The following is a 112624-nucleotide window of genomic DNA, read 5'->3' on the forward strand; positions in this document are numbered from 1 at the left end:
TATGCGAGGATCATGACATGACGATCCCGCTCGTGACCACCCGGTGCTGCGCTCCCGCGATCCGCGACTCCCTCGACGCCAGCGAGGCGGAGCGGATCGCCGCCGGGTACCGGGCGCTGGGGGACGCCACACGTCTGCGCCTCCTCGCGCTGGTGTCCGCCGCGGACGGCGGCACCGCCTGCGTCTGCGACCTCACCGCTCCGGTGGGTCTGAGCCAGGCCACGGTGAGCCACCACCTCAAGATCCTCGTCGACGCCGGCCTGCTCACCCGGGAGCGCCGCGGGACGTGGTCCTACTACTCCGTCGTCCCGCAGCGGCTCGACGAGCTCGGGCGTCAGCTGCTCGGCCCAGCACCGGAGTCACTGTGAGCACCCACCCTGGCCCAGCCACGCCCGCGGCTGCGGCGCGCCTGTCGACCCTCGACCGGTGGCTGCCCGTCTGGATCGGGGCTGCGATGGTCGTCGGGCTCGTGCTCGGACGCTTCGTCCCCGCACTTGCCGACCTCCTCGGCCACCTCGAGATCGGCGGCATCTCCGTCCCCATCGGGATCGGGCTGCTCGTCATGATGTACCCCGTCCTGGCCAAGGTCCGCTACGACAAGGTGGCCGCGGTCGCCGGGGACAGGCGCCTGCTCGTCAGCTCGCTCGTGCTCAACTGGGTCGTCGGTCCGGCGTTGATGTTCGCCCTCGCGTGGATCTTCCTCGCCGACCTGCCCGAGTACCGCACGGGGCTCATCGTCGTCGGGCTGGCCCGGTGCATCGCGATGGTCGTCATCTGGAACGACCTCGCCTGCGGGGACCGTGAGGCCGCTGCGGTCCTCGTCGCGATCAACTCCGTCTTCCAGGTCGTCGCGTTCTCGCTGCTCGGCTACTTCTACCTCACCGTCCTGCCCGGCTGGCTCGGGCTCGACACCCAAGGGCTTGACGTCTCCGTCGGGCAGATCGCCCTCAACGTCCTCGTCTTCCTCGGCGTCCCGCTGCTCGCCGGGTTCGCGTCGCGGTACGTGGGGGAGCGCGCCAAGGGGCGCGCCTGGTACGAGGAGCGGTTCGTGCCGGGGATCGGGCCGTGGGCGCTCTACGGTCTGCTCTTCACGATCGTCCTGCTGTTCGCCCTGCAGGGCGAGGCCGTCACGTCCAACCCGCTCGACGTCGTGCGCATCGCCCTCCCGCTCCTCGTGTACTTCGCGGTCATGTGGGGCGTCGGGATCGTCACCGGCAAGACGCTCGGCCTCGGGTACGCCCGTTCGACGACGCTCGCCTTCACGGCAGCGGGCAACAACTTCGAGCTCGCGATCGCCGTCGCCATCGGCACGTTCGGGGCGACGTCCGGTCAGGCCCTCGCCGGCGTCGTCGGGCCGCTCATCGAGGTCCCCGTCCTCGTCGGGCTCGTCTACGTCTCGCTCTGGCTCGGTCGGCGCTGGTTCGGCGTCGACCCGCTCGCCGAACCAGCACCCGACCTGCCGACCGCCACCGCGATACCCGCACTCACCCAGGAGCCGTCATGACCTCGATCCCCACCACCGAGCTGCAGACGCCGAGCGCGCTGTTCGTCTGCGTCCACAACGCCGGCCGCTCCCAGATGGCCGCGGGGTTCCTCCGCGTGCTGTCCGGCGGCGCCGTCGAGGTGCGTTCGGCCGGCTCCATGCCGGCCGACGAGATCAACCCGACCGCGGTCGAGGCGATGCTCGAGGTCGGCATCGACATCCGCACCGAGGTGCCGAAGGTCCTCACGAGCGAGGCCGTCCGGGCGTCCGACGTCGTCATCACCATGGGCTGCGGCGACGTCTGCCCGATCTTCCCCGGCAAGCGCTACGAGGACTGGGCGCTCGAGGACCCGGCCGGCCAGGGCCTCGAGGCGGTCCGCCCGATCCGCGACGAGATCCGGTCGCGCATCGTCACGCTCCTCGGCGAGCTCGGCGTCGAGCCTGTCGAGTAGGGCACGTGGTGCTGGGGGAGCCGTTGCCGCTCCGTCCGCGATGACCTGCTTCCTGCAGGTCTGGTAGTTTTCGCCGGGGCGCGTCAGCGCGTCGTCTGCCTCCCGGTGGTTGCACCTGGGGCGCTCGCGGTCGATGACAAAGGTGGCTCGGATGGTGGTCCTCGGCGAGTACGCCCGCGCGGTCCGTCGTTCCGGGGCCAAGACGACGGCATGGGATGAGCTACCGCCGGACGTAGAGCTGTGAGACGGCGGGGCGTGAAGACGGTCCGTGGGGTGCGGGGGGCCGGTCTCCTGACGGCGTTGCTGGTCGTGGTTGGGTGCGGGCTACTGCCAGTGCGGCCGGAGCCGGTATCGCTCGAGGAGGCGCTCTCCTCGCGTGACGCGGTCCGGGGACACGTCCAGGACGTCGTCGTGGCCGTCGCCGGAGAAGGGCTGAAGTTCCAGCATGCGAACGGGCGTTGGGCCACCTGCACTGACAACGGAACCGAGTGGAGGTATTCGGCCGATGCCGTGCTGCATGCCGAATCCTTCTCCATCGAGGTTCTCGACGAGGTCGTGGATGGTGTTGAGGAAGAGACGGCGTGGCGGTTGTCGACGACGAACCAGAAGGACCGGGCTTCGGCACGCGGGGATGTGGACGGAATCTCGATGAGGTTGCTCACCTACGCGGACAAGGAGCTCTTCGGTGTCCGCCTGTTCGGTCCGTGCCTGCCCATCGCTGAGGAGGACCGAGACTCCCTCGACCAGGGCGACATCGGTTCGCAGGACCTCGAGATCCCGGGCGTCGACGAATCGTGACCGCTGGAGGCCGTAGTGTGCCGAGCGACAGGTTGATGAACACGGAGTCGGCGAGCCGGCAGCCGTCTCACGGTGCTGCGCGACGGCGGCGCTGGGGCGTGAAGGCAGTCCGTGGGCTCCGAGGGGCCGGTCTCCTGACGGCGTTGCTCGTCATGGTTGGGTGCGGGCTGCTGCCAGTGCGGCCGGAGCCGGTATCGCTCGAGGAAGCGCTCGCCTCGCGCGAGACTGTCCGGGGACACGCCCAGGACGTCGTCGAGGTCGTCGCCGGAGAAGGGCTGGCGTTCCAGCATGCGAACGGGCACTGGGATACCTGCAACGACAACGCAACCGAGTGGGGCTATTCGGTCGATGCCGTGCTGCATGCCGAATCCTTCTCCATCGAGGTTCTCGACGAGGTCGTGGATGGTGTTGAGGAGGAGACAACGTGGCGGTTGTCGACGACGAACCAGAAGGACCGGGCTTCGGCCCGCGGGGATGTGGACGGAATCTCGATGAGGTTGCTCACCTACGCGGACAAGGAGCTCTTCGGTGTCCGCCTGTTCGGTCCCTGCCTGCCCATCGCCGAGGACGACGAGGATTCCCTCGACCAGGGCGACATCGGTTCGCAGGACCTCGAGATCCCTGGCCTCGACGAACCGTGACCGCTGGACCCGTGCTGTGCCAGGCAACAGACCCGAGGGACGGAAGGATGATCATGTCGCGCTCGCGATGGACGACCACGATGCTCGGCCTGCTCTTCGTCGCCACCCTCTCGGCATGCGGCGACGACGCCGGACACGATGAGCCGACCGCGAAGGTGGGTACGGGCGAGGCGACGCAACCCTCCGACGCGCCCGATCCGGACCCCACGATCGAGCCGACGGCCGCTGCCGGCTGTTCGTTGCCAGGCATCGACGCGCTCGTCGAGAGGAGCTTCGGTGGCGCGACGGACCTCGGGCTGACGTTCGTCGATGACACGGAGCTGGCGAGTGCGCCCAGCTTCGCCCAGTACGTGAACGCACAGACCGTCGCCCGGGCCGCGGGCGGGGACTTCTGCCTGTGGACCAGCGGACGAGGGCTCGTCACGGTCCTCGGGCAGGAGCTCGCGCCGGCCGAGAGCAAGGCGGTCAACACCACCTTGGTCGGCCTCGTGGAGGACGGGTCCGTTGAGCGGCTCGACGGGTTGGGCGACCTCGCAGTGTGGTGGGTGGACGCCCCGAACGTCTTCGGAGCGGACCAGTTCAAGCATCTCGAGGTGACGGACGGTCCTGGATACACCGTCGTGGGTGTGGGATGGGACGTCGAGGAGGTCGGGACAGACCCGTTCCCGGTCGACGTGCTGGTGCCGATGGCCGAGCAGGTGCTCGGCAGCGTCCGGTGACGCAGGGCAGTCAGGCAGCGAAGGCGAGCTGGTGGCCGATGGCGGCCAGCAGGTCCTCGACGGTGACCGACCGCTGCGACGCGCAGGCGCAGATCGCGATGCCGGAGGCCCGGAGGAAGTACCCGAGGGCGCCGAGCGCCTGAGACGGTTCCTTGTCGATCTCCTCGACGAGGGAACCGGAGATGAAGGCGAGCCCGCGCAGGCACAGGGCGTCGTCGAGCAGGTTCGCCATGCGCACCGCTGACGGCAGGACCGCCGCGTAGTCCCGGTCGGTCTGCTCACGGATCACCCGGAGCGCGACCTCGGTGGACCCGTCGTAGGCGCCGAGGGTCGCGGCGTCCTTCGCGAAGCTGTGCCACATCGTGCGGGTCGCCGCGAGGAGCGAGATGCGCTCGCCGATGGGGAGCTCGGCGAACTCCCGGAAGAGCGTCTCGGTGGACTCGGGCATGACGATGAAGCCTGTGAGCATGCCGAAGGCACGACGGGCATGCTCACCGTCGACGGTCACGTGCAGGGCGTCGCTCATCATCACCTTTCCACCATCGGCATCCATCATGCGTCCGAAAGGGCTTCACGGCCAGAATTCCGGGCAGCGCTGTCCACGTGTCGGACGCCAGACCCGTCTGCTCGCAGTCGTGGGAACACATGCCCTGGCGGACTGTCGCCGACCGGGGCTGGGACCTAGGACGTGCGACGTCGCGCCAGCGCCCGGACCGCCGAGAACGCGAACCACCCGCCGATGACCCACGGGGCGGCGACGAGCACCGGGTCGATCGGCTGGTGCACGAGGTCCGTGCGCTTCTGACCCACCCGGGACCGCCATCCGTGGTGGCTGATCTCGCTGCGGATGCCCGTCTCGACGACGGGGTTGTCCGGGTGGACCGTGGTGAACGACCGCAGCGTCTCTTCGAGGACGTCGACGCGGTCCGCGGCGATGAGCAGCAGCCAGTGCGCGGCGCGGGCCTCGCTGTACCGCGCGTACGCGTACCGGCGGATCACCCCGGAGAACCCCTTGAGCGGCTGGGCGGTGCCGAACACGGGCGTGAGCATCTCGTGCTCGATGGACCGCTCGCGCGGGAACCGCTCCTCCTGGAGATCCGGGAAGTCCCAGTGGGCTCCCGTGGCACCGGGGTCGAACCGCTCCTTCGGGTACGAGGGGCGGTCGGCGGGGTCGAGGTCAGCGCCCCACCCGGGGATGCGGGCGCGCAGCTCGTCGATGGACTCGGGCAGCGGCGGCTTGTCCGGCGTGTACGGCATGGTGTGTCCCGCCCCTCTCAGCTGGCCACGATGATCGGCTTGATGCACTCGTCGAGCTTCGACGAGAAGATGTGATATCCCTCGGCGATGTGCTCGAGGGGGATGCGGTGCGTGATGATCTCGCTCGGTTTGAGGTACCCGTTCTGGATGTGCTCGAACAGGCGCGGCCACTGCCGCTTCACCGGGCACTGGTTCATCCGGAGCGTGAGGCCCTTGTTCACGGCGTCGCCGAACTTCACGGCGCTGAAGATCGGTCCGTAGGCGCCGACGACGCTGATGTTCCCGCCCTTGCGGACGGCGTCGATGGCCCAGTTGAGCGCGACGGGCGAGCCGCCCTGGAGCTTGAGCTTGGCGGCGGTGACGTGCTGCAGGAGGTTCCCGTCGGCCTCGGCGCCGACGGCGTCGATCGCGACGTCCGCCCCGAGCCCGCCGGTGATGTGCTTGAGGAGCACGACGACGTCGTCGTGCTCGACGAAGTTGTACGTCTCGGCGTGCGCGAACTCGCGGGCCTTCGCGAGCCGGTACTCGAGGTGGTCGATGACGATGACCCGGCCGGCCCCCATGAGCCACGCTGACTTCGCAGCGAACAGCCCCACGGGCCCCGCGCCGAACACGACCACCGTGTCGCCCCGGGCGATGTCACCGAGCTGAGCCCCGAAGTACCCGGTGGGGAGTGCGTCGGTGAGCATCACCGCGTCCTCCTCGTCCATCCACTCGGGGATGATCGTCGGCCCGACGTCGGCGAACGGCACACGCACGTACTCGGCCTGCCCGCCGTCGTACCCGCCCGTGGTGTGGGAGTACCCGTAGATGCCACCGACGGCGGTGGCGTTGGGATTGACGTTGTGGCAGTTGGAGTACAGGCCCCGCGCGCAGAAGAAGCACGACCCGCAGAAGACGTTGAAGGGCACCATGACGCGGTCGCCGACGGCAAGGTTCTGGACGGAGGACCCGACCTTCTCGACGACGCCGATGAACTCGTGACCGAAGGTGTGGCCGACGCGGGTGTCCGGCATGAGGCCGTGGTACAGGTGCAGGTCCGACCCGCAGATCGCGCCCTTGGTCACCCGCACGATGGCGTCGTTCGGGTGCTCGATCCGAGGCATGTCCTTCTCCTCGACCCGGATCCGGTAGGGCCCTCGGTACACCATCGCTCGCATCAGCGCCGCCTTGTCAGAGCAGTGTCGGGTGGGACCGGCTCAGCATCACACGGACGGCGTGACCTCGCCGCTCGAGCCAGGAGCTCGCGCGCAGCACGGCGAGACGCACGGTTGGCCCCCCTTACGCGACGACGTCGAGCACCAGTCCGCTGTGGTCGACGGTCGCGGGCACCGGGTCGGACGCGAGGTACCGGGCGCGGGAGAAGGACAGGTCGAGCATCGACGAGGTCCGCGCGAGGAACTGGGACGAGACGAGCAGCAGGAGGTTGCGACCGGGGCACGAGGCGGGACCGCCGCTGAACGGGACGAGCGCCCACTCGTGGTCCGCCCGCCCGTCGAGCCAGGCCTCGGGGGTGACGTCGTCCGCCCAGTCCAACCGGTCGTTGTCCCGGTGGAAGAACGCACTGGTGATGACGAACCCCGTCCCCGCGTCCAGCGTGCGGTCGCCCCACCGCGTGGCGTCGGTGCTGTCCCGCAGGATGACCATCGTCGTCGGCCACAGACGTACGGACTCCAGGACGAAGCCGCGCGCGAGGGGCAGCGCCGGGACGTCGTCGGCGAGCTCGTGGTGCACGCGCTCGCGGTCCGCGGGCCGGGAGACGAGGACCGCGAGGGCGCGGAAGGCCGCGATGGCGCCGGCGTCGAAGGCGAAGAGCCAGTGGGGGATCTGTCCGACGGGGTCGACGCCCGAGGCATCGTCACGAGCCCGCGCGGCGAGCGTCCCGGGTTCGGCGCGGGCGACGTAGTCCCGGATCGATGCCTCGAGGTCGCGGCGCAACCAGGACCGGCGCGGGTGGAAGAACGACCAGTTCGCGTCCCGCCGCAGGGTGTTGAGCACCTCGGTGAGCCGGGTGTCCTCCCGGGCGGCCTCACCCAGCACGAGCGTGCGGACGGCTCGCCAGTACGCGGCGGAGAAGGTCGGCCAGTCGAGGTGACCCTGCTGCCGGGCGTCGTCGGCCACGGCGGCGGTCTCCCGCTCGATGACCCGGGTGAACCACTCCCCGTCACGGTGGACAGGCTCGCGCATGTCCAGGACGGACTCGTTGAAGGGCCGACGCGCTACGCGGTCCGGGGTGGGAGAGATGAGGACGCCGTCGGGCCCGAAGTGGCGCAGCGCGCCCCACTTCTCCGTCGACGCCGGGGTGAACGGCGTCGGTGAGCCCTCCAGGACGCGATGGACGTCCGCCGGCCGGGTGAGCAGCACCATGCGCCGTGGGCCGAGCCGCAGGACGAGGGGCGCCCCGCCGTGCCGCTTCCGCAGCTTCCGGAGCAGGGCCGACGCCCGACGGTCGGTCTGGTGGCGCTCCGCCCACGCCGTCATGCGCGGGCGCCGCACGATGGCGCCCTGCGCCACCATGGGCAGCAGCACGTCCTTGAGCACCAGGGCGCTCTCACGTGCACTCAGGTCGACCGGCGTCGAGCTCATGCGGTTCCTCCTCGGGGCGGTCGGCGGCGCGGACGCACTTCATCGTGACCCCGGGGGGTGCCGGTCGCATCTGGGTGGCGAACGGATACCGTGGAGTGAGCACATCACCACGGGGAGGGGACAGCCATGATCGTCGTCACCGGAGCCACAGGTCACCTCGGACGCCTCGTCGTCGAGGATCTTCTGGAGCGGGGTGTGGCCCCGGAGTCCGTCACCGCCACCGGGCGGTCCACCGCGAAGCTCGCCGACCTCGCGGAGCGCGGCGTGCGCACCGCACGCGCCGACTTCGAGGACCGCTCGAGCCTGGAGACGGCGTTCGACGATGCCGACACCGTGCTCATCGTGTCGACGGGCGCGATCGGCCGGCAGGTGCGGCTCCACACGCACGCGATCGAAGCGGCCGATGCGGCCGGAGCAGGACGCATCGTCTACACCTCCGCGCTGCGGGCCGGCTCCACGCCGCTCATCCTCGCGCCCGAGCACCTCGAGACGGAGCAGGTCATCCGGGACTCGGGGGTGCCCTTCACCATCCTGCGCAACGGTTGGTACACCGAGAACTACCTGCCGGACCTCGCTCGCGCGAAGGAGACGGGCGTCCTCGTCGGGAGCGTCGGCAACGGGCGCGTCGCCCCGGCCTCGCGCGCCGACTACGCGGCGGCCGCCGCGCAGGTGCTCATCGGCACCGGCCACCAGGGACGCACCTACGAGCTCGCCGGAGACGTCGCCCTCGGCTACGACGAGCTCGCGATCGCCTTCTCCGAGGTCGCTGGACGGACGGTCACCTACGAGGACGTCGACCCGGCCGAGCACGCCCGCATCCTCCGGGAGGCGGGACTCGACGAGCAGACCGTGGGATTCCTCGTCGCCCTCGACGGGAACATCCGCGACGGCGCCCTCGAACCGGTGGGGACAGACCTCTCCCAGCTGCTCGGGCGCCCGACGACGCCGGTCGTCGAAGGGCTGCGCGCGGCGGTCTGATCGCCGGTGGGGAACCCGCCGGAGGTCGTCGTGCACCGGACCGCCTCGACCGCGGTGAGAGCTGCCCGCCCACGCGTCCGGGGAGTCGTCCCCATGGCACGTCGGTCGTTCACCGAGCAGCGGGCGCCGCTGCGGGTGAGACTGATGGACCCAACGGACGGAGGAGGCCCAGATGAACGACACGACGCACGCCCCGAAGGTCGTCCTCAGCGGTGCGGCCGGCCGGATCGGCACCTACCTGCGCCAGCAGGACGGCGGCCTGTCGGCTCTCGGATGGCGCCTGCACCTCGTCGACGCCGACGAGCCGGACGGCCTCGGCCCTGACGAGCCCTTCGACCGGGTGGACCTCAGCGACGAGGAGTCCGCCGACGACCTGGTCCGGTCGATGGAAGGCGCCGACGCTGTCGTCCACATGGCGGGGATCCCCACCGAGGACAGCTGGACGCGGATCAGGCGGGCCAACATCGACGGCACGTACCGGCTGCTCGAGGCGGCGCGCCGCGCCGGTGTGCGACGCGTCGTGCTCGCCAGCTCGAACCACGCCGTCGGGTACTACCCGTCCGGTGCGGTCGCCCGCACCGACCAGCAGGTGCGGCCCGACTCCTACTACGGCGTCTCCAAGGCGGCGCTCGAGGCCCTCGGCAGCCTGTACGCCGACAAGTACGGGCTCGAGGTGGTGTCCTTGCGGATCGGTCTGTGCGCGGACCGGCCGGCGACGACGTTCGACCTCGGCATCTGGCTGAGCCCCTCGGACAGCGTGCGGCTCGTCGACGCAGCGCTGCGCGGGCCCGTGCACGGCCCGGTCGTGGCCTACGGCATCTCGGCGAACACCCGCGCCTGGTGGGACATGTCGACCGCCCACGCCCTCGGGTACGTACCGCAGGACGATGCGAGCAGCTATGCCCACCAGGTCGTCGAGTACGAGGGACCGTTGGGTGTGCTCGGGCACGACATGACGGCGGCCGACCCGCACCGCTGAGCGCTCTCCGAACGGGCCCGGCGGGGAACTCGAGCAGATCCGGGAACACGGAGAGGCAGGGACGCCGCATCGGCGACGTCCCTGCCTCTCGTGCCGTGACCGCCGCGGTGGCTGCGGCGGTCGTCCGGCTCAGCCCTTCGCGGGCGGTACCGGGCCGTAGACGGGCGGCACCTCAGCCATCTCGAGGTCGGCCGTGGCCTGGATGAGGGCCAGCAGCTCGGTGTCGAGCCCGGGGGAGAACTCCTCGAACCGCTCCTCGGCGATCGTGGACGGGACCCCGGCGGGCGCCTGCTCGTCCGCGAGCAGCTCGGTGCCGTCCTTCGAGGGCGACATGCCCTGGAAGATCTTGCCGGCCTCGGACGCGTTCGTCAGGTCGAACGTGTACTGCTTGCTCTGCAGCCCCAGGTCGACGAGCTTCTTGACCTCCGGGAACTTCTCGGCGTTGGTCTTGGGGATCGGCAGGAGCTTGCCCCAGTCGACACCGAGGGTCTCGAGGGCCTTCGCGTACGCGTTCTCGTGCGCCTGGTCCCGGACGATGAGGTAGGACAGCGTCGAGCGAGCCGTCTTGTTGTCCGTCATCTCGTAGATGCGGCACTTCTGCAGCCGGCCCGTGGACTCGAGCATGAGGTTGTAGAGCAGGTCGAGGACGAGGTTCCCCGAGTTGTAGACGTAGCTGCCGCTCCACGGGTTCCCGGCGGAGTCGACGGGCAGGGCTCCCTGCGCGGCCACGAGGTAGTGGTGGATGTTGCTCTCGTCGAGCGCCATGCCCAGGGGGGTCGCGCCCTTCGCTCCCGGGGTGTCGAGCGGGTCGGTCTTCTTGCCGTTGTACCGGGGCGAGCCGTCGAGGAGCCGGGCGATCGTCGTCCCGATGAGCTCGACGTGGCTGATCTCCTCCGTCCCGATGCCCTGGAGGAGGTCCCGGTAGGGCTTTCCGGAGGGTCCGCGGAAGTTGATGCTCTGGAAGAGGTACTGCATCATCGTCCGCATCTCGCCGAACTGACCACCCAGTCCCTCCTGGAGGGCGTTTGCCGCTGCGGGGTCTGGCTCGTCCGGGACGATCTCGTTGATGAGCCGTTGCACGTGAAGGTACATCGTCGTGCCTCTCTGCTGGGGACCGGGAGTCCCCACTATCCGCCCGGCGGACCGATGGTGCATCTGGGCGTGACTGAGACGCGTTCGGAACGGTTTGCCCGCCCCGTCCGATTCCCTGTTGCAGGCGCCCGTGCCCGGTCACACGATGGTCGGGCAGCCCTCGTCAACACCACGGGGGCGTGCGCCTGCAGCGAGGGAGAACGCCATGACTGACCAGTACACGTTCACGAACCCGATCACGCAGTACGCCATGCCTCAGCCGCCGGAGCAGAGCCAGGACGGTCCCGGCCTCGACTCCGAGCTCACGCCCCTCGCCGACCACGGCGAGTCGACGTACCGCGGATCCGGGCGTCTCGAGGGCCGCAAGGCGCTCATCACCGGCGGTGACTCCGGCATCGGCCGCGCGGTCGCGATCGCCTATGCGCGCGAGGGCGCCGACGTCGTGCTCAACTACCTCCCGGCCGAGACGAGCGATGCCGACGAGGTCGCCGCGACGATCCGGGAGGCTGGCCGCACGTGCGTCCTGGCCCCCGGGGACATCGCGGATGAAGCCTTCGCGCGCAGCCTGGTCCACACGGCCGTCGAGGAGCTCGGTGGCCTCGACATCGTCGCGAACATCGCCGGGCGTCAGCAGTTCGTCGAGGACCTCGCGGACCTCACGAGCGAGTCGTTCGACGAGACGTTCCGGACCAACGTCTACGCCCTGTTCTGGATCGTCCAGGAGGCCCTGCCGCACCTGCCCGCGGGCGCGAGCATCATCAACACGAGCTCGATCCAGGCGTACCAGCCGTCCCCGATCCTCGTGGACTACGCGACGACGAAGGCGGCGATCAACACGATCTCCAAGGCCCTCGCGCAGCAGCTCGCGCCCAAGGGCATCCGCGTGAACGTCGTGGCACCCGGCCCCATCTGGACACCGCTCCAGGCGGCCGGCGGTCAGCCACCCGAGGCGCTCCCGGAGTTCGGGGAGGCGACGCCGTTCGAGCGCGCGGGGCAGCCTGCCGAGCTCGCGCCCGCCTACGTGTTCCTCGCCTCGCAGGAGTCGAGCTACGTGAGCGGCGAGACCCTCAACGTCAACGGGGGGATGCCCACACCGTGACGGAGCAACCGGAGCTGGAGAACCTCGACGGCGACCGCGACCATGCCGTCGAGGGCTCCGGCCACCGGCAGGCCGACGAGCTGCGCGACCCGACCCCGCGCACCGACGGGTACGCGCCCTTGCGGTCCTACGCGGCGATCGGCGACGGGCGGACCGTCGCGCTCGTCGCCGACGACGGCCGCATCGACTGGCTGCCCGTCCCCGACCTCGACACGCCGCCCGCGTTCGGCGCGCTCCTCGACGCCGACCTCGGCGGGGCGGTCGAGCTCGCACCGTCGCAGCCGTTCCGGCTACGACGTCAGTACCTCGTCGGCACGAACGTCCTGCAGACCACCTACGAGACGGCGACGGGCACGGTCCGGGTGACGGACTCGCTCAACACGGGCGTGGCCGGCCGGCTCCCGTGGAGCGAGCTGGCGCGGCGCGTGGAGGGCGTCGAGGGCACCGTCCCGATGGCGTGGCGGGTCGCGCCCGGGACAGCGCTCGGCACCGCGTCGCCGTGGATCCAGCAGACCGTCCACGGGTCCGTCCTGCGCGTGGGCACCGCAACCCTCGCGGTGCGCGTGCTCGGCGAGACGACGACGGTCGTCACCCCGCAGGAGATCGGTGGGGCCTTCAGCGCGACTCCGGGCACGCGCCACGTCGTCGGCGTCGTCGGCACCGACGCCGAGCCGGTGCACCTGCCCGACCCCGAGCACCTCGACACCCGCATCGACCGCACCGTCGACGCGTGGCGCGCGTGGACGCAGGCGTTCCACTACGACGGCCCGTGGGGCAAGGCCGTCCAGCGCAGCGTGCTCGCCCTCAAGCTCCTCCTCCACTCACCGACGGGTGCGGTCGCCGCTGCGGCGACGACGTCGTTGCCCGAGAGCCTCGCCGGCGGCAAGAACTGGGACTACCGGTACGCGTGGGTGCGGGACACCGCCTACACGGTGGACGCCCTCATCGCGTTCGGCCTCGAGGAGGAGACGCACGCCGCCATCAGCTGGACGCTCACCACGTACCGGGAGCACCACGCCCGGGTGTTCTACGGGCTCGACGGATCCCTGCCCGGGGAGCACCGCATGGCCGACATCCCCGGGTGGCGCGGCATCGGCCCCGTCGTCGACGGCAACCGCGCCGCGGACCAGCTGCAGCTGGGTGTGTACGGCGACCTCCTCGCCGTCGTGCAGGGGTACGTCGACGCCGGGCACCTGCTCGACGCCGCGACCGGACGGATGCTCGCCGAGCTCGCTGACGAGGCGTGCGACATGTGGCGGCGCCCCGACGCCGGGATGTGGGAGCTCCTCGAGGAGGAGCACTACACGACGTCGAAGCTCGGGTGCTGGCAGGCCCTGCAGTCGGCCGTGCACCTCGCCGAGCTCGGTCAGATCCCCGGCGAGGCGGACCGGTGGCGCACCGAGGCGGACCGGATCCGGGACTGGGTCATGGAGAACTGCTGGTCCGAGGAGCGCGGGGCGTACGTCATGCACCCCGGCAGCGACCGGCTCGACGCGTCGATCCTCCTGCACGCCCTCAGCGGCTTCGACCGCTCCGGGCGCATGAGCTCGACCATCGACGCGCTGCGCGCCGAGCTCGGCGACGGGCCGCTGCTCTACCGGTACAGCGGCATGGCCGAGGAGGAGGCGACGTTCGTCGCGTGCGCCTTCTGGGGAGTCGCGGCCATGGCCCTCGTCGGGCGCACCGACGAGGCGCGGGAGTGGATGGACGAGCTCCTCGAGCTCGCCAACGACGTCGGCATCTGGTCGGAGATGATCGACGCGTCGACCGGGGACTTCCTCGGCAACCTTCCTCAGGCGCTCACCCACCTCGCACTCGTGCGCGCGGCGCTCGCGCTCGCCCCGGCGGTCGACGGGAACGACGGCTGACGGCCCGCGCCCTGCCCGTCCTCGCGGCCTTCGGCTCCGGGCGGCGCCGGTGCTCGCGCAGGTCGTCGGGATGAGTTCCAGCTCCGGGTCCGCAGCGGGTGCGGTCACGGTGGAGCGCGGGTACACAGGGGAGATGAACCTCGACGACGACTCCGGGCCGCTCATCGAGCGCGACCCGCGACGGTTCACCGCGATCGTCGTGACCGTGCTGCTCGGCGCCTGTGCGCTCGCGGGGATCTTCTTCGGTTCCGGACCGGACTCGTCGGGCGGCGGTGACGGACCGGACCACGGCCCCGGGCACGCGTTCGTCGAGCCTGGCGACGAGGCCGACGCCGCCCGCGCGACGGTCTGACACCGCCCGGACCGTCTGGGACCGCCCGGACCGTCTGGGACCGCAGGCCGATTCAGACCGGCTCGAGCGCCTCCGGGGTGCCCACTGGCAGCTCGACGCGGATCGTGTCCCCGGGGCGTACCGTGCCACCCGCGCGGACGACGGCCATGACACCGGACTTCCGCACGACGTTGCCGTCCGCGTCGCGGCCCAGCACGGCCTTCATGAGGCCGGGGGCGAGCCCGTTGATCTGCTTGCACGGGTTGCGCAGGCCCGTGAGCTCGACGACCGCCTCGTCACCGAGGTGCAGCCGGGTGCCGCGGGGCAGGTCGAGCAGGGGGACGCCGCGCGTCGTGACGTTCTCCCCGAGCTCGCCCGGGGCGACGGTGAAGCCCTCGTCCGCGAGCTCGTCGAACAGCTCCGCGTGGATGAGGTGCACCTGACGGAGGTTGGGGATCTCCGGGTCGCGGCGCTTGCGGGACAGGTGCTGGACCATGGCGCCGGCATGCGCGTCGCCCTCGACACCGAAACCCTCGATCAGCACGACGTGGTCACGCGTGGGCTTGGTGAACCGGTGCGCGTCGTCACGAGCCACCGCCACCACAGACGCCGCCGTCGATGGTCCCGGCGCGGCCTGGTCCTTCGCTGTCATGCCTTCTCCCTCATGAGCGCTCGGTCGGTGCACCTCTGCCAGATCGTGTCATAGGTGGCGGAGGAACCGCTCCGGGGCGTCGAGGAACGTCCTCCACCCGGTCACGAGGCTGAGGTCCGCCCACGCGCAGCTCCGCAGGCCCCACTCGCCGACCTCGTAGACGGTCGCACCGGGCATCGCGGCGAGGAGCGGGGAGTGGGTGGAGAGGATCACCTGCGAGCCGCCGTCGGCCACGAGACCCTTGAGGATGCTCAGCAGCGACAGGCAGCCGGAGAAGGACAGCGCGGACTCCGGCTCGTCGAGCACCCAGAGCCCGGGGCCCCGGAACCTGTCGATCGCGAGCTCGAGGAACGACTCCCCGTGCGACATCTCGTGGAACGGCGTGTTCCGCACGCCCGGGTTCTCCTCGAGGTACGTGAAGAAGCTGTGCATCGTCTCGGCCCGCAGGAAGTATCCGCGCCGGGCGCCGCCCGGGCTGCGCACCAGGGTGAGGTGGGCACCGAGGTTCGACTCGCTGGGCCGCGTGGAGTGCCGGGCGCCCGTCGACCCACCCTCCGGAGACAACCCGAACGCGTCTGCGACGGCCTCGACGAGCGTCGACTTCCCGGCGCCGTTCTCGCCGACGAGCACGGTCACGGCGCCGAGGTCGAGCCCGTGGTCGAGCAGGTGCGCGACCGCGGGCAGCGTCGCGGGCCAGGCGCCCCGGGGCATCGGGTCGGTGGTCGACTCCTCCACCCGGCGTACGGGCACCCGGTCCGTGCGCATCAGCGCTCTCCGAGCACCTTGCGGATGCGCTTCTCGCTGATCGGCCCGTCGGTCCCGAGCTGCTGGGCGAACAGCGACACCCGGAACTCCTCCAGCATCCACCGCACCTCGGCCAGCTCCGCGGCGCGCGCCGGGTCCGGCGGGCCGGCGGCGTAGGCGGCGCGCGCCCGGGCGTAGGCGTCCTCGACGTCGCGCACCCGCCAGGCGAGCTCCGCGTCCCGGTTGGGGTTGGCCGCGGCCTTCTCGAGCCGGTACGACGCGGCGCGCACGTACCGCGTGAGGTGCGGGAGCCGGTCGGCGGGAGTGCGCGCGACGAAGCCGTCATAGACGAGACCAGCGACGTGGTCGCGCAGGTCGGTGAGCGTGGTGAGCAGGGCGAGGCTCGTCGAGCGCCGGATCTCGCCGTCGAGCGTGCGCGCCGCGGAGAGCACCGCCACGACGTGCCCGACGACGGTGTGCACCTCGTCCTCGAGGCGTCCCCTGAGCAAGGTCCGGGCCGCGTCGTACGCCACCTGGTCGCGGATCGAGGCGGCGTCGGGCACGAGCGCGTGCACCGCCGCGAGCTGGAGGTCCGCGACGAGCGCACCGGTGTTCGGGTACGGGCTCGCGGCGAGCGTGAGCGACTGCGTCCCGGACCACCGGGACGTGATGCGCGAGGGCTGCAAGGCGCTCTGGGTGAGCAGCAGCCGCCACACGCCGCGCTCGTGCTCACCGCGCTGACGGGCGGCGTCGGCCAGCACCCGGAGCGCGACAGAGGGCCCTTCCTCGACGAGCGCGGGGTAGCCGCGTACGACCATCCCGCCCGGGCCCGGCGTGTCCACCTGCGCGGGGAGCACGCCGTCGGGCAGGTCTGCGGGCCAGGTGGTGAGCCGGGGGACCTCGGCGAGCGGAGCGCGGGCAGGTGCGCCGCCCGGGGAGGCGACGACGCCCGCGGCAGAACCGGCCGGAGCGTGCGGTGCGTCCTCGTGCGCCGTGGCTGCGGCAGAGGCAGCACCCGCGCCCCTGCTCTGGGCAGGACGCCCGGCGGCGGCCTGCGCCTCGCGCAGCGCGGTGCCGACCGCGCTCTTGACCGCCGAGCGCACCGCGGCCTGCGTCTGGGCGGCCAGCCGCCTCTGGAGGGCGACGAGGTCCTTGCTCTCGTCGAGCACGACGGCGCCCAGCGGGTCCCCGGCGGGGCCCCGCTCGTCGATGACCCGGAACGTCATGCGCAGGTGCGCGGGCAGCCGCTCGTCGTCCCACGCGTCGGCGGGGATCTCGACGTCCCGCAGCTCCCGCACCGCGCGCGTGAACGCGCCGCGGAACGACTCCGCCATGTCGCCGGCGCGGGTGATGTCCGTCCACTGGGGCGTGTTCTCGCGGAGCCACGCGACGACGTCGCGGGCGACGTCCGGTGCGGGCACGAGCTGGACCCGGACCGGCTTCGGCAACGCCCGGATCGTCGCCGTCGTCAGCTCCGCCAGGAGGCCGGGGACCATCCAGTCGAAGCCGTCGGGCACCACGCGGTTGAGCACGGAGACAGGGATGTGGACCGTCACGCCGTCGGCGTCGGTGCCGGGCTGGAACTGGTAGGTGAGCGGGAGCGTGAGGTCCCCTTGGACCCACCGTTCGGGGAAGTCCTCGGTGGACACGGCGTCGTCGCCGCCCGGGAGGAGCAGCTCGCGCGTGAAGGACAGCAGGTCCGGGTCCCGGCGTCGCGCACCCTTCCACCACTGGTCGAAGTGCCGGGCGGAGACGACGTCGTCCGGGATGCGGTCGTCGTAGAACGCGTAGAGCGCGTCGTCGTCGACGACGAGCCCGCGGCGACGAGAGCGCGCCTCGAGGTCCGCGGCCTCCTCGAGCAGGCGCCGGTTCTCGTGGAAGAACTCGTGGTGCGTCGTCCACTCGCCCTGCACGAGGGCGTGCCGGATGAACAGCTCGCGCGCACCTTCCGGGTCGACCTTCGCGTACAGCACCGTGCGGTCGGCGACGATCGGCACGCCGTAGAGCAGCACCTTCTCGCGGGCCTGCGCCGCGCCCTGCTTGGACGACCAGTGGGGCTCGGAGTACGTCCGCTTGACGAGGTGCGGGGCGAGCTCCTCCGCCCACTCCGGCTGGATGCGCGCGCAGTCGCGGCCCCACAGACGGGAGGTCTCGACGAGCTCGCCCGCCATGACCCACACCGGCGGCTTCTTCGCCAGGGCCGACCCGGGGAAGATCGCGAAGCGCGCACCGCGGGCGCCGAGGTACTCGTTGCGGGCGAACCGCTTCGCCCGCTTGTCCGCCGCGGCACCCGCACGGCCCTTGACGGCCGAGGCCTTGACCTCCGTCGCCTCCTGCATACCGATCTGGGAGAGCAGCCCCGCGAGCAACGACTGGTGGATGGTGTCTGCGTCCCAGGTGAGCCGCAGGTCCGCCTCCTCACCGGACGACGCCCGGTGACCCGGGGTGTTCATGACGATCCCCAGCTGCTTCGACATCTCCTTGAGCTGCGTGACGACGTCCTGCCACTCGCGGATGCGCAGATAGTTGAGGTACTCCGCGCGGCACATGCGCCGGAACGCCGAGGACGACAGCTCGCGCTGCTGGGCGCGCACGTACTCCCAGAGGTTGAGGTAGGACAAGAAGTCGGACGTGTGGTCCGCGAAGCGGGCGTGCGCCTGGTCGGCCTGCGGGCGCTGCTCGGCGGGCCTCTCACGCGGGTCCTGGATCGACATGGCGGCGGCGACGATCATCACCTCGCGGGCCGCGCCGCGGCGGCCACCCTCGACGATCATGCGTGCCAGCCGCGGATCCATCGGCAGCTGTGCCAGCGCCCGGCCGACGTCGGTCAGGCGGGTCCCGCCGCCCGCGCCGAGCGCCTCACGCGCGGGGGCGGCGCCTCGCGCCGGCTTCTGCGGGGCACGGGTCTCGAGGGCGCCGAGCTCCGTGAGGAGCTGCACGCCGTCGCGGATCGCGCGGGTGTCCGGGGGCTCGACGAACGGGAACCGCGCCACGTCGTCGGGAGTGCGCACGACGCCGACGCTGATCATCTGCAGGAGCACCGACGCGAGGGACGTGCGCAGGATCTCCGGCTCGGTGAACGGTGCGCGCGCCTCGAAGTCGTCCTGCGAGTACAGGCGGATCGCGATGCCGTCCGCGACGCGGCCGCAACGCCCCGACCGCTGGTTCGCGGACGCCTGGGACACCGGCTCGATCGGCAGGCGCTGGACCTTCGTGGCCTTCGAGTACCGCGAGATCCGGGCCGTCCCGGGGTCGACGACGTACCGGATCCCCGGCACCGTGAGCGAGGTCTCCGCGACGTTCGTCGACAGGACGACCCGGCGCCCGGGGTGCGACTGGAACACCCGGTGCTGCTCAGCCGCTGAGAGTCGCGCGTACAACGGCAGGATCTCGATGTGGTCCGGCGCGCGCGGGTCGCTGACGCGCGTGCCGAAGCGTCCCGTGAGGGCGTCCGCGGCGTCAAGGATCTCGCGCTCACCGGAGAGGAACACGAGGATGTCCCCCGGACCCTCGGTGCACAGCTCGTCGACGGCGTCGCAGATCCCCGTCATGAGGTCCCGCTCGGTCCCCTTCTTCGCGTCCGCGTCCTGCGGCGTCAGGGGTCGGTAGCGGACCTCGACCGGGAACGTCCGGCCGGAGACCTCGATGACCGGCGCCGTCGGAGTGTCTGCCGGTGCGTCCGCCGCAGGTGCTGCCGACGGTGCGGTCGGGGTGGTGCCGGTCGTCTCGGGGCGGGTCGCGTCGCCGGACCCGGGGTCGTCGCGCGAGGGTGCCGGGTCCGGCGACGCGACGAGGTTCTGCGGCCCGCCCGGCGCGAAGTGCCGCGCGAACCGCTCGGAGTCGATCGTCGCCGAGGTGATGATCACCTTGAGGTCCGGGCGCTGCGGCAGCAGCTGCGTGAGGTACCCGAGGATGAAGTCGATGTTGAGGGAACGCTCGTGGGCCTCGTCGATGATGAGCGTGTCGTAGGCGAGGAGCTGTGGGTCCCGTTGGATCTGGGCGAGGAGGATCCCGTCGGTCATCACCTTGACGAGGGTGTTCTCCGAGGAGGTGTCCGTGAACCGCACCTGGTAGCCGACGATCTGCCCCAGGGGAGAGCCGATCTCCTCCGCGATCCGCTCGGCGACCGTGCGCGCCGCGATCCGCCGCGGTTGGGTGTGGCCGATCTGCCCGGCCCGCCCGCGACCGAGCTCGAGGACGATCTTGGGCAGCTGGGTGGTCTTCCCGGACCCGGTCTCTCCGGCGAGGATGACGACCTGGTTGTCGCGGATGGCAGCGGCGATGTCGTCCCGCCGCGCCGAGACGGGCAGCTGCTCCGGGAACGTGATCGGCGGCACGACGACGGCCGCTCGTGCCGCAGCGAGCCGGTCGAGCCGGGCGCGGTCCACCTTCGGGGCACGCGGTGCGGTGCTCGTGGTGCCCGGTCCTCGGCCACGTCCGCGCCGGCCGCGGCCGCGTCTGTTCTGCTCGGCAGTGCTCACAAGGTCCTGTGTGCGCCGGACGTCAGTCCGCGGCGCGCTCGATCGGGATGAGGAACGCGAGGGTCGACATGAGGAGCCCGCCGACGAAGACGACGCCCTCGTACCCGTCCGCCGTCTCGGCGATGCTCATGACGAAGATCCCGGCGATGAACAGGGCGATCATGAAGAACGCGAAGACGTGACGCATGGGTGATCCTCCGAGGTGTGGTCTGCCACAACGGTATCAGCGCCGCACCCGTGCGACCCGCCTGTCAGGACGTGGCCCCCGCCACCTTCTCCTCGAGCTCGACGAGCTGAGCCTCGAGCGTCTCGATGGCGCTCGCCACCTCGGGGTTGTCACTCACAGAGCCCTCGAGCTCTTCGAGCTTCGTCGTCGCGTCCTCGAGGGCGGTGCGCGCGTCGGCGAGCTCCTGCGTGGAGCTCGCACCTGCCTCGCGTGCCGACTCCAGGGCGCTGGCCGCGAGGGCAGCGGCGTCGTCCGCAGCGGCTGTGGCCTCCGTCGCGGAGTCCCGGACCGTGTCGGGGAGATCGCCGAGCTTCTCGCGGAGCGAGCTCGCGTCCGCGGTGACAGCGCTGGCGGCCTCGCGGGCCTCGGTCGCGAGCTGGGAGAGCTGGTCGGTCGAGATCGTGATCTCGGGGAGGTCCGGCAGGTCCGAGCACGCGGCGAGGCCGACGGTCGCCCCGACGACGACGGCCAGCACGCGCCCGTGGCGCTGGGACGTGCGCGAGCCGAGCTGCGACCTGTGGCTACGGAGAGGTGACATGGGCTCAGTGTGGCCCCTCATCACGCGCGCGTCACCCCTCCGGTGTGGGCGGCCAGGGCCGCGACGTCGTACTCGAGCGCACGCAGCGCGAGGGTGACGCCCGCATCGATGCCCTCGATGCGGTGGAGCACGAACCGCAGCTCGGCACCCGCGGCGCTCAGGGCGGTGCGGGCGTCCTCGAGTGCGAGGCCCGCCCGCCACCGGCGGTCCTCGTCGTCCTCCGACAGTGCCCGCACGGCCTCGGCCGCGTTCGACGCTGCAGCGCGAGCCGACCCGATGGCGGAGTCGACCTCGGTGCGCAGGGCGGTCGGCAGGACGAGGACGTGGGCGTTGACCAGTGAGATGTCCCGGGCTATGGCAGCGCTCCCACTCGCAAGACTGGACATCGATGTCCCCCCGCCGACCCGCCCGGTATCGAGATCGGCGGCAGCGGCTGCTGCCCCGTGAGCGAGGGGCATGGTGAGGGCAAGGAGGCCCGCGGCCGCTCGGTGAGTCCTCTTCGACGTCATGTAACGATTGTGCAACGCGCGTCTGAGAAGTCGCTGAGATCCACCGGACCTTCACCCTGTATTTCGCCCGCTGTGCCCCGTTCGGTCGGTGAGGCTGTGCATACGTGCGGGTTTGCGGACCAGCCGGGCTGCCCCTATGGAAAAGTGGGCGCCGTGCAACTATCGTCGTCGTGAAGTTCTGCGCACGACGCGGCCGCGCTGAAGACGATCGGTGGAGGGGGCTGCCGTGACCAGGACGAAGACAGGTAGACATCACATGAGTTCCACTCGTCACGATCGCAAAGATGCGAACGGGATCACCTGCGTCGCGTTGCCCGACGGCACTGCTCGCGTGACCCTCTGGGGAGAGGTGGACGCCGCGCTGCGCGACCAGGCGAGCGAGGCGATGGTGTCCCTCATGGAGCACGACCGCCCCGTCGTGCTCGATGTCGGCGCCGTGACCTTCATCGACTCGTCGGGCCTCGCGTTCCTCGTCCAGGTCCATCGGGTGTGCACCGAGAGCGGCTTCGACCTCACGCTGCTCGACCCGACGGAGGGACTGCTCGAGCTGCTCGACATGCTCGGTATCGCTGGCCAGTTCGTCGTGCGGCGCAGCGAGCCCTCCGGGGTTGCGGCACCCGGCTCCCCGGTGACCTCCGGCTCCTGACGGACGCCGTTGCGCGTCCCGGAGCTCGGGTGTGGGTCCCTGCCGATACGGTCACGCCATGCGGATCTTGCACACCTCGGACTGGCACCTCGGCCGGACCCTGCACGGCGTGGACCTCCTCGACCACCAGGCGGCGTACGTCGACCACCTCGTCGATGTCGTGCGAGCCGAGGCCGTGGACGCGGTCGTCGTGTCGGGTGACGTCTACGACCGTGCGATCCCGCCCGTCGAGGCCGTGAACCTCCTCTCGCAGGCCCTCGCGCGAATCTCCGAGCGCGCCCGGGTCGTCGTCACGCCAGGCAACCACGACTCGGCGATCCGGTTGGGGTTCGGCGAGGACCTCCTGCGTCCGGGCATCCACCTGCGCACCCGGATCGCGGACGTCGGGGTGCCGGTCGAGCTGCCCGACCCGTCCGGCGGGTCCGTCATGGTCTACGCCCTGCCGTACCTCGACCCGGACGTCGCGCGGACGGCCCTGCAGGACGAGGGGGCGGAGCGTCCCGCCCGCTCGCACGAGGCGGTCATGGCCGCCGCGATGCGGCGCGTGCGTGCGGACCTCGCCGCACGGTCGGCAGGAGCCGCGGAGCGGGTGCGGTCCGTCGTCATGGCCCACGCCTTCGTCGTCGGCGGGGCCGCGTCGGAGTCGGAGCGGGACATCCGGGTCGGCGGGGTCGACTCCGTCCCCGGCGGGGTGTTCGAAGGGGTGGACTACGTCGCTCTGGGGCACCTGCACGGACCGCAGCGGGTGACCTTCCCCGGGAGCACCGTCGGGCGGTACTCGGGCTCGCCGCTCGCCTACTCGTTCTCGGAGATGCACCACGCCAAGTCGAGCGTCCTGCTCGAGATCGGGGCGGACGGGGTGAGCGTCGGCCCGCAGGTGGTCGCTGCCCCCGTGCCGCGCCGGCTCAGCGAGGTGACCGGCACGCTCGACGACGTCCTCGGTGCGGCGGGGGAGCGCCACACCGAGGACTGGGTGCGGGTCATCGTCACGGATCCCACCCGCCCCCGGGAGATGGTCGCGCGCCTCAAGGAGCGCTTCCCCCACGCGCTCGTCATGCAGCACCGGCCCCCGGCGACGGCGGCGCGCGAGTCCCTCACCGTGTCCGTCACCACCGCGAGCGACCCGGTCGCCGTCGCGGAGGACTTCGTCGAGCACGTCACCGGGCTGGCGCCCGCCGACGCGGAGCTCGCCGTCCTGCGCACCGCCTTCGAGCGGGCGAACGCCGCCGAGCGGAGCGCCTGACCATGCACCGACCGACCGGGAGCGTCCCATGCACCTGCACGCACTGACCCTCCAGGCCATCGGGCCCTTCGCCGGACGGCACGTCGTCGACTTCGGAGCGCTCGCGGCATCGGGCATCTTCCTGCTCGAAGGGCCCACGGGCGCCGGGAAGTCGACCCTCATCGACGCGGTCGTCTTCGCGTTGTACGGCAAGGTCGCATCAGCGACCGCGAGCGACGACCGCCTGCGCTCCGCCCACGCACCCGACGACGTCGACTCGTTCGTCGACCTCACGTTCGAGACGAGCAGCGGGGCCTACCGCGTCCTGCGCACCCCCGAGCGGCTGCGCCCGAAGAAGCGGGGCGCCGGCACCACCAAGCAGCAGGCAACCGTGAAGGTGTGGCGCCTGCCGGGCGGGTTCCTCGGACCGGGCGTCGACCTGGGCGACCCCGGCGTGGTCGGTGACCTCCTGGCGAACCGTCTCGATGAGGCGGGTCTGCAGCTGCAGCGCATCGTCGGCCTCGACCGCGCGCAGTTCGTCCAGACGATCGTCCTGCCCCAGGGTGAGTTCGCCGGGTTCCTGCGGGCCAAGCCCGAGGACCGTCGGGGCCTGCTGCAGAAGGTGTTCGGCACGGAGATCTACGAGAAGGCGCAGACGGAGCTCGCGGCGATGCGCAGCGAGGTCCAGGGTGAGGTGACGACGGCGCGGGCACGCGTCACGAGCGCCCTCGAGTCGTTCCTCGCGGCGGCCGGCCTCCCGGACGAGGACGCCCTGGTCCTGCGAGAGGCGCGCCTCGAGGACACCGCGAAGCTGGCCGCCGAGCAGGCTGCAGCGTTGAGCGCCGCGTCAGCCGCCGCGTCGCGGGCCGCCGAGGATGGCGCGTCCGCGCACGAGCGCGCGCGGACCGCCCTCGACGAGGCTCGCGCGCTGCACGAGGCGGTGGAGTGTCGTGGCCGGCTCCGCCTCGAGGCCGCGGACCTCGCTGGGCGTGAGCCCGTCGTCGAGCGCCAGGCCCGCGCACTCGACGCCGCGCGACGAGCAGCCGTCGTCCGGCCGCTGCTCGCCGGCGAGGAGGCGGCCGAGCGCGCAGCAGAGCAGGCGTTCCGGACGTTCGAGCGTGCGCTCGTCGCTGCGGGCCTGCCGGCGGACACCCTGTCCGCGTCGCCCGAGGGTGACGAGGCGGCGAGCGACCTGCTGGCCGAGCGCGACGACGCCTTCCGGCGCGCCGCGTCGCTCGACAGGCTCGTCCGCCTCGAGCAGGGGCTGCCCGGACGGCAGGACGCCCTCGCGGCCCGCGAGGCAACCCTGGCCGCGCTCCGGGACGAGCACACGGCGCTCACCCGGGAGCTCGAGGGCCGACCTGCGCTGCGCGCCGAGCACGAGCGTGCTCACGAGTCCGTACGCGCGACCGCCGAGCTGCTCCCCGCTCGCACCGAGGCCGTCACCCGCGCCCGCGAGGCGCTCGACGCGCTGGACGCACTCGCCGTGTGCACCGAGGAGGTCGCCGCCGCACAGGCCGACCGTCGTGCGGCCGCCGAGGCGGCGCGGGACGCGGTGGACCGGGAGCGAGAGCTGCGCACCGCGCGGATCACCGACATCGCCGGCGAGCTCGCGGCCCGGCTCGCGCCGGGCGATCCCTGCCCCGTGTGCGGTGGGTGCGAGCACCCGGCGCCCGCGGCCCTCACCGACGACCACGTGACACCGGAGATGCTCGCGGACGCGGAGGCCGCCCGGAGCGAGGCAGAGGGCGTGCTCGACACGGCGAACCGTCGCGTCGCCGGGCTCGAGGAACGCCTGACGGCGCAGCGGCGGCTCACCGCGGGCACGGACCCGGAAGGGGCCGTTGCGTCCCTCGACGCGGCGCTCGCCGACGTCGCGGAGTCCGAGCGGGCCGTCCGGGAGCTCGCGGCCGCGAGCGACCTGTTGCGCGCGTTCGACGCCAGGACCGAGGCACTGCGGACCCAGCACCACGAGCTGTCCGAGACCGTCGCGCGCACCACGGCCCGCGTCGAGCACGACGGCGCCAGCCTCGCTGCCGACGTCGCCGAGGTCCAGGACGCCCTCGAGACCGACCGGGGCACCCACGGCGGGCGCCCGGACCCCGAGCGGGCCGACGGCCACGGCGCACGCGCCGACGGGCGTGACGAGCCGTCCGCGAGGACGTTGACCGACGTGGTGGACACACTCACCGCACAGGTCCAGGTCATCGACGACGTCCTGGGTGCACGGGCCCGCGCCGGGACGGCGGCCCTCGGCCTCGAGCAGCGCCGTTCTGAGCGAGAGTCGGTCATGCGCGAGCAGGGATTCGACTCGATCGACGACGTCCGGGCGGCCGCGCTCGCCGACGCGACGATGGCGTCCCACGAGGCCGAGGTCAGGGACTTCCACGCGTGCACCGAGCGGGTCCGCTCGGGGCTCCTCGAGGACCGCATCGTCGCGCTGCCCGAGCACGTCGAGGTCGACCTCGACGGCGCCCGCGAGCGAGCGCGGACCGCGGAGGACGTTGCCCGCGAGCGAGCCCGCGAAGCCACCCGGGCGGAGGACCGTGCGGCCGCCGCAGAGCGGTGCGCCACGGCCATCGCCGACGCCGTGGCGGCCCTCGACAGCACCGCCGGCCGTGCCGACCCCGTGCTGCGGATGGCCTCGCTCGCCAACGCCACCTCGCCGGACAACCCCAACCGCCTCACGCTGCAGACCTACGTCCTCATGCAGCGCTTCGAGGACGTCGTCGCTGCCGCGAACGAGCGCATCGCGATCATGTCCGACGGTCGGTACGAGCTCGAGCGCAGCGACGAGAAGGAGTCAGGCGGCGGACGCAAGATCGGTCTCGCACTGCGCGTCGTCGACCACCACACGGGCTCCACGCGCCTCACCCAGTCGCTCTCCGGGGGCGAGACCTTCTACGTGTCCCTGTGCCTCGCGCTCGGCATGGCCGACGTCGTCACCGCGGAGGCCGGTGGCGTCGACCTCGGCACCCTGTTCATCGACGAGGGGTTCGGATCTCTCGACCCCGAGACCCTCGACTCCGTCCTGCGGGTGCTCGGCGCCCTGCGCGACGGTGGACGGGTCGTCGGGGTCGTCTCGCACGTCGAAGGGCTCAAGCAGAGCATCGCCGACGGGATCTCCGTGCGCCGGCTCCCGGACGGTTCCAGCACACTGACGGTACGTGCCGCCTGACCGAGACAGCCGCCCGACCGAGACAGCCGCCCGACCGAGACAGCCGCCTCACCGAGACAGCCGCCTCACCGAACCAGACACATGACCGCCGGGCGCCTCCTCGAAAGACGCCCGGCGGTGTCCTACGGTGCGGAGCAGCTCAGGCCTGGCGGAACTGCCAGATGCTGTTGAGGCCGTCCTGGTAGTAGAAGAGGTGCCCCAGGATGACGATCGCCAGGAGGGTGCCGATGGCCGGGGACGTCGCCCCCGGAAGCCCTGCGAGCCGCTGCGCCTGCGCCACACGCTCCCCCGTGCGGTACACCGAGACGATGAAGCCGAAGGGCACGAAGATGCACAGGAGGATCATGTTCACGGGGTTGACCTGGATCGACGGGTGGAAGGCGCGCAGCTCCTCGTTGACCTTGTAGTGCCACACGTAGGCGTAGATGCCGAAGGTGACGATCGCCAGGAGGAACACCGCGATGGGAGAACGCGTCTTCCCCGAGGGTCCGTTCTGTCCGTGGACGACCTGCCCGCCGACGGCCGACGGCGCAGCGGGATACCCGCCGGGAGCGTCCGCATATCCGGCGGGTGCAGACGGGTAGCCTGAGGAGGACGGGGCTCCCTCCGACGGGGCCTTCGAGAACCCGTAGGGGGACGACTGCTGGGCGCTCTGCGGCGCCGACCCGTAGGGGTCCGAGGTTGTCATGCCCCACAGGGTAGCGACTGCGCAGACCGACCGGGCCGGGCGCCACGCGAGCAGCGGCGCTAGGTTCATCACGATGTCAGCGCCCGAGGGGCGAGGCGAACACGAACCGGAGCACGCAGATGACAAGGTCCACGAGACAGCCCAGGGCGGGCCGCGAGCAGTGGTCAGGGCAGACGGGATTCATCCTCGCGGCGATCGGGTCGGCCGTCGGGCTCGGCAACATCTGGCGGTTCCCGGGCGTCGCCTACGAGAACGGCGGGGGAGCGTTCCTCATCCCCTACCTCGTCGCGCTCCTCGGCGTCGGGATCCCCATCCTGCTCCTCGACTACGCGCTGGGTCACCGCTTCCGTGGCTCGGCACCGACGGTCTTCCGCCGGCTCGTGCGCAAGGCGGAGTCGATCGGGTGGTTCCAGGTCGCCATCGCGTTCGTCATCGTCCTCTACTACGCGGCGATCATCGCGTGGTCCGTCAGCTACATGTACTTCTCGTTGCGGACCTCCTGGGGCGACGACCCCGCCGGGTTCTTCACCGGTGAGTACCTCCGGGTCGCGGCGGAACCCGGCGTGAGCCTGGACTTCGTGCCTGCGGTCCTGGGGCCGCTCGTGGGCGTGTGGGTCGTGGTGCTCGTGGTCCTCGCGCTCGGGGTGCAGAAGGGCCTGGAGCGGGCGAACGTCATCTTCCTGCCGCTCCTCGTCCTGCTCTTCACCGCGCTCGTCGTGCGGGCACTGTTCCTCGACGGGGCGTCCGAGGGTCTCAACGCGTTGTTCACCCCCGACTGGTCAGCGCTGACGCACCCGGGTGTGTGGGTGGCGGCGTTCGCGCAGATCTTCTTCTCGTTGTCGATCGCCTTCGGCATCATGATCACGTACTCGTCCTACCTGCGCCGGCGCGCGAACCTCACCTCGTCGGGCCTCGTCGTGGGCTTCGCCAACTCCTCCTTCGAGATCCTCGCCGGCATCGGCGTGTTCGCGACCATCGGGTTCATGGCGCACCAGCAGAACATCCAGGTCTCCGAGCTCGAGGGGCTCACCGGGCCGTCGCTGTCCTTCATCACGTTCCCGCAGATCATCTCGATGATGCCCGGCGGACCACTGTTCGGGTTCCTCTTCTTCGCCTCGCTCGCCCTCGCGGGCTTCACGTCGTTGCTGTCGGTGCTCCAGGTGGTCTCTGCCGGGTTCCAGGAGAAGTTCGTGTGGTCTCCTCGCGCGGCGGCGCTCCGGGTGGGCGGGGTGGCGGCGCTGCTGTCCGTGCTGCTCTTCTCGACGACGACGGCCCTGCCGATGCTCGACACGGTCGACAAGTGGGCCAACGAGGTCGGCGTCATCGGGTCGGCGGTGCTGTCCACCGTCCTCGTCGGCCTCGTCCTGCGGCGCCTGCCCGAGCTCCAGTGGCACCTCAACTCCGTGTCCTCGACGCGGATCGGCGCGTGGTGGCGGTGGGCCGTGGGTGTGGTGGCTCCCGTCGTCATCGGCTACATGCTCGTCTCGAGCATCTACACCGTGATCGTCGACGGGTACGAGGGGTACCCGCGGTGGTTCATCACGACGTTCGGGTGGGGCACCATCGCGTTCCTCGTCGTGTTCGCACTCGCCATGACGGCGATCCCGTGGCGTCGGAACCCCGACGACTTCACGCCGTCGCCCGCGCTGCCGCCGGGCGGGGTGCCCCGGCCGGCGCGCCGCCCGCTCCGTACCCAGAAGGACGTCCGATCATGACCCCGACCGCCATCACCTTCCTCATCATCGCCATCGTCGTCGTGTGGGGCGGACTCGTCCTGAGCATCATCAACCTGCGCAAGGCCGGCCCGGAGGGCGCTCCCGACGACGTCGACGACGCCGAGGACGACGGTCCCACCCGGTCGACATGGACGGGACCGCCCCCGCGCGACCTCTAGATCGCCCGGGCTCGCGTCGGGTGAGCCCTTCGCCCGGGCGCGCCCGGTGAGCCCTCCGCCCGCGCGCACCAGGTGAGCCGTCCGCCTGGCGCGCGGTGCCACCCCGGCGGGTGGAGACTAGTTGAATGAGCAACCAAGATGGCGTCTACTCCATCCCCGGCCGTGAGTTCTCCCGGGACACGCGGTACATCCCGACGCGCATCACCGCGGACGGGCGGGACGGTTTCGCGGTCGAGCCGGGGCGCTACCGGCTCGTCGCCGCACGTGCGTGCCCCTGGGCCAACCGCACCATCATCGTCCGGCGCCTCGTCGGGCTCGAGGACGTCCTGTCGCTCGGCCTCACCGGACCGACGCACGACCCCGACAGCTGGACCTTCGACCTCGACCCCGGCGGGGTGGACCCGGTGCTCGGCATCCCGCGCCTCAAGGACGCGTACCTCGCGTTCGACCCCGCCTACGACAAGGGCATCACCGTCCCGGCGATCGTCGACACGACCACCGGCAAGGTCGTCACCAACGACTACGCGCAGATGACGCTCGACTTCTCGACGCAGTGGCGCGAGCACCACCGTCCCGGCGCTCCGGACCTCTACCCCGAGCACCTGCGCGAGGAGATGGACGCCGTCATGCGGCGCATCTACACGGAGGTCAACAACGGCGTGTACCGCTGCGGGTTCGCGGGCACGCAGGAGGCGTACGACGACGCGTACGCGCGGCTGTTCACCGCACTCGACTGGCTCGAGGAGCGGCTCGCGACCCAGCGCTTCCTCATGGGAGAGTCCATCACCGAGGCGGACGTGCGCCTGTTCACGACCCTCGTGCGGTTCGACGCCGTCTACCACGGGCACTTCAAGTGCAACCGCTCGAAGCTCACGGAGATGCCGGTGCTCTGGGCGTACGCCCGCGACCTCTTCCAGACCCCCGGGTTCGGCGACACGGTCGACTTCGACCAGATCAAGGCGCACTACTACGTCGTCCACCGGGACATCAACCCGAGCGGCATCGTCCCGCAGGGACCGGACCTGTCCGGGTGGTCGACGGCGCACGGCCGTGCGTCCTTGGGTGGGCGCCCCTTCGGGGACGGCACCCCGCCGGCCTGATCCGGCCCCGCTGCGTCCGGCGAGACACGCCGGGCGAGACCCGGGGGAGAGGCCCGGGCGAGACCCGGCCGGGGAGCGGGCAAAGGAGTTGCACGCCTCAGCGGGCGCGCGGGAGGGTGGCGCCATGACCCACCCACCCGCAGACGCCCCGGCACCATCCCGCCCGTTGCACGACCGTGTGGTCCTCGTGACCGGTGCGAGCCGGCGCATCGCCATCGGCGCGGCGATCGCCCGTCGTGCTGTCGCGGACGGCGCCTCGGTGCTGCTGCACTCGTGGCAGCCGCACGACGAGGAGCAGCCGTGGGGAGCCGACCCCGGCGGGCCGCAGGCGCTCCTCGAGGAGCTGCGGGCCGCGGGCGGGCGCGTCGAGCACGTGTCCCTCGACCTCAGCGAGCCGGAGGCGCCCGCGGCCCTCGTCGCGGCGGCGCGGGACGCGTTCGGGCACGTCGATGCCGTCGTGGCCAACCATGCGCGCAGCAGCAGCCAGTCCCTCGAGCAGCTCACGGCCGCCGAGCTGGACCTCAGTCACGCCGTGAACACCCGCGCGACGTTGCTGCTCACCCAGGCGTTCGCGGCACAGCACGACGACGCGCGCCCGGGTGGCCGGGTCCTGCTGTTCACCTCGGGCCAGTACCGGGGAGCCATGCCCGGGGAGCTGCCGTACATCGCGACGAAGGCCGCTCTCCACGAGCTCACGGCGAGCCTCGCGGTGCACCTCGCGCCGAGGCGCATCACCGTCAACTGCATCAACCCGGGCCCCAACGACACGGGCTACGCCGACGAGGAGACGCTCGCGGCCGTCGCCACCTTCAGTCCTGGCGGTCGGTGGAGCCAGCCCACGGACACGGCGCGGCTGGCCGCGTGGTTGCTCAGCGACGAGTCGGAGTGGGTCACCGGTCAGACGATCGCGTCCGACGGGGGGTTCTCCTCCCGCTGACGCCTCGGAGCGCGGCAGAGGCTGCGTGGCGGACGCTCGCCGTGATGCGGTCGAGCCGCTCCGAGTCGAGCGTCCACGTCTGCCAGTGCAGCGCGAGGTCGTACCCGTCCTCCTCGAGCGCGACGAGGGACCCGTCCTCGAGCGCGCTCCCGAGCTGCAGCTCGGGGATGAGTCCCCAGCCGAGACCGGCGCGGATGCCCGCGAGGAACCCTTCCGCGGAGGGGATCCGGTGCGTCGGCGGGGAGTCCGTCACCCCGCGGGCGCGCAGCACCTCGACCTGGAGCTCGTCCTTGGCGCTGAACTCGATCGTCGGCATGCGCGCCCAGTCGACCGTCCCGTCCTGGGTGAAGCGGTCCCGGAGGGCGGGGGCGGCGACGAGGAGGTAGCGCATGTGGCCGAGGAGCTCGGCCCTGCACCCGTTGACGGGGACGGGGTCGGACGTCACGGCGCCGATGACGTCCCCCTGGCGCAGGAGGCGGCTGCTGTGTCCCTGGTCCTCGACGTGCAGGTCGAGCGTCGTGTCCGACCATCCGGCCGCGTCGGCGAGCACGGGCACGAACCACGTGGCGAGGGAGTCGGCGTTGACGGCGACGGGGGTGACGGTGCGGGAGGAGATCCCGTCCCCGAGCGCGTGCCACGTCTCGGCCTCGAGGACCTGGAGCTGCCTGGCCATCCGCAGGAGGACGGTGCCCGCGTCCGTCGGTTCGCAGGGCGTCCCGCGCCGCACGACGACCTGCCCGACGGCGGACTCCAGGGCCTTGATGCGCTGGCTCACCGCCGAGGGGCTGATGCGCAGCGCGTCGGCTGCAGCCTCGAAGGTGCCTTCGTCGACGATGGCGACGAGGGCGTGGAGGTGACTGAGGTTCATGAAGCAATGCTAATGGTTCTGTAGATTCATGCGTTTGTCTGTAGATGCACATGTGCCTACCGTCGACCCAATGTGGAGTGTGTGGGGAACCGGTCTTGCTACCGGGCTGGTGCTGATCGTCGCTATCGGAGCGCAGAACGCGTTCGTCCTGCGTCAGGGGGTGCGTCGCGAGCACATCGGCGTCGTCGTCGCGCTCGCGATGGCGGGCGACGCGCTCCTCATCCTCGGCGGGACCGCCGGGATGGGCACCCTCGTCGCGCAGTTCCCGTGGCTCATGGACGTCCTGCGATGGGGCGGCGCCGCCTACCTCGCGTGGTGGGGCATCCGGTCGTTCCGCTCCGCCGCGACTCCCGCGACGCTGTCCGACGACGCCCCCCGCTCCCGCGGGTCCGTCGCCACCACGACGCTCGCCCTGACGTTCCTCAACCCGCACGCCTACCTCGACACGGTCGTCCTCGGCAGCCTCGCGAACGAGCAGGGCGACGCCCGCTGGACGTTCGCTGCGGGCGCGCTCGCCGGCAGCGTCGTGTGGTTCACGACGCTGGGCGTCGGCGCCAGGTCGCTCTCCGGCATCCTCAGCAAGCCGAAGGCGTGGCGGATCCTCGACGTCGGCATCGGGATCGTCATGCTCGGCCTCGCCGCAGGCCTCGTGCTGCGGGCCTGACGCCCGCCAGAGCGGCCCCGGGCGCCGCGGAGGCGCGTCCGCTCGATCCGGCGCAGGATGGCTCCGTGAAACCCTTCCTCCTTCTGTCCACCCGCGCCGACGACGCCGCGGCCGACGGCGAGAACGCCGCGTTCCTGCGGTGCGGCGGGCTCGACGCGCAGGACCTCCACCGGGTGCGCATGGAAGCCGGCCCGCTGCCGCCGATCGACCTTGATGACTACTCCGGCGTCATCGTCGGCGGGAGCCCCTTCACGGCGAGCGACCCGCAGGAGAGCAAGTCCGACGTCCAGCTGCGCGTCGAGCGCGAGATCGGGGCGCTGCTCGACGAGGTCGTCGAGCGGGACGTCCCCTACCTCGGAGCCTGCTACGGCGTGGGGACGCTCGGCGTCCACGAGGGAGCCGTCGTCGACACGACCTACGGCGAGGGCATCGGCGCGGTCCCGGTCACGCTCACCGAGGAGGGCCGCGCGGACCCGCTGCTCGCCGGGCTCCCGACGACGTTCGAGGCGTTCGTCGGCCACAAGGAGGCGTGCACGCAGCTGCCCGAGCATGCCGTCCTGCTCGCATCGTCCCCCGGGTGCCCCGTCCAGATGTTCCGCGTCCGCTCGAACCTCTACGCCACGCAGTTCCACCCCGAGCTCGACCTCGACACCCTCGTGGACCGCATCGTCATCTACGAGGACTCCGGGTACTACCCGCCCGGGGACTCGGGCACGGTGATCGAGCAGGTGCGGCGCTCGACCGTCACCCACCCGGCCCGCATCATGCGCAACTTCGTCGAGCGGTACGCCCGGGAGTGACCCCGGGGCGCAGTCACCCGGGGGAGCAGTCACCCGGGGGTGCGGTCACCCCTTGTGCGGGGCGACCCCCACGACGCTCGCGTCCCCGGCCACGGGGAACCGCTCGTGGTTGCGCGCGAGCTTCGCCTCGCCCGCCGCTCCGAGGTCGACCCCCAGCACGTCGGCGAGCCGGACGAGGTAGATGAGGACGTCCGCGAGCTCGTCGCCGATCCGCTCACGTCGCGCCGGATCCGCGAACCGCTCGACGACCTCGTCGGCCCGCACCCACTGGAGGAGCTCGGCGACCTCGCCGACCTCGCCCGTGAGGGCGAGGGCCAGGGACTTGGGGTCCTGGAACTGCTCCCAGTCCCGCTCGGCCGAGAACGCGCGCACGGCGCGGGTGAACGCCGCGAGGTCGGTCACGGGGCCGTCGCCCCCGCGACGCTGAGCACCGCGACGAGGAAGTCGGAGTCGTCCACGAACGGCCGCAGGTCCCACGTCGAGAAGAGCGCGTCCGCCTGGAACCCTGCCGTCCGCGCGTCGTCGAGGAAGGTCTCGAACGCGTACCCGCGCCCCGCCCCGAACCCGATGACCGCCCGGCCGCCGGGCGCGAGGTGCGCGGCCATCCGCCGCAGCACCTCCTGGTGCGTCCCCGGGGCGACGAACGTCATGACGTTCCCGGCGCAGACGATGACGTCGAACGGCTCTGCCACCCCGCGGGCGGGCAGATCGAGCTCGGCGAGGTCGCCGACGAGCCACTCCTCGTCCGGGTGGTCCTCGCGCGCGGCGTCGATGAGCACGGGGTCGACGTCGACCCCCACGACGGTGTGGCCGCGCTCCGCGAGGGCCGCGCCCACCCGGCCCGGCCCGCACCCGGCGTCGAGCACGCGGGAGCCGCGCGCCAGCATCGCGTCGATGGTGCGTGCCTCACCCGCGAGGTCCGCGCCCTGCTTCGCCATCCCGCGCATCCGCTCGATGTACCAGCGGGAGTGCTCCGGGTTGGACTCGACGATCGACTCCCAGACGGTGGGTGTACGCATGTGGTGTCCTCTCATGGACGGTGAAGGCTCATCGCTCAGCCTACGTACTCGTAGTGCCAGTACTCCGGGTTGGACCCGTCCTCATGGGCCCACCGGGGTGAGACCCAGCCGTAGGACGGGCCGTTCGCGACGAGCCAGTCGCGACGCTCGGAGCCGAACCGGTAGCAGGACCACTCGGGCACGTCGATCGCCCGGCCCGTGCCGTGCACGGAGGTGCCCGGCTGCGCCGCGATCGACCCGAGCGCGGCGCGCATCCGTACCTGCTCGTCGTACGAGCGGTACGTGAGGTCGAGGTGCAGGCTCTCTCCGAACCGCGCCTGGTAGGCGGTGTTGAGCGCGTCGAGGCCCTGAGCGGCCGAGGTCGTGAGGTACTGCGGCGTCCCGACGGTGTCGTGGCCCCAGGACAGCCGCGTCATCTGTGACGCCGGGATGTTGCCGTTGGACCCGTCGCCCTCGGCCGACGGCGCGGAGGTGTGGAAGGACTGACCCGAGGACGGGGCGTCGTTGACGCACTGGGCCGGGGGCTGTGGAGCAGCGGGGACGGGCGGCGCCGGCTGCTCCTGCGCGACGGTGCGCTCCGCCTCTCGCCGGGCCTCCTCAGCGGCCTGAGCGGCCGCTGCCTCGGCGGCCTCCTGAGCTTCGGCGATCGCTGCTGCCTCGGCCGCGGCTGCCTCTTCTGCTGCGGCCGCCTCAGCGGCGGCGGCCTCGGCTGCGGCCTGTGCGGCAGCCTCCTCCTCGGCGAGCAGACGCTCGGCCTCGGCGGCGGCGTGCTCGCGGTCGGCGCGGAGCTCCTGCGCGCGCTGCACCAGGCGTTCCTCGGTCAGCCGTCGACGCTCCACCTCCGCGGCGGCGGCCTGCGCTCTGCGCGCGTGGTCGGCATCGACCCAGGCCGCGGTGAGCGCACAGAGACCCAGGAACAGGGTGCTGAGAACGACGAGCAGGGCGAGGCGGTGTCGGGCGGTCAGGGGCTGAACGGGGAGAACGAGTGGCAGGCGCATGTCAGAGCGACCCTATCCGGGCGCCCGTCCCGCGCCACATCGGCGCATCGGCGCCCCGGTGACCGGGAGCCCCACCTCGTCCGTCGCGGGCGCCCGAACTTCACGTCCCGCCGTTCTTGCCAGACTGGTCCGTGTGACGAACGACCCGAACACCCCACCCGCGACGCCCTCCGCCGCCGTCGTGACCACTGCGCCGTCGCGGCGCGACATCCGCAGGTGGCGGCGCAACCTCGCCGACGAGCGCGCCGAGGCCGCGGTGTACCGCGAGCTCGCCGGACGCCGCTCGGGCGAGGAGCGCGAGATCCTCATCGCTCTCGCCGATGCCGAAGGGCGCCACGAGGCGCACTGGGAGGCGCTGCTCGGCGCCGACGTCGGCCGGCCCCTGCGCGCGCACTGGCGCACCCGGATCCTCGTGGTCCTCGCCCGGCGGCTCGGGGGGGTGTTCGTCCTCGCCCTCGCCCAGCAGGCAGAGGCCCGGTCCTCCTACGACGTCGACGTCGACGCCACCGCGACCATGGCCGCCGACGAGCGCATCCACGGCGAGGTCATCCGGGCGCTGGCGACACGGGGCCGGATGCAGATGTCCGGGACCTTCCGTGCCGCCGTCTTCGGCGCCAACGACGGCCTCGTGTCGAACCTCGCGCTCATCCTCGGCGTCGGTGCGTCCGGGGTGTCGCACGCCACGGTCCTGCTCTCCGGCCTGGCCGGGCTGCTGGCGGGAGCCCTGTCCATGGCTGCGGGGGAGTACGTGTCGGTGCGTTCGCAGCGCGAGCTCATCCAGGCGTCCGATCCCAGCCCGGAGGCGTCGGCGGCGCTGCGCCACCTCGACGTCGATGCGAACGAGCTCGCCCTCGTCTACCGGGCGCGCGGCCACTCTGCCGCCGAGGCGCAGGAGCTCGCCGACACGGTCCTGGCGACGTACACGTCTGCGACGGTCATCGCGCCCCCCGGGGAGGGGCACGAGGCGGTCGGGACGGCGCTCGGCGCCGCCGCGTCGAGCTTCTGCTTCTTCGCCTCCGGCGCGCTCATCCCGGTCCTGCCGTTCGTGCTGGGTCTGCCGGGGACGACGGCGATGGTCCTCGGGACGGTGCTCGTCGGGGTGGCGCTGTCCATCACCGGGGCCACGGTGGGTGTGCTGTCCGGGACGTCGCCGGCGCTGCGCGCGCTGCGACAGCTGGCGATCGGGCTCGGTGCGGCGGGCGTGACCTACGTGCTCGGTCTCGTGTTCGGTACGACCGTCACCTGACCGGACGGGCGCTCGTGCGGTGCGGGGCGAGCGCTACTGGGCGACGATCGTGATCGTGCCGGGCGTCGCCTCGACCACCCGCAGCACCGGGACGACGCCGGTCGGGCCCTGGACCTCGACGCGCAGGGATCCACGGGCGCGAGACTGGGCCGCAGCGCGCTGCAGCTCGAAGATCAGGGCGTCGACGTCCATGCCACGGACCCCCTCCGGCGCGGCTGCGGCTGGGGCTGGCGCTGGGGCTGGTGCCCACGTCGGCCCGGCCGTCCCCTGCCCGTGCACGCGGGACAGCACCCCCACCGCGGAGCTGAGGTTGGTGGGCATGGGCCGGTCTCCCACCGCCCTGGGACGGGGCACCTCGACCTGCGGCGACCAGGACTGCGTCGAGGCTCCGGCCGCGGTCCCTGCCCCGCCTGCGGCGTCCGGGCCGCCGGTGCGGACGCCGGCTGCAGGAACCGTCGCCGCCCGGACGAGGGTGAGGGTCGGCGGTGGGTGCGCGACACGGGACTCGAGGACGGCGAGCGTGTCGTGGACGGAGTCGAGGAAGTCCTGCACATCGAGGAAGCCGTAGCTGGGCCCGGTGGCGACGGACGTGAACGCCATCCGGAGGGTGTCCTCCGCAGTGACGGCCCCGGCGTTCGGAGCGCCCGTCCGCTCGTAGCTCCCGAGCGTGTCCAGGACACGGTCGACGAACGCGTCGACCTCGTGCGCCGCGAACCCGCCGGAGGGCGAGGGCGCGAAACGACGACGCTGGATGACCTGGGCCGTGGTGAGCATGCGAAATACAGTAACGAGGAAATCGCGGCCCAGCGATAGCGCGGCGCGGAGGGCGCTGTCACCAGCCCGCGGGGGTGAGATCTTGCCCCGGACCGGGTGAATTGTCTGTTCGCGGGCGCGCGGCGTGGGGCTGGCGAGGCAGGGCACACCGGGGGCGGGTGATCCCGGCGCCGTGCCTATAGTCGAGCACCACCCGTCCGACGTCGGCGCGCCCGACCGTCGCCCCCGAGAGGACCTCATGACCAGCACGTACGACGTTCCCGGAGTGCCGTTGACCTTCACGCCGTCGCCAGGTTCGTCCTGGACGGTGAGCGACGGCAGCGTCTCGGCGACGTCCGGCCCGCGGACCGACATCTTCATCGACCCCGCTGGCGGCGCGCCGGTCCTCAACGCCGACACCCTGCTGGCCGACGCCCCGGAGGGGGACTTTCGGCTCAGCGCCCGGGTCACCGTCGACTTCGCAGCGACGTTCGACGCCGGTGTGCTGCTCGTGTGGTTCGACGACCGGCACTGGGTCAAGCTCTGCTTCGAGCTCGACCCGGCCGGCAGCGCGAGGATCGTGTCCGTCGTCAACCGCGACGTGTCCGACGACACGAACTCCGACGTCGTCGCCGGCTCGACCACGTGGTTGCGCATCGCCCGGGTCGGGGGCGTCTTCGCCCTGCACACCTCCGAGGACGGCACGGTGTGGCGGCTCGTCCGGGTGTTCCGTCTCGACGCCCCCGCCGGGACGACGCCGCGCATCGGTTTCGAGGCGCAGTCGCCGACGGGGGACGGGTGCCACGTCCGGTTCGACGAGTGCCGGTTCTCCACCGAGACGCTCACCCACCTGCGCGACGGCTCCTAGAGCCCCAGCGCCTCGAGCGCCGCCGCGAGCACGGCGTCGGGGTCCCCGGTGACGGGGACGACGACGCCGTCCTCGTCGGGCTCGAGGGGCTCGAGCGTGGCGAGCTGCGACTGCACGAGCGTCGCGGGCATGAAGTGCCCCGGCCGGTTGCTCACCCGCTCGGTGATCTGCGCGCTGTCGACCTCGAGGTGCACGAACCGCACGCGACCGCGCGCCCCGGCGAGGATGTCGCGGTAGCGCCGGCGCAGGGCGGAGCACGCCATGACGCTCGAGGTTCCCGCGTCGGCAAGGACGCTCATCGAGTCGCGCACGACCTCGAGCCACGGCGTGCGGTCGTCGTCCGTGAGAGGGGTCCCGGCGGTCATCTTCGAGACGTTCTCGGCCGGGTGGAGGTCGTCGGCGTCGACGAACGCCCACCCCAGGTGGTCCGCGAGCTGGCCGCCCGTCGTGGACTTGCCGGAGCCCGTGACCCCCATGACGACGAGGTGGACGGGCTCCGACGGGGCTGGGGTGGGGGCGTCGCTGGTCACGACAGACAGGTTACGCACCCGCCCCGGTGCTCGGGCCGCTGGCAGCTTTCGCGGTACTCGCTCCCGCGAGGTTCGTGATGAGCTGGTTGATGTCCACGCCCGTGAGCTGCTTGATGACGCCCTGGCCCTCGCTGAGCACGGACGCGACGCTCTTGGTCACGGCCGACGCGCCGTCGGTGGAGACGATGGTCATGCCCTGGATGTTGCCGATCGGCTCGGCCGCGGCCCGCACGATCTCGGGGAGACGTTCGATGAGCTCCTGGACGAGGGCGGCCTCGCCGTACTTCTTCAGCGCCTCCGCCTTCGCGTCGAGCGCGGCCGCCTCGGCGCGACCCTCGGCCTCCGTGGCCGCAGCGCGGGCCTCACCCGCGGCGCGCACACCGACGGACAGGGCGACCTGACGGTCACGCTCGGCCTCACCGGCGCGGCGTACCGCCTCCGCTGCCGCCTCGGCGTCCTGGAGGGCAGCGGTCTTGTTGGCGCCGGCGATGGTCGTGCGCTTGAAGGCGTCCGCCTCGGTGGCGGCGTTCGCGGCGTCGCGCGCCGCGGTGGCGCGCTGGACGGACGCGTAGGCGTCGGCCTCGGCGGGCTTGCGCACGGAGATGTCGAGCTCCTCCTCCGTCACCTTCGCCTGCTCGGCGAGAGCCTCGCGCTGCTGCGTGGCCACGAGCCGGTCCTGCTCGGCCCGGGCGAGCTGACCGGCGGCCTCGGCCTCGGCGTTCGCCCGGTCCGTCTGTGCCTTGATGGTGGCCTGCTTGAGGTCGAGGGCCTTGCGGCGCTCCGCGACCTGCTCCTGCGCCTCGATGACGGCGAACTCGGACGCACGCTGCGCCTCGGCCTCGGAGACCTCGGCGACCTGGCGTGCCCGGGCGTTCTCGGCGCGGCCGAGGTTCGCGAGGTAGTCCGACCCGGGGGTGGAGATGTCCGAGATGTTGAGGAGGTCGACCTGCAGGCCCTGCTCCGAGAGGTCGGTCTTGGTGGAGTCGACGACGCGGTCCGACAGTCCCTTGCGGTCGGAGATGATCTGCTCGATCGTCATGTCCCCGACGATGGACCGCAGCGAGCCCTCGAGGGACTCCTTGATGATCTCGGTGAGGGTGCCCTGCTGGGACAGGAACCGCTGGGCGGCGCGACGCACGCCCTCCTCGTCACCGCGGACCTTGAAGTTGATCGACGCCTTGATGGCGATCTTGATGCGGTTCTTGTCGACCCCCTCGACGGTGATGCCGATCTGCCGCTGCTCCAGGGAGATGGAGAAGCCCTGCTGCAGCACGGGCCACACGAAGACGCGTCCGCCGACGACGACCCGCTGGCCCCCCTCGGTCGCCGCGGCCTTGCCTGCGCCGCGCCCGACGATGACGAGCGCCTCGTTCGGGGGCACCCGCCGGATCCGGTTGCCCACGAACGCGATGACCGCGAAGAGCGCGATGACCAGTGCGACGACCGCCGCGATGGTGATGGTGTTGTTCGTCATGAGTGTCCACCCCGCGGAGCGTGGGGCGGGCTCCTTTCGTGAGAGGGAACCGTCCTCGGCACCGGGGACGGGTCAGGCGGGGCCGGCCTGGGCGCCGGAGAAGATCAGCTGTTCGGCGTCGCGCGCGCGACGCGGACCCGGCTGCCGGACTGCTCGCGCACGACGACGCGGGTGCCGGCCGGGATGGCCTCGTCGGCCCAGGCGAGCCGGCGCTCGAGCTCGTGTGCGGCGTCGAGCGACACCTCGCCGCCCGAGGTGCTGAGGTCGCGTGTCGCGACCCCCTGCACCCCGACGAGCGAGACGGGCAGGCCGTCCTCGGTGTCCCGCAGGCGCTTGATGAACATCTGCACGACGAGGACGACGAGGACGGCGACGACGGCGGACCCGGCGTAGGCGAGCCACATGGGCAGGTCGTTGGCGAGGACGATCATGCCCACGGCCCCGAACACGAGGCCTCCGACGCCGAGGGACGTCCCGGAGACCGCCCCGTCACCGAGCTCGACGAACTCTCCGAGGAGCATGGAGCCGAGGACGAGGCAGAGCCCGACGATCCCGATGATGATGAAGGTCAGCATGGGCGCGTCCTCTGCACTGGGGAAAGTTTGCGCAGACTGTACCAATGTTCGTCCAACTCATGGGGTTACCCACCGGGTGAACGGTTGCGGGACGCAGCACCGCCGCCAGACTGGGGTGATGAGCCCTGACACGACGCGCCACCGGCGGACCCGTTCCCGCACCCGGCGGGAGGTCGAGCGCCCCGTCGCGGAGCGGTCGGTGCCGCGCACGGTCGGGCGCCTCGCCCTCGGCGGGTTCCTGCTCTTCGCGGGGATCACCCACCTCACCGTGGCCCGGGAAGAGTTCCTCGCCCAGGTGCCCGGGTGGGTGCCGATGGATCCGGACACCGTCGTCCTCGTCTCGGGCGTCGTCGAGATCAGCCTCGGTGGGGCGCTCGTCGTGCTGCCCGGCAAGAAGGTGCAGATCGGCTGGATCGTCGCTGCCTTCTTCGTCGCGATCTTCCCCGGCAACATCTCCCAGTACGTCACGCACACCGACGCGTTCGGTCTCGACTCGGACCGGGCGCGTGCGGTGCGGCTGCTCTTCCAACCCCTCCTCGTGCTGTGGGCGCTGTGGTCGACGGGCGCCTGGCGGGCGGCTCGGAGGCGCTGAGGGGTTCCCGCTCGTCATGGCCGCGGCACGTTCCGGAGGTTCGACCGTGCCATGGACACGACCTCGCCGAGGCCACCACCGAGGACCTCCTTGCTCATCGCGACGGCGAAGCCGCGGACCTGACCGGCGGTGATCGTCGGAGGGAGCGAGAGTGCGCGCGGGTCGGTGACGACGTCGACGAGCCCCGGTCCCGGCCGGTCGAGGGCTGTCCGGAGCGCGGCCCTCAGGCCCCTGGGGTCCTCGATCCGCACGGACGGGATGCCGATGGCGTTCGCCACGGCCGCGTAGTCGATGCTCGGCGAGTCGGTCCCGTACGAGGGCAGGCCGTCGACGAGCATCTCGAGGCGGACCATGCCGAGGGTGGCGTTGTCGAACAGCACGATCTTCACGGGGAGGTCGTAGTGCTTGATGGTGATGAGCTCCCCGAGGAGCATCGACAGGCCGCCGTCCCCCGCGAGGGCGACGACCTGACGCCCGGGCTGGGACATCGCTGCACCGATGGCGTGCGGCACGGCGTTCGCCATGGACCCATGGAGGAACGAGCCGATGATCCGGCGCCGACCGTTGGGCGTGATGTACCGCGCGGCCCACACGTTGCACATGCCCGTGTCGACGGTGAACACGGCGTCGTCGGCGGCCTCCTGGTCGAGGAGGTCGGCGACGTACTCCGGGTGGATGGGGACGAGGGACTCCGCGGACCGTCCCTTGTACGCACCGACGACACTGGTCATCTGCTTCACGTGCTTCTTGCGCATCGTCGTGAGGAACTTGCGCGAGCGGGCGGGTCTGACGAGGGGGAGGAGGGCACGGACGGTCTCGCCGACGTCACCCACGACAGCGAGGTCCAGCCGGGTGCGCCGCCCGAGGTGGGTGGGGTCGATGTCCACCTGCGCGGTCCGCACGGACTCGGGCAGGAACTGGTCGTACGGGAAGTCGGTGCCGAGCAGGACGAGCAGGTCCGCCTCCTGCGTCGCCTCGTGGCAGGACCCGTACCCGAGCAGGCCTGACATCCCGACGTCGAGCGGGTTGTCGTACTGGATCCACTCCTTGCCGCGCAACGAGTGGCCGACGGGCGCGGCGATCTTGTCCGCGAGCGCGAGGACGTCGTCGTGCGCGCCCCGGACGCCGGCGCCCGCGAAGATCGTCACCTTCGTGGCGGCGTTGATCGCGTCGGCGAGCAGCTGGAGCGCTGCGGCGTCGGGCACGACGCAGGGCCGGGCCGGCCGGGAGGTGACGTTCGGGACGGCGGCGGGTGCGTCCATGTCGGCGACGTCGCCGGGCAGCGTGAGGACGGCGACCCCCGGCGCACCGTAGGCGTGGTGGATCGCCGTGGCGAAGACGCGGGGCGCCTGCTCGGGGGACGAGACCATCTCCGAGTACACCGAGCACTCGGTGAAGAGGCGGTCCGGGTGGGTCTCCTGGAAGAACTGGGTCCCGATCTGCTTCGTCGGGATGTGGCTGGCGATCGCGAGCACCGGCACCTTCGAGCGGTTGGCGTCGTAGAGGCCGTTGATGAGGTGGAGGTTGCCCGGTCCGCAGGAGCCCGCGCACACGGCGAGGTTGCCGGTGACCTCGGCCTCCGCCGCGGCCGCGAAGGCGGCTGCCTCCTCGTGCCGGACCTGCACCCACGCGATGTCCGCGCCGTCGTTCGCGGCCCGGCGGACGGCGTCGACCACCGGGTTGAGGCTGTCCCCGACGATCCCGTAGATGTGCCTGGCACCGGCCTCGATGATCTGGGCGACGAGCTGGTCGGCGACGGTCTGGTTGCGGGTGCTGTGCTTGACCACGGGATCTCCTCCACAGGCGGACGGGTTCTTCCATCCTCCGGCGGTTGAGCGTCCGGGGCGCGGCGACGGTCCGGCGTCAGTCGACGACGACGGTCACGACGACGAGGGCCACCACGAGGAACCCGATCGTCAGGTACCCGGCGGTCCGCAGGACCCGGCGCGCACGGGCGCGGCGCGCGGCGACGGGCCAGTCCTGCGACCCGGGCGGCGCGCGGAAGGCGAGCACGGCCACGAGCACGGTGAGCACGACGGCGCCGGCGACCGACAGGACACCGAGGAGCACGCCGTCGGCGACCGACTCGACGCGGTCGGCCGCCGCCCCGAACGTCTCGGCGTAGTACCCCGGGCTCGAGACGGCCGGGCGGGGGAACGCGGCGACGGTCCCGAGCCACGCGACGGCCACGAGCGCGAGCGCCCGCGCCCACCACCGCGGCGCGCCGTCCGCCCGCACGGTCACGAGCAGCGCCAGCAGCACGACGACGGGTACGACGACCCATCCGGCTCCGAGGAGCTCGAGCGGCACCGGCCCACCGCTGGCCGGAAGGACGGCGTCCGCGACGCTCTCCCGCTTGGCGAGGATCGTGGCGAGGACCGAGCCGAGCAGCACGACGACGAGAGCGGTCGCCCAGGCGACCGTCGCACGTGGGGCCCGGTTCGGTCCGGCGTCGGATCCTGGCACGGCGTAGCCATCGCCAGCGGGCGAGGGTGCGGTCGCGCCGCGTCGTGGGGGTGTCGCTGGTCGCTCGGGCATCCCCTGATCGTGGCATGCCAGCACACGGAGCACCGCCCGACGTGTCGCGCGCAGGCGGGCACCAGTCCCCATTGTGGCCGCACGCGACCTGCGGAAGGTTGGGGCGGAGACGAAGGGAGTGTCAGGTGTCGGAGTTCTATGTGCGGCCGGAGTCGGTCGCGACGTTCGCGGGTACCGTCGGCGACCTCGGAGAGGGCGTGCCGACGGCCAAGGAGTACCTGTCGACCTGGGGCAGCGTGAGCGGTGGTGAGGACGGGTGGATCTTCTTCACCTTCGCCTCCGCGGCCCAGGGCCTGCTCGACGGCGCCCGCGGGGCGCTCGAGCACCTGTCGACCGTCGTGACGCAGTCCGCGTCCGAGCTGTCCGACACCGCGCAGCACTACGCCACGGTGGACACGTCCGAGGCAGCGGCGCTCGACAAGACCTACCCGGGGGTGCCCCGATGACCGCCGCGACCGACGTGCTCGTGCCGCCCTCGGACGCGCCCGTCGTCCCCGACCTCGTCAACAACATGCTCGGGTTCTCCCAGTACATCAGCCCGTCCTACTGGGTGGACTGGTGCATCAAGCAGGCGTTCGGCTACAGCCCGTTGGAGGTCGTCACCAAGACCGTCGCGGGGGACTGGAACGCGGTCTCGCAGGCCGGCCGGTGCCTGGAGATCCTCGGGGACTACTGCGACGAGGTGTCCGCGCAGCTCCACAGCGCCAGCACGACAGCAGGAGCCGACTGGGACGGGGAGGCGGCCGAGGCGGCCCACGCGTACTTCGTGACGCTGTCCGCGGCCATCGAGCAGCAGGCGAGCGCGCTGCGCTCCGCGGGCGGCGAGTACCTCTCGGTCTCGGCCGGGATGGAGCAGACCGCAGTCCTCATCAACTCCCTGCTGCGCCAGGCGATGGACTGGCTCATCATCGCTGCGGTCTCCGCGGCCGCGACGGCGGCGTCCTCGTGGACGGGCGTCGGGCTGCTCGTCGGAGGAGGCGCGACGGCGGCGTCGATCGCGAAGGCTGCCAGCCTGGCCAAGCAGATCCTCGACGCCCACGACCTCGCGGTGAACATGTGCAACGGCTCGGTGGGGCTGATCGCCGGCTTCCTCGGCGCGATCCAGGACTTCGAGACCATGGCGCTGCCCGCGTCCTACGACAACAAGGTGGTGCCCTGATGACGAGCCCGCACGATGCCTGGCCTGGTGCCGCGACGGGCGACGAGGAGATGCCGCGTGCGCTCCCGTCGATCCCGGTCGGGAGCCCGGGCGACCGTCTGCTCCGCGAGTCCCTGACGATCCTGCGGGACCGCGCCGAGGACCGCGAGACGCGGGACCAGCTCACGGAGATCATCGAGGGACGCCGGCCCGCGCTCGACCTGCTCGAGATGCCGGGCTTCCAGGCCATCGCGGACCGTGGCGTCGCGGACTTCGACCGCACCTGGTCGGCGATGACCGAGGACGAGAAGGCGCGTGCTGCCGACGAGGGTGGTGCCCTGCTCGACGAGGACCCGCCCGCGGGTACGCCCCTCGTCTGAGCCGCGGGGCACGTCAGCCGAGGGTCGCGGACTCCACCTGCACCTGCGCGGTGCGCCGCCGGACCAGCGGGACGGACGCGAGGGCCGCGACGGCGGAGAAGGCCGCAGCGACGAGGACGACCTCGAACCCGGCGTGCGCGCCGGCGTCGTCGATGCGCTGGCCCGCGAGGGACGTCCCGAGAGAGACACCGACCGCGAGGGCGGTGCCCAGCCACGTCAGCCCCTCTGTGAGCTGTGCGGACGGCACGACCGTCTGGATGAGGTTGTTGCCGTTGATGAGGGTCGGGGCGATGGCGAAGCCCGCGACGAACATCACGCCCGCGAGCGCCCACAGCGACGACACGAACACGAAGAGGGACACGCCCGCGGCCATCGCGAGCATCCCGACGACGAACCGGATCCACAGGGGCGACACCCAGTGCCGCGCCCCGTACCCGAGTCCCGAGATGAGCGACCCGGTCGCGAAGACCCCGAGGATCACGCCGGCGAGCGCCTCCTGGCCGGCCTCCTCCGCGAAGGCGATCGTCGCGACGTCGGTGGCACCGAAGATGGCACCCATGCCGATGAACACCCCGATGACGCCGAGCACCGCGCCGTCGCGCAGCACGGAGCGGCGCTTCACTCCCGGTACGGGCACCGACGGCGGCGGCTCGGTCGCCCGCAGGGACAGGAACCAGAAACCGCCGACCGCGACCGCGAGGAGCGGCACGACGAGCCCGGCGGTCGCCGTGACGCTCGTCGCGAGGATGGTCGCGAGCATCGGTCCGACGACGAAGCACAGCTCGTCGACGGCGGCCTCGAAGGAGTAGGCACGGTGCAGCTCACGGGGGTCGCTGATGAGGTGCGACCACCGGGCGCGGACCATCGACCCGACCGAGCCGACGGTCGCCCCGACGAGGACCGCGAACACGTAGAGCGTGACCTCGGGGGCGCGCAGCACGGCGCACAGGATGAGGCCCACGAGGGAGACGCACGTGACGGCGAACAGGGGACGCATGATGCGCGACTGCCCCGCACGGTCCACCCGGCGCGCGATCTGCGGCGAGCAGATCGCCTGGGCGATGATGTATGCCGCGCTCACCCGGCTGCCCAGCGCGTAGTTGCCGTAGATCTGCTGGAGCATGAGGACGATGCCGATACCGACCATCGACATCGGCAGGCGCGCGAGCGCACCGGCGGCGGAGAACCGCGCCGCGCCCGGGTGCTGGAAGATCACGGCGTAGGGGTTGCGAGAAACCCTGGCACCGTCCTTGCGCGTGCTGCCATCGGTCGTGCCGTCATCCGTTCCCACGACCTCAGTCTCTCATCACGAGACGGCCCGACGAGGCTGTGTGCATGATGGCCCGATGAGCAACGACGACACGCGACCAGGCTTCCCCGTCACGCACGACGCCGCGCAGCAGCGTTTCGAGGCCGACGCGGACGGGCGGACCGCGGGGTTCCTCACCTACGAGCTCGACGGCTCGACGATGGTGACCACCCACACGATCGTCGAGCCGGAGTTCGAGGGCCGCGGCGTCGGTTCGGCCCTGGCGCGCGAGGCCCTCGGTCACGCGCGGGCGCAAGGGCTGCGCGTCGACCCGCAGTGCTCGTTCGTCCACGGGTTCGTCGAGCGCCACGCGGAGTACCAGGACCTTCTCGGCTGACCGGGGCCGGGCGTGACGAAGGCCCGCACGGGCTGGGCGTCACCGCCCGTGCAGGCCTTCGTGGGGGGATGTCTCAGGCGATGGTCGCGTCCGCGGTCGCTTCCTGGCGCTCGTCGTGCAGGAGCTCGCCCGCGTCGTCGGCCGGGGTGTACGTCACGTCGAAGGTGATGGGCGAGCCCGCCTGGTACTTGAAGTTCTCGCCGTAGGAGAACGACGCACCGGGCTCGAGGACGAACGGGGCCTCGGTGTTGCCGACGGCGATGGCGGAGTCGTTGACCTCCATCGAGGCGAAGAGGTCAGCGCCCGTGATGGTGTCCATGCCCTGCATGTACGGCCAGTCGGCGTAGCGCGCCTCGACGGCGACGAGGTTGAACGACATCGGCATCGGCTCGGTACCGGTGTTCGTCACGACGTAGTTGACGAACACGATCTCGTCGCCCTCCGCGATGATCGGCAGGTTGTTCTCGGGGTCGACGAACAGGCCGTCCTTCGGGGCCGTCGTGGTCCCCACCTGGTACACCTCGACGGAGAAGGCGTCACCCTCGATCGTCGTGAGCAGGTCCCCGGGCGTGGTCACCGGGTTCGCCCACGCGGCGCCCTCGCCGTTCCCGGCGGGAGCGTCGGAGTCGTCCTCCGCGTCCTCGCTCGGCTCGTCGGTCTCGGTCTCCTCGGGCGCCGGGTCCTCGGTCTCCTCGACGGCCGGCGTCGTCTCCGGTGCCGTCTCGTCTGAGGAGCAGGCGGCGATCCCGGCGAGGGCGAGCCCGGCGATCGTCAGGGTGGCCAGGGGACGGGTGACACGTGAGGTGCGCATGGAGGATCTCGTTCCGTGTGGTCGTGGGTGGTGACGTATGTGTCCTGTCCCACGACCCTAGGCAGACTCCCGTGCGCAGACCTGCCACCTGGATGGGGAGAGGTACCCCTCCCCATCCAGGTCGGTGCAGTGGGTCCGTCAGCCCAGCGCGTCCGTGACGAGTGCCTTCGCGGCCTCCTGCACCTGGGTGAGGTGCTCGGGAGAGACGAACGACTCCGCGTAGATCTTGTACACGTTCTCGGTGCCCGACGGGCGGGCGGCGAACCACGCGTTCTCGGTCGTCACCTTGAGCCCGCCGATCGACGCCCCGTTGCTCGGCGCGGTCGTGAGCTTGGCGGTGATGTCCTCGCCCGCGAGCGTCGAGGCGCTCACCTGCTCGGGCGCGAGGCGCGCGAGCGTCGCCTTCTGCTCGAGCGTCGCGGGTGCGTCGACGCGGGCGTACCAGGACTGGCCGTGCTGCTCGACGAGCCGCGCGTGGTGCTCGGAGGGGGACAGGCCCGTCGTCGCGAGGATCTCGGAGCCGAGCAGGGCGAGGAGGATCCCGTCCTTGTCGGTCGTCCAGACCCCGCCGTTCTTGCGCAGGAAGGACGCCCCGGCGGACTCCTCGCCACCGAAGCCGACGGAGCCGTCGAGCAGGCCGGGGACGAACCACTTGAAGCCCACGGGCACCTCGTCGAGCCGGCGGCCCAGGCCGGCGGCGACCCGGTCGATGAGCGCGGAGGAGACGAGGGTCTTGCCGATCGCGGCGTCCGGCGCCCAGTCGGGGCGCGCCCCGCCGTAGAGGTAGCTGATCGCGACCGCGAGGTAGTGGTTGGGGTTCATGAGCCCGGCGTCGGGGGTGACGATGCCGTGGCGGTCGGAGTCCGCGTCGTTGCCCGTGGCGATGTCGTACGGCGCGTCGCCCTTCATCGCCTCGACGAGCGAGGCCATCGCGTACGGGGAGGAGCAGTCCATGCGGATCTTCGCGTCCCAGTCGAGGGTCATGAACCCCCAGCGCGGGTCGACCTGTGGGTTGACGACGGTGAGGTCGAGGCCGTAGCGCTCGCCGATGGCGCCCCAGTACTCCACGGCCGCACCGCCGAGCGGGTCGGCGCCGATGCGCACGCCCGCCGAGCGGATGGCCTCGAGGTCGAGCACGGTCGCGAGGTCGTCGACGTACGCCTCGAGGTAGTCGTGGCGGTGCGTCGTGCCTGCCGCCAGCGCCTGGTCGAGGCTCACGCGCCGCACCTGTCCGACGCCGCTGCGCAGGATCTCGTTCGCCCGGTCCGCGATCCACGAGGTCGCGTCGGAGTCGGCGGGGCCGCCGTGCGGGGCGTTGTACTTGAAGCCGCCGTCGCGCGGGGGGTTGTGCGAGGGGGTGACGACGATGCCGTCGGCGAGCCCGGGACCGCTCGTGCGCACGCCCTGGGCGGTCGTCGCCTCGTTGTGCAGGAGGATCGCGTGCGACACCGCCGGCGTCGGGGTGTAGGAGTCGCGGGCATCGATGTACGTCTCGACGCCGGCTGCGGCCAGCACCTCGAGCGCGGTCTGCCACGCGGGCAGGGACAGGGCGTGGGTGTCGCGTCCGATGAACAGGGGGCCGTCGGTGCCCCGCGACGCGCGGTACTCGACGATGGCCGCGGTCGTCGCGATGATGTGGGCCTCGTTGAAGGCGTGGTCGAGGCTCGAGCCGCGGTGGCCCGAGGTGCCGAAGACGACCTTCTGCGACGGGTCGTCGACGTCGGGCGCGAGGTCGTAGTAGGCGCCGACGACGGCGTCCACGTCGATGAGGTCTGCTGGCTGGGCGAGGGTGCCTGCGCGTGGGTCCATGGACAGATCTTGGCACGCGTCCGGTTCGTCCGGCAGGGGATGCGCCGGACGCGTCCGGCTCCCGGGACGGACCCGTCCCGGTAGTCTCGTCACATGGCAAAGAACACGTCACCCGAGTTTGTGCTGCGTCCCTTCGAGGGGCTTCCCGGCGAGGCCGACCTCGTCGCCCTGCGCGAGGTCGTCCCTGCGGCGACCGCGACCGCGCGGACCACGAAGAAGTACGGCGCCCGGGACATCATCTTCACGACCGTCCTGCCTGCCGGGTGGCCTGCCCTGCACCGCGGTGACGGCGCCCTGTTCGTCGCGCTGCAGACCCACGCCGGGTCCGGCGACGCGAGCCGCGACCTCGCTCAGACGATCCTCGACGCCATGGAGCTCGAGCCCGGCAGCTCGCTGCCGAGCACCGTCCTGCCCGGCCCGGGGCCGCGCCTGCAGGACATCCTCGACCCGACCGTCCCGTTCGAGGTCACCGTCCACGAGGGCTTCGACTACTGGATGGACCCGACGAACCCCATCTCGCCGGAGGTCCAGGAGTCCCTCGACGACGCGAACTCCTCGCTCGTCGAGACCCGCAAGCTCGCGGGCGTCGACAGCGCCTACTGGTGCCGCATGGGCGCACGCGAGTACCTGCGCTGGTCCCTGCCGTACGGCGAGGACACGGTCATCGACGCCGTGGCGCGGCTCCACGCCAAGCGCGAGTCCGGGTTCGCCGGCAGCAAGTTCCTCGGGGCCTTCCGCTCCTCCGGGATCGTCATCCCCGTGTGGGAGCTGCCCAAGGGATCGGAGGCCGAGGACATCGAGGCCGACGTCGTCGCGTTCTGGCCCGCGCTCAAGGCCGCGATCGAGACGGACGCGCCGCTCGACGCGAACGAGCGACGCGCCCGCGCGGGCATCGTCGCCCGGCAGGTCACCCTCCGCTGACCTGCCGGGGGAGGTCGACGGAGACTAGGGTGGGGACGTGAGCGACGACACACAGGTGCATGCGGGTGCCCCCGACGCCCCGACCGTCCCGGCGGACCAGGACGGCTCGACGAGAGGCACCCGACCGGCGGTCGTCCGCCGGGCGAAGAGTGCCCCGTACGCGAGCGGTCGCCCGTCCGCCCGGCAGCGGGTCGCGGTCATCATCCCCGCCAAGGACGAGTCGCGTCGCATCGCCGAGACGGTCCGCGCTGCTCGGGCCATCCCGCACGTGGACCTCGTGCTCGTCGTCGACGACGGGAGCGAGGACAACACGCAGGACGTCGCCCGGGACGCCGGAGCCGTCGTCGTCCGCCACTCCCACAACCGTGGGAAGGCCGCGGCGATGGAGACGGGTGCCGCAGTCGTCGCGATGCGTGACGCCCCCAACCGTCCGCCGCGCCTCCTGCTGTTCATCGACGGGGACCTCGCGGAGACGGCCGTGAACACCGCTCCGCTCGTCGTGCCCGTCCTCGAGGGCCGGGCAGACATGTCGATCGCTCTGCTGCCACCCCAGCCGGGTGCCGGTGGCCGGGGGATCGTCGTCGGCGCGGCGCGTCGGGCCATCGCGTCCATGACGGGCTGGACACCGACGCAGCCGCTCTCCGGGATGCGGTGCCTGACGCGCGAGGCCTTCGAGGCGGCGACGCCGCTCGCCCGTGGCTGGGGCGTCGAGACCGGGCTGAGCATCGACCTCCTGCGGCTCGGGTACGTCGTGGTCGAGGTCCCGTGCGACCTGCGGCACCGACCGTCGGGCACGGACCTGCGCGGCCAGCTGCACCGGGCGAAGCAGTACCGCGACGTCCAGCTCGCGGTCAACGCCCGCCGGGTGCGGTCCGCGGGGGCCCGGACCCGTGCGAAGGTCACGAGATCCACACCGTCCGCGGACCGCTGATCCTCAGATGAGGCGCCGGTCGTCCTCCCGGACGACCCGCACCCACCGGTACCCGTAGGCGGGCAGCTCGAGCTCGGCGCAGCCGTCGTCCGACAGCGTCGTCGTCTGCGCCGCCAGCAGGTCGACGAGCTGCACCGTCGCGTCCGTCCCGGGCACCGTGAGCGGCACGGAGACCGGGTCGGCAGCGAAGTTGTGCAGCGCGATGACCTGCCCGCCCGCACCCGTGACGCTGTGCGCGAGCACCGCGTCGTGCGGCTGCTCGAGCACCGTGAGCTCGCCCCAGCCGATCTCCGGGGAGTTGCGGTACTGCCGCACGAGCGTCCGCATGAAGGACAGCAGCGAGTCCGGGTCGTGGCGCTGGTCCGCGACGTTGACGTGCTTCGGGGCGAACCCGTCCTCGGGCACCGGGGCGACGAGGTCCTCCGCCGAAGCACGGGAGAAGCCGCCGTTCACGTCCGCTGACCACTGCATCGGCGTGCGCACCGCCTCCCGGCCGCCGGCGGCGAGGTTCTCGCCCATGCCGATCTCCTCGCCGTAGAACAGCACGGGCGTGCCCGGCATCGAGAAGAGCAGGCTGTACGCCATCCGCACGCGGCGCGGGTCCCCGGCGAGCATCGGCGGGAGCCTGCGCGTGATGCCGCGCCCGAAGACGCGTGCCGCCTCGTCGGGCGCGAACGCCTCGAACACCTCGTTGCGCTCGTCGTCCGTGAGCTTGTCGAGCGTGAGCTCGTCGTGGTTGCGGACGAAGTTCGCCCACTGTGACCGCCGGGCGAGCGGGGGCCGGTCCGCCAACGCCCGGGCCAACGGTCGGGCGTCCGCCCGTGCCAGGGAGAGGTAGAGCTTCTGCATGGCGACGAAGTCGAACTGCATGGTCAGCTCGTCACCCGCGTCCCCGCCGAAGTACTCGAGCTGCTCGGCGCGTTCCAGGTTGACCTCCCCGAGCAGGATGCCGTCTCCGGTCCGGCGCCCGAGGAACGCCCGGAGCGCCCGGAGGTAGTCGTGCGGGTCGCCGTACGCGCCGGACGAGTCGGTGTCCTGGCCCGTCGTGCCGGGCGTCGCACCGCTGTCCGCGGCGGAGGGCTCGAGGAGGTACGGGACGGCATCCACCCGGAACCCGGACAGGCCGAGCTCCAGCCAGAAGCCCATGACCTTCGCGATCTCCTCCCGCACGCGCGGGTTCGACACGTTGAGGTCGGGCTGGTGCTTGTAGAACCGGTGCAGGTAGTACTGCTTCGTCTTCTTGTCGTACTCCCACACCCCGTCCTCCTCGCCGGGGAAGACGGTCTCGGGTGCGTCCTCGGGCACGTCGTCGCGCCACACGTAGAAGTCGCGGAACGGCGAGTCCTTGCTCGAGCGCGCGGACAGGAACCACGGGTGCTGGTCCGAGGTGTGGTTGACCACGAGGTCCGCGATGACCCGCATGCCGCGGTCGCGGGCCGTGCGGATGATCTCGACGACGTCGCCGTGGTGCCCGAGGCGTGGGTCGACGCCGTAGAAGTCGGTGATGTCGTAGCCGTCGTCGCGGTCGGGCGTCGGGTAGAACGGCATGAGCCACAGGCACGTCACGCCGAGCTCGGCGAGGTGGTCGAGGCGGTGCGCGAGACCGTCGAGGTCGCCGACGCCGTCGTCGTTCCAGTCCATGAACGTCTCGACGTCGAGGCAGTAGACGACCGCCGTCTTCCACCACAGGTCGGAGGTGTCGGTGACTCTCATGAGGCCTCCCGCAGGTGGGGCAGGACGTGCTCGCCGAAGACGTCGATGAACTGCGTCTGCTCGGCACCCACGTGGTGGAGGTAGATCTCGTCGAAGCCCAGGGACGCGTACTCGAGCAGCTGGTCGGTGTGCCGCGCCGGGTCGGAGGAGATGAGCACGGAGGAGTGCATGTCCTCCGGCGTCACGTGCTTGGCGGCCTCGTCGAACGCCTGGGGCGTGTCGAGGTCCCAGCACACCGGTGGCGAGAAGACGTTGGTGCGCCACTGGTGGTGGGCGATGTCGAGGGCCTCTGCGTCCGTGGGCGCATAGCTGACGTGCACCTGCAGCACGATGGGGCCGCGGCCACCGGCTCCCCGGTACGCCTCGATCATCGCCTCGAGGTGCTCACGGGGCTGCGCGATGGTCGCGAGGCCGTCGGCCCAGCCCGCGACCCAGGCGGCCGTCGCCGTGCTCACCGCGGCGCCGAGCAGGGGCGGGGGAGTCTCGGGCCGGGTCCACAGCCGGGCACGGTCGACCGTGACGAGGCCGTCGTGGCTGACCTCCTTGCCGGCGAACAGGGCACGCATGACCTCGACGCTCTCGGCGAGGCGGGCGTTGCGGACGTCCTTGCGGGGCCACGGGTCACCGGTGATGTGCTCGTTCGCGGCCTCGCCGGAGCCGAGGGCCGCCCAGAAGCGGCCGGGATACATGGCGGCGAGCGTCGACGCGGCCTGCGCGACGATGGCCGGGTGGTACCGCTGGCCGGGCGCGTTGACGACGCCGAGCCTGAGGTTGGTGGCCTCGAGCGCGGCACCGAGCCACGCCCAGGCGAACCCGGAGTGACCCTGGCGCTCGCTCCAGGGGGCGAAGTGGTCGGAGCACATGGCTGCGTCGAACCCGGCGGCCTCGGCGCGCCGGACGGCGTCGAGGAGTGCGCGGGGGTGGACCTGCTCGTGCGAGGCATGGAAGCCGATGGTGGGCATACGTGACCTCTCGGATCGGGAGCGGGGCCTCGAAGGTAGCGCGGTCCGTCCCGTCCAGCACCTGGTCGTCAGCTGTCGGTGCTCCCGCCGGCCGTGTCTCCCAGGAGTGCGGCCCGCGCCTCCGCCCGCAGCGTCGTGCGGCGCAGCGTGAGCATCCAGCTCGCGTACGTCGCCGTGAGCAGGGGGACGAGCACGGACATGCCGACGGCGAGGATGACGATCCCGGAGTCGTTGACGAGCGTCCCGATGCCCAGGGCGATGATCGTGCACACGACACCCGGCGTGAACATCGGGGCGTCGTTGTTGATCTGCCTGAGCGGCGCGCCCTCGGTGAGCCACCGGTACGGGGTGCTGTCCGGTGCGCGGGAGGCGGTGTGCAACGGGCGGCCGAGCACGAGGACGATGACGAGGATCCCGGCGATGCCCACGAGCGCGAGCTCGTTGCGCAGGGTGCGGAAGTTCGCCTCGAGCTTGCGCATGACGACGTCGACCAGGCCACCGTCGAGCACCGTGTCGACGAACCGCCCGAGGTGGGTGCGGTCGCCCGCGGGCCGCAGCCAGTCGACGAGAGCGAACCCGCTGACGATGACGGCCCCCACGAGGAGCACGAGCAGGACGCGCCGCCACGTGAGCCGGACGCCCGCCGCGAGGAGGGCGAGGATCGCGAAGGCGGGGACGAGCGCCGGTGGTCCCCCGAAGTCGGCGCCGATGCTCGGGGACCCGTCGAGCGTGACCGCGACGAGACCGATGACCACGATGACGAGCGCCGCGAGCCGGCGCCTGCCGAGCTCGACGAGCCGGTTGCTCGCTGCCGCAGCGAGCAGGACCGTGGTCGTCGCGAACAGCGCGAAAGCGGTGTTGTTGAACCCGTAGAACCGCCCGGCCACGGTCGGCTGGACCCCCATGAGGGCAGAGACCTGGAGGTGTGCCCCGGTCGCGACGTCGACGGCGAGCACGACGGCGGTGATCGTCGCGACGACGCCGACGGGGCCGAACAGCCAGGTCCGCCAGGGGGGCAGCACGGCGAGCGCCGTGATCGCGAGGATCCACCCGACGACGAGACCCAGGAGCGCCATCGACGGAGCACCGGCCCGCCACCACGGGCTGAGGTTCGCCAGGAGCGTCGAGACGGGGATGGCGGCGATCGCGATGCCGAGCGCCCGCAGGACGGTCAGGACGATGACGGGCACCTTGCTGATGGCCGGCGCGAGGCGGTCGGTGAGGCGGCCGCTGCTGCGGGCCGTCGTGTCGGGGCCACCGCGGCCCACCGCCTCGATGAAGCGGCGGCTGAACGCGAACGACACCGCGGCGAACAGCAGGAGGTTGACGACGACGTAGAGGGGGAAGAAGACGGGGATGAGCGGCCGGGCGGCGAGCGCATGGTCCTCCGCGTCGGTGAGGGCCGCGATGCGCTGGGCTGTGTCGAGCGTGGAGGGGTCCGCCGTCCACGGGGATCCCACGAGCACGCCGGTGGGGGCGTCGTCCGCGATGTGGAGGGCCGTCAGGACGGTCGGCAGGACGTCGGTGGCCTGGACGTACCCAGGCTGTCGGGTCGATCGGGAGGTGAGCAGGCCGACCTCCTGCCCGGCTCCGAGCATGACCGCGACCTGCATGCGTGGGGTCGTGGAGGGGTCGGCGAGGGAGGCGATGATCACCGTCGTGCTGCGCAGGTCCGGGTCGTGCTCACGGACACCGGCGAGCACCGCGGCGAGCGTCTCGTCGACGGCGGCGACGTCGGCGGCGTGCTGCGCCAGCCTCACCTCCTCCGCGACCTCCTCCTCGACCTCCTCCGAGGGCTCCTCGGAGGGCAGCAGGCTCTCGTCGACGGGCTTGGCCTCCACCGGGTATCCCTCGTCCCGCACGGAGCCGGCGTCGACGACGACGAGCGTGGCGCCGTCGAGCGCGCGCGCGACCTCGGGCCCGAGGGAGGTGTTGGCGGGGGTCGGGTTCGTCCCGGGTGTCGTCGGCGTGTAGCTGCCGGCGACGAGTCCCTCGGTCGTGGCCAGCGCGACAGCAGCACCGGGTCCGAGCGCCGCGGCGGGCAGGCCCTCCTCGGCCACGAGGTCGCCGAGCGTGCCCGGCCGCGCGTCGAACGACTGCTCGTCGACGGCCGCGAGGTACTCGTCCCAGCCGGGGACGGCCACGCCGGTCCCCGGTTCGGGGTTCTCGATGAGGCGGCAGGGTGCGGACCGGGCGTTGAACGCGTCGGCGGCGCGGTTGCCCGCCGAGACCGCGAGCCAGCCGTCCGCGGGGCACGTCGAGCTGTCCGCGCTGCGGGAGATGAGGTTTCCGGCGGCGCCGTCGGCGGCCGCGGACCACAGGGCGGGGGTGGCCTCGGGTGACACGTCTGCCCAGGAGATCCCGCCGGTCCCGACGAGCACGACGCGCTCGTCGCTCGTGGGGGCGGCCGCCGGCGGGGTGGCTGGCCGGTCCGCCGGGCCCGCTGCCGCACCGGGTGCCACGCCGGTGCCGACGAGCAGGAACGTCGCGAGGAGCGCGGCCCGGGCGGCCCGGCGGGGTCCCGCGGCGCGGCGCCGTCGGGGCAGGAACAGTGGTCGGTGCACCGGACCAGCGTAGACGCGGGTGTCCGGCACCGTCCGGCGTGCTACTTCGCGGAGAGCGTGGGGATGGGTGCCCGCACGACGAGCGCCGACGGCTCCACCCACGTGTGGCAGTCGACCGCCCGGCCGAGGACGTCTCCGTCGACCTGGACCTGCTCCCCGCCCTCGACGCGCAGGCGCACCCTCTCGGCACGGGTGTGGTCGATGCGCCCGATCTTGTTGGGCAGGTCGTTGCTCATCCCGAACCGCTGCATGGTCACCTCACCGAGGAGCTGCGCCCACCCGGCGATGCCGCCGCGGGTGTCGATCACCGCGACGTCGTGCACGCCGTCGTCGATGAGCGCGTCGGGGATGAGCGTGATGCCGCCGGGCAGGCGGCCGCAGTTGCCGACCATGACGGACCGGACCTTCATGGAGACGGGAGCCTTGTCGTCGAGCGCGACGGAGATCTGCAGGCGGCGCCCGTGCAGGTGCTTGACGCCCGCGACGAAGTACGCCATCCAGCCCATCTTCGCCTTGAGGTTGGCATCGGCGTCCGCGACCATCGCGGCGTCGAACCCGAGGCCGGCGATGACGAGGAAGATGTGCTTGGCCTCCTCGGCCGGAGCCTTGTCGACCGGGGTGCCCTCGAGGGGCACCTCGTCCCCGTCCTCGGGGATCTCCTGGCCGTTCTTGTCGAGGGGCGGCAGGGCGGGCGCAGGGGTGTCCACCTGGAGCCATCCGACGTCGATCGTGCGGTCCATGCCGGTGAGCGCGATGTCGAACGCGGCCTCGACGTCGGTGACGGAGATGTCGAGGTTCCGGGCGAGGAGGTTGCCCGTCCCCAGGGGCAGCAGCGCCATGGGCTTGCCTGTGCCGACCATGCCCTCGGCGACCGCGCGGACCGTCCCGTCGCCGCCGACGGCGACGACGACGTCCGCTCCCTTGCTGAGCGCCTCCCGGGTCTGCCCGACGCCCGGGTCCTCGACCGACGTCTCGATCCACAGCGGCTCGGGGAGGTTCTCCGCGGCGCACCTCGCGAACAGGGCGGGGCGCAGGGCGTCCGCTCCGCTCTTCGACGGGTTCGCGACGAACGCGAGCAGGGGACCGGTCGGCCCGGGCGCCGGCTCCGGGGCCGCGCTGGCCTCCGCCCGCTGCCGGGCGTCCTCGGCGAGCGTGGCGCGCAGCGCGCGCTGCTGGCGCACGACGACCACGGACAGCACGATGGCCACGAGCGCGACGACGACCGCTGCGACAAGCAGCCAGGCTTCCAGTTCCATGGCCACACCGTAGGCCCTCTGGTTCACCCCTGCCCGGTGCGGAGGGCCCCGTGCTCCGCGGCGCGCCCGGGCGCGGTGCCCCGGCGCACCACCGCCGAATGGATACCCTTGGTCGGTGATCGATCTGCGCATGATTCGCGACAACCCCGGACCTGCCCGTGCGAGCCAGGTCGCCAGGGGCGACGACCCCGAGCTCGTCGACCGCCTCCTCGAGGCCGACACGAGCCGCAGGTCCGCTCTCACGAGGTTCGAGCAGCTGCGGGCCGAGCAGAAGGCGCTCGGCAAGCAGGTCGCCCGCGCTGCCGGTGCCGAGAAGGCCGAGATCCTCGCCCGCACGCGTGCGGTGGCCGACGAGGTCAAGGCGCTGCAAGCGACGGCGGACGAGGCCCAGCGGGTCCTCGACGAGCTGACGTGGCGGATCCCCAACATCGTCGAGGGTGCACCGCCCGGGGGCGAGGACGACTACGTCGTGCTGCGCACGGAGGGCACGCCACGTGACTTCGCGGCCGAGTACGGCGCCGACTTCGTCCCGCGCGACCACCTCGAGCTCGGTGAGCGGCTCGGCGCGATCGACACCGAGCGCGGGGCCAAGGTCTCGGGTGCGCGCTTCTACTACCTCACCGGCATCGGGGCGCGCCTCGAGCTCGCCCTGCTCAACGCCGCGATGGACCAGGCGTACAGCGCGGGCTTCACGCCGATGATCACCCCGACGCTCGTCAAGCCCGAGGTCATGGCCGGCACCGGGTTCCTCGGCGCCCACGCCGACGAGATCTACCGGCTCGAGGCGGACGACCTCTACCTCACGGGCACGAGCGAGGTCGCGCTCGCGGGCTACCACTCGGGCGAGATCCTCGACCTGTCGGCCGGACCGAAGCGGTACGCGGGCTGGAGCGCCTGCTACCGGCGCGAGGCGGGCTCGTACGGCAAGGACACCCGGGGGATCATCCGCGTCCACCAGTTCCACAAGGTCGAGATGTTCGTCTACACGACGGTCGAGGAGGCCGCCGCCGAGCACGAGCGGCTGCTCGCCTGGGAGGAGCAGATGCTCGCGGCGTGCGAGCTGCCCTACCGGGTGATCGACACCGCGGCGGGCGACCTCGGCTCGAGCGCCGCGCGCAAGTTCGACTGCGAGGCGTGGCTCCCGACGCAGGGCCGCTTCCTCGAGCTCACCTCGACGTCGAACTGCACGACCTTCCAGGCGCGCCGCCTCGGGACGCGCGAGCGGACCGCCTCGGGTGAGACGCGCCCGGTCGCGACGCTCAACGGGACCCTGGGCACGACGCGCTGGATCGTCGCGATCCTCGAGAACCACCAGCAGGCCGACGGTTCCGTCCGCGTCCCCGTGGGCCTGCGGCCGTACCTCGGCGGTCTCGAGGTCCTCGAACCTGTGACAGCGTGACCGCACCGATGACGGCAGACTCCCCGATGCTCGTCGCGCTCGACGTCGACGGCACCCTCATGTCGGCCGACGAGTTCCTGTCCGACGAGGTGCGGGAGGCGGTGACGGCGGTGCGCGCCGCCGGGCACCGCGTGGTGCTCTCGACCGGGCGCCCGCTCGTCGCGCTCCTGCCCGTCGCGAAGGACCTCGGGATCACCGACGGCTGGGTCGTGTGCTCGAACGGGTCCGTGACGGCGCGGCTGGGCATAGACGTGGAGTTCGAGATCGACGACGTCGTCATGTTCGACCCGCGCGACGCCCTGGGCGTGCTGCGTGAGCACATGCCCACCGCGAAGGTGGCTCTCGAGGAGATCGGGGTGGGCTACTGGGTGACCGCGGACTTCGCCGACCGCAACCTCCATGGCCTGCACACGGTCGTCGAGTTCGACGACCTGTGCGCGCTCCGGACCGCGCGGGTCGTCGTCGCCGATGCCGAGCGACCGTCGCGAGCGTTCCGCGCGGCGGTCCGGGCGCTCGGCCTCACGGCCACGATCTTCGTCATCGCGGGCCGGCGCTGGATGGACCTGGCGCCCGCCGGGGTGACCAAGGCCTCGGCGCTGGAACGCCTGCGCGCGCTGTGGAGCGTGCCGCGGGAGCGCACCGTCGCCATCGGTGACGGTGGCAACGACATCGAGATGCTCGGGTGGGCCGGGCGGGGCGTGGCGATGGGTCACGCGGACGCGCTGGTGGTCGCGGCGGCGGACGAGGTGACCCTGTCGATCGCCGACGACGGCGCCGTCCCGGTCCTGCGCAGCCTGCTCCGCGGATGAGCCGCGAGGGTGCGTAGACGGGCGTGACCTGCACTGTTGCCCCCGGTTGCGTGACGCAATCGTTATGCCGTGACAAGTTGCACTGCTTGCGCACACGTGCCGTAACGGCTTGCATGGGGTGGAAGGCGGGGGAACGCCCAGCAGCACGGCGTGCCCGTCGACAGGAGCACCGACCCACGAGTGAGGACTCAATGATGAGAAATTCGATGCGACGCAGCTCCGCTGCGGTAGCCGGTGGCGCCGCGGTCGCCCTGATGCTCGGAGCGTGCGCCCCGAGCAGCGACGACGGTGACAACGTCGCTGGCGGCTCCGACGACTCCGTGGCGGTGGACGTCCCCGAGATCGACTGCTCGGTCTACGAGGAGTTCGGCGAGCTCGACGGCAAGACCGTCTCCGTCTACACGTCGATCGTCGAGCCGGAGCAGCAGGACCAGGAAGCCTCCTACGACCCGTTCGAGGAGTGCACGGGCGTCACCGTCAACTACGAGGGTTCTCGCGAGTTCGAGGCTCAGCTCCTCGTCCGGCTCCAGGCGGACAACGCCCCGGACATCGCCTACATCCCGCAGCCGGGTCTGCTCAGCACGATCGTCGCCGACACGGGCGCTGCCGTGCCCGCGCCCGCGGCGACCGCGGCGAACGTCGATGAGTTCTTCTCGGAGTCGTGGAAGAACTACGGCACGGTGGACGGGACCTTCTACGCCGCTCCGCTCGGCGCCAACGTCAAGTCGTACGTCTGGTACTCGCCCTCGATGTTCGAGGAGGCCGGCTACGAGATCCCGACCACGTGGGACGAGATGATCGCGCTGTCCGACGAGATCGTCGCCGACGGCAACATCCCCTGGTGCGCCGGGATCGCCTCCGGTGACGCCACCGGCTGGCCCGCGACCGACTGGGTCGAGGACGTCGTGCTCCGCGTCGCCGGACCCGACACCTACGACCAGTGGACGACCCACGAGATCCCGTTCAACGACCCGCAGATCGTCGAGTCGCTCGACGAGGTCGCGGGCATCCTCAAGAACGACACGTACGTGAACGCCGGGTTCGGCGACGTCCAGTCCATCGCGGCCACCGAGTGGGACGGCGCCGGAGCGCCCATCCTCGACGGCAACTGCTGGATGCACCGCGCGGCGAACTTCTACCAGAACCAGTGGCCCGAGGGCACGGAGGTCGCCGAGGACGGTGACGTCTACGCGTTCTACCTGCCGTCCATGACCGAGGGCGAGAAGCCGATCCTCGGTGGTGGCGAGTTCGTCGTCGCGTTCGACGACCGTCCGGAGGTCCAGGCCTTCCAGACGTACCTCTCGAGCGCCGACTGGGCGAACGTCAAGGCCGCCGTCACGACCCGTGGCGGCTGGGTCAGCGCCAACACCGGGCTCGACTCCGAGCTCCTCGCGACGGACTTCGACCGTCAGTCCGCGGATCTGCTTGCCGACCCGGAGTCGGAGTTCCGCTTCGACGGCTCGGACCTCATGCCGGGCAGCGTGGGGGCCGGGACGTTCTGGACCGAGATGGTGGCGTTCTTCGCCTCGGACAAGAGCTCGCAGGAGGTCGCTGACTCCATCGAGGCTTCCTGGCCGACGTCCTGACCTGAGCGTGACCAGCGGGTGGCCCACGGCGTGGGCCACCCGCTGGCGTAGGACCGACAGGGGCCCGCAGCGGGTCCCTGCTCACCCCGGTGCGGCCGGAACGCGCCATGTCATGCTCATCTCATCCCGTGCGCGAGGACGGGTAGTACGGAGGCCCTGATGGACTGGCTGCTCCACGCAGACACCACGACCGAGAAGCTCTTCGTCATGGTCGTCGCGATCCTGCTCTTCGTCGCGGTGATGGGCGCTGTCCTGTTCGCCGTCGACCGGCCCAAGAACCCGCCGCGGTGGGTCGTCACCGTCGGCTTCCTCGGCCCGGCAGTGCTTCTCATCCTCTTCGGCCTCGTGTACCCGGGCGTGCGCACCATCTACCGCTCGTTCTTCGATCGCAACGGTGAGAACTTCGTCGGGCTCGACAACTACGTCAAGGCCTTCACCCAGGAAGCCTTCCAGCAGGTGCTCACGAACACCGCGCTGTGGGTGATCCTCGTGCCGCTCGTCTCGACGTTCCTCGGGCTGCTCTACGCCGTGCTCGTCGACCGCACGCGGTTCGAGAAGTTCGCCAAGGTGCTCATCTTCCTTCCCATGGCGATCTCGATGGTCGGTGCCGGGATCATCTGGAAGTTCGTCTACGAGTACCGCCCGGCGCAGCAAGGGATCCCGCAGGTGGGTCTGCTCAACCAGATCCTCGTGTGGCTCGGCCAGGAGCCCCAGCAGTTCCTGCTCAACCAGCCCTTCAACACCTTCTTCCTCATCGCGGTGATGATCTGGATCCAGACCGGGTTCGCGATGACCATCCTCTCGGCGGCCATCAAGGCCATCCCGGACGACATCACCGAGGCGGCCCGCCTCGACGGCCTCGGCGGCGTCGGCATGTTCCGGTTCATCACCGTGCCGAGCATCCGTCCCGCCCTCGTCGTCGTCCTCACGACCATCGCGATGGGAACGCTGAAGGTGTTCGACATCGTCCGCACGATGACCGGCGGGAACTATGGCACCTCCGTCGTGGCGAACGAGTTCTACACGCAGAGCTTCCGGCAGGGTGAGCAGGGCTTCGGCGCTGCTCTCGCCGTGGTGCTGTTCGTGTTCGTCATCCCGATCGTGATGTACAATGTCCGCCAGCTGCGCATCACGGAGGAGATCCGATGAGTGTCCCCATTCCCCCCGTGCACCTCGTCGACGAGGACGAGCCCACCAGCGACCCGGGGCCCGTCGGCAAGATGTCGCGGCTCGACCGCCGTGCCGGCCTGGCGAAGAAGCGGCTCACGTCCCCGTGGGCGACCCTCACGGCGATCGTCATCGCGATCCTGTGGACCACGCCGACCCTCGGCCTGCTCATCACCTCGTTCCGGCCGGAGCAGGACATCCGCAGCAGCGGCTGGTGGACGACGCTCACCCGGCCCTGGTTCAACTTCGACAACTACGAGGCGGCGCTGTTCGGCAGCTCGACCCAGCTGTCGACGTTCTTCGTCAACTCCTTCGTCATCACCCTGCCGGCCGTGATCATCCCGATCACGCTGGCGCTCCTCGCGTCCTACGCCTTCGCCTGGATCGACTTCCGCGGGAAGAACATCCTCTTCATCGCCGTCTTCGCGCTCCAGGTGGTGCCGATCCAGGTCACCCTCATCCCGCTGCTGTCCCAGTACGTCACCTGGGGTCTCAACGGCACGTTCTGGGCGGTGTGGCTCTCCCACTCGATCTTCGCGCTGCCGCTGGCGATCTTCCTCCTGCACAACTTCATGAAGGAGATCCCGCGGTCCCTCATCGAGGCGGCCCGCATGGACGGCGCCGGGCACGTGAAGATCTTCTTCCAGGTGCTCCTGCCGCTCCTCGTCCCCGCGATCGCGTCGTTCGGCATCTTCCAGTTCCTGTGGGTGTGGAACGACCTGCTCGTGTCGCTCACGTTCGCGGGCGGTGGCTCCGCCGTGGCGCCGCTCACGGTGCGCGTGGCCGAGATGGCGGGCTCGCGTGGTGGTGACTGGCACATCCTGTCCGCGGGCGCGTTCATCTCGATGATCGTCCCGCTCATCGTGTTCCTCGCCCTCCAGCGGTACTTCGTGCGGGGTCTCCTCGCGGGGTCCGTCAAGGGCTGACGCGCCCCGGCTGGGACGGCGGCCCGCGCGGCTAGAGGTACTGGCCGGGCGTGGGGCGCCCGTCGGGCCCGGTCGCGGGCCGTGCCTGGGGGGCGCCCTGCAGGAGCCCGGGGGGGAGCACCCGTGCGGCACCGCCCTGACGCTCGACCTGCGCGGCCATCTGCTGGGCCACCATGGCGGTCTGGAGGCCGTGGAAGAGGCCCTCGAGCCACCCGACGAGCTGGGCCTGGCCGATCCGCAGCTCCGCCTCCGTGGGCACCGCGTCGTCGGTGAACGGCAGCGACACCCTCCGGAGCTCGTCGACGAGGTCCGGGGAGAGGCCGTCCTCGAGCTCGGTGATCGAGCGTTCGTGCACCTCGACGAGGCGGGCACGTGCCGCCTCGTCGAGCGGCGCGGACTTCACCTCCTCGAGCAGCCGTTTGACCATCTCTCCGATGCGGACCACCTTCGCGGGCTCGTGGATGATCGTGCGCTCGCTGCGGCCCTCGTCGGCGGACCTGCTGGCGGGCGGTTGACCTGGTCCGCCGCGCAGCAGGACACCTTCGGGTGGGCGTCCGGTCGCCGGGTCCTGCTGCTCCGGGCCGTCGCTCGTGCTCGTCTCGTCTGGGTCAGGTGTGATATCAGCCATGCTGTCCAGTCTTGCCCACAGATGTCCCTACGTCCTCATGGACCGGTGACGAGCAGCACCTTGCCGAACACCTCGCCGGACTCCAGCAGCGTGTGGGCACGTCCCGCGTCGGCGAGCGGGACCCTCGCGTACGTGACCGGACGCAGTCGTCCGTCGTCGAGCAACGGCCACACCTCGGCCCGGACGGCAGCGACGATCCGGGCCTTGTCCTCAGGTGGCCTCGATCGCAGCGTCGTACCGAGGACGCTCCCGCGCAGGGCGAGGAGCCGCCCGAGGTCGAGCTCCGCCCGGCTGCCCCGCTGCAGGCCGATCACGGCGAGCCTGCCTCCGACGGCGAGCGATCGGACGTGCGCGTCGAGGTAGGCCGCGCCGACGACGTCGACGATGATGTCCGCGCCGTGGCCGTCCGTCGCACCGCGCACGAGGTCGGGCAGGACGTCCGTGATCCGGGCGCCGTCCGGTCGGAGGTAGGTGAAGCCGTCCGCGGCACCGAGCTCGCGGCACCGCGCGAGCCGGTCCTCGTCCCGCGCCGTGGCCACGACACGGGCACCGAGGGCGGAGAGCACCTGGACCGCGACAGAGCCGACTCCGCCAGCCGCGCCGTGCACGAGCACGTGCTCACCGTGCCGCATGCCGGCCGCGTCGACGACCGTGCTCCACACCGTGCACACGGCCTCGGGGAGGCCAGCGGCATCGACGAGGTCGAGGCCGACGGGCACCGGGAAGAGCTGCGCCGCGGGCACGGCGACCCGCTCGGCGTACCCGCCGCCCACGAGGAGCGCGGCGACCCTGTCACCCACCCGCCAGCCGGTGACCGCGTCCCCCACCGCACCGACGACCCCCGAGACCTCCAGCCCGAGCACGTCACTGGCTCCCGGGGGCGGCGGGTAGCGCCCGGCGCGCTGCAGGAGATCGGCACGGTTGACTCCCGCCGCGGCGACCTCGACGAGGACCTCGTCGGACCCGATCCGGGGGTCCGGCCCCTCGGTGATCTCGAGGGTGGTCGCAGAATCGTTTCCGCTGACCTCTATCAACCGCATCGGTGAATCCCTAGAGTGTGTCCCGGCGTCCGACGACGGACCCGGTGAGTGGGTTAAAAGTCGACCGTGGTCCTCATGAATCCGGGGGCAGCGGCCGATCAACCCCTTGCGGACAACGAACGCTCGTGCGCAGCAATGTACGCCGTGCGCCGTTTCGGCACCACAGACGTGATTGGGAGGGGTCCAGATGCTCCGGAAACTGAGTGTGCGAGGAAAGATCCTCGCGGCTCTTGGGGTGCCGGTGCTTGTTCTGTGCCTCGCTGCCACGCTTTTCGCGTTGCAGGCGATCCGCAGTCTGCAGGTCGCGGGCCAGGTCGAGAGTGTCGTCGCGCTGCTCGAGCCCGGAGAGGCCGTCATCGCCGCCCTCGCCGCCGAACGTACCGCCTCTGTGCGGGCCGCCATCGGCGATCCGGAGTCGGAGACAGCCGTGGCGGAGGCGCGCACCCAGACCGACGCCGCACTGGCGAACCTGCGCGAGCTGTACGCCGAGCTCGACATCTCTCTCCTCGACCCTGCCGTCACCGGGACCCTCTCGTACATCGCCGTCAACAACCCGACGGAGCTGGCGATCACCCGTGACCGGGTCGACAGCGGCTCGAGCATGCTCGCGACCGTCAACGCCTTGTACGGCGACCTCATCTTCAGCTTCCTCGATGTCCCGCGGTCGCTGTCCGCCACCCTGAGCGACCGCGAGGTGGCCGGCTACCTCAACGCCTACGTGTCCACCAGCCGCCTGCTCGACTCGGCCGACGCCGAGCGCCCCCTCACCCAGAACGTGCTCGACCGGGCGCTGAGCGAGGCCACCCAGCAGCGTCAGGTCCGCGAGCTCGCCACGATCATCGGCTCGTCCAACTCGCTGTGGGCCGAGGCGACCCGCGACGTCGCCGGCCTGGCCCAGCCCGAGGCGGTCCTCGCCCCGCCGGACGCCCAGTACAACGCGATCCGCCTCCTGCTCGGTCAGGCCCAGCCCGAGGCCGTGACGCAGGCCCTCGGGGACCGCTGGGAGGAGATCTCCCAGGCCGAGCTCGAGAAGATCGCCCCGGCCCGGGACGTCATCCGTGACCTCGCCGTCGACGCCGCGGCCGCCCAGCAGGCGAGCGAGCGTACTGCCGCGATCAACACCGTCATCGTCACGATCGTCACGCTGCTCGCCTCCGTCCTCATCGCCTTCGCCATCTCGCGCCGCATCACCATCCCGCTGCGCAACCTCACCCGCGCAGCGGCGGACGTCCGCGACGAGCTGCCCAAGCTCGTCGAGCAGGTCGCGGTGCCCGGCCAGGGCCCCGAGATCTCGATCACCCCCATCAAGGTGGAGTCGACCGACGAGGTGGGGCAGCTCGCCGCAGCGTTCAACGACGTGAACGCGACGACCGTCGAGGTCGCCAAGGAGCAGGCTGCACTGCGCGGCTCCATCGCCGAGATGTTCGTCAACGTGGCCCGCCGCGACCACGTCCTGCTCAACCGCCAGCTCGCGTTCCTCGACGAGCTCGAGCGCTCGGAGGAGGACGCGAACACCCTCGCGAACCTCTTCCGCCTCGACCACCTCGCCACCCGGATGCGCCGCAACTCCGAGTCGCTCCTCGTCCTCGCGGGCATCGACTCCGGTCGGCGCGTGCGTCAGCCGATGCCGATGTCCGACGTCGTACGTACGGCCTCGTCCGAGATCGAGCTCTACGACCGGGTGCGCCTCAACCTCGAGGCCGACCCGCTCATGCTCGGCCACAACGCGCTCAACGGCGCGCACCTGCTCGCCGAGCTGCTCGAGAACGCCACGATGTTCTCCGAGCCCAACACTCCCGTCGAGGTGACGACCAACCGCTCCTCGCGGTACGTCACGGTCGAGGTCCGTGACCACGGGCTCGGGATGAGCCAGGAGGACATCGACACGGCGAACGCCAAGGTGGCGTCCCGCTCCGCCTCCGACGTCATCGGCGTCCAGCGCCTCGGCCTCTTCGTGGTCGGCCGGCTGGCTGACCGACTCGGTGCGCACGTGGTGTTCAGCAAGGCGGCTGACGGCAGCGCCGGCACCATCGCGACCGTGTCCTTCCCGCTTGCCCTCTTCGTCGACGACGCGGACGTGCCGCTCGCTGCCCCGACGGACCCGCTGCACGCGGACACGCGCCAGGCCACGCAGGAGTGGGTCGCCCCGACGCCTGCCGCGACCCCCGCGTACGCGGAGGAGGAGCCGCCCGTCGGTGTGCCCGTCGACCTCGACTCGCTCACCGACGGCTCGACGAGCATCGGGATGCCGCGCCGCCGCAAGGCGTTCTCGGCGGAGCCCGCACCGACCGCTCCGGACGCCGCGGACCTCGCGCTCAACCCGAACGCGATGGTGCTCCCCGCACTCGAGTCCGCCAACCCCGAGGTCGACCTCTCGAGCCCTGACGACGCGAGCTGGGCCCCGGACCGCACGCTCGCCGAGAGCCTGCCCTCCGGTCTCCCCAGCCGGTCGCGGACGGAGTCCGGTCTGCTCGGGTCGGCGTTCACGCCGCTCGAGACGGTGAAGGACGAGCCGATCCTCGACGGCGAGCGGCGCAGCGCGATGTTCTCCAGCTTCCGCACCCGCAGCTCCGTCGGAGGCGGGGCGACCGAGGCCGCGCAGCCGTCGAACGCCGACGTGCAGCCCGCGGACGACGCGGCCGGTGCGCCGGTCGACGACAGCCACGGGACGGACGAGGCGCAGAACGCTCGCGCCCACGACCTCGCTCAGCCCGAGGAGGCCTGGTCCCTGCAGGAGGAGGCGCCTGCTCCGGCGCAGGAGGAGCCAGCCGCTCCGGCCCACGAGGAGTGGGCCCCGTCTGTGCAGGACGAGACGCACCGCGAGGACGAGGAGTCGTCCAGGACGGTCGAGGATGTCGTCGCCGAGCGGAACGACGGGCTGCGCAGCTCGATCATCCCCGACGAGATCATCCTCCCGATCACTCCGGCCACCCCTGCCGCCCCGGTCGCCGACACCGTCGGCACCTACGGCGACGCGCCGGCCTACGACGCGGCACCCGCTTCCGACGACCACGCCTGGGGCGAGCCCGCTCTTCCCGTCCGCGGCGCCCACTTCGAGCCCGAGCCCGAGCCTGAGCCCGAGCCCGAGCGCGCGGAGGAGCCCGCGATGGTCATCCCGGGCCTCGTGCCCGACGAGGACGAGCTGTCGGAGTGGTCCGAGGCCGAGCAGCCTGCTCAGCAGTGGCAGGAGCCGTCCGACGAGCCGCGGTGGCAACCGCAGCCCGACGGGCCTGACGCACCGTTCGAGCCCGTCCAGCGGTTCGAGCCGCTGCCTGCTTTCGGCCGGTCGTCGACCCTGCCGGCCGAGCCGGAGCCCGAGGCGCCCCGTCGCACGAGCGTCTTCGAGACGTCGGACGACTCGGCGTACCAGCCGGCTCCCGCCCGCCGCTTCCTCGAGGAGCCGGAGAGCGACGAGGTCTTCCAGCCGGTCCAGCAGTTCGAGCCCCTGAACTTCAGCCGACCGGCGTCCTCCGCCGGGATGCCGCAGCGCACCCCTGCCGCCGGGGGCACGCCCGTGGCCCGACCCGACTCGTTCGTCCCCGCGGTGCAGGCCTACCAGCCCACCGAGCGGATCGCGCCCGTCGAGCCGGAGCGCCAGCTCCAGCCGCGGGAGCAGTTCCGGGCGCAGGAGCAGGTCCCGCCACGGGGGCAGTTCCAGCCGGAGGAGCAGTTCCGTCCGCTCGAGCGCTTCGAGCCGCTCGGAACCGTCGACCGTGCTGAGCCCGTCGGCACGCCCGCACCTGCCCCGCACGCCGTGACACGCACTCCTGCTCGCGACGCTGCCCCTGCGCCACAGGGCTCGCAACCGACGTTGCCGTCGTTCGCGGACGTCGTCTCTGACGGGCCCACCCGGCGCAGCTCGCGCCAGGCGACGCCCAAGAAGGGCGGTCTGCGAGGCTGGTTCCGCCGTGGTCGCGACGCGTCCACGGAGGAGCCCGCAGCACCGGCGGCACGGACGCCGGAGCCGGTTGCCGAGCCTGCGCCCCTCGCGGTGAGCGGTTTCCCGTCGTTCACGCCGGAGCCGGTCGTCCCCGCGTCGGTCGCGCCCGCGTTCCCGCGGGAGCGCACGCCGCTGGCACAGCGCGGCCACGCGCCGGCCGTGGAGCCCGCTCCGCGCGCCGAAGCCCCGACGTCCGCACCCGCTCCCACGCGCGCCCCGGCCCAGGCGTTCACGCCGCCGCCGGTGGAGCCGGCGGCTCCGGCTGCTGGGTCGTGGGCTCCTGCGGCGCCCGCCGCGGGCGCCGACGAGTCGTGGGCCCCGCGCCCCCAGGCGGCTCCGGCTGCCCGGCGGCCGTCGGCTCCGCTCGCCGAACTTCCGTTGACAGGTCTGGACGCCGGCGAGAGCTGGTCCCCCCCGACCCAGGCCAACGGGGACATCGCCTCGATGCTCGCCATGCGATCGAACATCCAGGAGCAGGCACTGGCCGAGCTGAGCCAGCTGTCCGCATATCGACCCGCAGAGGTGGCATCCCAGGCCGGCGGTCTCACCCGTCGTACCCGCGGGCATGTCGCAGCCTCGACGGACGACGTCACCTCGCAGAAGATCAGCCGCGACGCGGCGGAGCTTCGGTCCCGACTCTCGGCGTTCCAGTCGGCCACGTCACGTGGCCGGCAGGCACCGGGGGCCGCACAAGGTACAGCCCCAGGTGCAGAGGCCGGCGAACCGGTCGACGCTACCGTATGACACAGTTCCAGACTCGGCGCTTCGGCCGCGTTGATTGATAGACCATCGCCGTTGAGGCATCGGATTAGGAGGAAGCGTGAGCGCTCTCAGCACTGAGGCGACGAACTTTGGTTGGTTGCTCGATAACTTCGTCAGGACGGTGCCCGGCACCCGTCACACACTCGTGGTGTCCGCGGACGGCCTTCTCATGGCCATGTCCGAGGCGCTGGACCGGACCAGCGGTGACCAGCTCGCCGCCATCGTGTCCGGCATGTCGAGCCTCACCCGCGGCGCCTCGCGGCAGCTCAACGGTGGTGCGGTGCGGCAGGCCATCATCGAGATGGACAACGGCTTCCTGTTCCTCATGAACGTCTCGAACGGCTCGGTTCTCGCAGCCGTCGCCGACTCGACCTGCGACGTCGGGCTCATCGGCTACGAGATGGCGATGCTCGTCTCGCGGACCGAGGCGACCCTGACGCCGCAGCTCATCACAGAGATGCGCGGGAGCCTCCCGGTCGACGGAGCAACTCGCGCGCCGATCGGGTGAGGTAGACGATCATGTCGAACTTCACGCCGAACCCGCAGGCCATGGACGGCGAGCACTTCGAAGCTGCGACGGTGCGCCCGTATGCCGTGACCGGTGGACGCGTGCGTTCCGCGACGTCGAACCTGCCGCTCGAGACGCTGATCGAGGTCATGCCCGGGGCTGTGGACAGCCGCGGACTGCCCCCGGAGAAGCGCTCGATCCTTGCCCACGCCGCTCACAACTACGTGTCCATCGCTGAGGTGTCCGCGCTGCTGCGGATGCCGCTGGGTGTGGTCCGGATCCTCATCGCAGACCTTGCCGACGACGGGTATCTCACGATCCATACGTCGACGCCCGTCAATGTTCACACCGGTCACGGCCAGAACCCGGCCTTGTCCCTGAGTGTGTTGGAGAGTGTTCTCAATGGCATTTCCGCCCTCTAACGGCCAGAGCGCTGCGGCGCCGACGCCGATCAAACCTGCAGGCGCACCCACGGTCGTGAAGATCGTCGTCGCTGGCGGCTTCGCCGTCGGCAAGACGACCTTCATCGGCTCGATCTCCGACATCGAGCCGCTCAACACCGAGGCCGCCATGACGGAGCACTCCGTGGGCGTCGACGACGCCGGCGGGGTCTCGGACCGCAAGACGACGACGACGGTCGCGATGGACTTCGGTCGCATCGAGCTGCCCGGGTCGCTGTGGCTCTACCTCTTCGGTACACCGGGCCAGGACCGCTTCCTCTTCATGTGGGACGACCTCGTCCGTGGCGCCATCGGCGCCGTGGTGCTCGTGGACACCGACCGCCTGGAGCAGTGCTTCCCTGCGGTCGACTACTTCGAGTCACGCGGCATCCCGTTCGTCGTCGGGGTGAACTGCTTCGACGGGGTGGCCAAGCACCGCCTCGAGGATGTGCGCGAGGCCCTGCAGATCCCCTCGCACGTGCCGATGCTCTACACGGACGCGCGGTCGCGTGCGGCGACGAAGCAGTCGCTCATCGCGCTCGTCCAGCACGCCATGCAGCAGCTGCGGGCCGCCTGACTCGTCATCGACGCGGTCCGTGCCGTTCCCTGGGGTCACCCGGGGACGGTTCGGCCACCGGTACGCACGCGTGCCAGAATGTCGGTGCTGAGCAGTCGTGCATGCAGCTGGAGGGCTGACAGAGCGGCCTAATGTGACGGTCTTGAAAACCGTTGTGCCTCAACAGCACCGGGGGTTCGAATCCCTCGCCCTCCGCAAGGCCCCCACGCACCTCAGGGTGGTGGGGTGACGCCCCCCGCGAGGGGCCCGAAAGGGTCCTGAGCGGGGGGTTTCGTGGATGCGGGCCATCCGCCGGGTCGTACGGACGCGCCATCTGGCGCCTCAGACATTTCGGACTTACCGTCGAGGAACGAGCGTGCCGCTCGATCCGCGAGGGAGGTCCCATGGACGGCTCTGGTGACGCCACGGCGCACACGCGTCCCGCAGGCAGCCCGACGCTCATCGTGCTCATGATCATCGTGGTCCTTCCCTCGGTGCTGCTCGCCGATGCGTGGGGGGCTGGCGCAGCGGGCATCATCGGTGGCCTGACGGGCATGTTCTCCTTGATCGCGTTCATGGGCGGCCCGCTCCGAGCGGACCTTCGCGTCGCTGCGGTGCTGGGACCGTTGCTCGTCTTCGCCGCGGCCGTCCCGCGCCTGGTCGCTGAGACGTCGCGCCCGGTGGCGATCGTGCTGGTCGTGCTGCTCACCTTCGTCGCCGGGCTGCTGCCGCTGCTCGGCGCACGCTTCGGCACCGCGGGGCTGGGGCTGGGGATGACGACGATGTTCGGCTACGGCTATGCGCCGATCGGTGGGGCCGACCACCAGCAGGTGATCGCGGCGGCCGTCGCGGGGGTCGTCGTGGCGGTCGTGCTGCGCATCCTCATGGGGATCTCGGACCCGTCCGGACCGACCCGGGAGCAGATCGCCGCGGTGCTCGTCGGCGACGACCCGAGTGCCGCCACCGCCACCGCCTTCGGTACCTGGCTCAGCGACGGCCGGCAGCGCTGGCTTGCCGACGCGCTCGAGGGAGCCTCGCGGTACCGACTGGCCCTGCACACGGCTGAGCTGGCGGGCGATCCCGACGGCGCCACCGCACTCCGGCAGCGGGCACGCACGCTGGGGGAGGAGCTCAAGGCCAAGCCCGCACGGGAGACCTTGGTCAAGGCCGTGGTGTCCCCGCAGGGATGGGCCATCCCCGACGGTCCCCTCGGCGACGCCGAGAACGCCCTGAACACCGTCGAGCACGCGATGCTGTCGCACGACACCACCCCGGTCCAGCTCGATCGCGACCGGCGCCACCAGCTCCGGGACGCTGTGCTGCACCCCTCTGGCAGGCTGCACTCCGTCCAGGTCCGGCACGCCTTCCGCACGGCGCTGGCCGTGCTGCTCATGCTGCTCATCACCTCCCGCCTGGAACGGGGCGACCCGCTGGTCTCCACGGCCCTGCTCGCCACGTTCAGCATCCTCCAGGCCACCTGGAGCGACACAGCGGTCAAGACGAGGAACAAGGTCATCGGTGTGGTCGCCGGCTCGCTCACCGTCGCGGTGGTCCTGCTGGTCGTCCCGTCCCGCTTCCTCGTCCTCGTCGCGGGGGTCTCCCTGTGCCTGGGGCTCTGGTACATCGTCACGCGCCCGGCCCTGGGCAGCGCCTTCATGGTGGTCGTCAGCGTCGGTTTCAACGCCGTGAACCGCGACCTCGACCCGGTCACCCTGCTCCTGCAGTACGTGGGCCTCACCGCGTGCGCGGTGCTCCTCGGGGTGCTCCTCGGTTTCGCGGTGATCCCGGGCTTCCGGCCCGCGCCCCTGCGGCAACGCGTCGAGAGAGCGACCGAGGCCACCGCGAACGCGCTCCGTCTCTCGAACGGCCCCGGCCCGCAGGAGCCCGAGGAGATCGCCCTGTTCCGCGACGCTGCACGCATGCAGGCCGACCTGGTGCCTGACCGGGACCGGCTCGACGACACGCAGCTCGCCGAGCTGGACGCGCTGCGCACAGGGCTGCGGGACCTGACCGTCCTGGCCCAGGCCAGGCAGCTGACGCACGGTGACCTCGACCAGGTCCTCCAGTCGCTGAGCCCTGATGGCCGGACGGGCCGCAGCGAGCAGGACGAGACGGCACCTGAGTCGTCCGGAGCGTCGTCCTCGACCCTGTGGGGCCTGGCCCAGCAGGCCGGCTCGGCCGAGCGGTACCTGCTGCAGACGCTGCCCGTCGGCTCCTGAGCCGGCGCGGGCGGCTCCCACCTCAGCGGGCGGCTCCCACCTCAGCGGGCGGCTCCCGCCTCAGCGGGTGGCGTCCCGCAGCAGCTGCTCGTCCTTCGCGATGTGCGCGTCCATGAGGTGCGCCGCCTCCTGCTCGTCGCCGGCCTGGATGGCGTGGAGGATGCGCCGGTGGTCCTCCCACTCCTCCTCGGAGCGGTCCGCGAGGTCGATCGCGAACATCCACCGGACCTTGTCCCGGCAGTCGTCGAGCAGCTGGGCGAGGACCTCATTGCCGGACGCGAGAGCGACGTGCTCGTGGAACTGCTCCACGAGCTGGGGGAGCGTCTCGTGGGCGCCGGTCCGCGCGGCGCGGTCTCCTCGGCGTACCAGCTCCGCGAGGGCCTGTGCCGACCCGCCGCCCCGCCGTGCGGCGGCGAGGCGTGCCGCGGTCGACTCGAGCGAGCGGCGCACCTGGAGGTAGGCGAGGGTGCGGTCCGGGCTCGGTGACGCGACGATCGCTCCCCGGTAGGGCACGAGCTCGAGGTAGCCCTCGCTCGCCAGCTTCTGGACCGCCTCGCGCACGGGCACGCGGGAGACGCCGTGCCGTGCCGCGACCTCTTCCTCACGGATGCGCTGGCCAGGCGGGAGGGCGCGGGAGATGACCTGGTGGCGCAGGTCGTCCGCGACGACGTCGCGCAGGGGCTTGAGCCGGTGGTCCGTCATGGGCGCAGATCGTATCCCGTACCCAGGCCCGTTGGCCCCCCGGGGTGTCGTGGCCCACGCGAAACATGGCTGTCACGCGCCCGCGACACCGTGCACACATCCACGGGACACACTTTCGTATACGAAAGCAGTGGCGCGCGAGCGCAGGACGCTGCAGGACTCCGACCAAGGGACCACCCGACATGGCTACTCGCAGACGAACGACCTTCGCGGCCCTCACCGCGGCCCTTGCCCTGTGCGCCACCTCGGCCTGCGGCACGCAGGGAGGCGACGCCTCCGCGGCCTCCTCCGACGGCTCGACCTCGGTGTCGGTCCGGCTCAAGTGGCTCCATCAGAGCCAGTTCGCCGGGTTCTACGCGGCGGACGCGCAGGACTACTACGCCGAGGAAGGCCTCGACGTCGAGTTCCAGCCCGGCGGGCCGGACGCTCCCGCGATCCAGCTCGTGTCCTCGGGCTCCGCGACGTACGGCATCGCGGGCGCCGACCAGCTGCTGCTCGCGCGCGAGAAGGGGATCGACGTCGTCGCCGTCGCGGCGATCTACCGCCAGACTCCGTTCGTCCTCATGACCCGCGAGGACGCGGACCTCACCGAGATGGAGGACCTGGCAGGGACCCAGGTGGGTGTGAAGTTCGGCCAGAGCGAGGAGGTCTCCTACCGCGCGATGCTCGAGGCGGCCGGCATGTCCACGCCCGAGGAGGTCGCGGTGAAGTTCGACCTGGGCCCGTTCCTCAACGGCTCGCTCGACGCGTTCCCGGGCTACTCCATCAACGAGGCCATCGCCGCCGAGGAGGAGGGGGTTCCCGTCAACCTCATCACGCCCGCCAGCGTGGGCATCCACATGTACGCCGACACCCTGTTCACGACGAGGGAGCACCTCGAGGAGGACCCCGAGGAGGTGCGAGCATTCGTCGCGGCCACGCTCAAGGGATGGGACTGGGCCGTGGCCAACCCTGACGAGGCTGCCGCCCTCGCGCTCGACCACGATGCCAACCTCGACCTCGAGCACGAGAAGGCGATGATGCACAGCAGCATCCCGAGCATCACCCCCGACGACAAGCCGATCGGCTACATGGACACCGCCGAGTGGACGGTGCTCCACGACCTGCTCCTCGACCAGGGGCTGCTGTCCGAGCCGCAGGACGTCGAGGACGCCTTCACGTCGCAGTTCGTGGCGGACGAGTGAGCTCGCCGGTGCTTGCTCCGACGCAGGAGCAGACCGCCCTCATCCGGGCCCAGGACGTCTCGCGCACGTTCGGATCGGTGCGGGCGCTCGCCCCGACGAGTCTCACCGTCGAGCGGAACGAGATCGTCTCGCTGCTGGGCCCCTCCGGGTGCGGCAAGACGACGTTGCTCCGCATCCTCTCGGGCCTCGTGCCACCCAGCGAGGGGAAGCTCGAGGTGTCGCCGGCTGCGACCGGCTTCGTCTTCCAGCGACCGGTCCTCCTGCCCTGGCAGTCCGCCACGGATGCGGTCCTCCTCCCCGTGACCCTGCACCGCCGCGTGAGGCCGGCCGACGTCGAGCGGGCCCACCAGCTGCTGGACCTCGTCGGTCTGGCCGGGTTCGAGAAGCATCGACCGGCCCAGCTCTCGGGCGGGATGCAGCAACGGGTCGCCCTCGCCCGCGCGCTCATGGAGCGACCCCAGGTCCTGTTCCTCGACGAGCCGTTCAGTGCGCTCGACGAGCTCACCCGCGAGGAGATGAATCTCGAGCTGCTGCGCATCTTCCAGGTGGAGCCGGAGCTCGAGGCGGTCGTGCTCGTCACCCACTCGATCGAGGAGGCGGTCTTCCTGGCCGACCGTGTGGTCGTGCTCGGTGCGCGCCCCGGGCGCGTGCTCGACACCGTGCCCGTCGACCTTCCGCGCCCCCGGGTGGCGGAGCACAAAGACACAGAGAGGTTCTCCGCATGCGTCGCACACCTGCGCCAGCTGCTCCGCTCCGCCGCATAGCCCCCGCCGTCCTCAGTCCGCTCGCGTTCGTCGCGGCGATCCTCCTCACCTGGGAGGTCGTCGTGCGGGTGCTGGACACCCCGACGTACCTGCTGCCCCGGCCCAGCCTGCTGCCCGGCGCTCTGCCCGCCGAGACGTGGTCCCACGTGTGGGTCACGACGCAGGAGGTCCTCCTCGGGTTCCTCCTCGCCAACGTCCTGGCCTTCGCTGTCGCCGTGGCGTTCGCGCAGAGCCGGTGGTTGGAGCGCGGTCTCTACCCGGTGGCGATCGCCATGAAGACCACCCCCCTCGTGGCCATCGCCCCGCTGCTCGTCCTGTGGTTCGGCACCGGCCTGACCTCGAAGGTCGTGGCTGCCGCGCTCATCAGCTTCTTCCCCATGCTCGTCAACACGATCAAGGGCCTCCACGCCGCCGACAACGACCAGGAGGAGCTGTTCCGGGCCCTGCGGTCCGGCCGGTGGCAGCGCCTGCGTCGCCTCCAGATGCCGACGGCGCTGCCGTACGTCTTCGCGGCCCTGAAGATCTCGAGCTCGCTCGCCGTGGTCGGAGCGATCGTCGGGGAGTTCGTCGGCGCCAACACGGGTCTCGGCTTCGTCATCCTGCAGGCGTCCTACCGTCTCGACACGCCCCAGCTGTTCGTCGGCATCGGGCTGGCGGCTGCGCTGGGGCTCACGCTCTTCGGGCTCATCAGCCTGCTCGAACGGGTCGTGTGCACGTGGGAGCGGGTGGACGCATGAGGGTCGCCGGGCTGCACCGACTCATGACCGACGACCCCGCCGACACCTCGGGCCTGACCGCCGCCGTCGAGGCGGGACTCGACCCGACGCGGGTCGTCGCCGTCGCCGGCAAGACCGAGGGCAACGGCTGCGTCAACGACTTCACGCGCGGCATGGCCGCCACGGCATGGCGCGCCGCACTGGCGACCTCCGTCGTGAGCGTCATGTCCGGCGGGACGGAGGGCGTGCTCTCACCCCACGTCACCCTGCTCGTGGAGGACGACGAGGACCCGGGGCTGCCGCCGGGTGCGCTCGTCGTCGGAGCAGGGGAGAGCATCCCCATCACCCCCGACATGCTCGGGCGACGGGCGCAGGTCGATGCCGTCGCTGCGGCCGTGCGGGAGGTCTGCGAAGCTGCGGGGCTCGACGTCGCGGACGTGCAGTTCGCGCTCGTCAAGTGCCCGCTGCTCACCGCGACCACCGTCGCCCGGTGGCCGGCAGGGGCGTTGACGACGTCGGACACCTACGAGTCGATGGCGCACAGCCGGGCCGCCTCTGCGCTCGGTGTCGCGCTCGCGCTCGGTGAGATCGACGACGCCGCCGTCGCGCGCGGCCTCGCGGGCGACCTCGACGTGTACTCCTCCGTGGCGTCCACGAGCGCCGGGGTCGAGGTGGACCGGTGCGAGATCGTCGTCCTGGGCCACCACCCCGCCGCCCGCGGACGGCTCCGCGCGACGCGGACCGTCATGCGGGACGCGATCGACGCCGAGCCCGTCCTCGCCGTGCTCGACGAGATCCGCAACCAGGGCGGCACGGTCGTCCAGGTGTTCGCCAAGGCGGGCCCCGATCCCACCGGGGCGGTGCGCGGCCGACGCCACACGATGCTCACGGACTCCGACATCAACGCGACCCGCCATGCGCGGGCGGCGGTCGGAGGTCTGCTCGCGGGACTGTGCGGCGAGACGGCCCTGTACGTGTCCGGTGGAGCGGAGCACCAGGGGCCGGCGGGAGGTGGCAACGTCACCGTGGTCTGGGCCATGGCCTGATCGGTGGGGGCATGGCCAGCGGGGGCGTGGTCGGCGGGCTCCGGTCGACGCCCGCCGTTCCCGTGCCGTCACGTGACGTCTCGGGAGGACATCGCGCAGATCGCTCACATTTCACCCTCGTGCGGCCGATGAGCCGCACGACATGTTGTCCGGGGGAAGTGGGACCAGGTGAAGCAGAAGCTGTTCGCGGCGCTGACCGTCGTCGTCGCGGGGATGCTCGTGTCGGGTCCCGGGGCGGGCGCGGTCGGCGATGCGCCGGCCGCGCCCGTCACCACGCAGCTCATGAGCCGTGGCGCCGGGCCGTCCGACGCGGGCGACCCGGTCGTGCGTCCCGCCGCGGCCCGGGTCGCTCAGGAGCCGACGGACCAGGCGCCGGTGGGCGACCTCCCCGCGGAGGCGTCGCCCACCGACCTCCCCGGGGCGGCCTCCGACCCGGCCGGCGACACGTCCGCGACGCAGACCGACGGTCCGGCACCGCTCCCGCCGACGACGGCGCCGCCCGCGGCGTCGGCGGGAGCGCCTGCTCCGGCGCCGGCCCCGGTGCGCAGCGCGCCACGTGCGGCGGAGCCGGTAGCCGCACCAGCGCTGCCGCCAGCACCAGCCCCGGCACCAGCCCCGGCGCCGGTCCTCGTGCCGGAGGTCTCGTCCCCGGCACGCGCCGCCGCATCGCCGTCGTCCGCCGGGTCGAGCGCCCTGCTCGCCGCCCTCAACGTGACACGTGCGTCAGCAGGGCTGCCCGCCCTGGCCTATGACGCCACGCTGGAGAGCGTCGCCCAGACGTGGAGCGCGTCCATGTCGGCGTCGGCCACGATGTCGCACAACCCCGCCACCCGGACGCAGATCCCGGCGGGCTGGAGGTCGTGGGGAGAGAACGTGGCGCACGCCGCCGGGTTCCCCGACCTCGCGGGGACCATCCACGCGAGCTGGCTGGACAGCCCCGGGCACCGCGCGAACATCCTCCGGCCAGGCTTCACGAGCGTCGGCATCGGGTACCACGTCGACGCGCAGGGCGGGGTCTGGGCGACGCAGGTCTTCGCGTCCTACTGACGGGCAGACCCGACGTGGTCGCGCGGGGCCCCGACGTCGGCGGTGTCCATCCGGGACCATCGCCGCACCTCGAGGACCGTGGACCCGCGATGATGGGACGGTGAACCCACCCGCCGCCTCCGAGGACGCCCTCGAACCCGTCCGACTCATCCGCCGCTCCGGCGTCGTGCTGCGCGTCGGGACGATGCTCCTGGCGGCCGGCAGCGGCAGCTACCGCGTGAAGATCTCGATGCAGCAGGTCGCCCGCGCCCTGGGGCTCGACGGCGTCGACGCGCAGGTCATGGTCAACGAGATCACCGCGACCTCCCGGGCAGGGACGATCTTCCGCACCGAGGTCGTGCACAGCCCGACCATCGGGGTCGACGCGACCCGCATCGCCGTCCTCGAGCGGCTGTGCTCGACGCTGCGTCCGGGTGCGACCGCCGACGAGGTCGACGCCGCGCTCGACCGGATCGAGAGCACCACGCCGCACCACGGGATGTGGGCGGCCGGCCTGTTCGCCGCGATGGCCTGCGCGGCGTTCGCCTTCCTCAACCACGGTGGGCTCGTCGAGGTGCTCGTCGCCGGCGTGGGGGCCGGCGTCGGGCAGGTCGTGCGCCGGGCGTTGCTGCACCGCCGGTTCAACCCGCTCGGTGTGACGATGCTCGCCGCGGCCGTCGCGAGCGCCGTCTACCTCGGCGTGGTGTGGGCGCTGTTCGGCGTGGGCCTCGTCGACACCGTCCACGAGAGCGGGTACGTCTCCGCGGTGCTGTTCCTCGTCCCCGGGTTCCCGCTCGTCACCGCTGGCCTCGACCTCTCCCGCCTCGACTTCTCCGCCGGCCTCTCGCGCCTCACGTACGCGCTCATGATCATGACCTCCGCAGCGCTGAGCGTGTGGGCGGTGGCCGCCCTCGTGGGGCTCACGCCCGACCCGCTGGAGCGGGCGGACCTGTCCGTCGTGCTCGAGACCGCGCTGCTGCTGCTGGCCAGCGCCGTCGGGGTGTGGGGGTTCGCCATGCTCTTCAACAGCAGGTGGCGGGTGGCGCTCGCAGCTGCGGCGATCGGGATGGTCGTCAACGTGCTGCGGATCGAGGCGGTCGACGCCGGCATGGTCCCGCAGGCCGCGGCGGGCTTCGCCGGCCTCGTCGTCGGCGTGCTGGCCAACCTCGTCGCGCCGCGGATCGGTGCGCCCCGGCTCACCCTGTCCGTGCCGGCCGTCGTCATCATGGTCCCCGGGGTCTCTGCGTACAACGCCGTGTACCTGCTCAACGACGGGCAGACGGTCGACGCGCTCGCCTTCGCCGTGCAGGCGACGTTCGTCGTCATCTCCCTCGTCATCGGTCTCACCCTGGCCCGGTCCGTGACGGACGGGTCGTGGCGGCAGGTGGGAGCGCGCGGAGCCCGCACCGCCCCGTGACGCCGCACGATGGGCGTGACGCAGCGCCGCTCCGGGGTGGAGCCCTGCGTGCTTTTGCTCCGTGGGCGCGCGTGCGGGTACATTTGCACAGCCCGCAGCAGCAGTGTCGCGTGGGTGGGCGCCCCCGGTTGCGCGGGGAACGTCAGGACAGGACCCAGGAGACGTCGCATAGCCAGGTCTAGTGCGCCACCCTGCTAAGGATGGGGCAACCCATCCGAGGGTTCGAATCCCTCCGTCTCCGCTTCACGAAGGCCCCGGTCAGGTGACCGGGGCCTTCGTCGTCCTGGCACGGGCCGGGCTGTGCATGCGGCACCCGGGATCGCGGGTTTCAGAGTCGCACGACGTCGCGCACGACGGACCGGGACGCGGCGGACCCGGCGAGGACGAGCGCGACGGCGGCGGTCACGCTGAGGACGAACTGGACGACGACCCGGGGGTCCTGGACGTTCTCGGTTCCTCTGGCGGAGATCATGTACATCGCGACCAACGCGGTGGTGAGGACCACCGCGACGGCGAGCGGGACGAAGACCTCGCGGACCCGGGCGGCGTGCAGGACGGCTGTGTCGGTGCCGGTGAGCGCCAGTGCGCGGTACTCCGAACGCTGCGAGATCACCTGTCCGGCCTGCATCACCCCCGTCGAGACGGCGGCGAGCACAGCGACGATGGCAAGGGTGAGGTACCCGCCGGTGGCGATGTCCGCGTAGAACTGGCGGTCGACCGCTGGTGCGGTCTCGGCCACCGATCCGGACGCCACCGGGCTGATGCTCGTGATCCCCGCGACGAACGTCGCCAGGGTCACGCCGCCGATGGACCGCCACGCCGTCTTCGGGTTGTCCACCATGCGGCGCCCGGCGAGCAGCGTGGCGACGGAACGGGCGCGGCGCGTCGTGATGCGGCCCACGACGGAGACGACGAACGGGCCGGCGAGGTTGAGCGTCCCGAACCCCACGGCGAGCAGGACGATGAGGAGGCCGATCCCGGCGCCGCCCGCGCCGACCACGGCCGCGAAGACCACGAGGGCCACGACGCTCGCGGCGGCACGCAGCCACGTCGGGTGCTTGGGCCGCACCCGGTTGGCGACCCCGAGCGGGGTGATGGCGACCTGGCGCAGGCTGATGACGGCCGAGACGACCGCGACCGCGACGACGGCCAGGACGGCGAGCAGGAGGTTCGGCAGGCCCACCCACAGCTCGCCGAGCCCGAACGTGCGGCCCTGGAACCGCAGCTGGGCGAACAGCGGGACGAGCGCGAGGTACCCGACGATCCCGGCGACCGCTCCGGCGAGGGCCTGGGCGGCGGCGTCGAGCACGGTGAGCGTCGCGACCTGCCACGTGGTGGCACCGGCGAGCCGCAGCGCCGCGAGCCGGGAGTCGCGCCGGGCGACGGCCAGCCGGGCGGCGGCACCGCCGAGCGTGACGAGGGGGATGAGCAGGAGCGCGCTCGCGAGCCACGCGAGGAAGACGTAGTTCTCGGTCATGACGTCGCCCGCCCGGGCGGCGCGCTCGTCGAAGGCGTTCTGCCCGCCGACGACGATGAGCAGGATCGCGGTGGTGACGCCGAACGCGAAGATCGAGAGGATTGTCGTGAGGCGCTGGGGGTCGGTGCTCGACGCGCCGCGCAGCCGCAGCAGGCGCCACAGGGCGAAGGTCGTGCTCATCGGAGGGCCCCGTCCCGGGCCTCGGAGAGGAACTCGCCGGAGACGGAGCCGTCGCGCATCGTGATGGTGCGCGAGCACCAGCGCGCGACGGTCGGGTCGTGCGTGACGACGACGAGCGCCGCGCCCGACCGGCGGGTCGCCTCGACGAGGACCCTCATCACCTCGGCGCCCGTCGTCTGGTCGAGGGCGCCGGTGGGCTCGTCGGCGAACACGACGCCGGGCGAGCCGACGAGGGCCCGCGCGATCGCGACGCGCTGTGCCTGGCCACCGGAGAGCTCCCCCGGGCGACGGTCCTCCATGCCGGCCAGGCCGAGGTTGTGCAGCCACCCCGCAGCCGTGGCCGTGGCCTTCGACCGGCTCACGCCGGCGAGCATGAGCGGGAGGGCCGCGTTCTCGACGGCCGGGAGCTCGGGCAGGAGCTGGCCGGACTGGAAGACGAAGCCGAAGTCCGAGCGGCGCAGCTCGGTGCGGCGCGCGTCGCTGAAGGAGCCGATGTCGTGGCCCTTCCACATGACCGCCCCGGAGGTGGGCCGCAGGATCCCCGCGATGCAGTGCAGGAGCGTCGTCTTGCCCGAGCCCGACGGGCCCATGATCGCCAGGGACTGTCCGTCGTAGATCGACAGGTCCACGCCGGCCAGCGCGTGGGTCGTGGCGAGCGCGTCGGTGCCGTAGACCTTGGTGAGGTTGCGTGCCACGAGGGTGGGTCGGTTCGTGTTCATGCTCCCAGCCTGGTCGCCCGGGTCACGGGCGACATCGTCCTGCGGGGTGGATCCGCGCGGCAGGTGGTCCACCGAGGGGTGGAGCCGGGAGCGCCCGGTGTCCGCCCCTGGTGCACAGCCCGCAGCAGCAGTGTCGCGTGGGTGGGCGCCCCCGGTTGCGCGGGGAACGTCAGGACAGGACCCAGGAGACGTCGCATAGCCAGGTCTAGTGCGCCACCCTGCTAAGGATGGGGCAACCCATCCGAGGGTTCGAATCCCTCCGTCTCCGCTTCACGAAGGCCCCGGTCAGGTGACCGGGGCCTTCGTCGTCCCCCGCGGGGCGCGGCGGCGCGGTCTCAGGCCTGCACGACGTCCCGCATGACGTCCCGCACGACGTACCGGGACGCACCGGAGCCGACGAGGACGAGCGCGACGGCCACCGTGACGCTGCCGAGGAACTGCGTGACGACGGACGGGTCGCGCACCGACTGCATCCCGATCACGGGGACGAGGACCGTGAGGACGGCGCCCGTCGTCGCCGCCACGGCGGCCACGAGCGGGATCGCGATCTCGCGCAGCCGTGCCGCGTCGAGCACCTTCGTGTCCGTGCCGGCCAGCGTGAGGGCCCGGTACTCGGCGCGCTGGGTGATGACGCGTCCCGCCTGCATGACGCCCGTCGACACGGCGGCCAGGACTGCGACGATGGCGAGCGTGAGGTAGCTCCCGGTGACGATGTCGCGCGTGAACTCGTCGGTCTCCGTGGCGAGCGCCGCGGCGCTCGTGACCCCCGCGATGAACGTCGCGAGGGCGACGCCGCCGACGGACCGCCAGGCCGACTTCGGGTCGGCGACCATCCGTCGCCCGGCGAGCAGGGTGGGCACCTTCCGGGCGCAGCGCACGGTGATCCGGCCGACGAAGGACACCACCCACGGGCCGACGAGGTTGAGCGTCGCGAACGCGACGACGAGCAGCACGACGAACAGCCCGACCCCGGCACCCCCGACCTGCACCGCCACCGAGAACGCCCCGAAGGCGCCGACGCAGACCACGAGGCGGAGCCACGTCGGGGGAGCGGTCCGCACCCGGTTGACCACCCCGAGGGGCGTGATAGCCACCCGCCGCAGGCTGACGACCGCCGACAGCACCGCGACGAGAACGACCGCGGTGACGGCGAGCAGCAGGTTCCCCAGCCCCACCCACAGCTCCGTCAGGCCGAACGTGCGGCCCTGGAAGCGCACCTGCGCGAAGACGGGGACGAGTGCCAGGTATCCGGCGATGCCGGCGACCGCCCCGGTGAGCGCCTGGGACGCGGCGTCGAGCACCGTGAGTGTCGCGACCTGACCGGTCGTGGCGCCCGCGAGCCGCAGGGTCGCGAGCCGGGTGTCCCGGCGGGCGACGGCAAGGCGGGCGGCCGCCGCGCCGAGCGTGACGAGGGGGATGCTCAGCAGCGCCACCGCGATCGACCCGAGGATGACGTAGTTCTCGGTGGTGTCGTCGCCGGGGTTCGCCGCAGAGCGGTCGCTGAACGCCTCGAGCCCGCCGAGGACGCTGAGCAGGATCGCGGTGGTCACCCCGAACGCGACGACCGCGAGGACCGTCGTCATGCGCTGCGGGTCGTCGCTCGCGGCCGTCCGGTGACGCAGCAGGCGCCACAGGTCGAACGTCGCGCTCATCGCCGCGCCCCGTCCTCGGCGGGAGCGAGGAACTCGCCCGAGACGACGCCGTCGCGCATGGTCACGGTGCGTGAGCACCAGCGCGCGACCGTGGGGTCGTGGGTGACGACGACGAGGGCGGCCCCGGACCCGCGGGTGGCGCGGGCGAGGACGTCCATGACCTCGGCGCCCGTCGTCTGGTCGAGGGCGCCCGTGGGTTCGTCCGCGAACACCACCCCCGGGGAGCCGACGAGGGCCCGCGCGATGGCGACGCGCTGCGCCTGCCCGCCGGACAGCTCGCCCGGGCGGCGGTCCTCCATCCCGGCGAGCCCGAGGTCCCGCAACCACTGGGCAGCGGTGGCCGTCGCCGACGACCGGCTCACGCCGGCGAGCATGAGGGGCAGTGCGGCGTTCTCGACGGCGGGCAGCTCCGGCAGGAGCTGGCCGGACTGGAAGACGAAGCCGAAGTCGGTGCGGCGCAGGGCCGTGCGCCGGGCGTCGCTCAGCGCCGAGATGTCCTGCCCCTGCCACATGACCGCGCCCGAGGTGGGGCGCAGGATCCCCGCGATGCAGTGCAGGAGCGTCGTCTTGCCGGACCCGGAGGGGCCCATGATCGCCAGCGACTCACCTCCGTACACGGAGAGGTCGACACCGGCGAGGGCGTGGGTGGTCGTCGTCGCCTCGGAGCCGTAGACCTGGGTGAGGTTCCGGGCCGCGAGGACGGGCTGCGTCGTGTTCATGCCCCTAGCCTCGTCGTCGCAGGCGCCCGGCCGCGTCGCCCGGTGGAGGGGGTCGGCGGCCGGGCACGCTCCACCCCGAGGGGGAGCCGGACGCCGGCACCTGCTCCCGTGGGCGGGGTCGGAGCCCGACGTGGCGCGGCTCACCCGGCTCCGTTTTGGGATCTGCCCACCTGCGCGGTAATGTTCTCGACGGTCGCCCGCGCGGCGACCAGGTCTGCGCCCGTAGCTCAACGGATAGAGCATCTGACTACGGATCAGAAGGTTGGGGGTTCGAATCCCTCCGGGCGCACCAGAACGAACGGCTCCATCCTCTCGGATGGAGCCGTTCGTCGTTGGCGGTGGTACGGCCCGCGGCCGCCCGCTGTCTCACTCGAGGACCTCCTGGAGGCGCGCGGTGTCGGCGTCGGTCCACCCCTCGGGCTGTGTCACGGCGATCCACGCCACCGGGATGAGCTCGCCGTAGTTGTGGCCGTGCCCGTCGGGGACCTTCTTCGAGTTCGCCATGTCGACGGTCACCTGCCAGAACGTCACCACGGGGTACCAGGACATCGACGGGGTGACGTCCGGGCCGCGTGGTTCCTCGAGCCAGTCGGGGCGGTCGAAGATGAGGGCGGGCGACCACCACACGACCGGGTCGGAGGGGTGCTGGAGGTAGACCACCCGCGGCTCGATCCACTCCTCCGGATTCTCGGGCTCCGCGAGGTCCTGGGCGTCCGCAGCGAACCGGACGACGAGCCCGCTCGCGTACATCGGCTCGATCTCGGGGGACCCGGGGTCCCGGCGGTCGACGAGCGCGTGCCACAGGTCGTTCGAGTGGGGCGGTCCTGTCCACACGACCCCGTCGGTGTGGTTGCGGATGTCCGCGAGCGAGGTGAAGGCGTGCTCGGACCCCTGGGAGCCGAGGCTCTCGCCGTAGACGACGAGGTCAGGCTGCTGGTCCTCGGGCAGTCCCTCGATGTGCCCCGAGACGGCGTCGATGAGCACCCGGCCCTCCTCCTGCGACCGGCTGCGGTCCACGAGGAAGGACAACCAGCTCGGCAGGTACGAGTACTGGGTGGCGACGATCGCCGTGTCGCCGGCGTGGATGAGCTCGAGGCTGTCCGCCGCGGCTGCGTCCACCCACCCGCTCCCCGTGGTCGTGACGACCGCGACGATCGACCGGTCGAACGCGCCCGTGCGCTCCATCTCCGAGATCGCGAGGTCCGCCCGGGCCTGCGCGTCGTCGGCGCTCTCGATGCCGACGTACACGCGGACGGGCTCGGAGACCGGGTCGTCGCCCGCGACGTAGGCGATGTCGTCGGCGCTCGCCCCGCCGGAGACGAAGCTGCGCCCCTGCCGGCCCAGGGACTCCCACTCGACGAGCGACTCCGCCGACCCGGACCGCAGGGCGCTCTCCGGCTGCTGGGCGTCCGGCTCGGTGCGCTGGTTGATGCTGTTGAAGGCTGAGTCGACGTTCGTCAGCGCGAAGCGCAGGAGCACCTCGTTCGTGAACGTCACGACGATGGCTATGGCGACGATGGTGCCGATGATCGTCGAGAGTCCCGTCGGCAGCCCGAGCCGTGCGTGCAGCGCCGCGCTCACGCGTCGTTCGAGGGCGAGCACTCCACGCCCGGCGGTCACGACGGCGGCGGCGACGACGACGAGCACGGGGCCTGCGAGGAACCAGTGGCTCGTCGGGGGCGCGTCGAGCCCGACGAGGCGGGCCATGTCCGCCTGCCACCGGGCGGAGGCCGTGAGCATGAGGACGAGCGTGACGGGGATCGCGACGACCAGCACCCGCCAGGCGACCCGCGGCACCCACGGTGGCAGGATCTCGAGGAGGCGGGACTCGACCTGACGGAACCGGCTGGAGTGCCGCAGGAGCCAGGCGACGAGCGCTCCCAGGCCGTAGCCGGCGGCGCCGGACAGGCCGGACACGACGCCCTGGAAGAGCCAGTCCCGGGGGAGCAGCGACGGCGTCATCGCGAGGGCCGCGAACGCGGTACCGACCACGAGGCCCCCCGCGCTGACCCGCAGGCGGGCGAGCCGGGAGGGCGTCGGTGCGCTCGGCGTGCTCGATGGGCTGGGCGCGCTCGTCGCGGTGTCGAGGTCCGCGCCCATGTCGACCCGGTCCCGGTCCGTCGGCCCGTCAGGCCTCGAGCGGGCGCCGGCCCTGGCCGGTGACCGTCGTGAGGAGGAAGGCGGAGTCCTCGAGCGCGAGGACCGCGTGCCGCTCGTGGGTGAGCAGGACGAGCTGTCCTGCGGAGACCTTCGTCTCCTCGAGCCCGCTCACCTGGACCTGCCCGGTGAGCACCTGCAGGCTCGCGGCGTGGGGTGCGTTGTGCTCCGCGAGCTCGGAGCCCGCGACGAGGGCGAGGACCGTCTGGCGCAGTGCGCCGTCGTGCAGGAGGACCTGCGCGCTGCGTCCGTGCGGGGAGGTCCGGGCGGCCGCGAGGTGGGTCTCGGCTTCGTCGGCGAGGTCGGTCATGGGGGTCCCCTCATCTGCGCGCACGCTGGTAGGGCCATCGTTGCACGTCCGGTTCGTCCCGGCTCGGGGCGAACGTCCGGCGGTGCAGCCTGGGACGTCGTCCGCGGGCGCGAGGGTGTGTCAGAACTCCGGGCCGCAGTCCTCGGCCGGGTCGCAGGGGCGGAAGCCGTCGTCGACGACGAGTACGTCACCGTCGGGTCCCAGCGTGATCGACGACGGGTCATCCGCGAGCGCGTCGCGGTCGACCTCCCACACGATGACGGTCCGCGCAGGCCGGGAGCAGTCGACGATCCCGTCGGGGTGCACCGTCTGCCACTCGAGGGTCGCGCCGTCGGCGACGACGCGGCTCCCGGCGCAGGCCGGAGACTCCGCGACGACGAGCACCGACTCCTCGAGGTCGACGTCGAGGACGGCGGTGCGATCGAGGTCAGCCGGCACTCCGGCGAGGAAGTCGTCCCGGGCGGTGTCGTCCGCGAGGAGGAGCGTCGTGTCGAGCGTGATGTCGACGGCCGAGGGCTCGTCGTGCGCGCTCCACGACACGAGGTGGGAGCCGACCTCCGGGCGCTCGTCCAGCTCGGTCGAGCCCAGCAGGGAGCATCCGGGCAGGGCGAGCAGCAGCGCGAGCCGCCAGGACGCGCGCGTGAGGGGCGTCGGGGTGTCCATCCGCACAGGGTACGAGCGGCGGCCTGTCACGTCTCGCTGACCTGGCCGTCCGCGACCGTCCAGCGCCGGTTCACCCGGACGGCGTCGAGCATGCGGCGGTCGTGGGTGACGAGCAGGAGGGTGCCCGTGTAGCCGTCGAGGGCCGCTTCGAGCTGCTCGATCGCGGGGAGGTCGAGGTGGTTCGTCGGTTCGTCGAGCACGAGGAGGTTGACGCCGCGGGCCTGCAGGAGCGCCAGCGCGGCGCGGGTGCGCTCGCCGGGGGACAGGGACGCGACGGGGCGCACGACGTGCGGGGCGCGGAGCCCGAACTTCGCGAGCAGCGTGCGCACCTCGTCCGTGGGCCAGTCCGGCACGAGCCGGGCGAACGCGGCGGACAACGGCTCGGTGTCCCCGGCCGCGCCCAGGTGGTTGCGCGCCTGGTCCACCTCGCCGACGGCGACGCTCGTCCCGAGCGTCGCCGTCCCGGCGTCGAGCGGCACGGCGCCGAGCAGGGCGCGCAACAGGGTCGTCTTGCCCGATCCGTTGGCTCCCGTGATGGCGATCCGGTCTCCGGCGTCCACCTGGAGGTCCACGGGTCCGAGGGTGAACCGCGCGTCGTCGGCGGCTGACGCGCGGTGCTGCACGACGGCGCCGCGCAAGGTCGCCACGACGGCCGAGCCGCGCGGCGCGGCGGCGATCTCGTACCGCAGCTCCCACTCCTTGCGCGGCTCCGCCACCTCGTCGAGGCGCTCGATCATCCGGTCGGTCTGGCGGGCCTTCGCGGCCTGCTTCTCCGAGCCCGCGCGCTTGGCGTGCAGCACGTGCTTGTCCCCGTCGCTCGCCTTGCGCATGGCGTTGCGGGTGCCCTTGTCCGACCACCCGCGCTGCATGCGCGCGCGGTCCTCCAGCGAGGACTTCTTGTCCGCGTACTCGTCGTAGTTCTCCCGCGCGTGCCGGCGTGCCACCGCCCGCTCCTCGAGGTACGCCTCGTACCCGCCGGAGTAGACGCCCACGTGCTGCTGGGCGAGGTCGAGCTCGACGACGCGGGTGACGCACCGGGACAGGAACTCGCGGTCGTGGCTGACGACGACGATCCCGGTGCGCTGGGACCGTACGAACGCCTCGAGCTGGGCGAGCCCGTCGAGGTCGAGGTCGTTGGTGGGCTCGTCGAGGAGCAGCACGTCGAACCGGGAGAGCAGCAGCGCGGCGAGTCCGACGCGGGCGGCCTGGCCGCCGGAGAGCCCGGTCATGAGGTGGTCGACCCCGACGTCGAGGCCGAGCCCGGCGAGCACCGCACCGGCGCGGTCCTCGAGGTCTGCGGCCCCGATGCTCATCCAGCGGTCGAACGCCGACGAGTAGGCGTCGTCCGCCCCCGGCGCCCCCGTCGTGAGGGCGTCGGTGCTCGCGTCGAGCGCGGCCTGCGCGTCCGCGACGCCGGTCCGGCGTGCGAGGTGCGCCCCGACGGTCTCGCCGGGGACCCGCTCGACCTCCTGCGGGAGCCACCCGACGACGGCGTGCGCCGGGGAGACGGTGACCGTCCCGGCGGCGGGCTCGTGCGCACCGGCGAGGAGCCCCAGGAGCGTCGACTTGCCGGCGCCGTTGGCCCCGACGAGCCCGACGACGTCCCCCGGAGCGACGACGAGGTCGAGGCCGGAGAAGAGCGTGCGGTCCGCGTGCCCGGCGGCCAGGCCGCGGGCGACGAGCGTGGCGGTCATGAGTGGATGGCGGTGAGGATCACGGCGATCATTTTAGTGGGCTGCCACGAGCCCCGAGCCCCGAGCCCGGGACGAGGCCGACGGTGGCGGAGGTCAGCCCTTGAGGGCGTTCGCGGCGCGTGCCCATGCAGCCTCGGCGGGGCCGAGCGACTGGAGCAAGGTCTCGGCGATCTCCCGTGACGTGCGCTGGCGCTGTGCGGCCTGGGTCTCGAGGATCCGCCGCGCGCTCCCGGCCGAGACGTTGTTGAGGTGCATGAGGGCGCCGATGGCCTGTTCGACGATCTCCGCGTCCTCGTACTGGGCGTAGGTTCCCGCCGTGGACTCCTCGAGCTCGGACAGCTCGAGGCGCAGGCGCAGCGTCCGGGCAAGGAGCTGCGTGTACGCGTCCACCGTGGTGAGCACCGTCGGCGACCAGGGGTCGAGCCGCTCGGAGTACACGTTGAGCGAGACGGGTGAGTCCGTGAGGGCGAGTGCGGGTATCGCCAGGGCGGACCGGTAGCCCGCCTCGGCCGCGGCGGTGCTCCACGCCTCCCAGCGAGACTCCTGCGAGAGGTCGGGGACCACCTGGCCGACCATCTGGTCCATGGCAGAGAGGCACGGGCCGACGTTCGTCTGGGTCTCGACCTGGTCGCACCGGGCGGAGCGCTCACTGCTGCTCGCGCCGCGGACCGCCACACCGTGCGGCCGCAGGGTGACACTCACCTCGATGTCGGCACCGAGCGCCGCGGCGGCGCGGACGGCGTACTGCTCCAAGTACTCAGACGCGCTCATGGTCTCTCTCCTCCGCAGTCCTGGGTCACCAGGTCGCAGGCCCCCCTCGTCCTCCTGCGCCCTCCGCGACGCGCACACGCTACCGCTAAACGGCCGTGTCCCGGGAGGGACCCGTGGCCGCGACGCGCCAGCCCCTCGGCCCGTTCATCGGGCGTCGTGCAGCAGCATCTCGAGCGCGCCCGGCTCGGTGACCGGGCGCTCGCAGACGAATCCCCGGCAGACGTATGCCGTGGGCACCGGTGCCGGGCGGTCCGCGAGCAGCGGGTGGTCCGAGCCCTCGGGACCGACGGCGATCACGGCACCGGCGGTGGGCGTGCCCCAGGCGACCTGCAGGAGCGCATCGACCGCGTCGTCGGGTGACCGGTCAGGGCCTGCGCCCGCAGGGAGCTGTGGTGTGACGATCGCGATCTCACGTGGCCCGTCGACGAGGGCCTCGGCGACGGAGAGCGCGTGCCCCGCGAAGCGTGGCGCCCGGCCGGCGAGCACGGGGTAGACGCTCAACGCGGCCTCCGCAGCGACCCGGTGCCGGTGGGAACCGGAGAGCGCGGCGAAGCGCAGGAGTGCGCCGGCCGCGGCGGAGCGTCCCGACGGGCTCGCGTTGTCGCCCGGGTCCGCTGGCCGGATGATGAGTGCGACGTCGTCGGACGCCAGCCCGGTGTCGAAGAAGTCCGCGGGCGCCTGCGTGCCGTCCTCCTGCGGTTCTCCGGCCTGGGTGAAGCGTTCGAGGACGACGTCGAGGAGGCGTTCAGCGAGGTCGTACCACCGGCGCTCGCCCGTCGCGGAGAAGAGGACGAGCAGGCCGTCCGCGAGCAGGCCGTAGTCCTCGAGGACGCCCGCGGCGTTGCTCAGGCGTGCGTCGAGCGAGACCCGCAGGAGGTTCCCCGTGCTCTCGTCGACGTGCAGCCCGACAACGTGCTCGGCTGCCACGCGCGCGGCGTCCACCCAGTCCGGTCGACCGAGGATCATGCCCGCCTCGGCGAGCCCGCCGACCGCCATGCCGTTCCACCCGGCGACGACCTTGTCGTCCCGTCCGGGACGGACCCGGTGCTCCCGGGCGGTGCGCAGCGCCTCGCGCACCCGGGCCAGGCGGACCTCGCCCGGTTCGCCCGTGCCGGGGTCCGTGGCCGCGACGAGGTCGGAGCGCACGAGCTGGAGGACGCTGGCGCCGTGCTCGAAGCTGCCCGTCGGCGTCACGGAGAACACCTGCGCCGCCCACGCACCGTCGTCCTCCCCGAGGACCTCGACGAGCTGGGCCGGCGTCCAGGAGTAGAAGCGTCCCTCCTCGCCCTCGGAGTCGGCGTCGAGGGACGACGCGAACGCGCCCTGCTCGGTCCGCAGCTCGCGGAGCAGGAACTCCACGGTCTCGGCCGCGACGCGCCGCGCCAGGTGGGCGACGTCGCCCGAGGACGAGCGGGCGAGGTGGGCGTAGACGGGCAGCAGCTGCGCGTTGTCGTAGAGCATCTTCTCGAAGTGGGGGACGACCCACCGGGCGTCGACGGAGTACCGGGCGAACCCGCCGCCGAGCTGGTCGTAGATGCCACCGCGCGCCATCGCCTCGCAGGTGTGCTCGACGAGGGCGAGAGCCTCCGGATCGCCGGTGCGGGCGTGGTGGCGCAGCAGCTGGTCGAGGGTCATCGACGGCGGGAACTTCGGTGCACCACCGAACCCGCCGTTCGCGCGGTCGTGCTGCTCCGCCAGGCCACGCACCGCCGCGGCGAGGTCGTCGGCCGACGGCGCGCCGGTCGCTGTCCCCAGCTCTGCGGGCGTCGCGCGCAGGTGCTCGACGAGCCCGGCCGCCTGCTCGACGAGGTCCGAGCGCTTGTCACGCCACGCGACGCTCACGGCGTCGAGCACCTGCCGGAATGCCGGCATGCCCTGGACGGGTGTGGGCGGGAAGTACGTCCCCGCGAAGAAGGGTGCCCCGCCGGGTGTGAGGAACACCGTCATGGGCCAGCCACCCTGTCGGGTCATCGCGACGACGGCCGACATGTAGATCGAGTCGATGTCCGGGCGTTCCTCGCGGTCCACCTTGATGTTGACGAAGCCCGCGTTCATCTGCCGGGCCGTGGCCTCGTCCTCGAACGACTCGTGGGCCATGACGTGGCACCAGTGGCACGCCGCGTAGCCGACGGACAGCAGCACGGGGACGTCACGCTCCCGCGCGGCGGCGAACGCCTCCTCGCCCCATGCGTACCAGTCGACGGGGTTGTCGGCGTGCTGGCGGAGGTAGGGCGACAGGGACCGGGAGAGGCGGTTCATAGATCGACCGTACGCGGGGGGCCAAAATCGCGCCGGACAGTGGATAATCGGCGTGTGCCCGTGCCACCGCCGCTGAGTGACGACCTCGAACCGCTGCTAGGTCCGTCCCTCGACGACGAGATGCGTGACCGGTATGCCCGCCTCGCCCGGGTTCGTCTCGGCGTGGCGGTCGCCATGGTCTCGCTCGACTCGCAGGCGGGATCTCCGCAGACCGCGTCGTGGGCGGTGCCCGCCGCCTGGGAGGCTGACTCCGTCCCGTACCTCGGGGACTGCTTCCGGGCCGTCGTCCTGTCGCGTGACGCACCGCTCGTGGTGCCCGACGTCGCCGCGGACGCGCAGCTCGTCGAGCGGCTCACGGGCCCGGACGCGCAGGTCGCCTCGTTCCTCGGTTTCCCGCTCGGCGACCCCGGTCCTGAGCGTCTCGGGGTGCTGTGCGTCATGGACACCGCGCCGCGCGAGTGGAGCGCCGACGATCTCGAGTTCCTCGACGACCTGGCCGCCCTGTGCTCGTCCGAGCTCAAGCTGCGGGCCGAGCACGCGCGGGCGCGCGAGATCCAGCGGGTCATGACGCAGAACAGCAGGAAGAACCGGCTGCTCCTGCTCCTCAGCGACGCCTTCGCGGACGCCGTCACCGTCGAGGACGTCGCGCAGATCGCCGGCCGTGTCGCCACGACCGGGCTGGGCGTGCGCCACACCGCCCTCGCGCTGCTCAGCGAGGACGGCCAGACGCTCCGGTACACCACGCAGAGCGAGTACTTCAGCGGGCTCGACGAGAAGTGGATCGATGCGTCCATCGACGACGACCGTCCGCTCTCCTACGTCGCGCGGACCCGTCAGACCGCGCTCTACCGCGACTTCGCGCACATGGCGGAGGAGTTTCCGTCGATCGCGTCCGCGGACCCGGGCGCCGGGGGTGGCCGGGCACTGCTGCCTCTCGTCTCGAGCGGGGAGCTGCTCGGCGTGCTCGCCCTCGTCTGGGACATGCCGCGCCAGTTCAACGAGCAGTCCGCACCCATCAAGGCTGCCCTCGCCGGCTACACCGCGCAGGCGCTCGACCGCGCCCGGCTCCTCGCCGAGCGTCAGAGCGTCGCGCAGCGCCTCCAGTCCGCGATGCTCACGCCGCTGCCCACCGTGCTCGGGCTGCAGCTCTCGACCGTGTACGAGCCCGCGGCCCGCGACGAACAGGTCGGCGGCGACTGGTACGACGCGGTCGAGCTCGACGACGGCTCGCTCGCGCTCATGATCGGTGACGTCACGGGACACGACCTCGAGGCGACCATCCTCATGGGTCAGCTGCGGTCGATGCTCCGGGCGTTCGCGTGGGAGCACGACGAGCCACCGTCGGCCGTCCTGTCGCTCCTCGACCGGGCCAACCAGGGGATCGGGCTCAACGCCACGGGAACCGGGATCGCCATGCGGTTGCGCCGGACCGCGGAGGGCGGATATGCGCTCGAGTGGTCCAGCGCGGGTCACCCGCCGCCGGCGATCCTGCGGGCCGACGGCTCGGTGGAGGTGCTGCGCGAGCGCAACGACCTCATGCTCGGCATCCTGCCGACGATCACCCGCCACGACCACACCGCGGTCCTGCATCCCGGTGACACGCTCGTGCTCTATACCGACGGGCTCATCGAGCGTCGCGGCGAGACGATCCTCGACGGTCTGCGGCGCCTCGCCGACGTGCTGGGACGGCACGCCTCCCACGACTTCGAGACGCTCGGTCAGACCCTGTTGGAGGACATGGTCGGCGGGGCTCTCGACGACGACACGGCGCTCCTCCTCGCCCGCGTCGTCTAGGTCTCCCGACTCGCGGCGGGGGCGGTCGCGTCGCACGATGGGACGAGACCACCGCGCCGAACGAGGAGACCTGCCCATGACCGGATCCGCCGAGACCAGCCCCGAGACGGTCCCCGACAAGAACGCCCCGGCGCCCGACGACCCCCGCAAGCCAGACTCCCCGCGCGAGATGTCCAAGCAGTCGTGGACGTACGTGCTGGGCAAGACGGTCCGGGAGTTCATGAAGGACCAGTGCACGGACATCGCCGCAGCGCTCACGTACTACGGGGTCCTCGCGGTCGCGCCCGCGCTCCTCGCCCTGGTGTCCATCCTCGGGCTCGTGGGCAACACGGACGAGATCATCGGTGACCTCGAGGGGTACGTGCCGCCCGACATGCTCAGCGGCATCCAGCCGCTCATCGAGCAGGTCACGCAGTCCTCCGCCTCCGGGTTCGCGCTCGTCGTCGGACTCGCGGGAGCCCTGTGGTCGGCATCCGGCTTCGTCAACGCCTTCAGCCGCGGGATGAACCGCATCTACGAGATCGACGAGGGCCGACCGATCTGGAAGCTGCGTCCCATGATGCTGCTCCTCACGACGATCCTGCTCGTCCTCGTCGCGGCGATCGCGTTCATGCTCGTCGCCTCCGGTCCTGTCGCCAGCAGCATCGGCGGGCTGCTCGGCCTGAGCGACACGGCCGTGACGGTGTGGAACATCGCCAAGTGGCCCGCCGTCCTCGTGCTCGTCGTCGTCGTCATCGCGATGCTCTACTACGGCACGCCCAACGTGAAGCAGCCGAAGTTCCGCTGGATCAGCCTCGGCGCGATCATCGCGATCCTCGTGTGGGCGATCGCCTCGGCCGGGTTCGCGTTCTACGTCGCGAACTTCTCGAACTACGACGCCACGTACGGCGCACTGGCCGGAGTCATCGTCTTCCTCCTGTGGGTGTGGATCAGCAACCTTGCGCTGCTCTTCGGCGCGGAGCTCGACGCCGAGATCGAGCGTGGGCGTGAGCTCGAGGCCGGGATCAAGGCGGAGAAGCTCATCCAGCTCCCGCCCCGTGACACGACGGCGAGCGAGAAGAAGGCGGCCAAGGCGGAGAAGGACATCGAGAAGGGACGCGAGATCCGGGAGAACAGTGGGAAGGTCCCGGGCGAGGGCAGCGAGCCCCGGGGGTAGACCCCGCCGGCGCAGTGCCCGGCGCAGTTGCTCAGGCGCGCAGAAGGCTCGGTGTGGCCGCGGTCCGCTGGACGGGAGCGGGGCGGGCCGTAGCCGGCAGCACGACCGGGCCGAGGACGCGTTCGAAGCGGCCGGTGAGGCGGGCCATCGCCAGGCCAGCCATGCCGGAGCGGCGCAAGGAGAGGAGCGTCGCGGGCGCCGTTGCGGCGGAGTCGAGCTTCGGGCTGATCACTCTGTGACAGTAGGACGCTGGTCCGAACCGCTTCAAGGTGTGCGCGGGTGAACACGTATGGGGAGAACTCCCCATGGATGAACTTGTGGGTGTTCGTCCGGACTTCCACCGGGCGGCCGCGCACGTTTCATCCGCTCGGTCATCCCTGGAACGTCCAGTGCCACGGCTCCCGTGGGACGTCCTCGACGAACCCGTGCGCCGCCCCGTTGGCACGCATCCAGGCGAGGGCCTTGGAGTCGAGCCCGAGGTCGACGCTCAGACCCCACCCGTGGTTGCTCGTCCCGGGCTTGGCAGCGAGCCCGCCCTCCGAGTAGAGGCCCTTGCGTGCGACGAGATCCACCTGACTCTCGTAGGTGCGGTAGGAGTCGGTGATCCCGATGGTCACGCCGTCGGCCTTCGCGGCCGCGAGCAACCCGTCGAACGACGACGCGGCGGGTGCCCAGAGCCGGTGACCGGTCCCCCCGATCTCGGTGAGCGCCTCCCGCGGGACCTTCCCGTTCCCGTACACCGCGAGGTCCTCGGGCACGCCGTCGGCGTTGAGCCGGGGTGCTGCGCTCGTGGGCGCGGCCCCGGTCGTGCCGCCGGTGGGGGCGACGGAGCCGACGGCCTGGGCGAGGGCGGAGCTGAACGTGCCGGCGCCCGACGCTGCCGACGCGGCGCTGGTCGACGCGGTGCCGACCAGGCCCATCGCGCCCGTCGCGGTCCGCGGGCCGGCCAGGGCCCCGATGGTGGACCGGATGTCCAGGATCCGCGAGGTGATCGCCTCGATGCCGCTCACTGTGCCCTCGTATCGCTGGTGCGGCCGATCCGTGGCCCGTGTGCAGCCGCATCCCAGCGGCCGTCCTCATCCAGTCCTATCGACCGGCGCCCGGCGCCCATGAGCGATCAGCCTGCTCCCCGACCCGACCCGACCCGAACCGCGGCAGGCGTCGGTGGCGCGCCGGTCACGCAGGGCGCCACCGGGACCGCGTGACGTTCACCGCGCGGATCGCGTGAGCGTTGCGCATCATCGAGGTATGACTCTCCTGGACACCACCTCGTTGTGGCTCGACCGGTCAGCGCGATCGACACCGCCGTCGAACCAGCTCCTCGACCCGCTCGTCAGCGGGTCCCACTACGACGTCGCCGTCGTCGGTGCCGGTCTCACCGGGTTGACGACCGCCGTGCTCCTCGCGCGTGGCGGCTGCTCCGTCGTCGTGCTCGAGGCGCGGCACGCAGGAGCGGTGACGACCGGCAACACGACGGCGAAGCTGTCGCTCCTGCAGGGGACCACCTACTCCGACCTGCTCTCCCGGCACGACGAGGAGACCGTCGGGCACTACCTCGAGGGCAACCGCGAGGCGCAGTCCTGGCTGCTGCGCTACCTCGACAGCCACGGTGTGGCCTACCAGCGCCGGCACGCGGTCACGTACGCGGTCACCGACAGGGGCGTGCGCTCCGTGCGTGCGGAGCTGGAGGCTGCCGAGCGGCTCGGGCTGCCGGTCCAGTGGCGCGACGACGTCGGTCTCGAGTACGACAACGAGGGCGGGATCGTCCTGGCGGACCAGGCGCAGTTCCACCCCATGGAGGTGCTCGACGCACTCTCCGCGGAGCTCACCGAGCGCGGCGTGGCCGTCTTCGAGGCGTGCCGCGTCATGGGCGTCGACGCCGGAGCTCCGCACACCCTGCGTGTCGAGCGCGGGGCGCAGGGCCTGGCGACCGAGCCGCTGACGGTGACCGCTGGCAGGGTGGTGCTCGCGACAGGCATACCGATGCTCGACCGGGGCGGCTTCTTCGCCCAGCTCGAGCCGATGCGCTCCTACGCGTTGTCCTTCCGGGTCCCGGGAGTGATCCCGCAGGGCATGTACCTCTCCGCGGACGGCCCCACCCGTTCGTTGCGCACCTACCCGGGCCCAGACGGGGACCTCCTGCTCGTCGGCGGCAACGGCCATGTCGTGGGCCGCGAGACCCACACCCGGGCCCAGGTCGAGGACCTCGTGCGGTGGACGCAGGAGCGCTTCCCGGGTGCTGAGCTGACCCACCAGTGGTCCGCGCAGGACTACAAGCCCGTCTCGCACCTACCGTTCGTCGGCCCGATCACGCCGGGCGACGACTCGATCCTCGTGGCCACCGGGTACAACAAGTGGGGAATGACCAACGCGGTCGCGGCAAGCCTCGCCCTGAGCGAGACGGTCCTGGGCGACGCGGAGCGTGGCTCCATGCCGTGGGCGGAGGCCTTCCGCAGCTGGAGCAGCCACGACCTCAGCGGCGCCCTCGAGGGGGCCCGCATCAACGCGGGTGTCGGTGTGCGGATGGTCGCCGACCGGCTCAAGGCGGCGATCCCGGGTGTCGTGCCCGTCGAGGGTGCGAAGGGCGACCCCGACGAGGGCGAGGGGCGCATCGAGCGCGACGGCGCCACGCAGGTCGCCGTGTGCACGATCGAGGGCCGCACCTACCGGCGCTCGGCGACCTGCCCGCACCTCGGGGGGATCGTCTCCTGGAACGACGCGGAGCGGACGTGGGACTGCCCGCTGCACGGTTCGCGCTTCGCGCCCGACGGCGTCGTGCTCGAGGGTCCCGCGGTCAACCCCCTGGCGGAGCACGGGACCGACGCCGAGCGCCACGGCTGAGGGAGCACCCGTCAGGTCGACAGCTCGGCGACGACCTTCGGCAGCTCGTCCGCGAGCTCGCGGGCGAGGTAGCCGAACGCGCCCACCGCCGAGGTGAGTCTGTCGCCCGCGACGGCGTGCGCGTGGGTGCCCCACGCCGTCGCACGGTCGGGAGCGACCCCGCGCGCGCAGATGCCCGCGACGGCTCCGGCGAGGACGTCGCCGGAGCCCGACGTCGCGAGCCCGCCGGTGCCCGTCGTCAGCTCCCACCCGGCGCCCTCCGGGGGGACGACGAGGCCCTGGCACGAGACGACCGCGCCGTAGCCGTCCGCCACGCCGCGCAGCGCGCGGTGCAGGGCGGCGGGGTCGTCGAGGTCGGCGTCCTCCTCCTCGAGGAGACGAGCGGCCTCGGACGGGTTGGGGGTGAGGATGAGGCGCCCGCGCAGTCCGCTCGCCGCGTCGCGCACCCGCGGGAGCACCCCGAGCGCGAACGCGTCGAGGACCACGCGGGTCTGCTCGCCCAGGAGCGGCAGGACCGTCTCGAGCAGAGCCACCGCCTCCTCGGGGTCGTCGAGACCCGGACCGACGACGACGACGTCGGACGAGCCGAGACTGTCGGCGAGCACGTCGCCACCGGACCCCCGGACGCTGCCGGAGCTCGTCTCCGCCAGACCGACCACGCCGGCCTCCGGGACCGCGACAGCCAACGCCGGAGCGACGGACTCCGCGACAGCCATCGTCAGCCGGCCCGCCCCGACCCGCAGGGCGGCCACCCCCGCGAGGAGGACCGCGCCGGGCGTGCCACGGGCGCCCCCGACGACGAGCACCTGACCGCGGTCGTACTTGGACGCCACCTGCGTCGGCAGGCCCCAGTCGCGCAGGAGCGCGGGGGTGAGCGGAGCGGGGCCGGTCTGCGGCGCGGCGGGATCAGGCGACATCGGTGCTGCCCTTCTGGTCGGTGTGCGCGGCGCCGTGCTCGGTGAGGTGGTCCTCGTCGCTCACGAGATCAGCGGTCCACCGGAACGGGTCGCCCCCCTCCTCGCGGCGCAGCCGGGTGACCGAGGCGTTGGCCACGCCCCGGGTGCGTCCGAGCTCGAGGACCTCCTGCTCGTTCATGCCCTCGCAGACGTACCGGAACACCATGATGACGGCGTCGTGGCACGTGATGAGGATGCGGCGCGGGGACTGCGGGCCGAGCCGGTCGAGGTCGGCGAGGAACGTCCGTACGCGCAGGGCGACGTCCGTCCAGGACTCCCCGCCCGGCGGCCGGTAGTAGAACTTCCCGTGCCACTGCCGGCGCTCGGCCTCGTCGGGGAACTCCTCGCGGATCCCCGCGAGCGACAGTCGGTCAAGGACTCCCAGGTCCCGGTCCCGCAGGCGTTCGTCGAGCCGCAGGGGCAACGCCATCCCCGCCTCGTCGAGCGCCAGGCGCGCGGTCTCCTGCGCGCGCACGAACGGTGAGGACCACACCGCCTGGGGTGACTCGTCCGCGGGCAGGTCCCGTAACCAGCGGCCGAGCGCACGGGCCTGCTGCTCGCCCGTGGCGGACAGGGGGACGTCGGCGTCCCGGAGGTCGATCGCGATCCGCGGGAGGCCGTCACGGTCGGCGGACGCGCTCGCCACGTTCCCTGTGCTCTGACCGTGCCGGACCAGCACCAGCTCGAGGGGTCCACAGTGCTCAGACATGCTTGCCACTATCCGACGAACAGCCGCGTTCCGCATCCGAAGCCGCGTGGAACCCGTGCCCGGACGCGACGAAGGCCCCGGTCGCACGCGACCGGGGCCTTCGGGAGGTCATCACGTCAGCGACGTGACTCGCATCAGATGGGGCGGATGTTCTCCGCCTGCGGGCCCTTGGGGCCCTGCGTGATGTCGAACTCGACCTTCTGGTTCTCGTCCAGCGAGCGGTAGCCCGAGCTCTGGATCGCCGAGTAGTGCGCGAAGACGTCAGCACTGCCGTCCTCGGGTGCGATGAAGCCGAAGCCCTTTTCCGCGTTGAACCACTTCACGGTTCCAACTGCCATGGTGATACTCCTCCAAGAGTACGTCGGACGACCCCCCCTGTGAGGGCCGCTCGTCACGGTGCCGTCGTCCACTCCTGAAGAGGACCACCCCAGCTCGCGCCGGTGCGGGTGAGACGTGCGAGTCACTGCAACTTCGCGGCTAACTCTAGCCATATCGGGGCCATCGTCGCTAGATCCACAGGAGGAAAGTGTGACGTGGCCCACGAGGGTGCCCGGCGGGGGTCAGCGGTAGGTCTCGGTGCCCTCCCAGGCCCGCCGTCGCTCACGCCCCGGGTCGCTGATGACGCGGTCCCGGGAGTCGAAGATCATCGTCGGGCGGTCGTCGGAGTCGTATGCGGGCCAGCGCGCACCGAGAGCGCCGTGACGGGCGAAGGTGAGCCACTCGTCCTGCATCCGCTCGCGCAGCGCAGCGAGCTCCTCGGCGCCGCCCAGCCATGTCGCCGAGCGGGTCTCCGGCGAGGACGGCGCGACGAGCACGGGGAGCAGGTCCGTGCCGTGCGCACCGCCGAGCCCGCGGAGGTTGAGGGCATGCGTCGTGAAGTCGTAGCGGTAGACGAACGTCGGTGCCTGTGCCGCGTGGGCCTGGGCGGCGCGGACCGCCGGGATCCAGAAGAGCGCGTCCCCGCCCAGCTGGGCGCGGGCGCGCGGCGACGGGTAGCCCGGGTAGGCGGACAGGACGCGCAGCTGGGCCGCGGGGTCCGTGATCTCGAACATGAGGTCGATCGCCGCGGCGCTCGTGGGCACCTCCGAGTGGCGCCGTCCGAGGAAGGCGAGGCCCTCGTGCTTCGTCGACCCGACGAGCAACGGCACCGGGTGCGCACGCCCGGCCGCGAAGACGTCGGCGGGGTGCTCGGGCAGGAAGTCGCCGTCGACCACGGGGCTCATGCACCGTGCGCCCGGGGCCTCCCGTGCGGCGAGCGCGCTCAGCCGTGTCCCGGCGGCGACGAGCTCCGCCGGTGGAGCTGAGAGGAGCGCGTCGACGGCGAGGCTCTCCGTCGTGTGCAGCCAGGTGATGAAGTCGCTCGCCCACCCCGCGGCGCGCTCGCGACCGTTGACGCTCGCGACGGCCGGGCTCTGGGCGATCACCCGGTGGAACAGGCCGGCTGCGCTGGGCACGCACATGAGGGTCGTGGCGGCCGTCGCCCCGGCGGAGTGGCCCATGAGGGTGACGTTGCCGGGGTCGCCGCCGAAGCCGGCCACGTTGTCCCGGACCCACTCCAGCGCGGCGACGACGTCCCGGAGCCCGACGTTGCTGTCGAACGTGCGACGAGGCGAGGAGAAGCGCGAGAAGTCGAGGAACCCGAGCGCCCCCAGGCGGTAGTTCACGGTGACGACGACGACGTCACCCCGTGCCGCGAGGGTCTCGGGCGACAGGGCGGGCATCGAGCCGGCCCCCGAGACGAACCCGCCCCCGTGGATCCAGACGATCACGGGCCGGGCGTCACCGACGGCGGCTGGGTCCTCCGGGGCGTGCGGGGCGGCCGGTGTGCCCGGGGTGAGGACGCTGAGGGTGAGGCAGTCCTCGGACTGCTCGACGTCTGCCCCGACCCGCCACGGCGAGTGGGCGGGGCGCTGCGGTGCGACGGGGCCCTCGTGCACGCACGTGCGGGTGCCCGTCCATGGCGTGGCGGGCCGGGGCGCACGGAACCGGAGGTTGCCGACGGGCGGCGCGGCGTAGGGGATCCCCCGGAAGACGTGCACGCCGTCACGGGCGACTGCCCCGCGGACCATGCCTGCCAGGGTGCGGACCTCGGGGCCCGGGCGCAGCGGTGCGCTCGTCGGGGTCTGCGGGGTGGTGGGGCCGGGTGTCACGGTGAGCTCCTGACGGTCGACGGCACGGTGAGCGGGTTCACTCATGAGGCTAGCCCGCGACGAGCGCCCGCGGGGCGGACCTGCGTCCTGTCGGGTATGAAAGACGGATGAGCACACACGTTCCCACCATCACCCTCAACAACGGCGTCGAGATCCCTCAGGTGGGGTTCGGCACCTTCCAGATCTCCGAGGAGGACACGCAGCGCGCCGTCGAGTCGGCGTTCGAGGCCGGGTACCGCCACATCGACACGGCGGCCGGCTACTACAACGAGGCCGGCGTCGGCGCAGCGGTGCGGGCGAGCGGGCTCGCCCGCGAGGACGTCTTCGTCACGACGAAGCTCCGCAACGGGGACCAGGGCTACGACGCGACGCTCAAGGCGTTCGAGGCGAGCCGGTCCGAGCTGGGCCTCGACTACGTCGACCTGTACCTCATCCACTGGCCGGTGCCGAGCAAGGACCTGTACGTCGAGACGTGGCGGGCGTTCGAGAAGCTCTACGCGGACGGCCTCGTGCGGTCCATCGGCGTGTCGAACTTCCTCACCGAGCACCTCGACCGGTTGCTCTCCGAGACGGAGGTCGTCCCGGTGGTCAACCAGATCGAGGTGCACCCGACGTTCCAGCAGGCCGAGCTCGCGGACGCGTGCGTCGCGGCGTCCGTGGCGGTCGAGGCGTACAGCCCGCTCGGGCGGGGCGACGACCTCCGGGCGCCCGAGGTCGTGTCGATCGCCGAGGCCCACGGCGTGACGCCGGCGCAGGTCGTCCTGCGGTGGCACGTGCAGAGCGGGCACATCGTCATCCCGAAGTCCGCCACCCCGGAGCGCATCGTCGCGAACCTCGACGTCTTCGGGTTCGAGCTCGACTCGGACGAGATGGCTCGGGTGACCGGCCTCGAGCGGGGCGGCCGCACGGGGGCCGACCCCGCGACGGCGTCGTTCACGCAGTTCCGCTGAGCGGATCTCCGCAGACGCACAGCTGCGGACGCGCAGGACTGCAGACACAGTGAGAGCCCGAGACGCACAGACGCCCGCCGCCAGGGATGGCGACGGGCGTCTGTGCGTGAGGACGAGCGGCTGGCGGCGTCCGGCCGGAGGTCAGCGGTACGCGGCGACCAGCGGGCAGGTGAACGTGTCACGGTCACCGAGGCCGACGCGGTTGAGGTAGCGGATGACGATGCCGTAGCTCTGGAACAGGCCCGTCTCGGTGTACGTCACGCCCTTCTCGGCGCAGAACTCCGAGACGATCGGCTGCGCGTGGCGCAGGCTGATGCGCGGCATGCTCGGGAAGAGGTGGTGCTCCACCTGGTAGTTGAGCCCGCCGAGCGCGACGTCGATGAACCGGCCGCCGGTGACGTTGCGGCTCATGAGCACCTGGCGGCGCAGGAAGTCGATCTTCATGTCCTTGGGGACGATCGGCATGCCCTTGTGGTTGGGCGCGAAGGACCCGCCCATGTAGAGGCCGAAGAGGGCGAGGTGCAGCGCCATGAACGCGACGGCCTTGCCGGGGGAGAGGACGAGGAAGACGAGGGCGACGTAACCACCGAGGCGGGAGCCGAGGAAGAGGATCTCGGTGCCACGACGGGCGATGGGCTCGCGACCGAGCACGCGCTTGAGGCCCTGGTAGTGCAGGTCGAGGCCTTCGAGGAGGAGCAGGGGGAAGAAGAACCAGCCCTGGTGCGCGGCGAACCAGCGTGTCACGGGGTTGCGGCGCGAGGCGGCCTGCTCGTGCGTGAACGCGAGGATGGGGAGGTCGATGTCGGGGTCGACGGTGTCCTTGTTGGGGTTGCCGTGGTGCTTGGTGTGCTTGTGCTGCCACCAGCCGTAGCTCAGGCCGACGAAGAGGTTCGCGACGACGAGGCTGACCCACTCGTTCCACTTGCCGGACTTGAACATCTGGCGGTGCGCTGCGTCGTGACCGAGGAACGCGGCCTGCGTCATGACGACGGCGGCGACGACGGCGGTGACGAGCTGCCACCAGGAGTCACCGATCATGATGAACGCGGTGATGAGGGCCGCGTAGACGACGACCATGCCGACGAGCTTGGCCCAGTAGTACCCGTAGCGGCGGCGCATGAGGCCGGCTTCCTGGATACGGCGGCTGAGCTCCGCGAAGTCGCTCACGGCGCGGACGCGCGGGGACTGTGCGGACGGGCTGGGCGGGGTGAGCGTTGCGCTCATGGAGTCTCCGGGGGGAGTCGGTGAGCGCAGGGTGGTGCGTGTTCAGCCAACCGGTGAGTTTCGCTCGGGCTCAAGGGTGGTCGGCGTACGGCTTCGTGGAGCCGGAGGATACACAAATGCCCCGGGCATGGCGCCCGGGGCATCTGTGGAGGACTCAGATTGCGATCACGTGGTCGAGACCGCCGTGATCAGCGAATCAGAATCAGAGGGGGCGGATGTTCTCAGCCTGCGGGCCCTTGGGGCCCTGCGTGACGTCGAACTCAACCTTCTGGTTCTCGTCGAGGGAACGGTATCCGCTCGAGGCGATCGCGGAGTAGTGCGCGAACACGTCGGCGCTGCCGTCCTCGGGTGCGATAAAGCCGAAGCCCTTTTCGGCGTTGAACCACTTCACGGTTCCAACAGTCATGGTGATCTCCTTCAAGAGTGATCAGTCGACCCCGCCTGTCGGGGCCGTACGTCACGGTGTTCCGTCGTCAACTCTTGAAGAACAAGATCCGCGGGCATTGGCCCGTGTGCGGCAAAGACATAAGAGGCACTGCAACTTCGGTCCTGACACTACACAGGATCGGGCGACAGCGCTAGTGCTCGGCCGCAGGAGTTTCACCAGAGGTCAGAGCCCGTCACCGCCGGGTCACGGAACCGGTGCCGGGTCGGCGCCGGTCCGTGCACCCCGGCCGGCCGCGCATAGCCCGATGAAGGCGCCGAGCTGGCACAGGTCCTCGGGCGTCGCAGGCAGGTAGTCGGTGAGCTGCGGGGAACGCACGACGACGGACGCCCACTGCCCGCGTGACACAGCGACGTTGATCCTGTTGCGGGAGAGCAGGAACCCCATGCCCCGTGGGACCTCCGCGACGTCGGACGCGGCCATGCTCACGATGACCACGGGCGCCTCCTTGCCCTGGAACTTGTCCACGGTGCCGACGCGGACGTCACCCAGCCGCGCCGCGCGCAGGGCGCTCTCGATGAGCGCACGCTGGGCGTTGTAGGCGACGACGACGAGGATGTCGTCCTGGGTGAGCGGCCGCGCTCCGGCGTCGGGTCCGCCGGTCCACGGCAGCCCGAGGAACCGTCGTACCTGCTCCACGACCTCCTCGGCCTCCTCCACGGACTCGACGGAGTTCCCGGTGTGCTCCACCTCGACGAGGTGCACCCCGGGCGGCACACCCTCGAGGTGGCGCGCAGCGGTGACGGTCTCCTGCGGCTGCAGCGCGCCGTCGTAGGACAGGCGGGAGACGGGTCCGCAGAGCTCGGGGTGCATGCGCCACGTGCGCTCGAGGAAGTAGCCGCGGTCCGCGGGCAGGGCGTCGTGCCCCTCGGCGACCCAGCCCAGCGCGGACCCGTCGACGGGCTCGGGGTGGCTGCCCTGGCTCACCTGGGGCAGCTGCTGGGGGTCGCCGAGGAGCAGGAGGTTGTGTGCCGCGACGGACACCGCGAGGGTGTTGGCGAGCGAGAACTGGCCGGCCTCGTCGACGACGAGAAGGTCGAGCTCTCCGCGCTCGACCTTCTTGATGTTCGTGAAGTCCCAGGCGGTCCCTCCGACGACGAACCCGTGGCCGCGGTGGTCGGCGATGAACTTCGCCTGCTTCTTGGCGCCGATCACGGTCCACGTGCGGGGGTCGTCGTCGCGGATCTCCTTGCCGACCCGGTACGGCGGCACCCCGGCCTCGACGACCTTGTCGAGGAGGTGCTCCACCGCGGAGTGGGACGGCGCGACGACGCCGACGCGCCACCCCTTCTTCACGAGGCGCTCGATGACGCGCGCCCCCACGTACGTCTTGCCGGTGCCGGGAGGACCCTGGACCGCGAGGTAGGAGCGGTCGAGGTCGAGGACCGCGTCGGTGATCGCGCTGATGTATGCGCTCGGACCCTCGCCGACGGCGGGCAGGGGCGCGTCGACCTTGAGCTGCGGTGGCAGACGCCGCAGGATGTCCAGCCCGGGGTGCGCGGTGAGAGCCTGCGCGTCCCGCTCCCCGGTGTGGCCGAGACGCCGGACGACGTCGGAGGCGATCTCGCGCACGGCGACCTCGAGCGGCCCGGTGGGCACGGGGCTGCCCGGCCCGATCGCCATCGGGAGCTCGGAGTAGGGCTCGAGGCCCTTCTTGAGGACCTCGGCCACCACGACGACGTCGCGGCCCTGCTCGTCGGTCTCCACGACGACGACGGTCGAGGACCCGGTGACCTGCCGGACGGCGCCCGGCGGCACCTCGAGGCCGTCGGGGACGGGCGCGTCGTAGATGCACCAGACGCTCGCGCCCGGCCCGATGGTGCTGCCGGTCGCGAGCCTGCCGACCATCCGCAGCTCACGGCGCAACGACCGCTGCGAGCCCTCCTTGAACCAGTCGCGGCTCACGCTCGCGTCCTCGGCGAGCAGCACGTCCCGGGTCTGTGCCCACTCGTCCGGCGGGGCCGTGAGCCGGTCGAAGTGGGCCCACCAGAACGGCTTGTCCTCGCGCCGGTGGTAGCCCAGGGCGGCCTCGAGCATCGCGAACGCCTGCTGGTCGTAGGTCCGGGCGCCGTCGTCCCGGGTGGGCGCGGCTGCGGCGAGGAGCGCGGTGCTCACCGGGTCGGGCTCTTCCACGGCGACGGGCTCGGCGCCCGTGTCGGTCACCCCGACGGTGATCCCGTGCGCCACGGCCTGCTCGAGGAGCCAGTCCCGCAGGCCCCGCGTGGACCGGCAGTCGTAGGCGTTGTACTCGGCGATGAGGTCGAGCACCTCGCGGTACTCGGTCTCCCTGCCGCGGTCGCGCAGGTCGCAGGCCCGTGCGTACTCGGTGATGGAGTCGGCGGCCGTCGCGAGCTCGGCGTTGCGCAGGTCGTCGCCCATGTACAACGGCTCGAGCTTCTTGAGGGAGTACGACGGCTGGGACACCCTGATGCCCTGCCGGACGGTCGAGTAGAGGTCGACGAGCACCCCGTGGCGCAGCAGGTCGTCGAGGTCCGTCTCGCCCACGCCGTACCGGCCCACGAGGCGGCCGAGCGCCGTCTTCTCGTAGGGCGCGTAGTGGTAGACGTGCATCCCCGGGTGCGCGGCCCGGCGCTCGCGGACGTACGCGAAGAAGTCGAGCAGCGCCTTCTCCTCCTCCACGCGGTCGTGCGCCCAGAACGCCCGGAACTCCCCGGTGTCGCCCTCGACGAGCCCGAAGAGGTACTCGAGCCCCCACTCCCCGGACCCGGGCGCAGCCCACAGGGGGTCGCCCTCGAAGTCGAAGAAGATGTCGCCCGGGTCGGGTGCCGGCAGGGCGGCGAGCGGGACCGTGCTCACGACGACGGCGCGGACGTCCGGGGTGCCGTCGGGGTGGGGTGGCCGGCCGTCCTGCGCGACCTGCAGCTGCGCCTGCCGGCGCAGGGTCGCGAGCGTCCGGGAGGGGATGCCCGCGACCTCCCGGTCGCTCGCGGCGAGGTCCTCGATCGTCCGGAGGCCCGGGATCAGGGTGCCGTCCGGCGTGACGACGTCGGCACGCAACCGTGTGCGCTGCACCGTGGTCAGCCCCGCGACGAGCAGCAGGTCCCGGTGGGCCTCGACCTCGACCTGACACACCTCGCACCGCCCGCAGGCGAGGTAGCGCGGGTCGTCCCAGCGCACGGGTCCGCTCGCGGCACGGTGCTCGTCGAGCAGCGCCTCGAGGCGGGCGCGGCGCTCGCGGTAGACGGGGACGACGTCGGCGAGGGCGTGCTCGGACACGCTCGTGTCGCCGAGCACGAGCCGCACGTGCGGCGAGACCTCGATGCCGGCGGCGCCGAGCTGCTCGGCGTACGCGGCGATCTGCAGGAGCGCGGTGACCTTGGCGCGGCGCGCGAGCTTCGTGTCCTCGACGGTGTACGAGCCGTCGGGCTCCCGGACGAGGAAGTCGGGCCGGCCCATGAAGCGGCCGTCGAACAGGAGTCCCTGGTAGACGACGTCGGCGCCGTCGTGCAGCAGCGCGACGGTGCGCTCGTGCGCACGGTGCAGGGCCGCGACGGACTCCGGCGCGCCACCGCTCTCGAGGACGACGACCCCACGGCCTGCGACCACGCCACGCCCAGCGTCGGCGTCCCCGGCCGGTTCGACGACGGCCTCGCCGGGCACGTGCGGACCGAACGTCTCGAGGTGGCGCTGCAGCACGCGCTTCTCGTGCGCGAAACCCAGCGCCGCGGTGCGCTCGAGCATCGCGTCCACCGCGCGGACCGTGGCGTCGGTCGACCGTCCCAACCGCTCGTCGAGGGTGCGCAGCAGCGCGAACTCGCACGTGGCGGCGAGCGCCAGGTCGGTCGCGCTGCACACGAGGACGTCATCCAGAACGAACACGAAAGGGCCTCTCAGGTCGGCGGGCTGCCGTTCCCCGAACCATACGGGGGCGGTCCGACACCGCTGCACCGGCACCGCTGCGCCCGCCCTTCTGGGCCTACGGCCCGAGCGCCGGCCCGCGGCGAGCGCCTACGGCCCGAGCCGAGCGCCTACGGCCCGAGCGCCAGGCCGAGCAGCGCCCCGTCCACGTCGGACTCGAGGACCTCGAACCCGACCCGCTCGTAGAAGCGCACCGCGCGCGGGTTGCGGGCCGAGACACCGAGGTGCACGCCGGGCACGCCGAGCCCGCCCAGCGCGTCGAACAGCGCCGTGAGCAACCGGTACCCGTGACCGCCGCCCTGTGCGGCGGGGAGCAGGTCGATGTGCAGGTGCGCCGGGTAGCGGTCGAGAACCGTGGGCGGCGGCTCGTCGCGGTGCAGGGTCGCGACGAGGTCCGCGTCGAAGGCGGTCCAGGTGCCCGACGCCGGGTAGCGCTCGCGGACGCCCGGCCACCATCGCTCGACCAGGAGGTCGTGGAAGGCCGCCGAGTCCCGCGCGCCGACGACGTACCCCAGGACCTCGTCGCGCCCGCCCCGCTGGGCGACGAGCACGAACGCCAGGTCGGGCTCGAGCGCGAGGTACTGCCCGAGGTAGACGTCGCCGACGAGCCGCGGGTGCTCGGTGAGTGCAGTCGCGTCACCGCCGTGGGCGCCGGTGCGCAGGCAGATCTCGTACAGCCGGTCGACCTCGGCGGGGTCGCTCGTGCGGGCGGGCCGGATGGCCAGGTCACGTGTGGAGGAGGGCACGTGTCCAGGGTAGGTGCGCCGGGGTGGCGACACGCAGGCCGGCCGCTGCCTCGTCGTCGCGCTGCCTCGTCGTCGCCCTGCCTCGTCGTCGCACTGTCCCGTCGTCCCCCTGCCAGACGCTGCTCACCCTGCGTTCATCCACGCGTCGTTCGTCTGGGTTTGTCTGGTCCGGGCCCCAGATGCGGCCGCTACGACCACGCTTCGGAAGGAATCATGGCTATTACTGCTGGCAAGAGGGGGCGGGCCGTCCGGCTCTCCCTCGTCGCCGTGAGCGCGCTGAGCCTCGTGTCCGTGCCGTCCCTCGCCCTCGCCGCCGAGAGCGACCACGGAGGTGCCGTGCGCAACGACGGGGACAAGACCGACGCGGTCCGGGCCGCGCTGCTCGACGGCCCCGCCAAGAACGTCATCCTCATCATCGGTGACGGCATGGGTGCGTCGGAGATCACCGTCGCCCGCAACTACGCCCGGGGTGCGGCAGGGACGCTGCCCGGTCTCGACCCGCTGCTGGTCACGGGTCAGAAGACGACGTTCGACCTCACGCCCGAGGGCGACGTCCACTACGTGCCGGACTCCGCCTCCACGGCCAGCGCCTGGGCGACGGGGACGAAGACGTACACGGGCGCGCTGTCCGTCGACGTCGCGAACACACCCCAGGACACGCTCCTCGAGATCGCGAAGGCGAACGGGCTGCGGACCGGGAACGTGTCGACCTCCGAGATCCAGGACGCGACGCCCGCCGCGCTCTTCGCGCACGTGAACAAGCGCGGGTGCTACGGGCCGACCGCCACGACGAAGAACTGCCCCTCCTTCGCGAAGGAGAACGGGGGCCTCGGCTCGATCACGGAGCAGCTCCTCGACGCACGTGCCGACGTCGTGCTCGGTGGCGGCAACGCCACGATGAGCGAGACCGCCGCGGGCGGCCCGTGGACCGGGCAGACCCTCGAGGCGCAGGCGGCCGACCGTGGCTATACGTACCTCACCGACCCGGCGGCGCTCGCCGGCGTGACGGCCGCCGACCAGACGGCTCCCGTCCTCGGCCTCTTCACGGGGGGCAACTTCCCCGTGCGCTACGTCGGACCCGCCGCCACCGAGGGCGGCGGCGACCTGCCCGCCGTGAGCTGCACCGAGAATCCCGACTGGAACCCGGCGACGGCGCTCGGGACCATGACCGACAAGGCCATCGACCTGCTCGACGCCGGCGACGAGGGCTTCTTCCTCCAGGTCGAGAGCGCGAGCATCGACAAGCGCGACCACGCCGCGGACGCGTGCGGGCAGATCGGCGAGACGCTCGAGCTCGACGAGGCCGTCCAGGCAGCGATCGCGTTCGCTGAGGCCGACGGCGAGACGCTCGTCGTCATCACCGCCGACCACTCGCACTCGAGCCAGATCGTCGGCTCCACCCCGCCCGGGCTCAGCACCCACCTGCTCACCGAGGAGGGCCAGGAGATGATCGTGGCCTACGGCACCTCGCCCGAGGGCGGCTCGCAGCAGCACACAGGCGCGTCGGTGCCGATCGCGGCGTACGGGCCCGGGGCTGCGAACGTCGCCGGCCTCACGGACGACACGGACACGTTCTTCACGACGATGAACGCTCTGGGGCTCGACGGCGACCTCGCGGCGCTGAGCGCAGCGGCGACGATCGCGGTCGACCCGTCGCCTGCCGCCCCCGGCCAGGCCGTGACCGCGTCGACGTCCGCGCTCAACGGTGACCGGCAGGTGGTCGCGACGATCGGTGGCGAGCCGATCGGGCAGGCCGACGTCATCGACGGCGTCGCCACGTTCGACCTCACGGCGCCGGACGTTGCCGGGGAGTACCCGGTGGTGCTCACGGGCCTGCAGACGGGGACGCAGCTCACCGCGTCGCTCGTCGTCTCCGAGACGCCGGTCGCCCCGGCTCCCGGCACTGGCGGCGGCACCGACGGTGGCGCAGGCGCTGCCCCCGGCGCGGACGTCGACGCCCCCCTCGGCGCGGGCGTCGGTGCCTCACCGGTCACCTCGGACGGCGGGTTCCTCGCGTTCACCGGCGCCGAGGCAGCACAGGCCGCGCTGCTGGCGCTGCTGCTGACCGGTGGCGGCGCGGCGCTCGTCGCCCGGCACCGCCGGCGGTCCGCGATGCTGTAGTCGCCTGGGAACAGCACGAGACGCAGCACGAGGCCGTCGCCCGGAGGGGCGGCGGCCTCGTGC

At 71.9% G+C, this 112624-nt stretch carries 102 protein-coding genes and 4 tRNA genes; 54 read left to right on the top strand and 52 right to left on the bottom strand.

All coding sequences use genetic code 11. The features are described from left to right. Positions 1–17: 17 nt before the first annotated feature. The 6 genes from AC2AXK_RS04015 to AC2AXK_RS04040 all read left to right on the top strand — a co-directional run bounded on the left by AC2AXK_RS04015 (position 18) and on the right by AC2AXK_RS04040 (position 4093). Complete coding sequence (locus AC2AXK_RS04015) at positions 18–368, top strand: ArsR/SmtB family transcription factor (protein ID WP_484344045.1); 351 nt, start codon at positions 18–20, stop codon at positions 366–368. Continuing rightward, a complete protein-coding gene (gene arsB / locus AC2AXK_RS04020) occupies positions 365–1504 on the top strand; it encodes an ACR3 family arsenite efflux transporter (RefSeq protein WP_484344046.1) in 1140 nt (379 codons plus the stop codon). The genes AC2AXK_RS04015 and arsB overlap by 4 nt, the downstream gene beginning before the upstream one ends. Beyond that, complete coding sequence (locus AC2AXK_RS04025; protein WP_484344047.1) at positions 1501–1935, top strand: arsenate reductase ArsC; 435 nt, start codon at positions 1501–1503, stop codon at positions 1933–1935. The genes arsB and AC2AXK_RS04025 overlap by 4 nt, the downstream gene beginning before the upstream one ends. Positions 1936–2190: 255 nt before the next feature. Beyond that, complete coding sequence (locus tag AC2AXK_RS04030) at positions 2191–2733, top strand: hypothetical protein (protein ID WP_484344048.1); 543 nt, start codon at positions 2191–2193, stop codon at positions 2731–2733. Positions 2734–2831: 98 nt separating this feature from the next. Further along, a complete protein-coding gene (locus AC2AXK_RS04035) occupies positions 2832–3374 on the top strand; it encodes a hypothetical protein (protein WP_484344049.1) in 543 nt (180 codons plus the stop codon). A 53-nt stretch (positions 3375–3427) separates the two neighbouring features. Next, positions 3428–4093, top strand: a complete 666-nt coding sequence (locus AC2AXK_RS04040; RefSeq protein ID WP_484344050.1) for a hypothetical protein — start codon at positions 3428–3430, stop codon at positions 4091–4093. 10 nt (positions 4094–4103) lie between these two features. Here AC2AXK_RS04040 and AC2AXK_RS04045 read toward each other — a convergent pair whose 3' ends face one another. The 4 genes from AC2AXK_RS04045 to AC2AXK_RS04060 form a co-directional block, all read right to left on the bottom strand. Next, positions 4104–4619, bottom strand: coding sequence for a hypothetical protein (locus AC2AXK_RS04045; protein ID WP_484344051.1), 516 nt, complete (start codon positions 4617–4619; stop codon positions 4104–4106). A gap of 155 nt (positions 4620–4774) precedes the next feature. Beyond that, complete coding sequence (locus tag AC2AXK_RS04050) at positions 4775–5350, bottom strand: hypothetical protein (RefSeq protein WP_484344052.1); 576 nt, start codon at positions 5348–5350, stop codon at positions 4775–4777. Positions 5351–5367: 17 nt separating this feature from the next. Further along, positions 5368–6510, bottom strand: a complete 1143-nt coding sequence (locus tag AC2AXK_RS04055; protein WP_484344053.1) for a zinc-dependent alcohol dehydrogenase — start codon at positions 6508–6510, stop codon at positions 5368–5370. 121 nt (positions 6511–6631) lie between these two features. Then, positions 6632–7936 carry a cytochrome P450 gene (locus tag AC2AXK_RS04060; protein ID WP_484344054.1) on the bottom strand — a complete coding sequence of 435 codons (1305 nt, stop codon included), beginning with the start codon at positions 7934–7936 and terminating at the stop codon, positions 6632–6634. 126 nt (positions 7937–8062) lie between these two features. Between AC2AXK_RS04060 and AC2AXK_RS04065 the strand changes: the two genes are divergently transcribed. Continuing rightward, a complete protein-coding gene (locus tag AC2AXK_RS04065) occupies positions 8063–8914 on the top strand; it encodes an NAD(P)H-binding protein (RefSeq protein ID WP_484344055.1) in 852 nt (283 codons plus the stop codon). 172 nt (positions 8915–9086) lie between these two features. Continuing rightward, positions 9087–9893 carry an NAD-dependent epimerase/dehydratase family protein gene (locus tag AC2AXK_RS04070; RefSeq protein WP_484344056.1) on the top strand — a complete coding sequence of 269 codons (807 nt, stop codon included), beginning with the start codon at positions 9087–9089 and terminating at the stop codon, positions 9891–9893. 129 nt (positions 9894–10022) lie between these two features. On the opposite strand, the gene AC2AXK_RS04075 is transcribed toward AC2AXK_RS04070, so the two are convergent. Next, entirely contained in the window at positions 10023–10985 is a 963-nt protein-coding gene (locus AC2AXK_RS04075) for a manganese catalase family protein (RefSeq protein WP_484344057.1), read from the bottom strand. A gap of 205 nt (positions 10986–11190) precedes the next feature. Here AC2AXK_RS04075 and AC2AXK_RS04080 point away from each other — a divergent pair, with 205 nt between their 5' ends. From AC2AXK_RS04080 to AC2AXK_RS04090, 3 genes are all read left to right on the top strand, one after another. After that, positions 11191–12084 (top strand): SDR family oxidoreductase, encoded by an 894-nt coding sequence (locus tag AC2AXK_RS04080; RefSeq protein WP_484344058.1) that lies wholly within the window; start codon positions 11191–11193, stop codon positions 12082–12084. Positions 12085–12164: 80 nt separating this feature from the next. Further along, positions 12165–13952 carry a glycoside hydrolase family 15 protein gene (locus AC2AXK_RS04085; RefSeq protein ID WP_484344249.1) on the top strand — a complete coding sequence of 596 codons (1788 nt, stop codon included), beginning with the start codon at positions 12165–12167 and terminating at the stop codon, positions 13950–13952. Positions 13953–14022: 70 nt separating this feature from the next. Further along, a complete protein-coding gene (locus tag AC2AXK_RS04090) occupies positions 14023–14304 on the top strand; it encodes a hypothetical protein (protein ID WP_484344059.1) in 282 nt (93 codons plus the stop codon). A gap of 52 nt (positions 14305–14356) precedes the next feature. On the opposite strand, the gene AC2AXK_RS04095 is transcribed toward AC2AXK_RS04090, so the two are convergent. The 6 genes from AC2AXK_RS04095 to AC2AXK_RS04120 form a co-directional block, all read right to left on the bottom strand. After that, on the bottom strand, positions 14357–14935 hold the full coding sequence (locus tag AC2AXK_RS04095) for an MOSC domain-containing protein (protein ID WP_484344060.1): 579 nt from the start codon (positions 14933–14935) through the stop codon (positions 14357–14359). A gap of 48 nt (positions 14936–14983) precedes the next feature. Continuing rightward, positions 14984–15700, bottom strand: coding sequence for an AAA family ATPase (locus AC2AXK_RS04100; protein ID WP_484344061.1), 717 nt, complete (start codon positions 15698–15700; stop codon positions 14984–14986). Beyond that, positions 15700–20160 carry an ATP-dependent RNA helicase HrpA gene (gene hrpA, locus AC2AXK_RS04105; RefSeq protein WP_484344062.1) on the bottom strand — a complete coding sequence of 1487 codons (4461 nt, stop codon included), beginning with the start codon at positions 20158–20160 and terminating at the stop codon, positions 15700–15702. The genes AC2AXK_RS04100 and hrpA overlap by 1 nt, the downstream gene beginning before the upstream one ends. Positions 20161–20182: 22 nt before the next feature. Further along, positions 20183–20347 carry a hypothetical protein gene (locus AC2AXK_RS04110; protein ID WP_484344063.1) on the bottom strand — a complete coding sequence of 55 codons (165 nt, stop codon included), beginning with the start codon at positions 20345–20347 and terminating at the stop codon, positions 20183–20185. A 64-nt stretch (positions 20348–20411) separates the two neighbouring features. After that, positions 20412–20924, bottom strand: a complete 513-nt coding sequence (locus AC2AXK_RS04115; RefSeq protein WP_484344064.1) for a hypothetical protein — start codon at positions 20922–20924, stop codon at positions 20412–20414. Between the two features lie 20 nt (positions 20925–20944). After that, positions 20945–21433 (bottom strand): hypothetical protein, encoded by a 489-nt coding sequence (locus tag AC2AXK_RS04120; RefSeq protein ID WP_484344065.1) that lies wholly within the window; start codon positions 21431–21433, stop codon positions 20945–20947. Positions 21434–21764: 331 nt separating this feature from the next. Between AC2AXK_RS04120 and AC2AXK_RS04125 the strand changes: the two genes are divergently transcribed. Genes AC2AXK_RS04125 through AC2AXK_RS04135 form a run of 3 tightly spaced genes read left to right on the top strand, consistent with a single transcriptional unit; the run spans position 21765 to position 26479 of the window. Next, positions 21765–22079, top strand: a complete 315-nt coding sequence (locus tag AC2AXK_RS04125; RefSeq protein ID WP_484344066.1) for an STAS domain-containing protein — start codon at positions 21765–21767, stop codon at positions 22077–22079. 58 nt (positions 22080–22137) lie between these two features. After that, complete coding sequence (locus AC2AXK_RS04130) at positions 22138–23322, top strand: exonuclease SbcCD subunit D (protein ID WP_484344067.1); 1185 nt, start codon at positions 22138–22140, stop codon at positions 23320–23322. A gap of 28 nt (positions 23323–23350) precedes the next feature. Then, the gene (locus tag AC2AXK_RS04135; RefSeq protein ID WP_484344068.1) at positions 23351–26479 is read left to right on the top strand and encodes an AAA family ATPase; all 3129 of its coding nucleotides are present in this window, start codon (positions 23351–23353) and stop codon (positions 26477–26479) included. 139 nt (positions 26480–26618) lie between these two features. Here the strand turns inward: AC2AXK_RS04135 and AC2AXK_RS04140 are convergent, their stop codons facing one another. Continuing rightward, complete coding sequence (locus AC2AXK_RS04140) at positions 26619–27167, bottom strand: DUF4234 domain-containing protein (protein ID WP_484344069.1); 549 nt, start codon at positions 27165–27167, stop codon at positions 26619–26621. Positions 27168–27286: 119 nt separating this feature from the next. Here AC2AXK_RS04140 and AC2AXK_RS04145 point away from each other — a divergent pair, with 119 nt between their 5' ends. From AC2AXK_RS04145 to AC2AXK_RS04160, 4 genes are all read left to right on the top strand, one after another. After that, positions 27287–28882 carry a sodium-dependent transporter gene (locus AC2AXK_RS04145; protein ID WP_484344070.1) on the top strand — a complete coding sequence of 532 codons (1596 nt, stop codon included), beginning with the start codon at positions 27287–27289 and terminating at the stop codon, positions 28880–28882. Further along, positions 28879–29061: a methionine/alanine import family NSS transporter small subunit gene (locus AC2AXK_RS04150; protein WP_484344071.1), complete on the top strand. Its 183-nt coding sequence runs from the start codon at positions 28879–28881 to the stop codon at positions 29059–29061. The genes AC2AXK_RS04145 and AC2AXK_RS04150 overlap by 4 nt, the downstream gene beginning before the upstream one ends. A 125-nt stretch (positions 29062–29186) precedes the next feature. Beyond that, positions 29187–30161 carry a glutathione S-transferase family protein gene (locus AC2AXK_RS04155; protein WP_484344072.1) on the top strand — a complete coding sequence of 325 codons (975 nt, stop codon included), beginning with the start codon at positions 29187–29189 and terminating at the stop codon, positions 30159–30161. A gap of 124 nt (positions 30162–30285) precedes the next feature. Further along, the gene (locus AC2AXK_RS04160) at positions 30286–31098 is read left to right on the top strand and encodes an SDR family oxidoreductase (protein ID WP_484344073.1); all 813 of its coding nucleotides are present in this window, start codon (positions 30286–30288) and stop codon (positions 31096–31098) included. Here AC2AXK_RS04160 and AC2AXK_RS04165 read toward each other — a convergent pair. After that, positions 31052–31966, bottom strand: a complete 915-nt coding sequence (locus tag AC2AXK_RS04165) for a LysR family transcriptional regulator ArgP (protein ID WP_484344074.1) — start codon at positions 31964–31966, stop codon at positions 31052–31054. The genes AC2AXK_RS04160 and AC2AXK_RS04165 overlap by 47 nt on opposite strands. Positions 31967–32036: 70 nt before the next feature. Between AC2AXK_RS04165 and AC2AXK_RS04170 the strand changes: the two genes are divergently transcribed. Further along, a complete protein-coding gene (locus AC2AXK_RS04170) occupies positions 32037–32630 on the top strand; it encodes a LysE/ArgO family amino acid transporter (RefSeq protein WP_484344075.1) in 594 nt (197 codons plus the stop codon). A gap of 65 nt (positions 32631–32695) precedes the next feature. Next, complete coding sequence (locus AC2AXK_RS04175) at positions 32696–33430, top strand: glutamine amidotransferase (protein ID WP_484344076.1); 735 nt, start codon at positions 32696–32698, stop codon at positions 33428–33430. Between the two features lie 45 nt (positions 33431–33475). Here the strand turns inward: AC2AXK_RS04175 and AC2AXK_RS04180 are convergent, their stop codons facing one another. The 3 genes from AC2AXK_RS04180 to AC2AXK_RS04190 are packed head-to-tail and all read right to left on the bottom strand — an operon-like array spanning position 33476 to position 35447. Further along, the gene (locus AC2AXK_RS04180) at positions 33476–33832 is read right to left on the bottom strand and encodes a nucleotide pyrophosphohydrolase (protein WP_484344077.1); all 357 of its coding nucleotides are present in this window, start codon (positions 33830–33832) and stop codon (positions 33476–33478) included. Continuing rightward, entirely contained in the window at positions 33829–34449 is a 621-nt protein-coding gene (locus tag AC2AXK_RS04185; RefSeq protein WP_484344078.1) for a class I SAM-dependent methyltransferase, read from the bottom strand. The genes AC2AXK_RS04180 and AC2AXK_RS04185 overlap by 4 nt, the downstream gene beginning before the upstream one ends. A 35-nt stretch (positions 34450–34484) precedes the next feature. Continuing rightward, positions 34485–35447: a M15 family metallopeptidase gene (locus AC2AXK_RS04190; protein WP_484344079.1), complete on the bottom strand. Its 963-nt coding sequence runs from the start codon at positions 35445–35447 to the stop codon at positions 34485–34487. A gap of 124 nt (positions 35448–35571) precedes the next feature. On the opposite strand from AC2AXK_RS04190, the gene AC2AXK_RS04195 reads away from it, so the two are divergent. Further along, positions 35572–36693, top strand: a complete 1122-nt coding sequence (locus AC2AXK_RS04195) for a VIT1/CCC1 transporter family protein (protein ID WP_484344250.1) — start codon at positions 35572–35574, stop codon at positions 36691–36693. A 33-nt stretch (positions 36694–36726) separates the two neighbouring features. Here AC2AXK_RS04195 and AC2AXK_RS04200 read toward each other — a convergent pair whose 3' ends face one another. Then, positions 36727–37467 (bottom strand): DivIVA domain-containing protein, encoded by a 741-nt coding sequence (locus tag AC2AXK_RS04200; protein WP_484344080.1) that lies wholly within the window; start codon positions 37465–37467, stop codon positions 36727–36729. 238 nt (positions 37468–37705) lie between these two features. Here AC2AXK_RS04200 and AC2AXK_RS04205 point away from each other — a divergent pair, with 238 nt between their 5' ends. After that, a complete protein-coding gene (locus tag AC2AXK_RS04205) occupies positions 37706–38314 on the top strand; it encodes a DUF1349 domain-containing protein (protein ID WP_484344081.1) in 609 nt (202 codons plus the stop codon). On the opposite strand, the gene AC2AXK_RS04210 is transcribed toward AC2AXK_RS04205, so the two are convergent. The 3 genes from AC2AXK_RS04210 to AC2AXK_RS04220 form a co-directional block, all read right to left on the bottom strand. Then, positions 38311–38844 carry a gluconokinase gene (locus tag AC2AXK_RS04210; RefSeq protein ID WP_484344082.1) on the bottom strand — a complete coding sequence of 178 codons (534 nt, stop codon included), beginning with the start codon at positions 38842–38844 and terminating at the stop codon, positions 38311–38313. The genes AC2AXK_RS04205 and AC2AXK_RS04210 overlap by 4 nt on opposite strands. A gap of 10 nt (positions 38845–38854) precedes the next feature. Beyond that, positions 38855–40318, bottom strand: coding sequence for an SPFH domain-containing protein (locus AC2AXK_RS04215; RefSeq protein ID WP_484344083.1), 1464 nt, complete (start codon positions 40316–40318; stop codon positions 38855–38857). 104 nt (positions 40319–40422) lie between these two features. Then, the gene (locus AC2AXK_RS04220; RefSeq protein WP_484344084.1) at positions 40423–40893 is read right to left on the bottom strand and encodes an NfeD family protein; all 471 of its coding nucleotides are present in this window, start codon (positions 40891–40893) and stop codon (positions 40423–40425) included. A 118-nt stretch (positions 40894–41011) separates the two neighbouring features. On the opposite strand from AC2AXK_RS04220, the gene AC2AXK_RS04225 reads away from it, so the two are divergent. Then, positions 41012–41485: a DoxX family protein gene (locus tag AC2AXK_RS04225; RefSeq protein WP_484344085.1), complete on the top strand. Its 474-nt coding sequence runs from the start codon at positions 41012–41014 to the stop codon at positions 41483–41485. A gap of 14 nt (positions 41486–41499) precedes the next feature. On the opposite strand, the gene AC2AXK_RS04230 is transcribed toward AC2AXK_RS04225, so the two are convergent. Beyond that, positions 41500–43272 (bottom strand): pyruvate dehydrogenase, encoded by a 1773-nt coding sequence (locus AC2AXK_RS04230; RefSeq protein ID WP_484344086.1) that lies wholly within the window; start codon positions 43270–43272, stop codon positions 41500–41502. 76 nt (positions 43273–43348) lie between these two features. Then, positions 43349–43951 (bottom strand): hypothetical protein, encoded by a 603-nt coding sequence (locus tag AC2AXK_RS04235; RefSeq protein WP_484344087.1) that lies wholly within the window; start codon positions 43949–43951, stop codon positions 43349–43351. 197 nt (positions 43952–44148) lie between these two features. Between AC2AXK_RS04235 and AC2AXK_RS04240 the strand changes: the two genes are divergently transcribed. The 3 genes from AC2AXK_RS04240 to AC2AXK_RS04250 are packed head-to-tail and all read left to right on the top strand — an operon-like array spanning position 44149 to position 45541. Next, complete coding sequence (locus AC2AXK_RS04240) at positions 44149–44469, top strand: type VII secretion target (RefSeq protein ID WP_484344088.1); 321 nt, start codon at positions 44149–44151, stop codon at positions 44467–44469. Continuing rightward, positions 44466–45182 (top strand): hypothetical protein, encoded by a 717-nt coding sequence (locus AC2AXK_RS04245; protein WP_484344089.1) that lies wholly within the window; start codon positions 44466–44468, stop codon positions 45180–45182. The genes AC2AXK_RS04240 and AC2AXK_RS04245 overlap by 4 nt, the downstream gene beginning before the upstream one ends. Then, the gene (locus tag AC2AXK_RS04250; protein ID WP_484344090.1) at positions 45182–45541 is read left to right on the top strand and encodes a hypothetical protein; all 360 of its coding nucleotides are present in this window, start codon (positions 45182–45184) and stop codon (positions 45539–45541) included. The genes AC2AXK_RS04245 and AC2AXK_RS04250 overlap by 1 nt, the downstream gene beginning before the upstream one ends. Before the next feature lie 13 nt (positions 45542–45554). On the opposite strand, the gene AC2AXK_RS04255 is transcribed toward AC2AXK_RS04250, so the two are convergent. Then, complete coding sequence (locus AC2AXK_RS04255; protein WP_484344091.1) at positions 45555–46832, bottom strand: MFS transporter; 1278 nt, start codon at positions 46830–46832, stop codon at positions 45555–45557. Positions 46833–46887: 55 nt separating this feature from the next. Between AC2AXK_RS04255 and AC2AXK_RS04260 the strand changes: the two genes are divergently transcribed. Beyond that, positions 46888–47187, top strand: coding sequence for a GNAT family N-acetyltransferase (locus AC2AXK_RS04260; RefSeq protein ID WP_484344092.1), 300 nt, complete (start codon positions 46888–46890; stop codon positions 47185–47187). A gap of 73 nt (positions 47188–47260) precedes the next feature. Here AC2AXK_RS04260 and AC2AXK_RS04265 read toward each other — a convergent pair whose 3' ends face one another. Together AC2AXK_RS04265 and pgm are read right to left on the bottom strand one after the other, a co-directional pair. After that, on the bottom strand, positions 47261–47998 hold the full coding sequence (locus AC2AXK_RS04265; RefSeq protein WP_484344093.1) for a hypothetical protein: 738 nt from the start codon (positions 47996–47998) through the stop codon (positions 47261–47263). A 138-nt stretch (positions 47999–48136) separates the two neighbouring features. Then, positions 48137–49807, bottom strand: a complete 1671-nt coding sequence (pgm, locus tag AC2AXK_RS04270; protein WP_484344094.1) for a phosphoglucomutase (alpha-D-glucose-1,6-bisphosphate-dependent) — start codon at positions 49805–49807, stop codon at positions 48137–48139. A 93-nt stretch (positions 49808–49900) separates the two neighbouring features. Between pgm and AC2AXK_RS04275 the strand changes: the two genes are divergently transcribed. Continuing rightward, entirely contained in the window at positions 49901–50728 is an 828-nt protein-coding gene (locus tag AC2AXK_RS04275) for a DUF5926 family protein (RefSeq protein ID WP_484344095.1), read from the top strand. Positions 50729–50927: 199 nt separating this feature from the next. Then, the gene (locus tag AC2AXK_RS04280) at positions 50928–51659 is read left to right on the top strand and encodes a glycosyltransferase (protein WP_484344251.1); all 732 of its coding nucleotides are present in this window, start codon (positions 50928–50930) and stop codon (positions 51657–51659) included. Positions 51660–51662: 3 nt separating this feature from the next. On the opposite strand, the gene AC2AXK_RS04285 is transcribed toward AC2AXK_RS04280, so the two are convergent. The 4 genes from AC2AXK_RS04285 to AC2AXK_RS04300 all read right to left on the bottom strand — a co-directional run bounded on the left by AC2AXK_RS04285 (position 51663) and on the right by AC2AXK_RS04300 (position 58154). Next, positions 51663–53372 carry an alpha-amylase family protein gene (locus AC2AXK_RS04285; RefSeq protein WP_484344096.1) on the bottom strand — a complete coding sequence of 570 codons (1710 nt, stop codon included), beginning with the start codon at positions 53370–53372 and terminating at the stop codon, positions 51663–51665. After that, positions 53369–54334, bottom strand: a complete 966-nt coding sequence (locus tag AC2AXK_RS04290) for a TIGR03885 family FMN-dependent LLM class oxidoreductase (protein WP_484344097.1) — start codon at positions 54332–54334, stop codon at positions 53369–53371. The genes AC2AXK_RS04285 and AC2AXK_RS04290 overlap by 4 nt, the downstream gene beginning before the upstream one ends. A gap of 68 nt (positions 54335–54402) precedes the next feature. Beyond that, positions 54403–56898 carry a hypothetical protein gene (locus tag AC2AXK_RS04295; RefSeq protein ID WP_484344098.1) on the bottom strand — a complete coding sequence of 832 codons (2496 nt, stop codon included), beginning with the start codon at positions 56896–56898 and terminating at the stop codon, positions 54403–54405. Positions 56899–56939: 41 nt separating this feature from the next. Next, positions 56940–58154 carry a diacylglycerol/lipid kinase family protein gene (locus AC2AXK_RS04300; protein WP_484344099.1) on the bottom strand — a complete coding sequence of 405 codons (1215 nt, stop codon included), beginning with the start codon at positions 58152–58154 and terminating at the stop codon, positions 56940–56942. A 115-nt stretch (positions 58155–58269) separates the two neighbouring features. Here AC2AXK_RS04300 and serS point away from each other — a divergent pair, with 115 nt between their 5' ends. The 5 genes from serS (at position 58270) to AC2AXK_RS04325 (ending at position 64041) form a co-directional block, all read left to right on the top strand. Next, positions 58270–59553: a serine--tRNA ligase gene (gene serS, locus AC2AXK_RS04305; RefSeq protein WP_484344100.1), complete on the top strand. Its 1284-nt coding sequence runs from the start codon at positions 58270–58272 to the stop codon at positions 59551–59553. Further along, positions 59550–60362 carry an HAD family hydrolase gene (locus tag AC2AXK_RS04310; protein ID WP_484344101.1) on the top strand — a complete coding sequence of 271 codons (813 nt, stop codon included), beginning with the start codon at positions 59550–59552 and terminating at the stop codon, positions 60360–60362. Before serS ends, AC2AXK_RS04310 begins: the two co-directional genes overlap by 4 nt. Before the next feature lie 206 nt (positions 60363–60568). Further along, positions 60569–61948: an ABC transporter substrate-binding protein gene (locus tag AC2AXK_RS04315; RefSeq protein ID WP_484344102.1), complete on the top strand. Its 1380-nt coding sequence runs from the start codon at positions 60569–60571 to the stop codon at positions 61946–61948. 159 nt (positions 61949–62107) lie between these two features. Further along, positions 62108–63097, top strand: a complete 990-nt coding sequence (locus AC2AXK_RS04320) for a carbohydrate ABC transporter permease (RefSeq protein ID WP_484344103.1) — start codon at positions 62108–62110, stop codon at positions 63095–63097. Then, on the top strand, positions 63094–64041 hold the full coding sequence (locus tag AC2AXK_RS04325; RefSeq protein WP_484344104.1) for a carbohydrate ABC transporter permease: 948 nt from the start codon (positions 63094–63096) through the stop codon (positions 64039–64041). Before AC2AXK_RS04320 ends, AC2AXK_RS04325 begins: the two co-directional genes overlap by 4 nt. Before the next feature lie 31 nt (positions 64042–64072). Here the strand turns inward: AC2AXK_RS04325 and AC2AXK_RS04330 are convergent, their stop codons facing one another. Together AC2AXK_RS04330 and AC2AXK_RS04335 are read right to left on the bottom strand one after the other, a co-directional pair. Next, positions 64073–64669 carry a bacterial proteasome activator family protein gene (locus AC2AXK_RS04330; RefSeq protein WP_484344105.1) on the bottom strand — a complete coding sequence of 199 codons (597 nt, stop codon included), beginning with the start codon at positions 64667–64669 and terminating at the stop codon, positions 64073–64075. Between the two features lie 35 nt (positions 64670–64704). After that, positions 64705–65709 (bottom strand): NAD(P)H-quinone oxidoreductase, encoded by a 1005-nt coding sequence (locus AC2AXK_RS04335; protein WP_484344106.1) that lies wholly within the window; start codon positions 65707–65709, stop codon positions 64705–64707. A 187-nt stretch (positions 65710–65896) separates the two neighbouring features. On the opposite strand from AC2AXK_RS04335, the gene AC2AXK_RS04340 reads away from it, so the two are divergent. The 6 genes from AC2AXK_RS04340 (at position 65897) to AC2AXK_RS04365 (ending at position 74134) form a co-directional block, all read left to right on the top strand. Then, positions 65897–70393 (top strand): sensor histidine kinase, encoded by a 4497-nt coding sequence (locus AC2AXK_RS04340; protein ID WP_484344107.1) that lies wholly within the window; start codon positions 65897–65899, stop codon positions 70391–70393. A 76-nt stretch (positions 70394–70469) separates the two neighbouring features. Continuing rightward, complete coding sequence (locus AC2AXK_RS04345) at positions 70470–70919, top strand: roadblock/LC7 domain-containing protein (RefSeq protein ID WP_484344108.1); 450 nt, start codon at positions 70470–70472, stop codon at positions 70917–70919. 11 nt (positions 70920–70930) lie between these two features. Next, the gene (locus AC2AXK_RS04350; protein WP_484344109.1) at positions 70931–71341 is read left to right on the top strand and encodes a DUF742 domain-containing protein; all 411 of its coding nucleotides are present in this window, start codon (positions 70931–70933) and stop codon (positions 71339–71341) included. Further along, positions 71322–71936, top strand: a complete 615-nt coding sequence (locus tag AC2AXK_RS04355) for a GTP-binding protein (RefSeq protein ID WP_484344110.1) — start codon at positions 71322–71324, stop codon at positions 71934–71936. Before AC2AXK_RS04350 ends, AC2AXK_RS04355 begins: the two co-directional genes overlap by 20 nt. 109 nt (positions 71937–72045) lie before the next feature. Beyond that, a tRNA-Ser gene (locus AC2AXK_RS04360) sits at positions 72046–72131 on the top strand. Between the two features lie 188 nt (positions 72132–72319). After that, positions 72320–74134, top strand: coding sequence for an FUSC family protein (locus tag AC2AXK_RS04365; RefSeq protein ID WP_484344111.1), 1815 nt, complete (start codon positions 72320–72322; stop codon positions 74132–74134). A 60-nt stretch (positions 74135–74194) separates the two neighbouring features. Here AC2AXK_RS04365 and AC2AXK_RS04370 read toward each other — a convergent pair whose 3' ends face one another. Next, positions 74195–74836, bottom strand: a complete 642-nt coding sequence (locus AC2AXK_RS04370) for a GntR family transcriptional regulator (RefSeq protein WP_484344112.1) — start codon at positions 74834–74836, stop codon at positions 74195–74197. Between the two features lie 182 nt (positions 74837–75018). On the opposite strand from AC2AXK_RS04370, the gene AC2AXK_RS04375 reads away from it, so the two are divergent. The 7 genes from AC2AXK_RS04375 to AC2AXK_RS04405 all read left to right on the top strand — a co-directional run bounded on the left by AC2AXK_RS04375 (position 75019) and on the right by AC2AXK_RS04405 (position 81230). After that, positions 75019–76020 carry an ABC transporter substrate-binding protein gene (locus AC2AXK_RS04375; RefSeq protein WP_484344113.1) on the top strand — a complete coding sequence of 334 codons (1002 nt, stop codon included), beginning with the start codon at positions 75019–75021 and terminating at the stop codon, positions 76018–76020. Between the two features lie 8 nt (positions 76021–76028). Further along, a complete protein-coding gene (locus tag AC2AXK_RS04380; RefSeq protein ID WP_484344114.1) occupies positions 76029–76784 on the top strand; it encodes an ABC transporter ATP-binding protein in 756 nt (251 codons plus the stop codon). Beyond that, complete coding sequence (locus AC2AXK_RS04385) at positions 76742–77521, top strand: ABC transporter permease (protein ID WP_484344115.1); 780 nt, start codon at positions 76742–76744, stop codon at positions 77519–77521. Before AC2AXK_RS04380 ends, AC2AXK_RS04385 begins: the two co-directional genes overlap by 43 nt. Beyond that, entirely contained in the window at positions 77518–78546 is a 1029-nt protein-coding gene (gene atzD, locus AC2AXK_RS04390) for a cyanuric acid amidohydrolase (protein ID WP_484344116.1), read from the top strand. Before AC2AXK_RS04385 ends, atzD begins: the two co-directional genes overlap by 4 nt. A 168-nt stretch (positions 78547–78714) precedes the next feature. Further along, positions 78715–79593 (top strand): CAP domain-containing protein, encoded by an 879-nt coding sequence (locus tag AC2AXK_RS04395; RefSeq protein WP_484344117.1) that lies wholly within the window; start codon positions 78715–78717, stop codon positions 79591–79593. Positions 79594–79693: 100 nt separating this feature from the next. Then, positions 79694–80989, top strand: a complete 1296-nt coding sequence (locus tag AC2AXK_RS04400; protein ID WP_484344118.1) for a threonine/serine exporter family protein — start codon at positions 79694–79696, stop codon at positions 80987–80989. Between the two features lie 157 nt (positions 80990–81146). Beyond that, positions 81147–81230, top strand: a tRNA-Ser gene (locus tag AC2AXK_RS04405). A gap of 87 nt (positions 81231–81317) precedes the next feature. On the opposite strand, the gene AC2AXK_RS04410 is transcribed toward AC2AXK_RS04405, so the two are convergent. Both AC2AXK_RS04410 and AC2AXK_RS04415 read right to left on the bottom strand, forming a co-directional pair. Further along, positions 81318–82646 (bottom strand): FtsX-like permease family protein, encoded by a 1329-nt coding sequence (locus AC2AXK_RS04410; RefSeq protein ID WP_484344119.1) that lies wholly within the window; start codon positions 82644–82646, stop codon positions 81318–81320. After that, a complete protein-coding gene (locus AC2AXK_RS04415; RefSeq protein WP_484344120.1) occupies positions 82643–83365 on the bottom strand; it encodes an ABC transporter ATP-binding protein in 723 nt (240 codons plus the stop codon). The genes AC2AXK_RS04410 and AC2AXK_RS04415 overlap by 4 nt, the downstream gene beginning before the upstream one ends. Before the next feature lie 184 nt (positions 83366–83549). Between AC2AXK_RS04415 and AC2AXK_RS04420 the strand changes: the two genes are divergently transcribed. After that, a tRNA-Ser gene (locus tag AC2AXK_RS04420) sits at positions 83550–83633 on the top strand. Positions 83634–83700: 67 nt separating this feature from the next. Here the strand turns inward: AC2AXK_RS04420 and AC2AXK_RS04425 are convergent. Both AC2AXK_RS04425 and AC2AXK_RS04430 read right to left on the bottom strand, forming a co-directional pair. Further along, positions 83701–85017, bottom strand: a complete 1317-nt coding sequence (locus AC2AXK_RS04425) for an FtsX-like permease family protein (RefSeq protein ID WP_484344121.1) — start codon at positions 85015–85017, stop codon at positions 83701–83703. Then, complete coding sequence (locus tag AC2AXK_RS04430) at positions 85014–85736, bottom strand: ABC transporter ATP-binding protein (RefSeq protein WP_484344122.1); 723 nt, start codon at positions 85734–85736, stop codon at positions 85014–85016. Before AC2AXK_RS04430 ends, AC2AXK_RS04425 begins: the two co-directional genes overlap by 4 nt. Positions 85737–85952: 216 nt before the next feature. Here AC2AXK_RS04430 and AC2AXK_RS04435 point away from each other — a divergent pair. Beyond that, a tRNA-Arg gene (locus AC2AXK_RS04435) sits at positions 85953–86028 on the top strand. A 74-nt stretch (positions 86029–86102) separates the two neighbouring features. Here the strand turns inward: AC2AXK_RS04435 and AC2AXK_RS04440 are convergent. The 6 genes from AC2AXK_RS04440 to AC2AXK_RS04465 form a co-directional block, all read right to left on the bottom strand. Next, the gene (locus AC2AXK_RS04440; protein WP_484344123.1) at positions 86103–87836 is read right to left on the bottom strand and encodes an alpha/beta hydrolase; all 1734 of its coding nucleotides are present in this window, start codon (positions 87834–87836) and stop codon (positions 86103–86105) included. Positions 87837–87864: 28 nt separating this feature from the next. Beyond that, positions 87865–88203 carry a cupin domain-containing protein gene (locus AC2AXK_RS04445; RefSeq protein ID WP_484344124.1) on the bottom strand — a complete coding sequence of 113 codons (339 nt, stop codon included), beginning with the start codon at positions 88201–88203 and terminating at the stop codon, positions 87865–87867. Positions 88204–88323: 120 nt separating this feature from the next. Further along, on the bottom strand, positions 88324–88866 hold the full coding sequence (locus AC2AXK_RS04450; RefSeq protein ID WP_484344125.1) for a hypothetical protein: 543 nt from the start codon (positions 88864–88866) through the stop codon (positions 88324–88326). 26 nt (positions 88867–88892) lie between these two features. Continuing rightward, the gene (locus AC2AXK_RS04455; protein WP_484344126.1) at positions 88893–90560 is read right to left on the bottom strand and encodes an ABC-F family ATP-binding cassette domain-containing protein; all 1668 of its coding nucleotides are present in this window, start codon (positions 90558–90560) and stop codon (positions 88893–88895) included. Between the two features lie 93 nt (positions 90561–90653). Next, positions 90654–91331, bottom strand: coding sequence for an ANTAR domain-containing protein (locus tag AC2AXK_RS04460; protein WP_484344127.1), 678 nt, complete (start codon positions 91329–91331; stop codon positions 90654–90656). A 144-nt stretch (positions 91332–91475) separates the two neighbouring features. Then, the gene (locus AC2AXK_RS04465) at positions 91476–93590 is read right to left on the bottom strand and encodes a thioredoxin domain-containing protein (protein ID WP_484344128.1); all 2115 of its coding nucleotides are present in this window, start codon (positions 93588–93590) and stop codon (positions 91476–91478) included. Between the two features lie 54 nt (positions 93591–93644). On the opposite strand from AC2AXK_RS04465, the gene AC2AXK_RS04470 reads away from it, so the two are divergent. Both AC2AXK_RS04470 and AC2AXK_RS04475 read left to right on the top strand, forming a co-directional pair. After that, positions 93645–95384, top strand: a complete 1740-nt coding sequence (locus AC2AXK_RS04470) for a GAF domain-containing SpoIIE family protein phosphatase (protein WP_484344129.1) — start codon at positions 93645–93647, stop codon at positions 95382–95384. A 76-nt stretch (positions 95385–95460) separates the two neighbouring features. Further along, on the top strand, positions 95461–96540 hold the full coding sequence (locus tag AC2AXK_RS04475) for a YihY/virulence factor BrkB family protein (protein ID WP_484344130.1): 1080 nt from the start codon (positions 95461–95463) through the stop codon (positions 96538–96540). A 31-nt stretch (positions 96541–96571) separates the two neighbouring features. On the opposite strand, the gene AC2AXK_RS04480 is transcribed toward AC2AXK_RS04475, so the two are convergent. Together AC2AXK_RS04480 and AC2AXK_RS04485 are read right to left on the bottom strand one after the other, a co-directional pair. After that, on the bottom strand, positions 96572–96772 hold the full coding sequence (locus tag AC2AXK_RS04480; RefSeq protein ID WP_484344131.1) for a hypothetical protein: 201 nt from the start codon (positions 96770–96772) through the stop codon (positions 96572–96574). Positions 96773–96911: 139 nt separating this feature from the next. Beyond that, positions 96912–97550: a M15 family metallopeptidase gene (locus tag AC2AXK_RS04485; protein ID WP_484344132.1), complete on the bottom strand. Its 639-nt coding sequence runs from the start codon at positions 97548–97550 to the stop codon at positions 96912–96914. A gap of 238 nt (positions 97551–97788) precedes the next feature. Between AC2AXK_RS04485 and AC2AXK_RS04490 the strand changes: the two genes are divergently transcribed. After that, positions 97789–99381: an FAD-dependent oxidoreductase gene (locus AC2AXK_RS04490; RefSeq protein ID WP_484344133.1), complete on the top strand. Its 1593-nt coding sequence runs from the start codon at positions 97789–97791 to the stop codon at positions 99379–99381. 11 nt (positions 99382–99392) lie between these two features. On the opposite strand, the gene AC2AXK_RS04495 is transcribed toward AC2AXK_RS04490, so the two are convergent. The 4 genes from AC2AXK_RS04495 to AC2AXK_RS04510 form a co-directional block, all read right to left on the bottom strand. Next, on the bottom strand, positions 99393–100298 hold the full coding sequence (locus AC2AXK_RS04495; RefSeq protein WP_484344134.1) for an NAD(P)H-hydrate dehydratase: 906 nt from the start codon (positions 100296–100298) through the stop codon (positions 99393–99395). After that, positions 100288–101046 (bottom strand): histidine phosphatase family protein, encoded by a 759-nt coding sequence (locus AC2AXK_RS04500; RefSeq protein ID WP_484344135.1) that lies wholly within the window; start codon positions 101044–101046, stop codon positions 100288–100290. The genes AC2AXK_RS04495 and AC2AXK_RS04500 overlap by 11 nt, the downstream gene beginning before the upstream one ends. Before the next feature lie 134 nt (positions 101047–101180). After that, positions 101181–101384 (bottom strand): cold-shock protein, encoded by a 204-nt coding sequence (locus tag AC2AXK_RS04505; RefSeq protein ID WP_066460786.1) that lies wholly within the window; start codon positions 101382–101384, stop codon positions 101181–101183. A gap of 222 nt (positions 101385–101606) precedes the next feature. Beyond that, the gene (locus tag AC2AXK_RS04510; protein WP_484344136.1) at positions 101607–103241 is read right to left on the bottom strand and encodes a carboxylesterase/lipase family protein; all 1635 of its coding nucleotides are present in this window, start codon (positions 103239–103241) and stop codon (positions 101607–101609) included. 62 nt (positions 103242–103303) lie between these two features. On the opposite strand from AC2AXK_RS04510, the gene AC2AXK_RS04515 reads away from it, so the two are divergent. Next, complete coding sequence (locus AC2AXK_RS04515; protein WP_484344137.1) at positions 103304–104146, top strand: aldo/keto reductase; 843 nt, start codon at positions 103304–103306, stop codon at positions 104144–104146. 141 nt (positions 104147–104287) lie between these two features. Here the strand turns inward: AC2AXK_RS04515 and AC2AXK_RS04520 are convergent, their stop codons facing one another. The 4 genes from AC2AXK_RS04520 to AC2AXK_RS04535 form a co-directional block, all read right to left on the bottom strand. Continuing rightward, positions 104288–105370 (bottom strand): fatty acid desaturase family protein, encoded by a 1083-nt coding sequence (locus tag AC2AXK_RS04520; RefSeq protein WP_484344138.1) that lies wholly within the window; start codon positions 105368–105370, stop codon positions 104288–104290. 202 nt (positions 105371–105572) lie between these two features. After that, positions 105573–105776: a cold-shock protein gene (locus AC2AXK_RS04525; protein ID WP_042437666.1), complete on the bottom strand. Its 204-nt coding sequence runs from the start codon at positions 105774–105776 to the stop codon at positions 105573–105575. A 225-nt stretch (positions 105777–106001) separates the two neighbouring features. Continuing rightward, positions 106002–109655: a TM0106 family RecB-like putative nuclease gene (locus AC2AXK_RS04530; RefSeq protein ID WP_484344139.1), complete on the bottom strand. Its 3654-nt coding sequence runs from the start codon at positions 109653–109655 to the stop codon at positions 106002–106004. Between the two features lie 149 nt (positions 109656–109804). Further along, the gene (locus AC2AXK_RS04535) at positions 109805–110440 is read right to left on the bottom strand and encodes a GNAT family N-acetyltransferase (protein ID WP_484344140.1); all 636 of its coding nucleotides are present in this window, start codon (positions 110438–110440) and stop codon (positions 109805–109807) included. A gap of 213 nt (positions 110441–110653) precedes the next feature. Between AC2AXK_RS04535 and phoA the strand changes: the two genes are divergently transcribed. Beyond that, complete coding sequence (gene phoA / locus AC2AXK_RS04540; protein WP_484344141.1) at positions 110654–112561, top strand: alkaline phosphatase; 1908 nt, start codon at positions 110654–110656, stop codon at positions 112559–112561. Positions 112562–112624 lie beyond the last annotated feature (63 nt).

The sequence above is a fragment of the Sanguibacter sp. Z6_81 genome (assembly GCF_057180625.1).

Excerpts from the sequence above, each read along its gene's own strand:
- AC2AXK_RS04465 (WP_484344128.1), bottom strand. The coding sequence starts at position 93,590 with ATGAACCGCCTCTCCCGGTCCCTGTCGCCCTACCTCCGCCAGCACGCC.
- AC2AXK_RS04515 (WP_484344137.1), top strand. The coding sequence starts at position 103,304 with ATGAGCACACACGTTCCCACCATCACCCTCAACAACGGCGTCGAGATC.
- AC2AXK_RS04525 (WP_042437666.1), bottom strand. The coding sequence starts at position 105,776 with ATGACTGTTGGAACCGTGAAGTGGTTCAACGCCGAAAAGGGCTTCGGC.
- AC2AXK_RS04500 (WP_484344135.1), bottom strand. The coding sequence starts at position 101,046 with ATGTCTGAGCACTGTGGACCCCTCGAGCTGGTGCTGGTCCGGCACGGT.
- AC2AXK_RS04150 (WP_484344071.1), top strand. The coding sequence starts at position 28,879 with ATGACCCCGACCGCCATCACCTTCCTCATCATCGCCATCGTCGTCGTG.
- AC2AXK_RS04385 (WP_484344115.1), top strand. The coding sequence starts at position 76,742 with ATGCGTCGCACACCTGCGCCAGCTGCTCCGCTCCGCCGCATAGCCCCC.
- AC2AXK_RS04495 (WP_484344134.1), bottom strand. The coding sequence starts at position 100,298 with ATGTCGCCTGATCCCGCCGCGCCGCAGACCGGCCCCGCTCCGCTCACC.
- AC2AXK_RS04050 (WP_484344052.1), bottom strand. The coding sequence starts at position 5,350 with ATGCCGTACACGCCGGACAAGCCGCCGCTGCCCGAGTCCATCGACGAG.
- AC2AXK_RS04115 (WP_484344064.1), bottom strand. The coding sequence starts at position 20,924 with ATGTCACCTCTCCGTAGCCACAGGTCGCAGCTCGGCTCGCGCACGTCC.
- AC2AXK_RS04490 (WP_484344133.1), top strand. The coding sequence starts at position 97,789 with ATGACTCTCCTGGACACCACCTCGTTGTGGCTCGACCGGTCAGCGCGA.
- AC2AXK_RS04290 (WP_484344097.1), bottom strand. The coding sequence starts at position 54,334 with ATGCCCACCATCGGCTTCCATGCCTCGCACGAGCAGGTCCACCCCCGC.
- atzD (WP_484344116.1), top strand. The coding sequence starts at position 77,518 with ATGAGGGTCGCCGGGCTGCACCGACTCATGACCGACGACCCCGCCGAC.
- AC2AXK_RS04505 (WP_066460786.1), bottom strand. The coding sequence starts at position 101,384 with ATGGCAGTTGGAACCGTGAAGTGGTTCAACGCGGAAAAGGGCTTCGGC.
- AC2AXK_RS04285 (WP_484344096.1), bottom strand. The coding sequence starts at position 53,372 with ATGAGAGTCACCGACACCTCCGACCTGTGGTGGAAGACGGCGGTCGTC.
- AC2AXK_RS04355 (WP_484344110.1), top strand. The coding sequence starts at position 71,322 with ATGGCATTTCCGCCCTCTAACGGCCAGAGCGCTGCGGCGCCGACGCCG.
- AC2AXK_RS04455 (WP_484344126.1), bottom strand. The coding sequence starts at position 90,560 with ATGACCGCCACGCTCGTCGCCCGCGGCCTGGCCGCCGGGCACGCGGAC.
- AC2AXK_RS04155 (WP_484344072.1), top strand. The coding sequence starts at position 29,187 with ATGAGCAACCAAGATGGCGTCTACTCCATCCCCGGCCGTGAGTTCTCC.
- AC2AXK_RS04040 (WP_484344050.1), top strand. The coding sequence starts at position 3,428 with ATGTCGCGCTCGCGATGGACGACCACGATGCTCGGCCTGCTCTTCGTC.
- AC2AXK_RS04220 (WP_484344084.1), bottom strand. The coding sequence starts at position 40,893 with ATGCTGACCTTCATCATCATCGGGATCGTCGGGCTCTGCCTCGTCCTC.
- AC2AXK_RS04325 (WP_484344104.1), top strand. The coding sequence starts at position 63,094 with ATGAGTGTCCCCATTCCCCCCGTGCACCTCGTCGACGAGGACGAGCCC.
- AC2AXK_RS04080 (WP_484344058.1), top strand. The coding sequence starts at position 11,191 with ATGACTGACCAGTACACGTTCACGAACCCGATCACGCAGTACGCCATG.
- AC2AXK_RS04215 (WP_484344083.1), bottom strand. The coding sequence starts at position 40,318 with ATGACGAACAACACCATCACCATCGCGGCGGTCGTCGCACTGGTCATC.
- AC2AXK_RS04350 (WP_484344109.1), top strand. The coding sequence starts at position 70,931 with ATGTCGAACTTCACGCCGAACCCGCAGGCCATGGACGGCGAGCACTTC.
- AC2AXK_RS04450 (WP_484344125.1), bottom strand. The coding sequence starts at position 88,866 with ATGGACACCCCGACGCCCCTCACGCGCGCGTCCTGGCGGCTCGCGCTG.
- AC2AXK_RS04440 (WP_484344123.1), bottom strand. The coding sequence starts at position 87,836 with ATGGGCGCGGACCTCGACACCGCGACGAGCGCGCCCAGCCCATCGAGC.
- AC2AXK_RS04160 (WP_484344073.1), top strand. The coding sequence starts at position 30,286 with ATGACCCACCCACCCGCAGACGCCCCGGCACCATCCCGCCCGTTGCAC.
- AC2AXK_RS04275 (WP_484344095.1), top strand. The coding sequence starts at position 49,901 with ATGGCAAAGAACACGTCACCCGAGTTTGTGCTGCGTCCCTTCGAGGGG.
- AC2AXK_RS04095 (WP_484344060.1), bottom strand. The coding sequence starts at position 14,935 with ATGACAGCGAAGGACCAGGCCGCGCCGGGACCATCGACGGCGGCGTCT.
- AC2AXK_RS04250 (WP_484344090.1), top strand. The coding sequence starts at position 45,182 with ATGACGAGCCCGCACGATGCCTGGCCTGGTGCCGCGACGGGCGACGAG.
- AC2AXK_RS04510 (WP_484344136.1), bottom strand. The coding sequence starts at position 103,241 with ATGAGTGAACCCGCTCACCGTGCCGTCGACCGTCAGGAGCTCACCGTG.
- AC2AXK_RS04365 (WP_484344111.1), top strand. The coding sequence starts at position 72,320 with ATGGACGGCTCTGGTGACGCCACGGCGCACACGCGTCCCGCAGGCAGC.
- AC2AXK_RS04140 (WP_484344069.1), bottom strand. The coding sequence starts at position 27,167 with ATGACAACCTCGGACCCCTACGGGTCGGCGCCGCAGAGCGCCCAGCAG.
- AC2AXK_RS04340 (WP_484344107.1), top strand. The coding sequence starts at position 65,897 with ATGCTCCGGAAACTGAGTGTGCGAGGAAAGATCCTCGCGGCTCTTGGG.
- AC2AXK_RS04135 (WP_484344068.1), top strand. The coding sequence starts at position 23,351 with ATGCACCTGCACGCACTGACCCTCCAGGCCATCGGGCCCTTCGCCGGA.
- AC2AXK_RS04460 (WP_484344127.1), bottom strand. The coding sequence starts at position 91,331 with ATGAGCGCGTCTGAGTACTTGGAGCAGTACGCCGTCCGCGCCGCCGCG.
- AC2AXK_RS04090 (WP_484344059.1), top strand. The coding sequence starts at position 14,023 with ATGAGTTCCAGCTCCGGGTCCGCAGCGGGTGCGGTCACGGTGGAGCGC.
- AC2AXK_RS04045 (WP_484344051.1), bottom strand. The coding sequence starts at position 4,619 with ATGAGCGACGCCCTGCACGTGACCGTCGACGGTGAGCATGCCCGTCGT.
- AC2AXK_RS04415 (WP_484344120.1), bottom strand. The coding sequence starts at position 83,365 with ATGAACACGAACCGACCCACCCTCGTGGCACGCAACCTCACCAAGGTC.
- AC2AXK_RS04130 (WP_484344067.1), top strand. The coding sequence starts at position 22,138 with ATGCGGATCTTGCACACCTCGGACTGGCACCTCGGCCGGACCCTGCAC.
- AC2AXK_RS04320 (WP_484344103.1), top strand. The coding sequence starts at position 62,108 with ATGGACTGGCTGCTCCACGCAGACACCACGACCGAGAAGCTCTTCGTC.
- AC2AXK_RS04075 (WP_484344057.1), bottom strand. The coding sequence starts at position 10,985 with ATGTACCTTCACGTGCAACGGCTCATCAACGAGATCGTCCCGGACGAG.
- AC2AXK_RS04520 (WP_484344138.1), bottom strand. The coding sequence starts at position 105,370 with ATGAGCGCAACGCTCACCCCGCCCAGCCCGTCCGCACAGTCCCCGCGC.
- pgm (WP_484344094.1), bottom strand. The coding sequence starts at position 49,807 with ATGGACCCACGCGCAGGCACCCTCGCCCAGCCAGCAGACCTCATCGAC.
- AC2AXK_RS04110 (WP_484344063.1), bottom strand. The coding sequence starts at position 20,347 with ATGCGTCACGTCTTCGCGTTCTTCATGATCGCCCTGTTCATCGCCGGG.
- AC2AXK_RS04370 (WP_484344112.1), bottom strand. The coding sequence starts at position 74,836 with ATGACGGACCACCGGCTCAAGCCCCTGCGCGACGTCGTCGCGGACGAC.
- AC2AXK_RS04170 (WP_484344075.1), top strand. The coding sequence starts at position 32,037 with ATGTGGAGTGTGTGGGGAACCGGTCTTGCTACCGGGCTGGTGCTGATC.
- AC2AXK_RS04100 (WP_484344061.1), bottom strand. The coding sequence starts at position 15,700 with ATGCGCACGGACCGGGTGCCCGTACGCCGGGTGGAGGAGTCGACCACC.
- AC2AXK_RS04300 (WP_484344099.1), bottom strand. The coding sequence starts at position 58,154 with ATGGAACTGGAAGCCTGGCTGCTTGTCGCAGCGGTCGTCGTCGCGCTC.
- phoA (WP_484344141.1), top strand. The coding sequence starts at position 110,654 with ATGGCTATTACTGCTGGCAAGAGGGGGCGGGCCGTCCGGCTCTCCCTC.
- AC2AXK_RS04260 (WP_484344092.1), top strand. The coding sequence starts at position 46,888 with ATGAGCAACGACGACACGCGACCAGGCTTCCCCGTCACGCACGACGCC.
- AC2AXK_RS04190 (WP_484344079.1), bottom strand. The coding sequence starts at position 35,447 with ATGCGCCTGCCACTCGTTCTCCCCGTTCAGCCCCTGACCGCCCGACAC.
- AC2AXK_RS04475 (WP_484344130.1), top strand. The coding sequence starts at position 95,461 with ATGACCGGATCCGCCGAGACCAGCCCCGAGACGGTCCCCGACAAGAAC.
- AC2AXK_RS04430 (WP_484344122.1), bottom strand. The coding sequence starts at position 85,736 with ATGAACACGACGCAGCCCGTCCTCGCGGCCCGGAACCTCACCCAGGTC.
- AC2AXK_RS04165 (WP_484344074.1), bottom strand. The coding sequence starts at position 31,966 with ATGAACCTCAGTCACCTCCACGCCCTCGTCGCCATCGTCGACGAAGGC.
- AC2AXK_RS04265 (WP_484344093.1), bottom strand. The coding sequence starts at position 47,998 with ATGCGCACCTCACGTGTCACCCGTCCCCTGGCCACCCTGACGATCGCC.
- AC2AXK_RS04225 (WP_484344085.1), top strand. The coding sequence starts at position 41,012 with ATGAGCCCTGACACGACGCGCCACCGGCGGACCCGTTCCCGCACCCGG.
- AC2AXK_RS04335 (WP_484344106.1), bottom strand. The coding sequence starts at position 65,709 with ATGCGGTTGATAGAGGTCAGCGGAAACGATTCTGCGACCACCCTCGAG.
- AC2AXK_RS04055 (WP_484344053.1), bottom strand. The coding sequence starts at position 6,510 with ATGCGAGCGATGGTGTACCGAGGGCCCTACCGGATCCGGGTCGAGGAG.
- AC2AXK_RS04065 (WP_484344055.1), top strand. The coding sequence starts at position 8,063 with ATGATCGTCGTCACCGGAGCCACAGGTCACCTCGGACGCCTCGTCGTC.
- AC2AXK_RS04445 (WP_484344124.1), bottom strand. The coding sequence starts at position 88,203 with ATGACCGACCTCGCCGACGAAGCCGAGACCCACCTCGCGGCCGCCCGG.
- AC2AXK_RS04120 (WP_484344065.1), bottom strand. The coding sequence starts at position 21,433 with ATGACGTCGAAGAGGACTCACCGAGCGGCCGCGGGCCTCCTTGCCCTC.
- AC2AXK_RS04330 (WP_484344105.1), bottom strand. The coding sequence starts at position 64,669 with ATGGCTGATATCACACCTGACCCAGACGAGACGAGCACGAGCGACGGC.
- AC2AXK_RS04200 (WP_484344080.1), bottom strand. The coding sequence starts at position 37,467 with ATGCTCACCACGGCCCAGGTCATCCAGCGTCGTCGTTTCGCGCCCTCG.
- AC2AXK_RS04070 (WP_484344056.1), top strand. The coding sequence starts at position 9,087 with ATGAACGACACGACGCACGCCCCGAAGGTCGTCCTCAGCGGTGCGGCC.
- AC2AXK_RS04060 (WP_484344054.1), bottom strand. The coding sequence starts at position 7,936 with ATGAGCTCGACGCCGGTCGACCTGAGTGCACGTGAGAGCGCCCTGGTG.
- AC2AXK_RS04375 (WP_484344113.1), top strand. The coding sequence starts at position 75,019 with ATGGCTACTCGCAGACGAACGACCTTCGCGGCCCTCACCGCGGCCCTT.
- AC2AXK_RS04410 (WP_484344119.1), bottom strand. The coding sequence starts at position 82,646 with ATGAGCACGACCTTCGCCCTGTGGCGCCTGCTGCGGCTGCGCGGCGCG.
- AC2AXK_RS04185 (WP_484344078.1), bottom strand. The coding sequence starts at position 34,449 with ATGCGTACACCCACCGTCTGGGAGTCGATCGTCGAGTCCAACCCGGAG.
- AC2AXK_RS04205 (WP_484344081.1), top strand. The coding sequence starts at position 37,706 with ATGACCAGCACGTACGACGTTCCCGGAGTGCCGTTGACCTTCACGCCG.
- AC2AXK_RS04315 (WP_484344102.1), top strand. The coding sequence starts at position 60,569 with ATGCGACGCAGCTCCGCTGCGGTAGCCGGTGGCGCCGCGGTCGCCCTG.
- AC2AXK_RS04145 (WP_484344070.1), top strand. The coding sequence starts at position 27,287 with ATGACAAGGTCCACGAGACAGCCCAGGGCGGGCCGCGAGCAGTGGTCA.
- AC2AXK_RS04025 (WP_484344047.1), top strand. The coding sequence starts at position 1,501 with ATGACCTCGATCCCCACCACCGAGCTGCAGACGCCGAGCGCGCTGTTC.
- AC2AXK_RS04425 (WP_484344121.1), bottom strand. The coding sequence starts at position 85,017 with ATGAGCGCGACGTTCGACCTGTGGCGCCTGCTGCGTCACCGGACGGCC.
- AC2AXK_RS04015 (WP_484344045.1), top strand. The coding sequence starts at position 18 with ATGACGATCCCGCTCGTGACCACCCGGTGCTGCGCTCCCGCGATCCGC.
- AC2AXK_RS04245 (WP_484344089.1), top strand. The coding sequence starts at position 44,466 with ATGACCGCCGCGACCGACGTGCTCGTGCCGCCCTCGGACGCGCCCGTC.